The 113,451-nt window shown below is 70.5% G+C and carries 106 protein-coding genes; 70 read left to right on the top strand and 36 right to left on the bottom strand.

Going from position 1 to position 113,451, the window contains the following annotated elements:
• The first annotated feature begins 237 nt into the window (after window positions 1–237).
• Entirely contained in the window at window positions 238–1,788 is a 1,551-nt protein-coding gene (exaC, locus tag C9992_RS10845) for an acetaldehyde dehydrogenase ExaC (protein WP_106815602.1), read from the top strand.
• A 193-nt stretch (window positions 1,789–1,981) separates the two neighbouring features.
• Complete coding sequence (locus tag C9992_RS10840) at window positions 1,982–2,389, top strand: DUF779 domain-containing protein (protein WP_106815601.1); 408 nt, start codon at window positions 1,982–1,984, stop codon at window positions 2,387–2,389.
• A 15-nt stretch (window positions 2,390–2,404) separates the two neighbouring features.
• Here the strand turns inward: C9992_RS10840 and C9992_RS10835 are convergent, their stop codons facing one another.
• Together C9992_RS10835 and C9992_RS10830 are read right to left on the bottom strand one after the other, a co-directional pair.
• Window positions 2,405–2,893 (bottom strand): FBP domain-containing protein, encoded by a 489-nt coding sequence (locus C9992_RS10835; protein ID WP_106815600.1) that lies wholly within the window; start codon window positions 2,891–2,893, stop codon window positions 2,405–2,407.
• Window positions 2,894–3,119: 226 nt separating this feature from the next.
• Complete coding sequence (locus C9992_RS10830; protein ID WP_106815599.1) at window positions 3,120–4,334, bottom strand: hypothetical protein; 1,215 nt, start codon at window positions 4,332–4,334, stop codon at window positions 3,120–3,122.
• 130 nt (window positions 4,335–4,464) lie between these two features.
• Between C9992_RS10830 and C9992_RS10825 the strand changes: the two genes are divergently transcribed.
• The 8 genes from C9992_RS10825 to C9992_RS10790 all read left to right on the top strand — a co-directional run bounded on the left by C9992_RS10825 (window position 4,465) and on the right by C9992_RS10790 (window position 13,064).
• On the top strand, window positions 4,465–5,730 hold the full coding sequence (locus tag C9992_RS10825) for an ABC transporter substrate-binding protein (protein ID WP_106815598.1): 1,266 nt from the start codon (window positions 4,465–4,467) through the stop codon (window positions 5,728–5,730).
• Between the two features lie 86 nt (window positions 5,731–5,816).
• The gene (locus C9992_RS10820; RefSeq protein ID WP_106815597.1) at window positions 5,817–6,767 is read left to right on the top strand and encodes a carbohydrate ABC transporter permease; all 951 of its coding nucleotides are present in this window, start codon (window positions 5,817–5,819) and stop codon (window positions 6,765–6,767) included.
• Window positions 6,764–7,714, top strand: a complete 951-nt coding sequence (locus C9992_RS10815) for a carbohydrate ABC transporter permease (protein ID WP_106815596.1) — start codon at window positions 6,764–6,766, stop codon at window positions 7,712–7,714. The genes C9992_RS10820 and C9992_RS10815 overlap by 4 nt, the downstream gene beginning before the upstream one ends.
• A 1-nt stretch (window position 7,715) precedes the next feature.
• The gene (locus tag C9992_RS10810; RefSeq protein ID WP_106815595.1) at window positions 7,716–9,671 is read left to right on the top strand and encodes a hypothetical protein; all 1,956 of its coding nucleotides are present in this window, start codon (window positions 7,716–7,718) and stop codon (window positions 9,669–9,671) included.
• On the top strand, window positions 9,664–10,455 hold the full coding sequence (locus tag C9992_RS10805) for an RraA family protein (protein WP_106815594.1): 792 nt from the start codon (window positions 9,664–9,666) through the stop codon (window positions 10,453–10,455). The genes C9992_RS10810 and C9992_RS10805 overlap by 8 nt, the downstream gene beginning before the upstream one ends.
• Window positions 10,425–11,366 (top strand): aldo/keto reductase, encoded by a 942-nt coding sequence (locus C9992_RS10800; protein WP_106815593.1) that lies wholly within the window; start codon window positions 10,425–10,427, stop codon window positions 11,364–11,366. The genes C9992_RS10805 and C9992_RS10800 overlap by 31 nt, the downstream gene beginning before the upstream one ends.
• Window positions 11,363–12,241: an amidohydrolase family protein gene (locus C9992_RS10795; RefSeq protein ID WP_160150869.1), complete on the top strand. Its 879-nt coding sequence runs from the start codon at window positions 11,363–11,365 to the stop codon at window positions 12,239–12,241. Before C9992_RS10800 ends, C9992_RS10795 begins: the two co-directional genes overlap by 4 nt.
• Before the next feature lie 112 nt (window positions 12,242–12,353).
• A complete protein-coding gene (locus C9992_RS10790; RefSeq protein WP_235008189.1) occupies window positions 12,354–13,064 on the top strand; it encodes a lysophospholipid acyltransferase family protein in 711 nt (236 codons plus the stop codon).
• Between the two features lie 13 nt (window positions 13,065–13,077).
• Here the strand turns inward: C9992_RS10790 and C9992_RS10785 are convergent, their stop codons facing one another.
• Genes C9992_RS10785 through C9992_RS10775 form a run of 3 tightly spaced genes read right to left on the bottom strand, consistent with a single transcriptional unit; the run spans window position 13,078 to window position 14,573 of the window.
• The gene (locus tag C9992_RS10785; RefSeq protein ID WP_407662244.1) at window positions 13,078–13,227 is read right to left on the bottom strand and encodes an SDR family oxidoreductase; all 150 of its coding nucleotides are present in this window, start codon (window positions 13,225–13,227) and stop codon (window positions 13,078–13,080) included.
• 51 nt (window positions 13,228–13,278) lie between these two features.
• Window positions 13,279–13,941: a GntR family transcriptional regulator gene (locus tag C9992_RS10780; protein ID WP_106815591.1), complete on the bottom strand. Its 663-nt coding sequence runs from the start codon at window positions 13,939–13,941 to the stop codon at window positions 13,279–13,281.
• Window positions 13,938–14,573: an SGNH/GDSL hydrolase family protein gene (locus C9992_RS10775; RefSeq protein WP_106815590.1), complete on the bottom strand. Its 636-nt coding sequence runs from the start codon at window positions 14,571–14,573 to the stop codon at window positions 13,938–13,940. The genes C9992_RS10780 and C9992_RS10775 overlap by 4 nt, the downstream gene beginning before the upstream one ends.
• Window positions 14,574–14,887: 314 nt before the next feature.
• On the opposite strand from C9992_RS10775, the gene rpsF reads away from it, so the two are divergent.
• The 4 genes from rpsF (at window position 14,888) to rplI (ending at window position 16,581) form a co-directional block, all read left to right on the top strand.
• Window positions 14,888–15,265, top strand: a complete 378-nt coding sequence (rpsF, locus tag C9992_RS10770; RefSeq protein WP_106815589.1) for a 30S ribosomal protein S6 — start codon at window positions 14,888–14,890, stop codon at window positions 15,263–15,265.
• 5 nt (window positions 15,266–15,270) lie between these two features.
• The gene (locus C9992_RS10765; RefSeq protein WP_106815588.1) at window positions 15,271–15,789 is read left to right on the top strand and encodes a single-stranded DNA-binding protein; all 519 of its coding nucleotides are present in this window, start codon (window positions 15,271–15,273) and stop codon (window positions 15,787–15,789) included.
• A gap of 73 nt (window positions 15,790–15,862) precedes the next feature.
• Window positions 15,863–16,117, top strand: a complete 255-nt coding sequence (gene rpsR, locus C9992_RS10760) for a 30S ribosomal protein S18 (protein WP_005054609.1) — start codon at window positions 15,863–15,865, stop codon at window positions 16,115–16,117.
• Window positions 16,118–16,128: 11 nt separating this feature from the next.
• Window positions 16,129–16,581, top strand: coding sequence for a 50S ribosomal protein L9 (rplI, locus tag C9992_RS10755; protein WP_106815587.1), 453 nt, complete (start codon window positions 16,129–16,131; stop codon window positions 16,579–16,581).
• 76 nt (window positions 16,582–16,657) lie between these two features.
• On the opposite strand, the gene C9992_RS10750 is transcribed toward rplI, so the two are convergent.
• The 7 genes from C9992_RS10750 to C9992_RS10720 form a co-directional block, all read right to left on the bottom strand.
• Window positions 16,658–17,263 (bottom strand): response regulator transcription factor, encoded by a 606-nt coding sequence (locus tag C9992_RS10750; RefSeq protein WP_106815586.1) that lies wholly within the window; start codon window positions 17,261–17,263, stop codon window positions 16,658–16,660.
• Window positions 17,260–18,438, bottom strand: a complete 1,179-nt coding sequence (locus C9992_RS10745) for a sensor histidine kinase (RefSeq protein WP_106815585.1) — start codon at window positions 18,436–18,438, stop codon at window positions 17,260–17,262. Before C9992_RS10745 ends, C9992_RS10750 begins: the two co-directional genes overlap by 4 nt.
• 20 nt (window positions 18,439–18,458) lie before the next feature.
• Window positions 18,459–19,274 (bottom strand): ABC transporter permease, encoded by an 816-nt coding sequence (locus tag C9992_RS10740; protein ID WP_106815584.1) that lies wholly within the window; start codon window positions 19,272–19,274, stop codon window positions 18,459–18,461.
• Window positions 19,271–20,209 (bottom strand): ABC transporter ATP-binding protein, encoded by a 939-nt coding sequence (locus tag C9992_RS10735; RefSeq protein WP_106815583.1) that lies wholly within the window; start codon window positions 20,207–20,209, stop codon window positions 19,271–19,273. The genes C9992_RS10740 and C9992_RS10735 overlap by 4 nt, the downstream gene beginning before the upstream one ends.
• A gap of 79 nt (window positions 20,210–20,288) precedes the next feature.
• A complete protein-coding gene (locus C9992_RS10730) occupies window positions 20,289–21,563 on the bottom strand; it encodes a GNAT family N-acetyltransferase (protein WP_106815582.1) in 1,275 nt (424 codons plus the stop codon).
• A gap of 330 nt (window positions 21,564–21,893) precedes the next feature.
• Window positions 21,894–23,495 (bottom strand): LPXTG cell wall anchor domain-containing protein, encoded by a 1,602-nt coding sequence (locus tag C9992_RS10725; protein ID WP_106815581.1) that lies wholly within the window; start codon window positions 23,493–23,495, stop codon window positions 21,894–21,896.
• Window positions 23,496–23,659: 164 nt separating this feature from the next.
• Entirely contained in the window at window positions 23,660–24,640 is a 981-nt protein-coding gene (locus C9992_RS10720) for a hypothetical protein (RefSeq protein WP_235008188.1), read from the bottom strand.
• Window positions 24,641–25,236: 596 nt separating this feature from the next.
• Here C9992_RS10720 and dnaB point away from each other — a divergent pair.
• The 4 genes from dnaB to C9992_RS10700 all read left to right on the top strand — a co-directional run bounded on the left by dnaB (window position 25,237) and on the right by C9992_RS10700 (window position 29,865).
• Window positions 25,237–26,622, top strand: a complete 1,386-nt coding sequence (dnaB, locus tag C9992_RS10715; protein WP_106815580.1) for a replicative DNA helicase — start codon at window positions 25,237–25,239, stop codon at window positions 26,620–26,622.
• Between the two features lie 143 nt (window positions 26,623–26,765).
• On the top strand, window positions 26,766–27,332 hold the full coding sequence (locus tag C9992_RS10710; RefSeq protein WP_106815579.1) for a dihydrofolate reductase family protein: 567 nt from the start codon (window positions 26,766–26,768) through the stop codon (window positions 27,330–27,332).
• A gap of 36 nt (window positions 27,333–27,368) precedes the next feature.
• Window positions 27,369–28,607: an amidohydrolase gene (locus C9992_RS10705; RefSeq protein ID WP_106815578.1), complete on the top strand. Its 1,239-nt coding sequence runs from the start codon at window positions 27,369–27,371 to the stop codon at window positions 28,605–28,607.
• A 16-nt stretch (window positions 28,608–28,623) separates the two neighbouring features.
• Complete coding sequence (locus C9992_RS10700; protein ID WP_235008187.1) at window positions 28,624–29,865, top strand: MFS transporter; 1,242 nt, start codon at window positions 28,624–28,626, stop codon at window positions 29,863–29,865.
• A 25-nt stretch (window positions 29,866–29,890) separates the two neighbouring features.
• On the opposite strand, the gene C9992_RS10695 is transcribed toward C9992_RS10700, so the two are convergent.
• Window positions 29,891–31,162: an MFS transporter gene (locus tag C9992_RS10695; RefSeq protein ID WP_106815577.1), complete on the bottom strand. Its 1,272-nt coding sequence runs from the start codon at window positions 31,160–31,162 to the stop codon at window positions 29,891–29,893.
• A 122-nt stretch (window positions 31,163–31,284) separates the two neighbouring features.
• Here C9992_RS10695 and C9992_RS10690 point away from each other — a divergent pair, with 122 nt between their 5' ends.
• Window positions 31,285–31,956 carry a FadR/GntR family transcriptional regulator gene (locus tag C9992_RS10690; protein WP_106815576.1) on the top strand — a complete coding sequence of 224 codons (672 nt, stop codon included), beginning with the start codon at window positions 31,285–31,287 and terminating at the stop codon, window positions 31,954–31,956.
• An 11-nt stretch (window positions 31,957–31,967) separates the two neighbouring features.
• Here C9992_RS10690 and C9992_RS10685 read toward each other — a convergent pair whose 3' ends face one another.
• Complete coding sequence (locus C9992_RS10685) at window positions 31,968–32,897, bottom strand: LysR family transcriptional regulator (RefSeq protein WP_106815575.1); 930 nt, start codon at window positions 32,895–32,897, stop codon at window positions 31,968–31,970.
• A gap of 72 nt (window positions 32,898–32,969) precedes the next feature.
• On the opposite strand from C9992_RS10685, the gene C9992_RS10680 reads away from it, so the two are divergent.
• Window positions 32,970–33,953 (top strand): EamA family transporter, encoded by a 984-nt coding sequence (locus C9992_RS10680; protein WP_106815905.1) that lies wholly within the window; start codon window positions 32,970–32,972, stop codon window positions 33,951–33,953.
• Here C9992_RS10680 and C9992_RS10675 read toward each other — a convergent pair.
• Window positions 33,950–35,365, bottom strand: a complete 1,416-nt coding sequence (locus C9992_RS10675; RefSeq protein ID WP_235008186.1) for an HNH endonuclease — start codon at window positions 35,363–35,365, stop codon at window positions 33,950–33,952. The two genes, C9992_RS10680 and C9992_RS10675, sit on opposite strands and share 4 nt — an antisense overlap.
• A gap of 321 nt (window positions 35,366–35,686) precedes the next feature.
• Between C9992_RS10675 and C9992_RS10670 the strand changes: the two genes are divergently transcribed.
• Complete coding sequence (locus C9992_RS10670) at window positions 35,687–37,201, top strand: MATE family efflux transporter (RefSeq protein WP_106815574.1); 1,515 nt, start codon at window positions 35,687–35,689, stop codon at window positions 37,199–37,201.
• A 190-nt stretch (window positions 37,202–37,391) separates the two neighbouring features.
• Window positions 37,392–38,639 carry an alpha/beta fold hydrolase gene (locus C9992_RS10665; protein WP_106815573.1) on the top strand — a complete coding sequence of 416 codons (1,248 nt, stop codon included), beginning with the start codon at window positions 37,392–37,394 and terminating at the stop codon, window positions 38,637–38,639.
• Between the two features lie 39 nt (window positions 38,640–38,678).
• Here the strand turns inward: C9992_RS10665 and C9992_RS10660 are convergent, their stop codons facing one another.
• On the bottom strand, window positions 38,679–39,155 hold the full coding sequence (locus tag C9992_RS10660) for a hypothetical protein (RefSeq protein WP_106815572.1): 477 nt from the start codon (window positions 39,153–39,155) through the stop codon (window positions 38,679–38,681).
• The gene (locus C9992_RS10655; protein ID WP_106815571.1) at window positions 39,152–40,039 is read right to left on the bottom strand and encodes a LysR family transcriptional regulator; all 888 of its coding nucleotides are present in this window, start codon (window positions 40,037–40,039) and stop codon (window positions 39,152–39,154) included. Before C9992_RS10655 ends, C9992_RS10660 begins: the two co-directional genes overlap by 4 nt.
• A gap of 165 nt (window positions 40,040–40,204) precedes the next feature.
• Between C9992_RS10655 and C9992_RS10650 the strand changes: the two genes are divergently transcribed.
• Window positions 40,205–41,140 (top strand): aldo/keto reductase, encoded by a 936-nt coding sequence (locus tag C9992_RS10650; RefSeq protein ID WP_106815570.1) that lies wholly within the window; start codon window positions 40,205–40,207, stop codon window positions 41,138–41,140.
• A 241-nt stretch (window positions 41,141–41,381) separates the two neighbouring features.
• On the top strand, window positions 41,382–45,755 hold the full coding sequence (locus C9992_RS10645; RefSeq protein ID WP_200826290.1) for an Ig-like domain-containing protein: 4,374 nt from the start codon (window positions 41,382–41,384) through the stop codon (window positions 45,753–45,755).
• Window positions 45,756–45,820: 65 nt separating this feature from the next.
• Here the strand turns inward: C9992_RS10645 and C9992_RS10640 are convergent, their stop codons facing one another.
• Complete coding sequence (locus C9992_RS10640) at window positions 45,821–46,000, bottom strand: CsbD family protein (protein ID WP_106815569.1); 180 nt, start codon at window positions 45,998–46,000, stop codon at window positions 45,821–45,823.
• Window positions 46,001–46,029: 29 nt separating this feature from the next.
• A complete protein-coding gene (locus C9992_RS10635) occupies window positions 46,030–46,689 on the bottom strand; it encodes a hypothetical protein (protein ID WP_200826289.1) in 660 nt (219 codons plus the stop codon).
• A 145-nt stretch (window positions 46,690–46,834) separates the two neighbouring features.
• Here C9992_RS10635 and C9992_RS10630 point away from each other — a divergent pair, with 145 nt between their 5' ends.
• Complete coding sequence (locus tag C9992_RS10630; RefSeq protein ID WP_106815568.1) at window positions 46,835–47,629, top strand: alpha/beta fold hydrolase; 795 nt, start codon at window positions 46,835–46,837, stop codon at window positions 47,627–47,629.
• A 12-nt stretch (window positions 47,630–47,641) separates the two neighbouring features.
• Here the strand turns inward: C9992_RS10630 and C9992_RS10625 are convergent, their stop codons facing one another.
• Complete coding sequence (locus C9992_RS10625; RefSeq protein WP_106815903.1) at window positions 47,642–48,085, bottom strand: hypothetical protein; 444 nt, start codon at window positions 48,083–48,085, stop codon at window positions 47,642–47,644.
• 155 nt (window positions 48,086–48,240) lie between these two features.
• Between C9992_RS10625 and C9992_RS10620 the strand changes: the two genes are divergently transcribed.
• From C9992_RS10620 to C9992_RS10610, 3 genes are all read left to right on the top strand, one after another.
• The gene (locus tag C9992_RS10620; protein WP_106815567.1) at window positions 48,241–49,623 is read left to right on the top strand and encodes a pyridoxal phosphate-dependent decarboxylase family protein; all 1,383 of its coding nucleotides are present in this window, start codon (window positions 48,241–48,243) and stop codon (window positions 49,621–49,623) included.
• 536 nt (window positions 49,624–50,159) lie between these two features.
• Window positions 50,160–50,879: an acyl-CoA synthetase gene (locus C9992_RS10615; protein ID WP_106815566.1), complete on the top strand. Its 720-nt coding sequence runs from the start codon at window positions 50,160–50,162 to the stop codon at window positions 50,877–50,879.
• Window positions 50,876–51,223, top strand: coding sequence for an amino acid transporter (locus tag C9992_RS10610; RefSeq protein ID WP_235008185.1), 348 nt, complete (start codon window positions 50,876–50,878; stop codon window positions 51,221–51,223). The genes C9992_RS10615 and C9992_RS10610 overlap by 4 nt, the downstream gene beginning before the upstream one ends.
• Window positions 51,224–51,366: 143 nt before the next feature.
• On the opposite strand, the gene purB is transcribed toward C9992_RS10610, so the two are convergent.
• Both purB and C9992_RS10600 read right to left on the bottom strand, forming a co-directional pair.
• Entirely contained in the window at window positions 51,367–52,770 is a 1,404-nt protein-coding gene (gene purB, locus C9992_RS10605) for an adenylosuccinate lyase (RefSeq protein WP_106815565.1), read from the bottom strand.
• A gap of 44 nt (window positions 52,771–52,814) precedes the next feature.
• Window positions 52,815–53,321: a low molecular weight protein-tyrosine-phosphatase gene (locus C9992_RS10600; protein ID WP_106815902.1), complete on the bottom strand. Its 507-nt coding sequence runs from the start codon at window positions 53,319–53,321 to the stop codon at window positions 52,815–52,817.
• 163 nt (window positions 53,322–53,484) lie between these two features.
• On the opposite strand from C9992_RS10600, the gene C9992_RS10595 reads away from it, so the two are divergent.
• From C9992_RS10595 to C9992_RS10585, 3 genes are all read left to right on the top strand, one after another.
• Window positions 53,485–56,136 carry an ExeM/NucH family extracellular endonuclease gene (locus C9992_RS10595; protein WP_106815564.1) on the top strand — a complete coding sequence of 884 codons (2,652 nt, stop codon included), beginning with the start codon at window positions 53,485–53,487 and terminating at the stop codon, window positions 56,134–56,136.
• A gap of 145 nt (window positions 56,137–56,281) precedes the next feature.
• Entirely contained in the window at window positions 56,282–56,587 is a 306-nt protein-coding gene (locus C9992_RS10590; RefSeq protein ID WP_106815563.1) for a hypothetical protein, read from the top strand.
• Window positions 56,584–58,080: a hypothetical protein gene (locus tag C9992_RS10585; RefSeq protein WP_106815562.1), complete on the top strand. Its 1,497-nt coding sequence runs from the start codon at window positions 56,584–56,586 to the stop codon at window positions 58,078–58,080. Before C9992_RS10590 ends, C9992_RS10585 begins: the two co-directional genes overlap by 4 nt.
• A gap of 8 nt (window positions 58,081–58,088) precedes the next feature.
• Here the strand turns inward: C9992_RS10585 and C9992_RS10580 are convergent, their stop codons facing one another.
• Window positions 58,089–58,478, bottom strand: coding sequence for a phage holin family protein (locus C9992_RS10580; RefSeq protein WP_106815561.1), 390 nt, complete (start codon window positions 58,476–58,478; stop codon window positions 58,089–58,091).
• A gap of 159 nt (window positions 58,479–58,637) precedes the next feature.
• Here C9992_RS10580 and C9992_RS10575 point away from each other — a divergent pair, with 159 nt between their 5' ends.
• The 5 genes from C9992_RS10575 to C9992_RS10555 all read left to right on the top strand — a co-directional run bounded on the left by C9992_RS10575 (window position 58,638) and on the right by C9992_RS10555 (window position 64,934).
• The gene (locus tag C9992_RS10575) at window positions 58,638–59,756 is read left to right on the top strand and encodes a histidinol-phosphate transaminase (protein ID WP_106815560.1); all 1,119 of its coding nucleotides are present in this window, start codon (window positions 58,638–58,640) and stop codon (window positions 59,754–59,756) included.
• Between the two features lie 32 nt (window positions 59,757–59,788).
• Window positions 59,789–60,928: a thiamine pyrophosphate-dependent dehydrogenase E1 component subunit alpha gene (locus C9992_RS10570; protein ID WP_106815901.1), complete on the top strand. Its 1,140-nt coding sequence runs from the start codon at window positions 59,789–59,791 to the stop codon at window positions 60,926–60,928.
• A 98-nt stretch (window positions 60,929–61,026) separates the two neighbouring features.
• Entirely contained in the window at window positions 61,027–61,992 is a 966-nt protein-coding gene (locus tag C9992_RS10565) for an alpha-ketoacid dehydrogenase subunit beta (protein WP_106815900.1), read from the top strand.
• A 38-nt stretch (window positions 61,993–62,030) separates the two neighbouring features.
• Window positions 62,031–63,422: a dihydrolipoamide acetyltransferase family protein gene (locus C9992_RS10560; RefSeq protein WP_106815559.1), complete on the top strand. Its 1,392-nt coding sequence runs from the start codon at window positions 62,031–62,033 to the stop codon at window positions 63,420–63,422.
• Between the two features lie 234 nt (window positions 63,423–63,656).
• On the top strand, window positions 63,657–64,934 hold the full coding sequence (locus C9992_RS10555; RefSeq protein ID WP_106815558.1) for a DUF5979 domain-containing protein: 1,278 nt from the start codon (window positions 63,657–63,659) through the stop codon (window positions 64,932–64,934).
• A gap of 7 nt (window positions 64,935–64,941) precedes the next feature.
• Here the strand turns inward: C9992_RS10555 and C9992_RS10550 are convergent, their stop codons facing one another.
• Complete coding sequence (locus C9992_RS10550; RefSeq protein WP_106815557.1) at window positions 64,942–65,562, bottom strand: hypothetical protein; 621 nt, start codon at window positions 65,560–65,562, stop codon at window positions 64,942–64,944.
• Between the two features lie 73 nt (window positions 65,563–65,635).
• On the opposite strand from C9992_RS10550, the gene C9992_RS10545 reads away from it, so the two are divergent.
• The 7 genes from C9992_RS10545 to C9992_RS10515 all read left to right on the top strand — a co-directional run bounded on the left by C9992_RS10545 (window position 65,636) and on the right by C9992_RS10515 (window position 72,139).
• On the top strand, window positions 65,636–66,619 hold the full coding sequence (locus C9992_RS10545; protein WP_106815556.1) for a metal ABC transporter solute-binding protein, Zn/Mn family: 984 nt from the start codon (window positions 65,636–65,638) through the stop codon (window positions 66,617–66,619).
• A complete protein-coding gene (locus C9992_RS10540; protein ID WP_106815555.1) occupies window positions 66,616–67,461 on the top strand; it encodes a metal ABC transporter ATP-binding protein in 846 nt (281 codons plus the stop codon). Before C9992_RS10545 ends, C9992_RS10540 begins: the two co-directional genes overlap by 4 nt.
• Window positions 67,458–68,333 (top strand): metal ABC transporter permease, encoded by an 876-nt coding sequence (locus C9992_RS10535; RefSeq protein WP_106815554.1) that lies wholly within the window; start codon window positions 67,458–67,460, stop codon window positions 68,331–68,333. The genes C9992_RS10540 and C9992_RS10535 overlap by 4 nt, the downstream gene beginning before the upstream one ends.
• 53 nt (window positions 68,334–68,386) lie before the next feature.
• Window positions 68,387–68,800, top strand: a complete 414-nt coding sequence (locus C9992_RS10530) for a Fur family transcriptional regulator (RefSeq protein ID WP_106815553.1) — start codon at window positions 68,387–68,389, stop codon at window positions 68,798–68,800.
• 118 nt (window positions 68,801–68,918) lie between these two features.
• Complete coding sequence (locus C9992_RS10525) at window positions 68,919–69,905, top strand: permease (RefSeq protein WP_106815552.1); 987 nt, start codon at window positions 68,919–68,921, stop codon at window positions 69,903–69,905.
• Window positions 69,906–69,951: 46 nt separating this feature from the next.
• The gene (locus C9992_RS10520) at window positions 69,952–70,713 is read left to right on the top strand and encodes a TIGR03943 family putative permease subunit (RefSeq protein WP_407662243.1); all 762 of its coding nucleotides are present in this window, start codon (window positions 69,952–69,954) and stop codon (window positions 70,711–70,713) included.
• Window positions 70,703–72,139, top strand: a complete 1,437-nt coding sequence (locus C9992_RS10515; protein WP_106815551.1) for a hypothetical protein — start codon at window positions 70,703–70,705, stop codon at window positions 72,137–72,139. Before C9992_RS10520 ends, C9992_RS10515 begins: the two co-directional genes overlap by 11 nt.
• Before the next feature lie 50 nt (window positions 72,140–72,189).
• On the opposite strand, the gene C9992_RS10510 is transcribed toward C9992_RS10515, so the two are convergent.
• Entirely contained in the window at window positions 72,190–73,827 is a 1,638-nt protein-coding gene (locus C9992_RS10510; protein ID WP_106815550.1) for an MFS transporter, read from the bottom strand.
• A 73-nt stretch (window positions 73,828–73,900) separates the two neighbouring features.
• Here C9992_RS10510 and C9992_RS10505 point away from each other — a divergent pair, with 73 nt between their 5' ends.
• The 5 genes from C9992_RS10505 (at window position 73,901) to C9992_RS10485 (ending at window position 76,772) form a co-directional block, all read left to right on the top strand.
• Entirely contained in the window at window positions 73,901–74,578 is a 678-nt protein-coding gene (locus tag C9992_RS10505; RefSeq protein WP_106815549.1) for a DNA-3-methyladenine glycosylase, read from the top strand.
• 209 nt (window positions 74,579–74,787) lie between these two features.
• Window positions 74,788–75,024 carry a 50S ribosomal protein L28 gene (rpmB, locus tag C9992_RS10500; RefSeq protein ID WP_106815548.1) on the top strand — a complete coding sequence of 79 codons (237 nt, stop codon included), beginning with the start codon at window positions 74,788–74,790 and terminating at the stop codon, window positions 75,022–75,024.
• Window positions 75,024–75,194 (top strand): 50S ribosomal protein L33, encoded by a 171-nt coding sequence (gene rpmG / locus C9992_RS10495; RefSeq protein ID WP_005051772.1) that lies wholly within the window; start codon window positions 75,024–75,026, stop codon window positions 75,192–75,194. Before rpmB ends, rpmG begins: the two co-directional genes overlap by 1 nt.
• A 3-nt stretch (window positions 75,195–75,197) precedes the next feature.
• Window positions 75,198–75,503, top strand: a complete 306-nt coding sequence (rpsN, locus tag C9992_RS10490; protein ID WP_106815547.1) for a 30S ribosomal protein S14 — start codon at window positions 75,198–75,200, stop codon at window positions 75,501–75,503.
• Window positions 75,504–75,656: 153 nt separating this feature from the next.
• Window positions 75,657–76,772, top strand: coding sequence for an alpha/beta hydrolase (locus tag C9992_RS10485; protein ID WP_106815546.1), 1,116 nt, complete (start codon window positions 75,657–75,659; stop codon window positions 76,770–76,772).
• Between the two features lie 144 nt (window positions 76,773–76,916).
• Here the strand turns inward: C9992_RS10485 and C9992_RS10480 are convergent, their stop codons facing one another.
• Complete coding sequence (locus C9992_RS10480; RefSeq protein ID WP_106815545.1) at window positions 76,917–77,780, bottom strand: alpha/beta hydrolase; 864 nt, start codon at window positions 77,778–77,780, stop codon at window positions 76,917–76,919.
• Window positions 77,781–77,976: 196 nt separating this feature from the next.
• Between C9992_RS10480 and C9992_RS10475 the strand changes: the two genes are divergently transcribed.
• The 3 genes from C9992_RS10475 (at window position 77,977) to C9992_RS10465 (ending at window position 81,325) form a co-directional block, all read left to right on the top strand.
• Window positions 77,977–78,570, top strand: a complete 594-nt coding sequence (locus C9992_RS10475) for a TetR/AcrR family transcriptional regulator (protein WP_106815544.1) — start codon at window positions 77,977–77,979, stop codon at window positions 78,568–78,570.
• A gap of 192 nt (window positions 78,571–78,762) precedes the next feature.
• Window positions 78,763–79,050: an HU family DNA-binding protein gene (locus tag C9992_RS10470; protein WP_106815543.1), complete on the top strand. Its 288-nt coding sequence runs from the start codon at window positions 78,763–78,765 to the stop codon at window positions 79,048–79,050.
• A gap of 265 nt (window positions 79,051–79,315) precedes the next feature.
• Window positions 79,316–81,325, top strand: coding sequence for a cytochrome c oxidase assembly protein (locus C9992_RS10465; protein WP_106815542.1), 2,010 nt, complete (start codon window positions 79,316–79,318; stop codon window positions 81,323–81,325).
• Window positions 81,326–81,485: 160 nt separating this feature from the next.
• Here C9992_RS10465 and C9992_RS10460 read toward each other — a convergent pair whose 3' ends face one another.
• Both C9992_RS10460 and C9992_RS10455 read right to left on the bottom strand, forming a co-directional pair.
• Entirely contained in the window at window positions 81,486–82,646 is a 1,161-nt protein-coding gene (locus tag C9992_RS10460) for a hypothetical protein (RefSeq protein ID WP_407662235.1), read from the bottom strand.
• Window positions 82,647–82,723: 77 nt separating this feature from the next.
• Window positions 82,724–83,557 carry an NAD(P)/FAD-dependent oxidoreductase gene (locus C9992_RS10455; protein ID WP_106815541.1) on the bottom strand — a complete coding sequence of 278 codons (834 nt, stop codon included), beginning with the start codon at window positions 83,555–83,557 and terminating at the stop codon, window positions 82,724–82,726.
• A 53-nt stretch (window positions 83,558–83,610) separates the two neighbouring features.
• On the opposite strand from C9992_RS10455, the gene C9992_RS10450 reads away from it, so the two are divergent.
• On the top strand, window positions 83,611–84,036 hold the full coding sequence (locus tag C9992_RS10450) for a MerR family transcriptional regulator (RefSeq protein WP_106815540.1): 426 nt from the start codon (window positions 83,611–83,613) through the stop codon (window positions 84,034–84,036).
• Window positions 84,037–84,217: 181 nt separating this feature from the next.
• Entirely contained in the window at window positions 84,218–85,582 is a 1,365-nt protein-coding gene (locus tag C9992_RS10445) for an ATP-dependent DNA helicase (RefSeq protein ID WP_106815539.1), read from the top strand.
• A gap of 97 nt (window positions 85,583–85,679) precedes the next feature.
• Here C9992_RS10445 and C9992_RS10440 read toward each other — a convergent pair whose 3' ends face one another.
• Both C9992_RS10440 and C9992_RS10435 read right to left on the bottom strand, forming a co-directional pair.
• Entirely contained in the window at window positions 85,680–86,336 is a 657-nt protein-coding gene (locus tag C9992_RS10440; RefSeq protein ID WP_106815538.1) for a biliverdin-producing heme oxygenase, read from the bottom strand.
• Between the two features lie 53 nt (window positions 86,337–86,389).
• A complete protein-coding gene (locus C9992_RS10435; RefSeq protein ID WP_106815537.1) occupies window positions 86,390–86,716 on the bottom strand; it encodes a DUF2470 domain-containing protein in 327 nt (108 codons plus the stop codon).
• Between the two features lie 79 nt (window positions 86,717–86,795).
• Between C9992_RS10435 and C9992_RS10430 the strand changes: the two genes are divergently transcribed.
• The 3 genes from C9992_RS10430 (at window position 86,796) to C9992_RS10420 (ending at window position 90,037) form a co-directional block, all read left to right on the top strand.
• Window positions 86,796–88,064: a serine hydrolase domain-containing protein gene (locus tag C9992_RS10430; RefSeq protein ID WP_106815536.1), complete on the top strand. Its 1,269-nt coding sequence runs from the start codon at window positions 86,796–86,798 to the stop codon at window positions 88,062–88,064.
• On the top strand, window positions 88,061–88,969 hold the full coding sequence (locus C9992_RS10425; RefSeq protein WP_407662234.1) for an EamA family transporter: 909 nt from the start codon (window positions 88,061–88,063) through the stop codon (window positions 88,967–88,969). Before C9992_RS10430 ends, C9992_RS10425 begins: the two co-directional genes overlap by 4 nt.
• Before the next feature lie 66 nt (window positions 88,970–89,035).
• A complete protein-coding gene (locus tag C9992_RS10420) occupies window positions 89,036–90,037 on the top strand; it encodes a Gfo/Idh/MocA family protein (RefSeq protein WP_106815535.1) in 1,002 nt (333 codons plus the stop codon).
• 13 nt (window positions 90,038–90,050) lie between these two features.
• Here C9992_RS10420 and C9992_RS10415 read toward each other — a convergent pair whose 3' ends face one another.
• Window positions 90,051–91,157, bottom strand: coding sequence for a substrate-binding domain-containing protein (locus tag C9992_RS10415; protein ID WP_106815534.1), 1,107 nt, complete (start codon window positions 91,155–91,157; stop codon window positions 90,051–90,053).
• Window positions 91,154–93,118, bottom strand: a complete 1,965-nt coding sequence (locus tag C9992_RS10410) for a heparinase II/III domain-containing protein (RefSeq protein WP_106815533.1) — start codon at window positions 93,116–93,118, stop codon at window positions 91,154–91,156. Before C9992_RS10410 ends, C9992_RS10415 begins: the two co-directional genes overlap by 4 nt.
• Window positions 93,119–93,313: 195 nt before the next feature.
• On the opposite strand from C9992_RS10410, the gene C9992_RS10405 reads away from it, so the two are divergent.
• The 12 genes from C9992_RS10405 to C9992_RS10350 all read left to right on the top strand — a co-directional run bounded on the left by C9992_RS10405 (window position 93,314) and on the right by C9992_RS10350 (window position 107,055).
• Entirely contained in the window at window positions 93,314–95,419 is a 2,106-nt protein-coding gene (locus C9992_RS10405; RefSeq protein WP_235008184.1) for a DUF2264 domain-containing protein, read from the top strand.
• A gap of 48 nt (window positions 95,420–95,467) precedes the next feature.
• Window positions 95,468–96,769, top strand: coding sequence for an ABC transporter substrate-binding protein (locus tag C9992_RS10400; protein ID WP_106815532.1), 1,302 nt, complete (start codon window positions 95,468–95,470; stop codon window positions 96,767–96,769).
• Window positions 96,770–96,883: 114 nt separating this feature from the next.
• Window positions 96,884–97,816: a carbohydrate ABC transporter permease gene (locus C9992_RS10395; protein ID WP_106815531.1), complete on the top strand. Its 933-nt coding sequence runs from the start codon at window positions 96,884–96,886 to the stop codon at window positions 97,814–97,816.
• On the top strand, window positions 97,816–98,775 hold the full coding sequence (locus C9992_RS10390; RefSeq protein ID WP_160150868.1) for a carbohydrate ABC transporter permease: 960 nt from the start codon (window positions 97,816–97,818) through the stop codon (window positions 98,773–98,775). Before C9992_RS10395 ends, C9992_RS10390 begins: the two co-directional genes overlap by 1 nt.
• Window positions 98,776–98,779: 4 nt before the next feature.
• Window positions 98,780–99,487: a ferredoxin-NADPH reductase gene (locus C9992_RS10385; protein ID WP_106815530.1), complete on the top strand. Its 708-nt coding sequence runs from the start codon at window positions 98,780–98,782 to the stop codon at window positions 99,485–99,487.
• A gap of 42 nt (window positions 99,488–99,529) precedes the next feature.
• Entirely contained in the window at window positions 99,530–100,714 is a 1,185-nt protein-coding gene (locus tag C9992_RS10380) for a glycoside hydrolase family 88 protein (protein ID WP_106815529.1), read from the top strand.
• Window positions 100,711–101,844, top strand: a complete 1,134-nt coding sequence (locus C9992_RS10375; RefSeq protein WP_235008183.1) for a fumarylacetoacetate hydrolase family protein — start codon at window positions 100,711–100,713, stop codon at window positions 101,842–101,844. The genes C9992_RS10380 and C9992_RS10375 overlap by 4 nt, the downstream gene beginning before the upstream one ends.
• Window positions 101,841–102,605 (top strand): 2-dehydro-3-deoxy-D-gluconate 5-dehydrogenase KduD, encoded by a 765-nt coding sequence (gene kduD / locus C9992_RS10370; protein WP_106815528.1) that lies wholly within the window; start codon window positions 101,841–101,843, stop codon window positions 102,603–102,605. The genes C9992_RS10375 and kduD overlap by 4 nt, the downstream gene beginning before the upstream one ends.
• A gap of 58 nt (window positions 102,606–102,663) precedes the next feature.
• The gene (kduI, locus tag C9992_RS10365; RefSeq protein ID WP_106815527.1) at window positions 102,664–103,515 is read left to right on the top strand and encodes a 5-dehydro-4-deoxy-D-glucuronate isomerase; all 852 of its coding nucleotides are present in this window, start codon (window positions 102,664–102,666) and stop codon (window positions 103,513–103,515) included.
• A 48-nt stretch (window positions 103,516–103,563) separates the two neighbouring features.
• On the top strand, window positions 103,564–104,469 hold the full coding sequence (locus C9992_RS10360; protein ID WP_106815526.1) for a sugar kinase: 906 nt from the start codon (window positions 103,564–103,566) through the stop codon (window positions 104,467–104,469).
• 163 nt (window positions 104,470–104,632) lie between these two features.
• A complete protein-coding gene (locus C9992_RS10355) occupies window positions 104,633–105,292 on the top strand; it encodes a bifunctional 4-hydroxy-2-oxoglutarate aldolase/2-dehydro-3-deoxy-phosphogluconate aldolase (protein ID WP_106815525.1) in 660 nt (219 codons plus the stop codon).
• Entirely contained in the window at window positions 105,289–107,055 is a 1,767-nt protein-coding gene (locus C9992_RS10350) for a glycoside hydrolase family 35 protein (RefSeq protein ID WP_106815524.1), read from the top strand. The genes C9992_RS10355 and C9992_RS10350 overlap by 4 nt, the downstream gene beginning before the upstream one ends.
• 46 nt (window positions 107,056–107,101) lie before the next feature.
• Here the strand turns inward: C9992_RS10350 and C9992_RS10345 are convergent, their stop codons facing one another.
• Window positions 107,102–107,758 carry a hypothetical protein gene (locus C9992_RS10345; RefSeq protein ID WP_106815523.1) on the bottom strand — a complete coding sequence of 219 codons (657 nt, stop codon included), beginning with the start codon at window positions 107,756–107,758 and terminating at the stop codon, window positions 107,102–107,104.
• Window positions 107,759–107,825: 67 nt separating this feature from the next.
• Window positions 107,826–108,368: a GrpB family protein gene (locus tag C9992_RS10340; RefSeq protein ID WP_106815522.1), complete on the bottom strand. Its 543-nt coding sequence runs from the start codon at window positions 108,366–108,368 to the stop codon at window positions 107,826–107,828.
• A 74-nt stretch (window positions 108,369–108,442) separates the two neighbouring features.
• On the opposite strand from C9992_RS10340, the gene C9992_RS10335 reads away from it, so the two are divergent.
• Window positions 108,443–109,351 carry a class I SAM-dependent methyltransferase gene (locus C9992_RS10335; protein WP_106815894.1) on the top strand — a complete coding sequence of 303 codons (909 nt, stop codon included), beginning with the start codon at window positions 108,443–108,445 and terminating at the stop codon, window positions 109,349–109,351.
• Here the strand turns inward: C9992_RS10335 and C9992_RS10330 are convergent.
• Window positions 109,255–110,736 (bottom strand): HNH endonuclease signature motif containing protein, encoded by a 1,482-nt coding sequence (locus C9992_RS10330; protein WP_106815521.1) that lies wholly within the window; start codon window positions 110,734–110,736, stop codon window positions 109,255–109,257. The genes C9992_RS10335 and C9992_RS10330 overlap by 97 nt on opposite strands.
• 179 nt (window positions 110,737–110,915) lie before the next feature.
• On the opposite strand from C9992_RS10330, the gene C9992_RS10325 reads away from it, so the two are divergent.
• Window positions 110,916–111,260, top strand: a complete 345-nt coding sequence (locus C9992_RS10325; protein WP_106815520.1) for a hypothetical protein — start codon at window positions 110,916–110,918, stop codon at window positions 111,258–111,260.
• A gap of 51 nt (window positions 111,261–111,311) precedes the next feature.
• On the opposite strand, the gene C9992_RS18220 is transcribed toward C9992_RS10325, so the two are convergent.
• Window positions 111,312–113,366, bottom strand: coding sequence for an acyltransferase (locus C9992_RS18220; RefSeq protein ID WP_235008182.1), 2,055 nt, complete (start codon window positions 113,364–113,366; stop codon window positions 111,312–111,314).
• Window positions 113,367–113,451 lie beyond the last annotated feature (85 nt).

Raw genomic sequence — 113,451 nt, 5'->3', positions numbered from 1 at the left:
CGTGTGCGGGGCGTTTCGTCTCGCTTCGCTCGCTCAACGACCGGGGTCTCCCTTCGCTCGCTCAACGACCGGGGTCCCCCTTCGCTCGCTCAACGACCGGGGTCCCGCTTCGCTCGCTCAACGACCGGGGTCTCACCGACCCGGAAGAGGGCGTTGCAACGTTCTGCAACCTCGGCCGCCTTACCTTCGACGCATCGCGACGACGAACGTCGCGGATCAGCGTCGAAGGAGACCAGCATGACCATCGTCGAAGAGGGAGTCTCGAGCATCTACGCCGCCCCCGGGCAGCGCGGCTCGATCGCCGACTACCGGCCGCGCTACGGCCACTACATCGGCGGCGAGTTCGTCGAGCCCGTGAAGGGCCAGTACTTCGAGAACGTCTCGCCGGTCAACGGCAAGCCGTTCTGCGAGGTCGGCCGCGGCACGGTGGAGGACATCGACCGTGCGGTGGATGTCGCGTGGAAGGCGTTCGAGTCCTGGAAGCGCACGACCCCGGCCGAACGGGCCGTGATCCTCAACAAGATCGCAGACCGCATCGAGCAGAACCTGGAGCGGATCGCCGTCGCCGAGACGTGGGAGAACGGCAAGCCGGTGCGCGAGACGCTGGCTGCCGACATCCCGCTCGCCGTCGACCACTTCCGCTACTTCGCGGGCGTGCTGCGGGCGCAGGAAGGCTCCCTCAGCCAGCTCGACGAGGACACCGTCGCGTATCACTTCCACGAGCCGCTGGGCGTGGTCGGCCAGATCATCCCCTGGAACTTCCCCATCCTCATGGCGACGTGGAAGCTCGCGCCGGCGCTGGCCGCCGGCAACTGCGTGGTGCTGAAGCCGGCCGAGCAGACGCCCGCATCGATCCTCTTCCTGTTCGACATCATCGGCGACCTGCTGCCGGCCGGCGTCGTGAACATCGTCAACGGCTTCGGCATCGAGGCGGGCGCGCCGCTGGCGCAGCACAAGCGCATCCGCAAGGTGGCGTTCACCGGTGAGACCACCACCGGCCGGCTGATCATGCAGTACGCGTCGCAGAACCTCATTCCCGTGACGCTCGAGCTCGGCGGCAAGAGCGCGAACGTCTTCTTCGAAGACGTCGCCCGCGACACGACCGACTCGTACTACGACAAGGCGCTCGAGGGGTTCACATTCTTCGCACTCAATCAAGGCGAGGTGTGCACCTGCCCGTCCCGCGCGCTCGTCCAGCGGTCGATCTATGACGGGTTCCTCGCGGACGGGCTCGACCGTGTCGGCAAGATCGTGCAGGGAAACCCACTGGATCCGGCGACGATGATCGGCGCCCAGGCATCCAACGACCAGCTCGAGAAGATCTTGAGCTACATCGAGATCGGCAAGGCCGGCGGCGCGAAGCTGCTGACCGGAGGCGAGCGCGTCGACCTGGGCGGCGACCTGAGCGGCGGGTACTACGTCGCGCCGACTGTGTTCGAAGGCACGAACGACATGCGGATCTTCCAGGAGGAGATCTTCGGCCCGGTGGTGTCGGTGACGAGCTTCGACGACTTCGACGACGCGATCGGCATCGCCAACGACACGCTGTACGGCCTCGGTGCGGGCGTGTGGAGCCGATCGGGCGACACCGCCTACCGCGCCGGTCGTGCGATCGAGGCGGGACGCGTCTGGACGAACACCTACCACCAGTACCCCGCCCACGCGGCGTTCGGCGGCTACAAGCAGTCCGGCATCGGCCGCGAGAACCACCTGAAGATGCTCGACCACTACCAGCAGACGAAGAACCTGCTCGTGTCGTACGCCGACGGCGCGATGGGCTTCTTCTAGGCCACCCCCGGCGGTCGGCTCAGGGGGTCGTGACACCCGCACCCATCACCCGGGCGAGGCCGCACGCGCCTCGCCCGGGCCGCCCCCTGGACACCCCATGTCCCACTTTCCTGCCGTCATGTCCCAATTTCGCCCGCAACATAGCGCGGGAACGAGCGAGATCGGGACATGGTCGGCCAAGCAGGAGTCCGCGATGGCACAGACTCACGAATACGCGAGGGTGGCGGTGACGGATGCCGCGGCATCCCTGCTGCGAGAGCTCACGAAGCAGCACGGCGCGTTGATGTTCCATCAGTCGGGGGGATGCTGCGACGGAAGCGCGCCGATGTGCTTCCCGGTCGGGATGTTCCTCGTCGGACCGTCGGATGTGCTGCTGGGCACGCTGGAGGTGGGCCTGGACGAGCCGGTCGAGGTCTACATCTCGCACGCGCAGTTCGAGTACTGGAAATACACCCACCTGACCATTGACGTCGTGCCCGGACGCGGCGCCGGGTTCAGCGTGGAAGGCCCCACCGGCAACCGCTTCATCATCCGTTCCCGCATGCTGACCGACCCCGAGCTCGACCACTTCGGACTGGGGCCGCAGGCCGGCGTCGGCTGACCTGCGGCCCTGCGCTCAGCGGCTGTCGCGGATGTCGCGCGCGAAGCGGTCCACGTGTGACTGCAGCGCCTCGATGCGGCGCTCGCGCGCGGCCTTCACGTCGAACCCGAGGTACGCGGGCGGCATGGGCCGGCGCACGTTGGCCGAGCACTCGAAGTTCTCGCACAGCAGCGTGCCGACGGTGTCGCCGTTGCGACCGGCCTTGCCGGCGCGCTTGGCGCTGAAGAGCACGACTTCGTTCGGGAGTGTCACATCCTCGCACCACGAGCACTGGGCTCGCGTGCGGGTGCGCTGCTCGGTCTGGCGCAGCAGGATGCCGACCGGCTCGTCATCCACGGGGATGACGATGAAACCGGCGAGCGGCTGCTTCGGGTCGCGCCAGCCGAAGTAGTCGAGGTTCTCCCACTCGACGTGTGCGAGGGCCGGGACGACGAGGGCGTTGCGTTCGCGCAGGGAGGCGTTGACGAAGGACGCGCGAATGTCCTTCTCTGTGAATGCGTGCATGATTCCTTTGTTCACGAGAGGTCACCGCCGCAAGGGCGGAGAAGATGTCGGGACCTGCGGCCCCACGGAGGATCGGGTTGCGTCGCAGCCGGTCTCAGACCAGGCGACGCGCGCGGTTACCTCCGCTCGGCGCGAGCAGCGCCGAGGACCCCCTCACGCCCGGTGGGCGTCGTGAACGTCGAATGCACGCCCGACATCATACGCCCGACATCATACGCCCGTCGTCTCAGCGGAACAGCAGCCCGAGCAGGCCGGAGTTCGACAGGATCCAGAACAGCACGATCGCTCCAGCCACGACGACCGTGACCCAGGGGACGCCGCGCTGCAGCCGGCGGCCCTGCGGGGCGACGCCGGGCGGTGGGCGGAGGGCGGGAAGCGGCGCGGTGAAAGACGCCGCGCCGGCGCTGACGCCTCTGCCCTCGTCTCCCGCGCGCGCCTGCGACGCGACGACGGCGGCGCCCGGCATCCCGGTGCCCGCCGAGAGGCGCTCGTCTCGCCAGCGCGCCCATTGTGCGAACTTGTCGAGGAACGCGCCGACCACCGAGAACAGCCACGCCCAGGTCGCCGGGTCGAGGGTGGTGAAGTCACGGCGGGCATAGAGGAACAGCCAGTCGTCGACGATCTCGACGTCGAGGGCCGCAGCGTTGTCGATGAAGCGGGCCATGATGTCGGGCGTGAAGAGATAGAGCGCATCGCGCTCGTACCCCGCGGGGCAGTAGAGCGCGAAGTGCTCGTCGAAGTCGCCCTCGAGGCTGAGGCGCTGATCCCTGTCGAAGGTCAGCGGCAGGTTGGAGCCGAACAGCGAGTTGTTGCCGGTGGCATCCAGCACGATGTGGGGCAGCGGCGTGTCGAGCTTGATGGCCACGTACCCCCAGCGATGGGTCTGGCGATTCTTGCCGGAGCCCGTCGTGTAGCGGTAGTTGGCGAACTCCACGAAACGAGGCTGCCCCCCGCGCACCAGGTCGGTGCTGTGGCGGTCGCTGCCGAGCGCGAAGATCATCCCGGGAAGAGCCGGGGCATCCAGCCGCGGGACGTACTGCATCGCATTCGCCTGGGCGAACCGGTCGAGCCGGTACATGCGCTCCGCTGCGGCGCGGCTGCCGCGCACAGTGAACGCGATGACGACCGCGACGGCCGCGCCCAGCACGACGAGCGGGAACAGCCCGAAGAGCACGCCGATGCCCCCGCCGCCGTCGCCACCGGCCGCGGCGGCGATCACGACCGACAGGAGGGTGACGACGACCGAGCCGAACACGACCAGGCCGATGGCCGCGGCCAGGACGATGCCCGCGACGGCTCCGAGGGACGACCCCGGCAGCCGTCCGACGCGCCGGAGCTGCTCCCGGTACGCCCGGACGGCGCCAGGCGGCACGGGTTCGACGAGGGGAGTCGCATCGAACGGATACGCGCGGGCGGAGCCGGCGGGTGCAGGAACGCTCACGCGCCCACGGTACCCGCGTGCCCGTCGCAGGACACGATGCCGGACTTGATGTCGCGAGGACGTTGATAACCGATTATCGATTAGTGTAAGGTCGAGGCGTCCCGATGACGTGTCCACGAGAGGATCGACGATGATCAGCAGACGTACCCTCACCACGATCGGCGCCGCTGCGGCCGCCGTGACCCTTCTGGCTGGCTGCTCTTCCACGGCCGCGGGAGGAGGTGAGAGTGACGAGGACGTCCAGCTGCGGATGCTGGTGAACGTGACCCCCAACCTCACCGAGGAGTGGTGGAACGAGCTCGTGGCACCGTTCGAGGAGGCCAATCCCGGCATCGACGTCGTGATCGACAACCCGGGCGCCGAGGGCGTGGCCGCCGCTGTTCCGCGCCTGCTGGCCGCCGGCCAGGCCCCCGATATCGTCCAGTCGCAGGCCCCCACGCCCGACCTCGCGGAAGAGCTCGTGGACCTCTCCGGATACGAGTGGGCTGCCGACGGCCCGCTCGCCGACCAGTACTCGATCGACGGCAAGAACTACATGGCGGGCGTGGGTGTTCAGCTGCAGAGCCTGTGGTTCTACAACAAGGATGCCTTCGAGCAGGCCGGTATCACCGAGCTGCCGACGACGGTCGACGAGCTCGATGAGGCGCTGGGCAAGCTCAAGGACGCCGGATGGACGCCCATCCAGACCGGCGGCGACTGGATGTCCAGCCACGCGCTGCAGACCCTCGCGCTGCCGTCCGTCGTGGGTGAGAACCCCGACTGGTATGCCGACATGGACTCGGGTGCCGTCACCTTCAGCGAGAGCTACGGCGACTACACCGACCTCTACGCCGACTGGATCGCCGACGGCTACATCAATGCCGACGCCCTGGGTGTGAAGTACCCCGATGCCGAGCAGAACTTCCTCGCGGGCAACGCCGCCCTCTACCCCATGGGCAGCTGGTTCGTCGGCACCGAGTCCAAGGCCGAGAACCCGGCGCCCATCGGCGTGTTCCGCGGTCCCGCGGTCGACGGTGTGGACGAGCCCGCGATGGGCGCGAACATCGCGAGCCCCTACATGATCATGAAGGCGTCGAAGCACCAGGATGCCGCGGCCAAGCTGGTCGAGTTCCTCGTGACCGACAAGGACGCCGTGATGGACCAGCTCCAGGTCGACGGCAACTACCGCGACGGCTACGAGTACGACATGACCGAGCTCGGCAAGGAGCTCTTGGCGATCGTGGCCGACACCCCGGCGTCGGCGTATACGCCGACGGGCGGCGGCTACGGCGAGCGCAAGCTCCCCGACGGCTACGCCGGCGAGATCAACACGCAGACGCAGGCGCTGCTGGGCGGCACTCCCGCCGCCGACGTCAACGCTGCGATGGACGAGTGGTTCGCCGCCAACATCGACTGACACGAGCCTCGGTGCCGGCGCGCCATGACCCGCGCCGGCGCCGAGGCCGCGCATCCGTATCGACGACGACACGAAACGAGACCGAGATGGCCGACACCGTCGCCCGCATCGCGGGCACCGCCTCCGCGCGAGCGGGCGCACGCACCCGTCGGCGCCGCACGTCCTGGCTGGACCGGCTGGCCGGTGTGATCATGGCCGGGCCGGCGCTCCTGGTGTTCATCGCGATGTTCATCATCCCGATGCTGCTGGCGTTCGTCCTGAGCTTCACCGACTGGAACGGCTACAGCCTCCGCTTCGACTTCATCGGCTTCGAGAACTACGCCGATGCCTTCAAGAACCCGCGCACCGTCGACGCCGCGATCTTCACCGCCGTCATCGCCGTCATCGGCACGGTGCTGTGCAACGGCGTCGGGCTGGCCGTTGCCGCACTCATCGCCGGGAACGGCCGCGGCAACACCGTGCTGCGCACCGTGTTCTTCTACCCCTACATCATCAGCGCCCTGATCATCGGCTTCCTGTGGTCGGCCATGCTCGCCCCGCAGGGGGCGGTCAACTCGCTGCTGGGACAGTTCGGGGTGGACCCGCTGCCCTTCCTCACCGATGTGACGTTCGCCAAGGCGAGCGTGATCCTCACCATCGTCTGGTCGCACTTCGGGTTCAACATGATCCTCTACATCGCCGGCATCAAATCCGTGCCGACGGAGTACTACGAGGCCGCGACGGTCGACGGCGCCTCGCGGTGGCAGCAGTTCCGCAGCGTGACCGTGCCGCTGATCGCCCCGGTGCTCACCGTCAACCTCGTGCTGACGCTCGTGGGGCTCCTGAAGGCCTACGACATCGTGCTGGCCCTCACCGATGGCGGCCCCGCCGCGTCGACGCAGACGGTGGTGTACCAGATCCTCAAGGACTCCTTCGCCCAGGCGAAGCTCGGGTTCGGCGCGGCCCAGTCGGTCGTGCTGCTCATCGTGACCGCGGCGATCGGGCTCGCGGTGACCTTCGTGCGCCGCGGCGCCGACCGGAAGGCGAGCGAGTCATGACGCTCTCGACGCAGACCAGTCCGAACATCGGCGCGGAGGTGCTCCTCGTCGACGATGGAGGACTGCCCCGCCGACGCCGTCGGAGCCGCCGGGGCGCCGTGGCGGGCAGCGGCACGGCCCTGGCCGCCGTGGTCGTGAAGTGGATCCTGCTGGGGGCCTTGGCCCTGGTGATGCTCGTGCCGCTGTACATCCTCGTGATCAGCGCGTTCAAGCCGCAGGCCGAGATCATCCTGCATCCCCTCGCGATCTCGCCCGACATGTTCACGTTCGAGTACCTCTGGAACGCGATCACGAGCCCCAAGTTCAATGTGATCGGCGCGTACGGCATCACGCTGCTCTTCGTGGTCCTGGTCAACGTCTTCTGCATCGCGCTGTCGGCTCCGGTCGCCTACGTCATCGCCCGGGGGCGCTCGAAGTGGCACCTGCTGCTGCTCCTGGTGTTCGTGTCGGGCCTGTTCATCCCCGGCCAGGTGACCCTCATCCCGGTCGTCTTCGTGCTGCGGGTGCTGGGGCTCATCAACACGATCCCCGGCTTCCTGCTCTTCGAGACCGCGGCCACCCTGCCGGTGACGATCTTCCTGTTCGCCGCATACCTGCGCACCGTCCCGCGCGACATCGACGAGGCCGCCGCACTTGACGGAGCCGGACGTATCCGCGCCTTCTGGTCGTGCATCTTCCCGATCATGCGACCGGTCGTCGCGACGATCGTCGTGCTCAACTCCATCGGCGTGTGGAACGACTTCGTCAGCCCGCAGATCATCCTGGGCCCGGGCTCGGGCATCTACACGGTCACCACGGGCGTCTACGCGGCGGTCGGCGAGTTCTCGACGGACTACACAGTGCTGTTCCCGACGCTGCTGCTGGCGATCGCGCCGGCAGTGATCTTCTTCATCATCATGCAGCGGCACATCATCGGCGGCCTGGTCGCCGGAGCGACGAAGGGCTGACATGACCGACACCATCCACGGATACCCCCTGGCCGAGCTGCCCGCCTGGGCCGTCCTCGAGCGCCGGCTGTTCGACGAGATCGAGGACGCCTGGCGGCTCTTCTCGGCGACGTTCACCGAGGCGGATGGCCGGCTGCGCCCGCCCGCGGCGTTCGTCGACCGTGATGGGGTCGACGACCTGTACGAGCCGTTCTTCAACTGGCCGGCGTTCTACCTGTTCGGCGGCAGCGACGAGGTCCTGGCGGCGGCGAAGCGCCACTGGGAGGGGGTGACGGCGCAGCTCAGCGAGGCGGGCATGCTCACCGGCGAGTACGAGAACGGATACGACTGGTTCCACCAGGGCGAGTCGCTCCTCTTCTTCTACGGCCTGTGCGCGGCCGACCCCGCCGACACCCGCTTCGCCGAGCGTGCGCGACGCTTCGCCGAGCTGTACACGGATGCCGCGCACGGCAACTTCGACCCGCGGCTCGGGATCATCCGCGCACCGCACAACGGTGCGCTGGGGCCGCGACCGGGTCTCAGTGACGAGCCCGAGCCCTACTCTTCCGACCGCCCGGAGATGCGGCCCTACGGACTGCCGCTCGAGTACGTGCCGGGCATCGACCGCTGGGACGATCTGGCCGACCCCGTCCTGGCCGCGGCCATGGGTGAGGCCATGCATCGGGCGGCCGCCGGGGATGTGGCCGTCAACCTCGCGGCGACCAGTCTCGTCGTGAACCGCTGGCTCTACGACGGCGACGAGCCGTCCGCCGCCTGGCTCCGCGACTACGTCGACGGGTGGCGTGAACGCGCCGCGCGCAACGGCGGGCTGCTGCCCGACAACGTCGCTCCCGATGGCACCGTGGGCGGTCTCCACGACGGCCGATGGTACGGCGGACACTACGGGTGGACGTGGCCGCACGGGCTGCCCTCCGTGGGAATGGCGGCGGTGATCGCGGGTATCAACCAAGCGTTCCTGACGGGAGACGACGGGGCACTGGACCCGGCCCGGTTCCTCCTGGACACCGTGCTCGACAACGCGATCGTCGCGCCTATCGCCCAGACGCCGTTCAGTCTGCGCGGGGGGTGGCTCGCCCGCTGGGGAGCGGATGCCGAGAAGCCGGCCCTTCTCGTGCCGCACCGGTACGGACGCCACGGCTGGTTCGACTACGGCCCGATGCCGCTCGAGCTGCCGCTGTGGGTCTGGTGGTGGTCGCGTCGCGACGACGACCTGGCGCGGGTACGACGCGTCATCGCGGGCATTCCTCACATGGACGACCCGGTCAAGCCGTTCCGCGACAAGGCCGAGGCGGGGCACGAGGCACCGTGGATCGCGTACCTCGACGGCGACCTCCCCGACTACCCGGAGCGGGCGCTGTCAATGGCGCTCGGCCAGGTTGCCCGTCGCGTCGCCCTCATGGCGGCAGCCGACGGCGATCCGGACGCCGCCCACCTGCACTTCTGGCAGCGCGTCAACCCCGTCGTCACCGAGGTGCTGAGCCAGCTGGTGTCGGGCACCCCGCAGGTCCTGTACAACGGCGGGTTGCCGTTCGCGGCGGTGGTATACGAGGACGCGGATGCCGGGCGCCCCGGTCTGCCGCAGGACGTGGCGGCGCTGGTCTCGCGCCTGGCGGGCGACCGCATCGAGCTGGCGCTGGTCAACACCTCCACGACGCGCTCCCGCCGAGTGCGCGTGCGGGCATCGCGCTTCGGTGAACGGCGGATCGCATCGGTCACGGCGCACGCCGAAAGGGACGGCGTCTATCCGGGGCCCAGCACCGCGTACGCCTCGACGCCCGGACACCCTGTCTCGGTGACGCGCGAGCTCGCCGACGACCAGGATGCCGTCGTCATCGGCCTGCCGCCCGCGCACCGGGCCGACCTGACCCTGCACACGGTGAGCTCCGGTGTCACGCCGCGGCACCGGGGTGCGCCATCCACGCTTCCCCTGTCTCTCGAAGGAGTGCCCCATGTCTGATCCTGCTGCCGCGTTCCCGCGCCCCGACTTCGAGCTGCCGGTACGCGGCGGTGCATACCGCCGTGCTGACCCGCAGACGCTGCAGGACCTCGAGCGCGTGTCGTCGGCCACCGCGTGCGCGAAGCTGCACGGCATGGGCATCTCTCGCTCGTTCGTCGAGGGTCCGCGGCCGCTGGCCGAAGGGCAGCGCATCGTCGGCTCGGCCATCACGCTGCAGTTCATGCCGCAGCGCGAAGACCTCGCGTCCGGCCACGGCCAGGAGTACGTCGAGCGGCACACCGCGCTGTGGCACGTGCTCGAAGAGGTGAAGCCTGGCGACGTGCTGGTGATCCAGGCGTTCGGCAGCAAGTACTCGGGCTGCATCGGCGACATCCTGGCGCGCTACTTCGTCAAGAAGGGCGGTGTGGGCATCGTGGTCGACGGGCGCATCCGCGACTCCGACCGCATCAAGGAGCTGGGCCTGCCCGTGTGGTCGACGGGCACGACGCCGCACTACGCGTCGCAGACCGAGCTGTTCCCGTGGGCGTACGACGTACCGGTCGCCGTCGGCGGCGCGCTGTGCATGCCCGGCGACGTCGTGATCGCCGACGGCGACGGCCCCGTCATCGTGCCCCAGGCCATGGCCGGCGCGGTGCTCGAGTCAGCCGCCGACCACGAGGATTGGGAGGCCTTCAGCCGCCGCCGCCTCGACGAGGGCGCGCGTCTGAGCGACTACTACCCCCTGACGCCCGACTCGCGTGAGGAGTACGAGCTGTGGCGTTCCGCGCAGGCCTTCGCCCGCTGACGCCCAGCCCTTGTGCATCCGACACCTTCGGGTTGGGGTGTGCGCCGATCGGCAACCTCTTCACCGCCGTCGCCGATGCGGACGCGGACGCGACCGTCGCGGCGGCGCTGGATGCCGGCATCCGCTTCTTCGACACCGCCCCGCACTACGGTGCCGGGGCGAGCGAGGCGCGGCTGGGGCGGGCGCTGGCCGGGATCCCGCGGGACTCCGTGGCCATCGCGACCAAGGTGGGACGGACGATCGTGGATGCCGGTGGCGCGGCGGTTCCGTCGGGTCAGGTCGGCGCCGACACCGTCGCGGACCTGTCGCGCGACGGGGTGCTGCGGAGCCTGGAGGGCAGCCTCGCGCGGCTCGGGACGGATCGCATCGACCTGCTGTACCTGCACGACCCGATGGACGTCGATGAGGCGTTGCGGTCGGCGATGCCTGAGCTGATCGCGTTGCGGTCGCAGGGTGTCGTGCGGGCGATCGGCGTGGGGATGGTGTGGCCCGATCCGCTGACGCGGTTCGTGCGGGAGGCCGATGTGGACGTGGTGATGATCGCGGGCCGCACGACCCTTCTGGACCATCGGGGCGAGTCGTCGCTCCTGCCGGCGGCGGCGTCACGGGGTGTGGGAGTGGTTGCCGCCGGGGTGTTCAACTCGGGCATCCTCGCGGACCCCGAGAGCACTCCGTACTTCGACTACCGCGAGGCTCCGTCCGAGATGCAGGCGCGAGCGCTGGAGCTGTCGGCGCTGTGCGAGCGCTTCGGGGTGGAGCTGCGGCACGTGGCGGCGCGTTACCCGCTGCGTCTGCCGGCGGTCGATGCCGTGGTCGTCGGGGCCCGGACGCCCGCGGAGGTGGAGGACTTCGCTCGCGCCGAGCAGGCGGAGATCCCCGAAGAGCTGTGGGTCGAGATCGAGCGCCTGTGACCATCGTCGACGCCCACATCCATCTGTGGGACCTCTCGCGCTTTTCGCTCTCGTGGTTCCGCGACGACCTCGGCCTGCCACGAGAGGCGTCCCCTTCCTCGTTCGTTGAGCGAGCGCAGCGAGACGAAACGCCGCAACCCGCACTCACCCCTTCCTCGTTCGTTGAGCGAGCGCAGCGAGATGAAACGCCGCAACCCGCCCTTGCTACCGGCCCCGTCACTTCCGCCCTCGCCGTCCAGGCCGGCGACACGCTGCCCGAGATGCGCTGGCTGCTCGAGGTCGCTGACCGGGACCCCGTGGTGCGCTCGGCGGTGCTGCAGTACGTCCCGGGTCCCGACGGCTGGGCGGGCCTGGCCACGATCGTGCTGAACGACCGCGTGCGCGGCATCCGCGTCGCGACTCCGGGCGGTGCCGCCGACCTCTCAGACGTCCCCGCTCTGGATGCACTCTGCGAGGGCGCCGCGTCGACGGACCGCGTGATCGAGTGGCTCGTGCGGCCCGCACAGCTCGGCGCCGTCGCACACGTCGCGGCGCGGCATCCGAGCACGACGTTCGTGCTCTGCCACCTCGGCCTCGGCGCCGGCGAGCCGACGCCGGAGTGGGAGGAGTCACTGCGCCGGGTGGCGGCCGAACCCAACACCATGGCGAAGTTCTCCGGCCTGGCCACCGGGGTCGACGACCACGCACGTCTGACCGCGCTCGCGGCGACGGCATCCACCTTCTTCGGAGCCGATCGGCTCATGTTCGGCAGCGACTGGCCGATGTCGGCCCGCACCGTGCCCTACACGCGTCTGATCGCTCGGGTCGATCGGGTCTGGGGCTCCCGGTCGTCCGCCTTCTGGCAGGCCACGGCCGCGCACACCTACGGGATCTGATCCGAGGTGTGACGCCGTCGTTCGCGGCACCATCGCCAAGGTGCGAGCCGCGGCCTCGACGGGGCGAGGTGACGCGTGAAGATCGACGGCCGGTGACGGGTAGGGTGGCGTCGTGACAGCGCCCGCCCCGTCGACACCTGCTCCCGCCCCGCGCCCGGGCGCCGTCTACTTCGTCGGGCGAGTGGTGCTGCGGCCGCTGTTCTGGCTGATGTACCGCCCCCGCATCACGGGTCGCCGCAACGTCCCCGCCCGAGGCCCGGTGCTGCTGGCGAGCAACCATCTCGCGTCGCTCGACACGGTCATCATTCCGACCTCCGCGGCGCGCCCGGTGCAGTTCCTCATCAAGTCGTCGTACTTCACCGGCTCGGGCATCCTGGGCCGCTTCAAGCGCTGGTTCTTCACCTCGATCGGCGGCGTGCCGGTGTACCGCGCGACCGGTCGGGATGCCCGGGCCGCCCTCGACGCCGGCAGCAGCATCCTGCGGGCCGGCAGCGTGTTCGCAGTGTTCCCCGAGGGGACCCGGTCACGCGACGGAAAGCTTCACGAAGGACACGGCGGCGCCGCCTGGATGGCCCGAGAGACCGGCGCCGCGGTCGTTCCCGTCGGTCTGATCGGCACCCGCACCGTCAAGCCCTTCAGCCATCTGCTGCCCGGCCGCCCGCGCGTCGAGGTGCATTTCGGCGAGCCGCTCGACCTCGCGGACCTCGAGGGCGTGCCCGACGGCAAGGCTCGTCGTGAGATCACCGAGCGCATGATGGCTGCCATCGCCCGCCTCAGCGGCCAGGAACGCTCCGGCAGCGTGAACGCGACCTCCCGCGACTGACCCGTCCCACCGGTCAGAGCAGGGCAGTGAGTACTCCGCCGTCGGCGCGGACGGCTGACCCGTTCGTCGCTGACGCCAGCGGACTGGCGAGATAGGTCACGAGGCTGGCGATCTCGGACGGATCGATGAATCGCTCGAGCAGAGTAGTGCGATTCTGCCCGATGATGGCTGCCTTGACCGCGTCGACGCGGTCCTGACAGGGCCGCGCGGCAGGCTACTCGTCGTCGGGAAGCAGCGTGCCGGCGGCGTGCGCGTGGAACAGCTGCGCGGCCCCGTCGGGATCGCCGGCGTCCAGCGCCTCGAGGAGGCTGCGGTGCCATTCGGCGACGACGTGCCAGTCGCCTGCGAACGCCGGGTCGCCCAGCACGTGGAGCGAGCGCAGGCTCGGTTCGATGATGTCCCACATGCGCGGCAGGTAGACGTTCCCGCTCGCCTCGATGACCGAGCGGTGGAACGCGAAGTCGAGCTCGCGGAACGACCCGAGATCCTTCGCCTCGGCCGCCGCGTGCATCTGGGCGATCAGCTCTTCGAGGTGGCGGTGGGCACCGGCGTCCAACGCACCGCAGGCCAGACGCCCCGCGATGGACTCCAGTTCCGCGCGCGCGACCTTGGCCTGCGCGACCTCCTCGTCGGTGTAGCTCGTGACGAAGTTGCCCTGGTGCCGCACGTGCGTCACGAGACCCTCGTGGGCGAGCTGCTTCAACGCGTCGCGGACGGGCGCCTGGCTGACCTGCAGGCGGCGCGCGAGCTGGGACTCCACCAGCTGCTCACCCGGCGCCAGCGACCCGTCCTTGATCATCGTCTTGACCAGCTCGTAGATCTGGTCCGACAGCAGGCCCCGCTTGAGCTCGGTGACCGAGCTGAGCGCGTCGCTCATGATGCCGCCCTCACCGCCGCCGCGGCGTCGGCCGTCGCGTACGCCGCGAGCCACGCGTCGGCGATGATCGCCGCGCCCTGTGCGGTCGGGTGCACCCCGTCGGGCGCGATCGCCGCGGCACCGTGCTCGGCCACGGCCGCCGACACGCGCTCGTGCAGCGGCACCAACGTCGCCTCGAAACGCTCCGCCAGGCGCCGGACGGCCGCCCGCTTGGGGTCGAGGTCCTCGAGCCAGCCCGCCTGGTCCTCGCGCACGGGCACGAAGAACGGCTCGACGAGCATCAGCCGCTGCAGCCCGGCATCGCGGGCCGCGGTGAGCAGCTGGGCGACAGTCGACTCGAATTCGTCGGCCGATGTGGGATCGTCGCTGTCGAAGCGCCGCCACATGTCGTTGACACCGATGTAGACGGTGAGCAGGTCGGGATCGGATGCCAGCACGTCGTCCCAGCGCGCGCTGAGATCCACCGCGCGGTCGCCGGCGATGCCGTGGTTGACCACGATCGCGTCGTCCCCCGCGACGGCCTCCGCGATGAGCCGGACGTAGCCGTCCCCCAGCGAGGCGGGGTCGGTACGATCGCGGCCGGAGTCGGTGATCGAATCACCGGCGAAGACGAGGATGTTCGTGCGAGGCATCCGGGAGTCCCATCGTTGGAGCGTGTTCCGTCAGCATAATCGATAATCGCTTGATCGGGTCGTGGGCCCGCACTCCGGCGAGTGATCACGTGGCCTGCCGTGAACCTACCGTGTCGCACCGGGATCGGGCGAGATCGGCGGCAACGCTTCGCGATTCGGCGTGCACCGAGGCATCCGCTACCATAGGAGGGTTGTCCGCACGCGCGGAGGTCTCACCGTTGGGATCGCGGCGCGGTCAGCCGGATGACGTGCAACACACCCTCCTGCTGTCGGGAAATGCCCGGCAGCCGTTCTAGTCCGAAGGAGGTGGGTTAGTGACGCACCAGTACGAGCTCATGGTCATCCTGAACCCTGAGATCGACGAGCGCCAGGTCGGCGCCAACCTCGACAAGTTCCTCAAGGTCATCACGACCGACGGTGGAACCATCGAGAACATCGACATCTGGGGCAAGCGCCGCCTTGCTTACGAGATCCAGAAGAAGAACGAGGGCATCTACGCCGTCGTCAACTTCACCGCGACCGCCGCGACCACGCAGGAGCTCGACCGCCAGCTGAACCTCAGCGAGCAGGTCATGCGCACCAAGGTGCTGCGTGCCGAAGAGGCCATCGCGATGATCGCATCGGAGAAGCAGCGCGCCGACGAGCGTGCCGCTCGCAAGGCCGCCGCCCCGGCGAAGGCTGCGAAGGCCTGATCCACATGGCCGGCGAGACGATCATCACCGTCGTGGGCAACCTCACGGCTGACCCCGAGCTGCGTTACACGCAGAACGGCCTGCCCGTCGCGAACTTCACGATCGCGTCGACGCCGCGCAACTTCGACCGTCAGGCCAACGAGTGGAAGGACGGCGAAGCGCTGTTCCTCCGCGCCAGCGTGTGGCGGGAGTTCGCCGAGCATGTCGCCGGCTCGCTGACGAAGGGCATGCGGGTCATCGCGACCGGCCGCCTCAAGCAGCGCAGCTACCAGGACCGCGAGGGCAACAACCGCACCGCCATCGAGCTCGAGGTCGACGAGATCGGCCCGTCGCTGCGCTACGCGACCGCCCAGGTCACCCGCGCCGCGGGCGGCTCCGGCGGTGGTGGCGGCTTCGGCGGCGGCGGACAGTCGCGTCCGGCGCAGGTCGCCGACGAGCCGTGGTCGACGCCCGGCTCGACCGGCGGCGCCGGCGGTGACGCCTGGGCCGCTCCCGGCGCCTACGGCGACGACACCCCCTTCTAAAGGGCCGTTCTCACACACAGATTCCGGATGCCCCTGACGAGGCATCCGATCAGCAAAACGTAAAGGAAGCACCATGGCTGGAAAGGCAACCGGCGACCGCCGGAAGCCGCGGAAGGGCGCGAAGAACGCCGCTCCCGCGAAGGCGATCCGTGTCGGCGTCATCGACTACAAGGACGTCGCCACTCTCCGCAAGTTCATCTCGGAGCGCGGCAAGATCCGCGCCCGTCGTATCACCGGTGTCTCGGTGCAGGAGCAGCGTCTGATCGCCAAGGCGATCAAGAACGCGCGCGAGATGGCGCTCCTGCCCTACGCCGGCGCTGGCCGCTAAGGAGTACCGACATGGCAAAGCTCATTCTCACGAACGAGGTCGCCGGGCTCGGCAGCGCCGGTGACGTGGTCGAGGTCAAGAACGGGTACGCCCGCAACTACCTCATCCCCCAGGGCTTCGCGGTCGCATGGACCCGCGGTGGCGAGAAGCAGGTGGCGTCGATCCGCGCCGCCCGCGAGGCGCGCGCGATCCACGACCACGAAGAGGCCGTGGCGCTGAAGAACAACCTCGAGACCAACAAGGTCCGCCTGGCCGTCAAGGCCGGCGCCGAGGGTCGCCTGTTCGGTGCGGTCAAGACCGCCGACGTCGCCGACGCGGTCAAGGCCGCCGGTCTCGGTGACCTCGACAAGCGCAAGATCCACATCACCTCGCCCATCAAGTCGACCGGCGAGCACGAGGCGACGGTCCGTCTTCGCGACGACCTCACCGCCGTGATCACCCTGCAGGTGGTCGCCGCCAAGTAATCCTGGCGCACGAACGGATGCCGCGGACCTTCGGGTCCGCGGCATCCGTCGTCTCGGGGGTCCGCGCGACGCGCGCCTACAGCCAGCCGTTCTCGTGGGCCACACGCGCGGCGTCGGCACGGTTGCGGCCGCCGGTCTTGCCGATCGCGCTGGAGAGGTGGTTGCGCACGGTCCCCTCCGAGAGGTGCAGGGCGCGGGCGATGTCGGCGATCGACCCACCCTGCTGCGCGGCCGACAGCACGTCGGTCTCGCGCTCGGTCAGCGGCGAATCCCCCTGGGCGAGCGAGTCCGCGGCCAGAGCAGGGTCGACCACCCGGAGTCCCTGCGCGACGCGGCGCACCGCGTCGGCGAGCTGCGCGGCGGGAGTGTCCTTCACCACGAAACCCGATGCACCAGCCTGCATGGCGCGCTTGAGGTAGCCCGGCCGGCCGAAGGTCGTGACGATCAGCACACGGCACGCGGGCGCCGCCGCACGCAGGGCGGCGGCCGCGCGGATACCGTCCATGCCGGGCATCTCGATGTCGATCAGCGCGACGTCCGGTCGCGAAGCGAGCGTCGCGTCGACGATCTCGTCGCCGCGGCCGACCTCGGCGACGACCTCGATGTCGGACTCGAGGCCGAGCAGCGCCGTCAGGGCCCCGCGCACCAGCGCCTGGTCGTCGGCGACGAGCAACCGGATCACAGTGTCACCCGCAGGCTGAAGCCGCCGAGGTCACTGCGGCCGGTCGAGAGCTGCCCGCCGGCGGCGTGGACGCGCTCGCGCAGCCCCGCGAGCCCGGTCGCCCCGGCCGCCGGCTCCGTGGGCCCGACCCCGTCGTCGGCGATCTCGATCTCGTGGAGACCGAGCGTCACCCGGCACACCGTCGCACCCGAGTGGCGCACGACGTTGGTCACCCCTTCGCGCACGATCCAGCCGGCGAGCTCCCGGCGTCCGGGCGGCACGGCATCCGTCGACGAGGGCAGCTGCGCGGCGATGCCCGCGGCGGTCAGCGCGGCGCGTGCCTCGGCCAGCTCGCCGCTCACGTTGACCGAGCGGACCCCGGCGACGGTCGCCCGCACATCGGCGAGGGCGCCGCGGGCGAGTGCCTCCACCTCCGCGATCTCGGCCTTCGCCCGCTCGGGGTCGACGTCCACGAGTCGACCCGCGAGTTCTGCCTTCACTGTCACGACGGTGAGGGAGTGGCCCAGGATGTCGTGGATGTCGCGGGCGACGCGGCCTCTCTCGCGCTCCACCGCGAGCGCCTCGAGCTGTCTCTGCGTGTGGCGCAGCTGGTTCATCGCGGCGTTGTTGCGGGCGAAGGCGGACATCATGAGCGAGATCGAGACGATGATCGCCGGAAGGAACAGCACGTACTGGGGCCACCCCTCCACGACGCCGTTGGTGACGAGGGCGAGAGCACCGAGCCCGAAGATCATCGGCCACGTCCATCGCCAGGGGAAGACGCACATGCCGATGGTGACCCCGACGTAGGTCCACAGGGCGCCGATGCCCCACCCCAGCCAGGGGAACAGCGTGAACGAGAGCGCGAACAGCCCGGCGCACACCGCCAGGCGCCCCGGGTAGCGCAGCGTCCACGCGAGCGGCGCCGACGCCAGGAACGCGATCGCGAAGACGACGAGGAGGGCGATGCCGATCACCCGCGACGCGAGCGGACCGGGCTGCGCGAGCACGTCCCGGGCGAGGGAGACGAGCCACACCAGGGCGACGCCGGCACCGATGTACCAGCTCGCGGCCGATCGCGACCACAGCGCGCGCGGAAAAGAACCCGCCGTCACCGCCGCGTCGGGCCGCCGCACGGGCCATGTCGGCCCCGCGTTCTCGGCACGGAGCCCGCCCTCGCGCTGTGTCGCGTGCATGCCATCACCCTAAGACCCGCTCAGACGCGCTTCGTGTCGCGACGGAAGGCCCACGTGGTGCCGGCGAGGAACACGGCGAGCCACACCAGCGCGCCCACCAGCCAGAGCGGATCGAAGCCCGCGCCCGTCAGCGGCACGCGGGTGATCTCGCTGATGCCATAGACCGGCGTGAACCGGGCGATCGCCTGCATGAAGCCGGGCATGGAGCCGATCGGGTAGAAGAGCCCGCCGAGGAACGACAGCAGGACGATCGAGAGGCTGGTGATCTGGGCGGCGTTCTGGCCGGGCACGAGGTACCCGACCATGAGGCCGAGGGTCGTGAACACGGCGCTGGCGAGCAGCCAGGCGGTCAGCCCCGTCGCGATCCACTGCACGGCGCTCAGGTGGATCCCGCCGATCGCGCCGGCGATGTACGTCGCCACGATGGCGAGCAGGCCCAGCAGCATGCCGGCGAGCATCTTGACGATCACGTTCACCAGCGGGTTCAAGGGGGTCAGACGCAGCTGACGGCTCCACCCCTGCGCCCGCTCGAGCCCGACCGCCGACCCGGTCTGGGTCGCCGACATCATGGCCCCGTACATCGCCATCGACACCATGATGTAGGCGGCCACCGAAGGACCGCCCTGCGAGATCGGGGTGTCGGTCAGCGCCTGGTCGCGCATGGGCAGTCCCACGATGACGAACATCACGATGGGGAATCCGATGGTGAACAGGAGGGTCTGGCGGTTGCGGAGCTTCCGCTTCAGCTCGATGCCCAGGTAGACGAGGTTGAAGCCGCCCAGCGGCGGGACGCGGCGCTGCAGCGAGACCTGGTCGAGGGCGGTGGTGGTGGTCATGATGCGGATCCTTCCGAGGTGAGGGCGAGGAAGACGCTCTCGAGGTTCTGCGCCGCGACCTCCAGGTCGCGCGCTTCGGTCTGAGTGAGGAGGTGTCGGGTCACAGCATCCGAGTCCCTGGTGTGGATGATCAATCGATCGCCCATCGCCTGGACGCCGTCGACGCCGGGCAGGATCGCCAGCGCGGCGACGTCGGCGTTGGGCAGCGTGGCGGTGACCGTGCGTCCCGACACGAGGTTCTTGATGTCGGTGGTGGCGCCGTCGGCGACGATGCGTCCCCGGCTCATGAGCACGATCCGGTCGGCGTACTCGTCGGCCTCCTCGAGGTAGTGCGTCGCGAAGAGCACGGTGCGCCCTCGCGCGGCATCCGCTCGAATGGCGTTCCAGAACGAGCGCCTTCCCTCCACATCCATGCCGGTGGTCGGCTCGTCGAGGATCAGCAGCCCGGGGTCGGAGAGCAGTGCCATCGCGAAACGCAGCCGCTGCCGCTGGCCGCCCGAGCACAGGTTCACGCGGCGGTCGGCGATCTCGGTGATGCCGGCACGCTGCATCACCTCGGGGACGGGACGGGTGTCGGCGAAGAGGCTGGCGGTGAGCTGCAGGGTCTCGCGGACGGTCAGGTCCTTGAGCAGCCCGCCCGTCTGCAGCACCGCCGAGACCAGCCCGTGGGCGATGGCTGCACGCGGCGACTCGCCGAAGACCCGCACGCTGCCCGCGTCAGGCTGCGACAGCCCGAGCAGCATGTCGATGGTCGTGGTCTTGCCTGCACCGTTGGGTCCGAGGAAGGCGACGACCTCACCGGGGCGCACCTGGAGCGTTGCGTGCTCAACGGCGTGTACCGATCCGAACGACTTGCGCAGGGCGGTCGCGTCGACGGCGAGGAGCCGAGCGGATGCCGCGGCCTCGGCGTGGACGAGGGTGTCTGTCGATTCCATGCCGCAAGCCTCGCGCCGGCGTCGTCGTCGGCCCTCACACGGGCGTCATGACCTGCCCGTGACATCCGTCACGGTCGGCTCAGAAGATCCAGTTCGCCCCGGCGGCCACCGGCCACGTCCATGCCGCCGAAGCGGTCCGCAGTGCCTCGGGCGAGCGCACCTCCACCAGACCTGCCTGCGCCAGGGAGGCGAGTGACGTGGCGCCGAGATGCGCCGCTCCGAGCTCCCGGATGTCGAGCACGAGGCCGGGCTCGGCTTCGGTCGACGTCACCTCTGCCTCGGCCCACGCCTCGGCGCGCACCCGCCAGCGGCCCGCGTTGGCCGGCAGCATCGCGTCGGAGACCTCGAGCACCACATCGACGTCTGCCGCGTACCGACGCTGCCCGAGGGCAGCCGGGAGGTCGAGGATGCGGATCCACGAGTTGTCCTGGAAGTCCGGCAGCGCCTGCCGGATGTCGACGAGCAGCGAAACGATCGGGTCGTCGACCGGCAGGTTCGATACCTGCACGCGTGACGTGAGGTCGAGGTCGAGCAGAACCGACCACATGCGGTGTGCGGCTGCCGGCGTCAGCGCGACGGCCTCCCGCACGTGCACCGTACCCTCGGCGCCGGCTCGCTCCCACGAGATGGCGCGGCGGAACGTCGCGTAGCCGATGGCCGTGCCCGATCGGTCGCGCACGAGCAGCAGCCGCAGCGCTTCCTTGCCCCCGCGGAACGACGCCGGGTCGGCGTCGCGGGCGGCGCGCAGCTGCGGGGTCTCACGGGTGGCCCAACCCGGGCGGCCGAGACCGGCCGGCACGCGCGCGTAGTCCCGGTGGATCCGCGCGACGACGTCACCGTGGGCGGCGGCATCCCACTCCTCCAGTTCGACGTCCAGCTCCGCTGCACCGGGCACCGCTCGCAACGCCGCGCCACGGGGGATCGTGAGGGTCAGCTGGGGCGCCGCCATGCCGTACCCGAATCGGCCGTAGATCGGCGTCTCGGCGGCCATGAGGCCCGAGATCGCCTCGCCGTGGGTCAGGCAGTCGGCGAAGTGGTGCTCCATCATCGCACGGAGGATGCCGCGGCGCCGGTGGCCGGGATGCACGCCGACCCAGGTGAGCCAGCCGCATGCCACCTCGGCACCCGGAACGGGGTACGCCCGCAGCGGATAGGTGGCGTGGAAACCCGCGAGGTGGCTCGCATCGCCCTCCCGTGAGACGCCGTACGTACGTCCCCAGCTGAGCGGACTCGGCAGCGCCCGCAGCGCTTCGACGGAGCGCTCGGTGGGAAAGGCCCACGTGTCCAGGCGCAGCACGTCGTCGAGGCGGCCCGCGGGGACGGGAGAGAGGCGGTACGGCTCTGGAAGGGGCATCCCTCCACTCTGTCGACCGCTCCCCGTCGCCGCAAACCCCGGCGGCACGAGCCGTCGGCGGGCAGGAGCCATCGGCGGGCAGGACGAGACGGATGCCGCGAGCCCCCCGGGTCGCGGCATCCGCCCGTTCCAACCCGGCGCTTTCCCGACGCTGGGGTCGTCGGGAGGGGAGGGCCGGGTTGCGGCACCTACGATCGCGATCCGGCTCAGGCAGAGCCTGCTTCGCGGTCGGAGGTGGTCCAAGGGCGGGAGGGCTCTCACGAACCCCCCCGCCTGCTCACACGAGCGGTGGCGGGGGCGTGTTGGGGAACAGAGCCCCCGCCGAGCCCGCTACGCGGAGCGTCGCCGCGACGCGCGCGCGACGGCTCCCGCCGCCAAGAGCGCGACTCCCAGCAACAGGAAGGGCATCGCGCCCGTCCCTCCCGTCGCGGCGAGCTGTGTGGCCGTGCCGGCGGTGCGGGCCGAGGCCGTCGAGCCGGTCATGCCGTCCGATCCACCGGTACCCGGCGTCCCGTCAGCTCCCGGGTCGGTGGGGTCCGTCGGGTTCCCCGGGTCGGTGGGGTCGGTGGGGTCGGTCGGGTCCGTCGGATCCGTCGGGTCCGTCGGGTCGGTCGGGTCGGTCGGACCAGACACGTCCGTGTCACCGAGAAGGTCGGTGAGCAGGTCATCCACGAGGCCGGTGTTGTCGACGGCGTTCGAGGTGTTGTCGCCGGCGTTCTGGACAGCGTCCGACACGGCGCCGATGACATCTCCGCCCGTGAGGAGCTCCTCGAGGATGGTGCCCGCGTCGCCCACCGCATCGGTCGCGAGGCCGTCGACCACCTGGTCGGCGGTGTTCTCGGTGACGTTCGTCACGGTCGTGCCCAGATCGGCGCCGAGGTCCGACACCGTGGTGCCCAGATCCGCGACCGTTCCGTCGAGGTCGCCGTCGAGCAGGTCATCCACCGCGTTGTCCGCGTTGTCGACAAGGTTGCCGACCAGCCCGCCTTCGACGAGGATGCCGTCGCCCACGACGTCGTTGAGCCCGGAATCGGCGCCCAGCAGACCGTCCAGGATGACGCTGCCGGCCGTCGAACCCGTCGCGCCGTCGAGCAGTCCGGACACCGCGTCGGTCGCCGGCTCGAGAGCACCGTCGTCGCCGAGGATTGGATCCAGCACGCCGTCCCCGAGGAGCCCGTCGATGAGGCCGTCGTCTTCGGTCAGGCCGGTGAGCAGGCCGTCCGCGTCGTCCACGGGCGTCGCCGGCGTCGCGGTGGGCCCGCCTTCGAGCGTCGTCTCGAGGGCGTCCTCGAGGAGACCGGTCGTGTCGGTCGCGTCGGCCGTGTTCTCGCCCAGGTTCTGAACCAGGCCTGCTGTGCCGGTGAGCGGGTCGTCCCCCGCCAGCACGCCGGCGACGTCCGTCAGCAGACCGCCCACGACGCCGTTGATCACCTGGTCGTCGGCGTTGGCGGCGGCATCGGTCACCGTGTCTCCGACGTCGGAGCCGAGGTCCTCGATCGTGGTGCCCAGGTCGCCGACAGCCCCTTCGACGTCACCGGCGGCGACGTCGTCGAGCACGGCGTCGACGTTGGATGCGACGTTGCCCACCGTGCCGCCTTCGACGAGAGCGCCGTCGCCGACGACGTCGTTCAGAGCGCTGTCGTCACCGACGAGAGCGTCGACGACGGTTGATCCGGCGGTCGTGCCGGTCAGTTCGTCGACAACTGCGGCGGCGGTACCCGTCACCGGGGCGAGAGCCCCTTCATCGCCCAGGAGGGGATCGACGAGTCCGTCACCGAGAACGGAGTCGATCAGCCCGTTGTCGGCGACGGCCGACGAGAGCAGGTCAGGATCGGATGGCTGTTCGGCCGCGTTGGCGACCGTCGCGCCGAGCAGCGTGATGCCGCCGGCTAGGAGCGTGCCCAGAAGGGCGCGCTTGTAGAAAGTACGCATGATGTTCCCCTTTGACTTTTGATCGGTTTGCAGCGCGCGGATGTGCGCTGCGCAGCGCGCGAGGGTGCACTGCAGTCGTGCCGCGGAAGGCTCGATCCGGTCACGGGTCGACGGAGCAGGGCTCGGTCGAATCGCGCTCGGTCAAGCGAGCGGCAGGGAACCGATCAGTCGGGGGAGACGTCGGTGGAACCGGCAGGCGCTGCCGGCACACGCTCGTCCTCGGGTCCTGCTCGATGCACCCAGGCACGGTGTGCGGTGAGAGGAGCGAGGGCGACGAATGCCCACGCGCCGGGACCCGCACCACCGGGTCCCGCGGAAGAAGTCGGCAGGCAGAGTCCGCCCGCCATGCCGGAAGGCCCGCCGATGCCACCTGCCATGGTGGACGGTGCGACTGTCGCGCTGTCGCTTGCGGGGCCTACGGCCAGGGAGTCCACGGCCCGATGGCCGCGGAAGTTCTGAAGTGCGATGGCATCAGCCGAAGGTGTCGCGGTGGCGGCCGGTGAGGATGCCACCGCCCCATCGCCCTCGTATGCCGGGAACGCCGGGGTCGTTCCGGGGTGGCCGGGCAGAGCCGGCTCCTCACCGTCGCTCACAGGCGGCTGCCCGATGCCCGCGCCGGTGTCGTCGACAGCCCCGACGAGTCCGCCGAGGGTGTCGTCGACGGTGCCGCCCAGGTCGTTCACGGCGTCGTCCAGGCCGACGCCCGTGACGACGTCGCCGACCACCGGAACCGAGGTTACGAGGTCGACCACCGGCTGCGTGACGCCACTCACGACGCCGCCGGAGACGACGTCGGAGACGGGCTGTGTCACGCCCGACACCACCGCGCCGACCGTCTTCACGAGACCGCCTACCGGTTGCTGCACCGGTGCGGGCACGGCGGCGACCACGGAGTTCACGGCCCCGGTCACGCCGGAGGTGACGGTGGAGACGGCGCCCGTGACGCTCGAGGCGGTCGAGTCGACCGCCGAGGTCACCGCGCCCAGGGCACCCCCGAGCAGCCCGTCGTTCTTGGAGTCGTCGGCGTGCGCCTGCCCCAGCCCGAGGCCGAGGACCAGTGAGACGACGATCCAGGCGAACGCGGTGCCCACCCCGATCAGGGCGAGCCGTACGATCCTCGGCAGCTGCGAGGTTGCAATCTCCACGTTCACCTCCCACGACGAAAGTGCCGCACGTTCCGAACGGATCGTGCGTGAGGGTGCCTGGACAAACGAGGCTACCGTCACGCCCGCACCGTTGTCCAGAGCGGGATTTCGACGCGCTCCCACCGTGCCGTCTGTCGCCGGGTCGACAGAATCCCCGGAATTGTGCACAGGTGTCCGCCAAGGGGCTGAAACCTTCAACTGCCACTTCAACCACATCCCTCTCCACAGGATGTGCAATTCGCAGGCCCTGATCAGCGGCAGTTTTCGACACGAATCCCCCAGAACGCCGGGCGGTTCTCCACAGAGGTTGTTCACAGCTGCGTCGGCGTTTCGCGCAACCTCTCCACAGAGTTATCCACAGGGTCTGTTGCGAGTGTCGGAGGCCGTCCATAGCGTGGTGTGCGGCCGGCTCGGGTGCCGTCTTCGTGCGTGACGCGGGGGCGCGGGGGCGGCCAGGGGGAACGCAGAACGCACGATCGGAACCGGATGCCGCGGCATCCGCCGACCGGAGTGCACGCGCGTGCCGCCTCGCGCCGCAATTCGCTCCCGAGCATGCCGGAAGAGCTCGGACCGAACGATGGGGAGGACAGCAGCCTATGTCGATCGCCGACATCTCTGAGGAGCGCCTGGGCGGCCCGCGCGACGGGCGCAGCGATTACGAGCGCACTCCCCCACACGACCTGCTCGCGGAGCAGAGCGCGCTGGGCGGCATGCTGCTGTCGAAGGACGCGGTGGCCGATGTGATCGAGACGCTGCGGGGCACCGACTTCTACATCCCCAAGCACGAGCTGATCTTCGAGGCGATCCTCACCCTCTACTCGCACGGTGAGCCGACCGATGTCGTCGCCGTCACCGACGAGCTCATCAAGACCGGCGACCTTCAGCGCGCGGGCGGCGCGGACTACCTCCACACGCTCACGTCGATCGTCCCGACCGCGGCGAACGCGGGCTACTACGCGTCCATCGTCTCCGAGCGCGCGCTGCTGCGCCGCCTCGTCGAGGCCGGCACCCGGATCGTGCAGATGGGCTACTCCGGTCAGGGAGAGGCGCTCGATCTCGTCAACAACGCGCAGGCCGAGATCTACTCGGTGACCGGTGCCGAGCAGGCTGAGGACTACGTCCCGCTCACGATCGCCGTGGATGCCGCGGTTGAAGAGATCGAGGCCGCCCGGGGTCGTGACGGTCAGATGACCGGCATCCCCACCGGCTTCTCGGGGCTCGACCAGTTGACGAACGGCCTGCATCCCGGGCAGATGATCATCATCGCCGCGCGCCCTGCCATGGGTAAGTCGACGCTCGCGCTCGACTTCGCCAGGGCCGCTGCCATCAAGCACGACATGCCGACGATCTTCTTCTCGCTCGAGATGGGCCGCAGCGAGATCGCGATGCGCCTGCTCAGCGCCGAGGGCGCCATTCCGCTGCAGTCGATGCGCAAGGGGACGCTCGACTCACGCGACTGGACGACGGTCGCTGCCACACGCGGCCGCATCAACGACGCTCCTCTCTACATCGACGACAGCCCGAACATGACGCTCGTCGAGATCCGTGCGAAGTGCCGGCGCCTCAAGCAGCGGGCGGGCTTGAAGATGGTCGTGATCGACTACCTCCAGCTCATGACCTCGGGCAAGCGCGTCGAGTCCCGCCAGCAGGAGGTCTCGGAGTTCTCTCGTGCCCTCAAGCTCCTCGCCAAGGAGCTGCAGGTCCCCGTCATCGCCCTGTCGCAGCTGAACCGTGGCCCCGAGCAGCGCGCCGACAAGAAGCCGGCGCTGTCCGACCTGCGTGAATCGGGTTCGATCGAGCAGGATGCCGACATGGTGGTGCTGCTGCACCGCGAGGCTGCCTACGAGAAGGACTCGCCGCGCGCCGGCGAGGCCGACCTCATCGTCGCCAAGCACCGCAACGGCCCGACCGACACCGTCACGGTCGCCTTCCAGGGCCACTTCTCCCGCTTCACCGACATGGCGCCGGGCGACTTCGGGTAGCCACTCCGCACACGGCCGCGGGCGGATCGGCTCTGTCGCGGGTGGGTTTCGCCCGCCGGAGCCTCGGCCTAGGCTCGGGCGCGCGGCATCCCGCTCACACGCGTCCGGGGTGCGACGTGCGCCGACGCACGCGAAGGAGAGTCATGCAGACCCTGACGATCGACTTCATCATCTCGCTCGACGGCTACGGCGCCGCCGAAGGATGGCCCGGGTTCTGGGGCGTCGAGGCGCCTGAGTACCTCCGATGGCTCGACGAGTCGCCCGAGAAGGACTCCCCGGTGCTCATGGGTGCGACCACCTACCGGCTGATGTCGCAGCTCACCGCGGGTGGTGAGCCCGGAACCGACGTGCTCAACGGCGTGCAGAAGTACGTGTTCTCGTCCAGCCTCGAAGACCCGCTGACATGGGCGAACTCGACGCTCGTCCGCGACGACGCGGCGACGTACGTGCGCAGGCTCAAAGAGGAATCGGACCGCCCGCTGCGCACTCTGGGGAGCGTCGCGCTCTGCCGTTCGCTGCTAGTGGCCGGCCTCGTCGACCGCTACCGCGTGGGTATCTTCCCGTTCATCACGGGCGCCACCGGGCAGGACCGCATCTTCGACGGGTACCCCGACGTGGCGCTCGAGCTCGTCGAGGCGCGGACGTTCGACCAGCGCATCCAGCTCCTCGAATACGTCCCGACGGTCCTCGAGGGCCCGCCCGGCGCCTGACCGCACGCCGTCCGGACGCGGGCGTAGGTTGGGAGGATGGCTCGCACTCTCGCCGTCACCGGCGGCTTCGTCGTCCCTGTCAGCTCCGACCCGATCGACGGGGGCACGGTGGTGGTCACCGACGGCGTGATCACCGCTGTCGGCGGACCCGACACCGCCGTACCGGAGGATGCCGAAGTGATCGACGTGACCGGCAGCTGGGTGCTCCCCGGCTTCGTCGAGTCGCACGGCCACCTCGGCGTCCACGAGGACGGTGAGGGCTGGTCGGGCAACGACACGAACGAGATGACCGACCCCAACGGGTCGCGCTTCCGAGCGCTCGACGGCATCGACATCGAGGAGGTCGGTTTCCGCGACGCGCTGCGCGGCGGCGTGACGACGGCGGTCATCAAGCCCGGCTCCGGCAATCCGATCGGCGGTCGCACGGTGGCCGTCAAGACGTGGGGCGGTCGGACCGTCGACGAGCAGATCCTCGCGATGGACGTGTCGGTCAAGTCGGCGCTGGGTGAGAACCCCAAGCGCGTCTATGGCGACAAGAAGCAGACCCCGTCGACGCGCCTGGGCGTGGCATCCGTCCTGCGCGAGGCGTTCGTCGCCGCGCAGAACTATGCCGACAAGCGCGCGGCGGCCGCCGAGAAGGACGAGCCCTTCGAGCGCGACCTCGGCAAAGAGACGCTGGCCGCGGTGCTCGCCGGCGACCTCGTGTGGGACCAGCACTGCCACCGTCACGACGACATCGCGACGGCGATCCGCATCGCGGAGGAGTTCGGCTACACACTGGTCGTGAACCACGGCACCGAGGCGCACAAGATCGCCGACGTGCTGGCGGAGAAGCAGATCCCGGTGATCTTCGGCCCGATGCTCACCTCGCGTTCCAAGGTCGAGCTGCGCGACCGCGCCATCTCCAACCTGGCGCTCATCGCGGAGGCCGGCGTCAAGGTCGCCATCACGACAGACCACCCCGTGGTCCCGATCGACCAGATCCGCCTGCAGGCGATCCTCGCGGTCCGCGATGGTCTCCCGGCCGAGACGGCGCTCGCCGCGCTCACGCGCAACCCCGCGGAGATCCTCCGCCTCGACGCGCGCGTCGGTGCACTGGAGCCGGGGCGCGATGGCGACCTCGTGGTGTGGTCGGGCGATCCGCTCGCGGTCGATTCCCGCGTGGAGCGGGTGTTCATCGAGGGCCGCGCCGTCTACGAGCCGGAACCCGGCTCGGCCACCCCGCGTGTGGTGGAGCGTTGGGAGCGGTTCGGCCGCACGTCCTGGATGTCGTGACCGCACCCGCATCCTCGTGAGTGCGCCCACGCCCGATCGCGCCGGGGAGCCGGTGCCCCGGGGCTCGTTCGCGCGCTACTGGACGGCCGCCACGATCAGTTCGTTCGGGACCGCGGTCACCGCCGTGGCGATGCCGGTGCTGGTGGTGCAGCTGCTCGAGGCGAGCGCCCTCGAGGTCGGGATTGTCAACGCGGCGCAGTTCCTGCCGTACGCCGTGCTCGGCCTGATCGCCGGCGCTTACACCGACCGGTGGCGACGGAAGCCGATCCTCGTCTGGGCGAGCATCGGCCGTGCGGTCTCGCTCGGCGCCGTGCCCGTGCTGTGGGTGACGGGCGCCCTCGAGGTGTGGATGCTGGTCCTGCTCCTGCTGGCGTTCGGAGCGTTCTCCGTCTTCGGCTTCGCAGCGACGCAGTCCTTCCTTCCTCGGCTCGTTCCGCGCTCACGGCTCGTCGTCGCCAACGCACGGCTGGACCAGACGGATGCCGCGGCGCAGACTCTCGGGCCGGCACTGGGCGGCGGCCTCGTGGGGCTGCTCGGAGCGCCGCTCGCGCTGGCCGTCGACGCGATCAGCTACCTCGTCGACGCCTTGTTGAACGCGAGCATCCGAGTCACCGAGCCTCGAATCACCGGCCGAGACCGCAGCCTGGGCGCCGAGATACGTGAAGGCCTCCGATGGGCCTACCGGCATCGCACGCTGGGACCACTCGCGCTGTCGACGCACGTCTGGTTCGTCGCGAACGGCGTGGCGTTGACCGCGCTGTCTCTGCTCGCGCTCCGATCGCTCGGCCTGACGGCGTTCAGCTTCGGAGTCCTGCTGGCGGTCTCCGGAACGGCGGGCCTGGTCGGGACGACGTTCGCGGCGCGCGTCAGCGCGTGGCTCGGAACCGGCAGGGCCATCGTGCTGGCGCGCGCCACGTACCCGCTCGCGTGGCTCCTCATCGCGGCATCCGCGTGGTCTGCGGCCGGTCCCCTTCTGCTGTACATCGGCATGGCGATCCACGGCCTTGCCGGCGGGGTCGAGAACGCCAACGAGATGGGCTACCGGCAGTCCGTCACACCGGACGGGCTCCTCGGGCGCGTCAACGCCAACATCCGCTCGGCCAACCGCACGGGCGCCGCGCTCGGAGCACTCCTCGGCGGCGCCGCCGTCGGCCTGATCGGCGACACGCCCACGCTCGTCGGGGCGGTCGTCCTGTTCGCGGCCGCAGCGCTGATCGCCGGCCTCTCGCCGCTGCGGAGATCCGAGCCGTCCGACTGAGGCCGTCCCGGCTCGCGTCCACCCGTCATCGGCGCTCGGCCGAGGTGGCGGCATCCGCGATCGCCTCATCGTCGGTCATATCGGGAGAGATGCCGCCGCGCTCGGCAGGCAGATCCGTCCGTTCCCGCAGGAAGAGGGATGCCACCAACGCCGCCGCGATGAGACATGCCAGCAGCACGAAGACGGCTTGTGGGCCCGTGTGGTCTGCGAGCACGCCGAGGAGTGGTGTGAGCAGGCCGCCCAGGGCCGTCGACATGCCCAGGGTGACGCCGCTCGCGGTGCCGAGATGGCGCGGCAGGTACGCATGCGAGAGCGTGACATGGAGGGCGAACGGCAGGAACAGCGCGCCGCCGAGGATCCCCGCGACGACGATGGCCGCGACGTCACCGGGAGCCAGGACATACGCCACCGCTGAGAGGGTCGCCAGCGCGTAACCGGCCACGAGCACTCGCTTGCGCCCGAAACGGTCGGCCACCACACCCCCGACCAGCGTGCCGAGCGCGGCCGCGAACGAGAAGACGGTGAGGGCCAGCGTGCCGACGTCGGCCGACGTGCCGAAGCGCTGCATCACATCCAGCGCGAGGAACGATCGGGCGCCCACGTAGACCAGCGACCACAGGCTCACGATCACGAGCAGCCACGTGAACCGTACCCACAGGTCTCGCGGCCGCTGTCCGACGGCAGCCACCGGGTGCGACGGTGCGACATGCGCAACAGCCCCGTCGCTCGCCGGGCGGCGATTCACGACGAGGTACACCACCGCGACGAGGACCGTGGGGATCAGCAGCATCGGGGTGGCTCCGAGCCCGAGGACGCCGACGGTCAGACCCACGGCGACCGGAGCGATGGCGGCGCCGGCGTTCCCACCGACGGAGAAGATGCTCATGGAGCGATTGGTGCCGCCTCCGGTCTGCTTCGCAGCGACCGTCGCCGCGGGGTGGTAGGCGGCCACGCCGAGGCCGGAGACCGAGAACACGATCCAGGTGAGCCAGTACTCGCCCGCCGTGATGCCGGCGACCGCGATGCCGAGCGCGGCGACGAGCATCCCGACGGTGATCAGCGGGCGCAGCGAGAACCGGTCGGTCAGCCATCCGAACACCGGCTGGAAGACGCTGGACAGCGAGGTCACCGCCAGCGTGAGCCCGGCCACGGCGGCGTAGTCGTACCGCTGCTCGACCACGAAGTACGGCAGCAGCGCCGCGGCTGCCCCCGTCTGGAAGTCGTTCATGACATGCGTGCTGACCAGGGACCAGAAGCGCGCCGACCGCCGAGGGCTCGTCGCAGGGATACTCGTCATGCGGTCACCCTACTCCTCAGACAAGTCGACAAGCCACCAGGGATGGAACCGTGAGTGACCGGGCAACCCGGGATAAGCTGGGATCGGAGCGATCGCGCTCCCCAGACAACCGGAGGACATGCGTGGCCCAGATCGTCCACCGCGCCCCGCTGGCGGCCCAGGCTGCCGAGATCCTGCTCGGGCGCATCCGTGACGGCGAGTTCGCGCTCGGTCAGCGGCTGCCGGGCGAGACGACCCTGGCCGCGCAGCTGGGAGTCGGTCGGTCGACGGTCCGGGAGGCGATCCGAGAGCTGGCCGGCAAGGGGGTGCTCGACTCCCGGCAGGGAGCGGGCGTCTTCGTGACGGCCCTGGACGTGTCGGACGATTGGGACACCGTGCTCCGCCGCGCATCCATCACGACGGTGATCGAGGCCCGCATCGCGATCGAGACCGAAGCCGCGGCCCTTGCTGCCGAACGCCGCACGCCGGCGCAGCTGCGCGCCATCCGCGCCGCGCTGGCCGCACGTGCCGGCGCGGACCCCGCGCCGGAAGCCCACGTCGACGTCGACATGGCGCTGCATCGGCTCATCGTCGTCGCGTCGGCGAACGAGGTGCTGGTGGAGCTGTTCGACGGCTTCGTGCCTCGCGTGCGCACGGCGATGGTCGACATGCTGAAGATCCGGCCCACGGCCTCACCGGAGGCCGATCAGGCCGCACATGCCGCTGTCGTGGAGGCGATCGCGGACCGTGACCCCCGCCGCGCCGCGGAACTCAGCCGCGCGCACCTGAACACCCTGAAGTTCGCGTTCGCCTGACCGCCGGTCCGTCAGAGGACAGGCGAGGGCGGCGCGGACCGCGCCTGCTCGACGAAGGCGTCGAGCGTGGTGCGCAGAGCGGGCGAGTCCTCCTGCCAGCGGCGGTGTACCGCGAGCACGTCGCGGGTCGAGGCCGGGTCGACCGTGGGGATGGCCACGAGGTCCGGACCCAGGTCGCCGCGGCCCAGGCGCGGGACGAGGGCGACCGCGCGGCCGGCGCGGGCGAACTCCAGGTGGTTGTGGAACTCCATCGACTCGTGGACGATGCGCGGGGCGTTCGGAACGCCGTCGAAGAGCCGCCGGAGCCACTGCCGGCAGATCGTCGCCTCGAACGTGGCGACCCAGTGCTCGCCGGCGATCTCCTCGGGATGCAGCACCGAGCGGTCGGCGAGCGGGTGGTCGCGGTGCAGGATCACGTCTGCGACGTCCGTGAACAGCGGCGTCGAGACGAGGTGGTCGGGCATCGCGAGGGCCACCCCGCCCCAGCGGTGCACGATGCCGAGGTCCCGCTGACCCGACGCGACCAAGGCGATCGTCTCCCACGGCTCGCTCTCGCGCAGCGGCAGAGAGAGATCGGGATGCCTCTCGGCGAGGTCGCTCAGCACCGGGATGACGAGTCCCCGCACGACGGTCGAGAACGCAGCCAGCCGGATCTCGCCGACGACGCGGTCGTCGACGCCGGCGGTCAGCTGCAGATCGGCGCGGAGTCGTTCGAGGTCGGCAAGGATCGGTGTGGATGCCACCACCAGACGCGTGCCGGCCTCGGTGAGGATGACGCCCCGGCCCGCCCGCTCCAGCAGGGCGATGCCGGTCTCGCGTTCGAGTCTCTTGATCTGCTGCGAGACCGCCGAGGGCGTGTAGCCGAGGCTCGTCGCGGCGGCGACCACGCTGCCCTGCGTGGCGACCGCTCTCAGCGACAGCACGGCGTCCAGATCGATCATGAAGCAACGCTACACGGATTCGTGAGAAAAGCATCGCTTGTGCTTCATTCGCACATCCGGTGGGCTGAGAGCGTGAAAAGACGCGACATGGTGCTGGCGGCGGCCGTGGCATCGTTCTGGGGATTCAACTTCGTCGTCATCGACTGGGGCATGGCGGGCGTACCCCCGCTGCTCTTCGTCGCGATCCGCTTCGCGGCGGTGGCGCTGGCGGTCTTCGTGGTGCCGCGGCCACGGGCATCCTGGCGCACGGTCGTCGGTGTCGGACTGTTCATGAGCCTCGGGCAGTTCGGCCTGCTGTACACCTCGATGGCGCTGGGCCTGCAGCCGGGCCTTGCCGCACTGGTGCTGCAGGCACAGGCGGTGTTCACGATCCTCGTCGCAGCGGCCGTGCTGCGCGAACGGCCGACGATCGCACAGACCGTCGGCGTCGGCGTCGGTGTGGTGGGCCTGGCCATCGTGGCGGCGGGGCGCGGCGGCGACGCACCGGCGCTGGCCGTGGCGCTGGCGCTCGCCGCCGCGCTGTCATGGGGCATCGGCAACGTCATCTCGCGCCGTGCCGGCGTCGTCACCGGACCCGGACGGCTCGGCTCGCTCTCGCTCACGGTGTGGTCAGCTCTCGTGGTGCCGGTCCCCGCGCTGCTGCTGTCGTTCGTCGTCGACGGCCCGCAGGCGATCGCCGCCGGGATCGCGGCGTTCGGATGGGAGTCCCTGCTCTCGACCCTCTACACCGCCGGGCTGTGCACGATCATCGGATATTCCATCTGGAACAGCCTGCTGGCACGCAACCCGTCCGCGGCGGTCGTGCCCTGGGTGCTGCTCGCACCGGTCGTCGCGATGGCGTCGGCGGCACTGCTTCTCCGCCAGATCCCGACGCCCGCCGAGATTCTCGGTGGAGTGCTCCTCGTGGGCGGCGTGCTGATCACGGGACTGCCGGTGTCGCGTCGCAGGGTGCGCGTCGACCTGGCCGCTGCGGTGACAGCAGCTCCGGGTGCGGCCAGGACGGAGCCGTCGGCGAGCCGGGCGCAGAGCCGCTGGCCTCGGAACGCCGCTCGCTAGAACGGGGGCGGTGGATTGCGCGGTGGATCCTCCGCCGAGACAAGCCACGGTTCTCGCATCATGCGGCGGACACGGTCGGCGGCCTCATCTGGAACGAAGCGCACCACGGGTTCCGGCCTGTCGGTATGTCTCCGACCGCTCGGGCTGGTCCAGACGAGCACGCCGGGAGAAGTCTGCTGAACCGACCACGACGTGACGCCCTTGAGCACGTGATGTCGTCGACACAGGTGTGCGAGGTTGCCGTGATGTGTCGGGCCGCCGAGCGCCGCGTCGATGGTGTGGTCGATGTCCGACCGCCACACCGGGCGGCGGCAGCCGGGGAACCGGCAGTGCTCGTCGCGCGCCGCAAGGAATCGGCGGAGCGCCGGGCCCGGACGATAGCGATCCACGGCGAGGACGCTTCCCGTGACCGGAGAGGTCATGACCCGCTCCCACCCGACAGCGCCCGCCGCGAGCGTACGGGCCGTGCCGGGGTCGATCGGTCCGTGGCCCGCAAGAAGGCACGGCTCACCGGTTGCTCCGGTCATGGTGAGCACCGGGATCGTCACCTGGACCGTGGCGTGGATCGCCCGCAGTCCGTCGCCGGCGACGCAGTCCCGTGGCCCGGCGCCCAACAGCACGTCGGTGAGGATGTCGGCCCGCAGCTGGTCCATCGTCCGAGTGTCGCCCGCGAGCTCGCCGTCGCCGGCTGCCTCGGCCGAGGGGTCGGCCTCGCGGGCCGCGATGACCGACCGCGCCTGCTGTGTGAGGCGATCGTGGATGCCGTGCGCCAACGTCGCCGGAAGAATCGCCGTCAGTGACGCCATGTCGTCGGCGAGGTCGACCACCTCGACGCCGCGTCCCGCTGCGGCCTGGTGGTGGCGTTCCTCCAGCGGACGCTCCATGAAGCGTTCGACGATCGCGCGGAGCACCGGCGCGAGCCGGCCCGGTGTGAGCCGGGCTGCCCGGTCGAGCGCGACAGCGACGAACCCCGCCCGGGCGGCGTCGTCGTCCAGGCGATCACCGATGTCGTGGATCACCGCGAGATGCCGGCGCGTGATGTCGCCGCGCTCCAGCGCGTCCACCCCCGCGCTGAATCGGGCGCACAGGTCGGTCGCCTCGGTCATGAGGCGCATCACCGTCCACTCCGACACACGGCTCGAGGTCGCGAGGTCGGCGACGAGCGCCCGCCGGTTCAGCTCGGCCCGACGGATCTCCTCGGCTGACACGTGCGGTGGCCGGGCGACAGACGCGGCCGCGCCGGCCAGCAGGCGGATCTCGGCCGCATCGTCCATCGACCGACGCCGGCGCCCCGCCTCGAAGGCGTCCACGATGCGTTCCGCGCGGGCGACGGAGGCGGCCGGCGCTTCGCCGGCGGCGTCAGAGCTGGCAGGGCCGGGATCGGCGGGTTCGAGAGGATGCGTTGCAGACATGAGGCTCGTTGAGAAGAGGGACCGGGCCGAGATCCGGCGCGTTCACGCCATCCGCTTCATCGCGCATCCGCGGCGCCCGCCGCACGTCCCTCAGCCTCGCCGACACGAAGCCGTCATACTCTCGAATCTCGCTACGACGATTCTAGCGCATCCAGACGCGAAACCGCCAGATAAATCTGCGAATGCACGACGTGTTCGCCGATCGTCCGGCGCGAAGACCCGAATCGATTCGATACACTGGGTCTTCTGCCCCGCGGTGCGCGCACGACGCCGCTCACGGCATCCGTCTTCCGTCTTCTCCGCCTTTCGCGAGCCGCCCCCATGACAACCGCCCTGACGACGGGCCGCCCCTGGCGCGTCATCATCCTGTTCGCCGTTCCGCTCCTGATCGGAAACGTCGTCCAGCAGCTGTACCAGTTCGTCGACGCGGTCGTCGTCGGCCGTCATCTCGGTGTCGACGCGCTCGCCGCCGTGGGCGCGACCGGCAGCATGCTGTTCCTTCTGCTCGGCTTCGCGTGGGGTCTCACCTCGGGTTTCGCGATCCCGACGGCTCAGGCGTTCGGTGCACGGGACTATGCCGCGGTGCGGCGCTCCGTCGCGGCCGGCACGATTCTGACCGCGGCCTGCACCGTGCTGCTCACCGTCGGCGCGCCGCTGCTCGCCGCGCCCCTCCTCACCCTGCTGCAGACGCCCGCCGAGCTCATGCACGACGCGGTCGTGTTCGCCCAGATCAGCTTCCTCGGCGCCGGCGCGCTGATGTTCTTCAACTACCTGTCGGCGATCATCCGGGCGATCGGCGACTCCCGTACGCCGCTGGTGTTCCTCACGCTGGCATGCGGGCTGAACGTCGTGCTGGTGATCCTGATGGTCGGCTCCTTCGGCTGGGGCGTCGGCGGCGCGGCCCTGGCCACGGTCGTCTCGCAGGCCATCTCGGTGCTGCTGTGCCTGGAGTTCGTGCGGCGGCGGATGCCGGTGCTCCACGTGCACCGCGCCGACTGGCGCGTCAGTCGCGCCGAGCTGGCCGACCATCTGCGACTGGGTCTTCCCATGGGCTTCCAAGCGTCCATCATCGCGATCGGCACGCTCTCGGTGCAGGTCGCCCTGAACGAGCTGGGTGCGCAGGCCGTCGCCGCCTACACCGCGGCGGCCCGCGTCGACGGCCTCGCCGTCGCGCTCCTGCAGTCACTCGGGCTGGCCGTGTCGATGTTCGTCGCGCAGAACCACGGCGGCGGGCGCCCCGATCGCATCCGCCGCGGCGTGTCCCAGGCGACCTGGATGTCGGTGGCGGCGGCCGTCGTGCTGGGGGCTCTGCTCATCGCCTTCGGCGCGGCGGTCGTGCAGCTGTTCGTCGGCGAGGGCTCCGGCGAGGTGGTCGGCCTGGCGGCGCAGATGCTCGCGATCAACGGCGCGACCTACTGGATCCTCGGCATCCTGTTCGTCCTTCGCGGCGCCCTGCAGGGGCTGGGTCACACGCTCATCCCGACCGTGACCGGCGTCATCGAGCTCGTCATGCGGGTCGGCGCGGCGGTCGTGCTCGGCGGCATCTTCGGCTTCATCGGCGTGGCAGCGAGCAACCCGCTGGCATGGCTGGGTGCGGTCGTCGTGCTGGTGCCCGCGTACGCCGTCGCCCATCGCAAGCTCGCCGCCGCGCCGATCACACCGATGGTCGCGACACCCACCACCCCGATCGCCGTCATCGGTCCCACCGACGGCTCGATGGTCGTCGACGCGGTGGTCACCCAGCCGATCGTTCTCCCGGCCGTCGCCCAAGCCGTATCCCGGCGTCCTCGCCGGTTCCGCGTCCCGGCGCGCGACAGGCGCCGCGCCCGGGGCTGATCCGCACAGCACGCCGACCCCGGGTGCCGGTGCTCGGTGCCGCTGCTGTGGCTCGAGCATCCGCGACGGCGCGTTCGGGTGTCACGACACGCCGTTTCGCGCCCGGCGTTGCCGCGTGTCGTGACACCTGAGCGCGGCGCCGGCGCGCGGGCCGGATCTTCGCGTCGGAGGCGCCGCATAGGCTCGTCGCATGCCTGTCGAGACGCGCCGCATGCAGGACCTCACGATCGACGATCACATCCTGACCGTCCCCCTCGTCTGGGGCGATCCGGCCGACGGTCGCACCATCGACATCCATGCCGCCGTGGTGACGCGAGACGGCGGCGAGAGCCTGCCGTATCTGGTGTTCCTGCAGGGCGGCCCGGGCCATGAGGCGCCGCGGCCGTTCCATGCGCCCACGGCGCCGTCGTGGCTCGACGCCGCGCTCGAGCACCACCGCGTCGTGCTTCTGGATCAGCGCGGCACCGGGCTGTCCAGCCCGGTCGGCGACACCGACCTCGAGCGCGGCACCGAGGCCGTCGTCGAGCACATCACGCACCTGCGCGCCGACGCCATCGTGCGCGATTGCGAGGCCGTGCGCGAGGAGCTCGGCGCCCGCACGTGGAGCGTGCTGGGCCAGTCCTTCGGCGGGTTCACCACGCTGGCGTACCTGTCGACGGATGCCGCGTCGCTGGACCGGGTCTTCATCACCGGGGGCCTCAGCGCCGTCGGCCGGCACCCCGACGAGGTGTATGCGCTCACCTATGACAAGATGCGCGAGGCATCCGAGCGGTACTACCGCCGCTTCCCCGCGCACCGCGATGCGATGCGGCGCATCGTGGATCTCGCCGAAGCCGGCCGGATCGTGCTGCCGGGTGGCGAGGTGGCGTCGGTTTCGAGAGTGCGCTCCGTCGGCTCGGCGCTCGGCACCAACGACGGGTGGCAGACGCTGTGGAGCCTGCTCGAACGGGATCCACGCAGCAACGCCTTCCGCCACGACCTCGCTGCGGCGATGCCGTTCGACGCGCGCAACCCGCTCTACTACGTCTTCCACGAGTCGAGCTACGCCGACGGCTACACCACGCGCTGGTCGGCCGAACGCACCGAGCCCGACGACTTCCGTGACGACCGGACGCTCTTCACGGGCGAGCACGTGCGCCGCGAGTGGCTCGACACGGTGCCCGGTCTGCAGCCGTGGCGCGACGTCACCCTCGCGCTGGCCGACGTCGAATGGCCCCGGCTCTACGATGCCGCCGCCATCGCGGCATCGGGCGTCCGCGGAGCCGCGGCCGTGTACGTCAACGACGTGTACGTGCCGCTCGAGTTCTCGCTCGAGACGGCGCGGCTCCTGCCCCACGTCACCCCGTGGATCACGAGCGAGCACGAGCACAACGGCCTGCGAGCCGGCGATGTGCTCGCCCGTCTCATCGACATCGCCGACGGTCGCCGCGTGCGCTGACGCAGAGGGAACGGATGCCGCGGCCGGCGGCATCCGTCGTCATAGCGCCCTGAGCAGCCCGGCCAGGGGTGGCGGGACCCGGTCCAGGGGCACGGCGTCGGCCAGCAGCCGGGCGTAGCGGGCCTTGTTGCCGCTGCGGCCGCCGAAGAACCGTGCGAGCTGCGCGTCGGCGGGGCGGTCCCGCTGGAACGGCTGACGCTGCAGGTTGCGGAAGGACTCGAGCTCGCCCTGACGTGCGATCACGGCCTCCACGCCGGACACCCCGAGGGCGCGGACGAACTCGGCCTCGAGGTCGGGATCGCACACGAACAGCGCGTCCACCACCCCTTCGAAGTCGCCGCGTTCACGCGCGTCGACGAGCCCGATCAGCCGCTCGCCCTGGAGGTCGCCGGCGGCGCGCCGCGCTCCCTTGGACCCGCCGACGACGCGGATCTGCGGCATCCGGATCCCCAGCCGCGCCCCCAGCGTCTCGAGTGCGATGCGATCGCTCTCGCCCTCGACCAGCACGACCGTCATGCGGCGTCGGCTTCGGCGCGCTCTTCGGCGTGGATCTCGAGCAGCCGGGGCGCGAGCGAGGCGGTGGGGCTCACCAGTGTCGACACGATCCACTCGGGCGAGCCGGGCGGCACCGGCAGCATCACGAGCCCCCGCGCCTGGGGCTTGAGGGCCACGTGCTGCGGCACGATCGCGACGCCCAGACCCCGCGCGACCAGATCGAGCAGCGTGTGCACGTCATCGACGCTGCAGCGCACGCGCCGTAGGATGCCGTGGCGCGCGAACGCGTCGTCATTGATGGTGCGCAGCGCCCATGCTGGGCGGAAGTCCACGAAGTCGGCATCGCGCAGATCCTTCCAGCGCACCGGCGGACGCTCGGCCAGCGGATGACCGGCGGGCGCCAGCAGCACCAACGGCAGCCGGGCGAGCTCCTCCACCGCGAAGGCCGGCGCCGGATCGGCGCTGGCGACGAAGGCGACGTCGAGGTCGCCCGCGTCGACGAGGTCGACCAGTTGGTGCGAGCCCGCCTGGACGAACTGGATGTCGACGACCGGATGCCGCCGATGGAACCTCTCCAGCAGCAGGTTGACGTCCACCGCGCCCAGGCACTGCTCGGCGCCCACGCGCAGGGCACCCGCCAGCTGATGCGACGCGCGCACCACGGCGTCGCGGGCGGCTGCCGTCTGCGCCAGGATCTCGCGGGCGTGCGGCAGCAGCGCCGTCGCCGCCGGCGTCGGCTCCACCGACCGCGTGGTGCGGTCGAACAGCCGCGCCCCGAGCTCCTGCTCGAGCCGGCGGATCGCCGCGGACAGGCCGGACTGCGACACGCGGCAGCGCTCGGCGGCACGGGTGAAGTGCTTCTCCTCGACGAGCGTGACGAGATACTCCAGCTGACGCTGCTCCATGCGGACCTCCCAAGGGGCGCCGCGCGGGCTGGCGGCATCCATCCATGACCGTTCTCAATCGCAGAATATACAGTTGTTGGACTTCTTTCTCATCGCTGCCTAGCGTGGATCGCGCACACCGGCGGATGCGCGCGTCCGCCCTACGAACCACCCGAGAGCGAACTGATGAAGACCATCGACCTCACCGGCATCGACCGCCCCGCGCCCAACGTGGTGCTCGGCCTCATGCGCATCCAAGACCTCGACGACGACGCGGTCCGCACCCTCATCGGCACCGCACGCGACGCGGGGATCGACTTCTTCGACCATGCCGACGTCTACGGGCGCGATATTCACGGCTGCGAGCGCCGCTTCGCCGAGGCGATGCAGCTGTCACCGTCGGAGCGTGAGCAGATCACGATTCAGACCAAGGCCGGCATCGTCCGCGAAGGGCCGTACTTCGACTTCTCGTACGAGCACATCGTCGAGGCCGTCGAGGGGTCGCTGCGTGCCTTGGAAACCGACTACATCGACATCCTGCTGCTGCACCGCCCCGATGCGCTCGTGGAGCCCGACGAGGTCGCGCGCGCGTTCGACGAGCTCGAGGCGGCGGGCAAGGTGCGCGCATTCGGCGTCTCGAACCACACACCGCGTCAGATCGACCTGCTGAAGAAGTCGGTGCGGCAGCCGATCGTCGCCAACCAGATCCAGCTGTCGATCACCCACGCGCCCTCCGTCGCCCAGGGCGTCGCTGCGAACATGCAGGAGGAGCAGCAGTCGCTCACGCTGGATGGCGGCGGGATCGTGGACTACTGCCGCCTGCACGACATCGCCATCCAGGCGTGGTCCCCCTTCCAGGCGGGTTTCTTCAACGGCGTGTTCCTGGGCTCGCCGGACTACCCCGAGCTCAACGCCGTCATCGACCGGCTCGCTGCGTCGTACGACGTGCCGCCGATCGCGATCGCCGTCGCGTGGATCACCCGGCATCCGGCGCTGATGCAGGTGGTGCTGGGCACGACCACCCCCGAGCGGGTCAGGGGTGCCGCGCAGGGGTCGGATCTGCCCCTGACGCGCGCCGAGTGGTACGAGCTGTTCCGCGCCGCAGGTTACCGCGTGCCCTGACGCGCTGAAGACGCACGAATGCCCCGGGTCCGACGGACCCGGGGCATTTCGTCATTCCGGATGCCTGCTGTCCGCGTGCAGAAGCGCCACCGCACTAATCGACTCTTGATAGACGATTATCGATTAGTGTAACGTCGCGCTCGTTCCGACTTCCGATCCGCCGCCGGCGTGCTCGGGCGGACCACCCCCATGCACGCGACCGCGACGCTGCGGTCTCCGACGAAAGGGCTGGAACCTCGCGATGAAGCGAACCTTGTCAGTGCTGGCGCTTGTGAGCACGCTGGTCGCCGGAACGGCGACTGCCGCCTCCGCCGCACCCGAACCCCGTGCCGCATCCGCCGAACTGTTCGTCGCCCCCGACGGCGACGACACGGCGAGCGGCACCATCGACGACCCGCTGCGCACCCTGGAGGGTGCCCGGGACGCGATCCGGGAGTTGAAGACCGCAGGCGGCCTTCCGGACGGCGGCATGACGGTGTCGCTTCGGGAAGGGACCTACCCGCGCACGAAGGCCTTCGAGTTGGGCGCCGATGACTCGGGCACCGCCGACGCGCCGATCACGTACCGCTCCTACCCCGGCGAGACGGCCACGCTGACCGGTGGAGCCCAGCTCGACTCCGACGCCTTCGAACCCGTCGCCGACGAGGCCGTGCTGAGCCGCATCGTCGACGAGTCGGCGCGCAGCAAGGTGGTCGCGATCGACTTGGAGGCGGCCGGAATCACCGACTACGGGCAGCTCAGCCGGCACGGCTACTGGAAGGCCAACGACGTCAGCACGGTGCCGCCGATGGAGCTGTACATCGGCGGACAGGGCATGACGCTCGCCCGCTGGCCCAACGACGGCGCCACGGTGCAGATGGACGAGATCATCGACGTGGGCCCGACCCGCAAGGACGCCGACCTGCAGGAGCGAGGCGGCACCTTCAGCTACACCTACGACCGGCCGCAGTACTGGACGCAGGCCGACGACGTGTGGCTCGACGGCATCTTCGGCTACAGCTGGGAGTGGTCGTACAACAAGATCGCGGCCATCGACACCGAGGCCAAGACCATCACGCTGCGCTACGGCGAGATGTCGGGGCTCATGAAGACATGGTTCGAGGACTTCCACTTCGCCGAGAACCTGCTGGAAGAGCTCGACGCGCCCGGTGAGTACTACATCGACCGCGGCACCGGCATGCTCTACCTCATGCCCAACCAGGCATTCCGCGGGGGCGCGCCGGCCACGGTCACGATGCTGAAGGAGCCGATGCTGCGCACCGACGGCACATCGCACGTGTCGTTCGAAGAGCTCGTGCTCGAGTACGGCCGGGCCAATGCCGCGGTCATCCTCGGTGGGAGCAACGTCAGCATCGAACGCAGCGACATCCGGAACTTCACCGACGGCGGCGTGCTGATCAACTCACCCGGTCGCTACACCTATGACGGCATCCCGGTGAACCGCGGCGGACGCGACCACGCGGTCGTCGACTCGCACCTTCGGCACATCGGCGGCGTTCCTGTGGTGCTGCAAGGCGGCGACAAGACCACGCTCGAGCCGGGTCGTAATCGCGTGGAGAACTCGCACATCCACGACTTCGCGTACTACCACAAGGCGTACAACCCGGGAGTGATGTTCGACGGCGTCGGCAACATCGCCCGCAACAACGAGATCCACGATGCCCCGCATCCCGGAATCATCGTGCACGGCAACGACCATCTCATCGAGCGCAACGACATCTACGACGTCTGCAAGACGTTCCAGGACCTCGGCGCCATCTACATGAACGCCGGCTCGACTCCGCAGCAGCGCGGGACGGTGATCCGGCAGAACTACTTCCACGACACCGGGATCGGCCGCCTGGGCGTGGAGGGGATCTATCCCGACAACCTGACAATGGGGCTCACCATCGAGCAGAACGTGTTCTACCGGATGGGCAACGACGCCATCAAGAGCGGATCGGGCGACTACATCACGGCCCGCAACAACGTGTTCGTCGACACGCACGTGCCCTACGACAACTACGAGATGTGGATGGGGGACCAGCCGGGCAACACCGTCGACACGTCCTACATGCCGGGCTGGATCGAACTCTTCGAGGCCAACAACGGGTTCGTGGGAACGCCATACGCGCAGAAGTACCCGGAGCTGCTCACGTTCTTCGACGAGAACCACTACTTCCCCGCGCACAACGTCTTCGAGCGCAACGTCACGTGGAATCCCACGATGACGCGCTCGGGGCAGGTGAATGAGCACGGCGCCCGAGACGTGAAGAACCTCATGAACTATGCGGACAACTGGGTGACGGGTGACGATCCGGGCTTCGTCGACTGGCAGGGTGGGGACTTCCGCCTGCGTGCCGATGCGCCCGTGTTCCAGCGCATCCCGGGATTCGCGGCGATTCCGTTCGAGCTCATCGGCCCGCAGGGCAAGGTCGGGACTCCGCAGGCTCCCGACGTCGTCGCGCTGGAGAGCGTCCACCTTCCCGCAGACCAGCTCACGGTCGACCTGGGCAAGACGGCGCGCCTGCGCGCCGAGGTCGTCCCGTGGAACGCATCGAACCCCGCCGTGGAGTACGTCTCGAGCGACCCGTCCATCGCGTCGATCGACGGGGCGGGCCTGCTCACCGCGCTGCTTCCCGGCGAGACGGTCATCACCGTCACCTCGAAGGCCGATCCGGGCATCAGCGACGAGATCGTGGTCGTCGTCGCCGACGGCGACGGGGTGATGCACGCCACCGACTTCGAGTCCGGGGCGAACGGCTGGCCAGTGGACCCCAACCGCGCCATCGTCGAAGACGAGGACGGCGAGCACTGGTACCGGATCAAGGGCGGTGCGAACTCGCAGCTGCCCCGCAGCTTCACCGACTACGTGCTGGACTTCCGGGTACGCACACCATCGGTCGTGCCCGAGGGCGGGATCATGCTGATGTACGACCGCACCGGTTCGAACCCCGGCGGCTACGTGCGCTACCGGCACGCGGAGGCGGGGCCGACGTGGACGATCTACGGCCCGCAGTGGCAGATCCTCAAGGAGGTCAAGATGCCCGCCGGGTCCGGATTCGCCCCGGATTCCGTGTACGACGTGCGGATGGTGGTGAAGGGCTCCGGCATCCAGGTGCAGGTCGACGGTGAGCCGGTCATCGACGGGCCGAACCCTTCGGCGACCGCGTCGGGGAAGGTCGGCTTCTACGTCGAGAAGTTCACCGCACTCGACTTCGACGACGTGACGTTCTCGATCGTCCCCACGGCGGTGACGGCGATCGACGTCTCGCCCGACAGTGCCACGCTCGAACCGGGCGAGCGGCTGACGCTCGACCTGTCGGTCACCCCGAGCGACGCGACGAACCCGCGGGTGGAATGGACGTCCGACGCGCCGGAGATCGCGACGGTCGACGAGACCGGCACGGTCACCGCGCTCGCCGCGGGGCGGGCGACGATCACCGCAACGTCGCTCGCGGATGCCGGGATCACGGCGACCTCCGCCATCGAGGTGCAGGCGGCCGAGCATCCCGTCATCGACCTGGTGAACCCGCTCCTCGATCCGGCCGGCTGGCCGGCCACGGAGGCGGTCGACTTCGACGAGGGCGGCCTCCGCGTCGACGCCGAGGGGGTGTACGGATACAGCGCCGAGACCTTCGGCAGCGGCCTGCTCCGCTTGCGCGCCGCCGTGGACGGATTCGACGGGGGGTGGTACGGCTTCGCCGTCCGCTCCGACCGCGCCGGCGACCCGGCGTGGGTGGGTGGCAACAAGGGCTACCTGGTGGTGATCAAGGAGGACACGATCGAGTTCCAGAGCTGGAAGCCCCAGCAGACCATGCTCGGCGTCATCCCGAACACCGTCATCCGTGCCGGTGAGCAGCACGAGGTGGAGTTCGGAGCGGTCACCGTCGACGGCGGCACGCGTGTCGTGCTGCGGGTCGATGGCGAGCCCGTGTGGAGCCATCTGGATGCGGGCGCGTCCAACCCGATCGCGACCGAGGGCTACCTGAACGTCTACCACTATGTCGAGCAGAACGCGCTGCGGCTGAGCCCCGTCGTCCTGGACGACGGAGCCACCGCCGCTCCCGGAAAGGGGTCGCTCTCGAACACCAGCGGCTGGGAGTACGGTCTGCACGACGGCGACTACGACGTCGTGATGAACCTCTGGTGGGGCACCCCAGGGACGCTGTTCCGGCTCTACGAGAACGGCGCGCTCATCTCCACCAAGGTCCTGAGCGGTGCCGGCGGGATGTCGCAGACGACCGGTGTCTCCTTCACCGGCAAGCCGAACGGCACCTACGTCTACACCGGCGAGCTGGTGAACTCGAAGGGGACGACGGCGACATCGTCGACGACCGTGAAGGTGGTCCACGCCGCCCCCGGCGCGCCGACGGTCTCGCATGACAACCGCGATCGTGATGGAGCGTTCACCGCCACCGCGAACCTGTGGTGGGGCACCAACGCGACTTCCTACCGGTTCGAGCTGGACGGCGTCGTGGTGGGCTCGGGAGAGCTCGTGGCCGCTACGCCCGGTGCCCAGACCGCCTCGGTGCAGCTGGCGGGTGTCGGTGCCGGCGACCACACGCTGGTGGCCGTGTTCGCCAACCCGAACGGTGAGACCTCGTCCAAGCCCGTCACGGTCACGGTGAGGTGACGGCACCGTAGAGCACGCGCGACGATGCCCCGGACCTTCGCGGGTCCGGGGCATCGTGCGGCAGATCAGCGGTCGTCGGTGAATGCGTCCTTGATGTCGTCTCCTGCCTTCTTCACCTTGGCGCTGGCCTGGTCGGCCATCCCCTCGGCCTGAAGGCGCTCGTTGTCGGTCGCGTCCCCGACGCCCTCCTTCACCTTGCCCTTCATCTCTTCCATGTTGTGCTTCATGTCATCGCCGGTGCCCATGGGCATCTCCCTTCATCGGTGGAACGAGGTCATACGCGCGCGTCGCCGAGTCCAACGCGGTCGACGCGACGGTGGTATCGCATGCCGGCCATCCCGCCGAGGATCGCCGCGATGAGGGCGATCACCGCCGCACCGATGGCCGTCAGGATGCCGGTGAGCGTGGCGGTCTCGGCCGTCACGGGGATGCGCGGGAAGATGTCGACGTTCGCGAGGATGTCCCACTGGCTTCCCGCGATGGCGGTGATGACCGCCACCACGATCGCGATCACGATCGCCCACAGCCACACCGCGAAGCCCTGCTTGGCTCCGCTGAAGCGCGCCATCCGGCCGGCGACGTAGCCGCCTGCGAAATACGCCACGAACAGCACGATCCCGATCGCGATGGCGCCGATGATGGTCGCGGCGCCCATGTTCTCGTTCGCCGCCTGGGCGGCGTCGTCGATCGTCTCCGGCGAGGCGAGGCCGGTGGCCGCCCCGATCGCGGCGACCACGGCCGTCAGGGCGACGAGCGCTCCCAGCGCGGTCAGCCATCCGAAGAAGGCGGCGCCGAACTTGAAGCCGCCGAAGCGCTCGTGCTCGCGCTCGACGACCACGTCGCGCAGCGTGGCATTGCGGTCATGCCCCACGTCGGCGTCGGTGCTGCCCGGCGCAGGCGCCCGGTAGGGGTCGCGGGTGTCTCCGGTGCTCATAGTCCGACGCTAGGCGGACGCCCCGGCGGGGTTCAGCCCGTTGCCATTCCGCCGCGAACGGCGTAGCCTCCGCCGCCTGTCCGCTGCGCGGCCGGCGTAGTGGCGCCGTGTCCGAGGCCCTCGGACCGGGGAGCAGAATGGCGGTATGGATGCCATCGCCCCGACCCTGCGCACCGAGATGCCCGCGCCGAGCTACATCATGTCGGCGGAGGGATATCAGATCGCGACCTACTCGTGGGGGGATCCGGATGCCGAGCCCGTGCTGTGCGTGCATGGCTTCGCGTCCAGCTGCCGTGACAACTGGGTCGAGACGGGATGGGTCCGCGCTCTCACTGCCGCGGGCTATCGCGTCATCGGCGTCGACCAGCGGGGGCACGGTGCGAGCGACAAGCCGTACGACCCGCTCGCCTACTCGATGGGCGCCTTCGTGAGTGACCTGATCGCGGTGCTCGACACGTACCTGGTCGATGATGTGCGCTACCTCGGCTACTCGCTGGGCGCACGGGTCGGGTGGCAGCTCGCCGTGGATGCCCCCGAGCACGTCGGACGGGCCGTGCTCGGCGGCATCCCGGACGGACGCCCGCTCGGGCGTCTGCGGATCGAACAGGCACGCGCGTACGTCGACAGCGGCACGCCGGTGGCGGACCCCGTCACACAGAACTACGTGCGCCTGGCCGAGCGCGTGCGCGACAACGACCTGCGGGCGCTCATCGGGCTCGCCGAGGGCATGCGGTTCGGCGATGCCGACCCTGACCCCGAGCATCCGCCGATGCAGCCCGTGCTCTTCGCGACCGGCTCCGAGGACGCCATCCTGGAGCGCTCCCGCCGGCTGGCCGCGACCGTCCCGAACGGTCGGTTCGTCGAGATCCCCGGCCGCCACCACTTCAATGCACCGGGATCGCGCGCCTTCCGGGAGCAGGCGCTGGACTTCCTCCGCTGAACTCGACCGTGGTCAGGAGATCGCCGTCGCGACGAGCGCTCGGAACTTCTTCTCCACGTCGGCCGTCCACGCGAGCACCGCGAAGCTCACCGGCCAGACGTCACCGTCGTCCAGGTGCGCGGGCTCGTCGAAGTTGATGGTCGCATAGCGGGTCTTGAACTTGCTCGCCGGCTGGAAGAACGTCACGACCTTCCCCTGCGCGTTCGCGTAAGCCGGAAAGCCGTAGAACGTCTTCGGCACGAGGTCGGGAGCGACTTCGAGCACCAGCTTGTGGTAGGTCTCGGCGAGCTCCTTGTCGAGGCCGTCGAGCTTGTCGATCGCCTCCTGCACCTGCTTCAGTCCCGCCTCGCGGTTCTTGCCCGCCTTCGCCTGCTCGCGCAGCTCCTTGGTGCGCTGCTTGACGGCGTCACGCTCTTCCTTGGACAGTCCGGCGGCGGTGGTCGTCTTGTCGGCCATGGTGTTCTCCTTCACGCTCGGGGACGCCGTTGCGTCCATGTCCCTCACGCTACGAGGCGCGCGCGGCGGGCGCTTCTCCATTCCTGCGCGATTGCACCGGTGGTCTAGCGTGTTCTCCAGCCCGACCGCCCGAGCGGCCTCGATGAGGAGCAGCCATGTCCGCGACATCCCCCGAGCAGATGCATGCCATCTCGGCCGACACGCGTCACACCGTCGAGGATGTGCTCGAGTATGCGCGGCGCCGTGCACTGTACGAGAACGTCCCCCTGGACAAGCCGATGAGCCCGCGCGACCTGGAACGCCTGGCGTCGGCCTCGATCACCGCTGAGGGCATCGGGGCGCGCCGCGCGATCGCCCTGTTCGAGAACGTGCTGGCCCCCGCGTGCGTGTCGACGGACCACCCGGGCTATCTGTCCTTCATCCCCTCGGCCCCGAGCAAGGCGTCGCTCGCGTTCGACGTCGTCGTGTCGGCATCCGCCATCTACGGCGGTTCGTGGATGGAGGGTGCGGGTGCCGTCTACGCCGAGAACGAGGTGCTGCATTGGCTGGCGCGCGAGTTCGGGCTGGCGCCGGGCGCCGGCGGCGTGTTCGTGCAGGGCGGCACGGTCGGCAATCTCTCGGCGTTGGTCACGGCGAGGGATGCCGCCCGCCGGCGTGCAATCCACGACGGGCGCCCTGCGCCCGCCCGCTGGGTCGTGGTGTGCAGCGCGGAGGCCCACTCGTCGATCGCGTCGGCCGCGGCCGTCATGGACGTCGATGTGGTCACCGCGCCGGTCGACCACGCGGGGCGCCTGCGCGGTGACGCGGTCGCCCGTGTGCTCGATGAGCACGGCGACGCGGTGTTCGCGGTGGTGGCGACCGCGGGCACCACCAACTTCGGGATCGTGGACGACATCGCCGGCGTCGGGGCGGTCGCCCGCGAGCGCGGCGTGTGGTTCCACGTCGACGGGGCGTACGGGCTCGCGGCGATGCTGGTCGAGCGCATGCGCCCGCTCTTCGTGGGCGTGGAGCTGGCGGACTCGGTGATCGTCGATCCGCACAAGTGGCTGTTCGCCCCGTTCGATGCGTGCGCGCTCATCTATCGCGAGCCCGAGCTCGCCCTCCCGGCGCACACCCAGAAGGCCGAGTACCTCGACACGCTCACCGGCAAGCCGGACTGGAACCCCTCCGACCTTGCGGTGCAGCTCACCCGCCGTGCGCGAGGTCTGCCGCTGTGGTTCTCGCTGGCGACGCACGGGACCCAGCAGTACCGCGACACCATCGAGTACGGCATCGATCTCGCCCGTCGCATCGCCGACGAGATCGCCGGGCGGGACGGCCTCTCGCTGGTGCGCGACCCGCAGCTGTCGGTCGTCGTGTTCCGTCGTGACGGCTGGCGTCTGGCCGACTACGAGGCCTGGTCGGCGAAGCTCCTGGACGAGCAGCAGGCGTTCGTCGTGCCCAGCTCCCACGCCGGCGAGCCGGTGCTGCGCTTGGCCATCATCTCCCCGCTGACGACCTTCGAGCTCCTGACCGGCATCCTCGACACCCTGGCGTGACTCCCGTCCCCGCTGCGGTGTGGGGAGGGGTGGGCTGCGGGTCCGGGTGGGTGCGGGTGTTGCGCGGTGCTCGGGCCGCGGCATCCGTGAGACTTCACTGGAGCGCCGAGACTGCGGTTGCGGGGTGCGGCATCCGTGAGACTTCACTGGAGCGCCGAGACTGCGGTTGCGGGTTGGAGTTTCGGCGCCCGGATGGAGTTTCGCGGTCCGGGGCGTGTCGGGCGGAACCACCGGGATGCCGGCTGCCGCGGGTGGTGCGCGGGCGGGTGCGGGTGTAGCGGGGTGCTCGGGCCGCGGCATCCGTGAGACTTCACTGGAGCGCCGAGACTGCGGTTGGGGGTTGGAGTTTCGGCGCCCGGATGGAGTTTCGCGGTCCGGGGCCGAGCGGGAGGGCACGTGGCCGGGGCACGGGCGGAGGGGCACGCGGCCGGGGCAGAGGCGCGGGCGACGAGGGCCACGGACGCCGCGACCGGGGACCACGTAGACTGGACGTATCCGTTCTCGCCGTGAGAACCCGCCCGCCACGCAGGATCACCGTGACCTCAGCCGATTCCCGCACGTTCGACGTGCGTCACCTGCAGCTCGCGCGCGCCGTGTTCGCTGCGATCGCGGCCCTCATGATCACGTTCTCGCCGGACCACTCGGCGGCCGTGGGGGGCGCCGTGTTCAGCGGCTTCGCGATCGCGACCGGGCTGGTGCTGCTGCTCGCGGTGTGGCTGGTGTACCCACGTGGGCGCCGGTGGCCCGCCGCCGCGGTCGGTGGCGTCACCGTCGTCGCGGGCATGGCGGCCGGGCTCTATCCGCTGCGGACCGTCGCGGGCTTCTTCGTCATCGTGATCGCGTGGGCCGTCGTGTCGGGGGTGCTGGAGCTGATCGCCGGCTGGCGCGGCCGCACGGCCGGCACTGCTCGCCGCGACATCGTCCCCGGCGTGCCCGACGCCCGCCCGCAGGCGCCCGCCTGGCCGGGCAGCGAGGCCCGCGACGCGATCGTCGTCGGTGCGCTCGGCATCCTGCTCGGCATCGCGCTGCTCTTCGTGCAGCCCGCGTACGCCCTGGATTACACGATCGAAGAGGCGCACCAGACGTTCACCCTCACCGGCATCACGATCGGAGTTGGACTGTTCGGCGGCTATGCCGCGATCGCGGCGGTGTACCTGGGCATCGCCGCCTTCTCTCCCCGCGCGACAGAGCCCGCCGGCGCCGGGCCGGACGCATCCGTGCCGGCCGAACCGAACCCGCAGAAGGACTCCGCGTGAGCCACGAAAGCCCCACCCGCCGCGACCTCCTCAAGCCCCTGCAGCTGCTCGGGCTGGCGTTCGCGGCCGCCGTGTTCGCCGGCGTCGTCACGCTGGTCTCGATGGGCTTCTTCCAGCAGCGGTTCGAGGGTCAGGCGCAGACGGCGCTCGTCACCGGCCTGGTGACCGCCGGCGTCACCTTCATCGCAGTGCTGCTCATCCTGTCGCTGCTGCTGCTGGCCGTCGACCCGGCACAGGTGACGAAGCAGATCGACAAGCCGGTGCTGTACGACGAATCCGCCACAAGCGGCACCGACGACGGGACGGATGCCGCGGCATCCGGCGACCCGACGCCCAAGGGCTGACGCGCCCCCACCCCCAAAGCCCGAAGCGCCCCGAACCCGGCAGCGTCCTGGGACCCGACGCAAGGGCTGACGCGCCCTGGCCCCAGCGCCCCCACCCCAAGCCCGAAGCGCCCGGCGCGGTCGACGCCCCGCTTCTACCCGGCTCAGGCCTCGGGAACCTGCACCGTCAGGTACTGGTCGACGAGTGCCGACGCGAGCCCGGCGTACGCCGCCGGGGTCAGGGCCAGCAGGCGCTCCTTGGCCTCGTCGCCGATGTCGAGGCCGCGGACGAACTCCGCCAGCTCGGCGGCACCCACCCGGCGCCCGCGGGTGAGGTCCTTCAGCAGGGCGTAGGGGTCGCTGATCTGCGAGCGCCCCGCCGCGATCTCGGCGCGCACCACGGTCTGGATCGCCTCGGCCAGCACCTCCCAGTTCGCGTCGAGGTCGGCCGCCAGCACGTCCTCGGCCAGCGAGATCTCGCCGAGGCCGCGCTCGAGGTTGTCCAAGGCCAGCAGCGAGTGGCCGAACGCGACCCCGATGTTGCGCTGCGTCGTCGAGTCGGTGAGGTCGCGCTGCAGGCGGCTGGTCACGAGCGTCGAGGCGAGCGTCGCGAAGAGCCCCCCGGCGATCTCGAGGTTGGCTTCGGCGTTCTCGAAGCGGATCGGGTTGATCTTGTGCGGCATCGTCGACGAGCCGGTGGCGCCGGCGACGGGGATCTGCGTGAAGTAGCCGATCGAGATGTACGTCCAGATGTCGGTGGCGAGGTTGTGGAGGATGCCGCCCACATGTCGCGCGCGGTCGTACAGCTCGACCTGCCAGTCGTGCGACTCGATCTGTGTGGTGACCGGGTTGAAGTCGAGGCCGAGCGACTCGATGAACTCGAGTGAGATCTGCGGCCAATCCGCGTCGGGATCGGCGGCCAGGTGCGCCGACCACGTGCCTGTGGCGCCGGAGAACTTCGCGGCGAACTCGCCGCCCGCGACCTGGGCGGCCACCCGCTCCAGCCGCCACACGAAGACGCCCAGCTCCTTGCCCATCGTCGACGGCGTGGCCGGCTGACCGTGCGTGCGCGAGAGCATCGCGACGTCGCGATGCTCGAGGGCCAGGGCCCTCAGCGCTGCGATGACGCGCTCGAGCTTCGGCAGCCAGACGTTCGTCACGGCGCGCTTGACCGTCAGGGCGTACGCGGTGGAGTTGATGTCCTCGCTCGTGCAGGCGAAGTGCGTGAGCTCTGCGATGGCGTCGAGCCCGAGGGTGGAGAGGCGGTCGCGCACCAGGTACTCGACGGCCTTCACGTCGTGGCGGGTCACCGCCTCCTTCTGGGCGAGCCAGTCGATCTCGGCCTGCCCGAAGCCGAGGTAGAGCGCGCGCAGGCGCTGCTTGTCGGCATCCGACAGCGGCGACGTGCCGAAGAGGGAGCGATCGGTGAGGGCGATCAGCCACTCCACCTCGACCTCGACACGGGCGCGGTTCAGACCGGCCTCGGACAGGTACTCGCCGAGCTCGCCGACCGCGGGACGATACCGTCCGTCGAGAGGGCTCAGGGGCTGAGGGGGCAGAGAGGTCACGGTGGCTCCCGTCGGTCACGTCGAAGACGACCGTCGATCCGGCGTCAGTGCACCGGGCGTATGGCGGGTTCGAGTTGCCGGAAGAGCGCCCGGCTCGCGCTCTCGATCATACCGAGCACCTCGTCGAACATTCCGGGGCCGGCATAGTACGGGTCGGGCACATCGAGGGTCTGGGCCGCGGGGTCGAACGACAGCAGCAGCGCGATCTTGTCGGCATCCGCCTCGCTGCGCGCCCACCCGTGAAGGATCCGCTCGTGGCTGCGGTCCAGGGCGACGACCAGGTCGCTGCGGGCGAAGTCTGCATGCGTGAACTGGCGCGCCCGGTGCCGGGTGCCGTCGTACCCGGCGCGCTGGAGCGCCTCGATGGTGCGCTGGTCGGCGCGCTCGCCCACGTGCCAATCGCCTGTGCCGGCGCTCGTCGAGCCGACCCGGGCGCCCAGGCCCGAGGCATCCGCGAGCTCGCGGAACACGACCTCGGCCATCGGGGACCGGCAGATGTTGCCCGTGCATACGAACACGACGCGAAAGGGCGCCACGTCGCTCGCGGTCATGATCTCCATTCTGGCCGAGCCGACACCAACGTTAAGGAACTCTCCTCCGGAGGTCTTCCGGCGGCGGATGCCGCTCCCCTAGCTTGGCTCTGACGGGAGGCGACCGGCCACCCGTCTTCCCCTGCGCGGTCCACCGACTCGCGCGCTGTCCCGTGGAGGTCTCGTGTTCCATCCGCCCCGCAGACTCACCGCCGCGCTCGCGGCCCTCACCCTGGCCGCGGCCGGCGCCGTGGCGTTCGCCGCTCCGGCCGCCGCGGCATCCGGCGACCTGCTCATCAGCGAGTACGTCGAGGGCTCGTCGAACAACAAGGCGATCGAGATCTACAACCCCTCGACCGCCCCCGTGGACCTGGCCACCGCGGGGTATGCGCTGCAGCAGTACTCCAACGGCAGCGCGTCGGCGGGTCTGACCATCCCTCTCACCGGCTCCGTCGCGCCGGACGACGTCTACGTGCTCGCGCACGGCGCGGCCGACGCGGCCGTGCTCGCCGTCGCCGACCAGGTCACCGCGACGAACACGGGCCTGTTCAACGGCGACGACGCCGTGACCCTGGTGCGAAACGGCGTCATCGTCGACGTCGTCGGCCAGATCGGCCTCGACCCGGGCACCGAGTGGGGCACGGGGCTCACCTCGACGGCAGACAACACGCTGCGCCGCGCCGCCGACACGTGCGTCGGCGACGCGAACGGCGCTGACGCCTTCGACCCGGCCGCCGGCTGGATCGGATTCGCCACCAACACGTTCGACGGGCTCGGCTCGCACGACGCGGACTGCGCGCTCGAGCCTCCGACCGACCCGGGCAACGGACCGGTCGCCGACTGCACGGCCGACGCCGTGACGATCGGGTCGGTGCAGGGCGCGGGCAGCGCATCGCCCGTCGCCGGCGCGAATGTCATGGTGCGAGGCGTGGTCGTCGGCGACTTCCAGGTCGGCGGCTACGACGGCTACTACGTGCAGGATGCCGGCGACGGCGACTCCGCCACCTCCGACGGCGTGTTCGTCTACGCGCCCGGCGGGGCGGCCGTGAGCTCCGGCGACGTCGTGAGCGTCGCCGGTGCGGTCAAGGAGCAGTTCGGCCTCACCGAAATCGTGGCGGCCGACGTCGAGGTGTGCGCCACCGGCCAGGCCCTGCCCGCGCCCACCGCGCTGACCCTGCCCGCCACGACGGCCCAGCGCGAAGCGCTCGAGGGGATGTACGTGACCCTGCCGCAGAACCTCGCGATCGGCGAGACGTTCGAGTACGGCAGGTTCGGCACGATCACCCTGACCAACGGCCGCTTGGACACGCCGACCGCGGTGGTCGAGCCCGGCGCCGAGGCGACCGCGCTGGCGGCAGCGAACCTCGACAACAGCATCACGCTGGACGACGGCCGCGGCACGCAGAACCCCGACCCGGCGATCCACCCCGATGGCGAGGTCTTCACGCTCGAGCATTCGTTCCGCAGCGGTGACCTGGTGCAGAATGCCACCGGAGTCCTCGACTACCGGTTCGACGTGTGGGGCATCCAGCCGACCGAGGACGCCGACTTCACCGTCGCCAATCCGCGCCCCGAGGTTCCGGACGTCGGCGGAGACGTGAAGATCGCGAGCTTCAACGTGCTGAACTACTTCACCTCGATCGATCCGACCCCGACGAACTCGGGCGACGACGACTACTACCGCGGCGCCGACACCGCCGAGGAGTTCCAGCGTCAGCAGGCCAAGATCGTCGCGGCGCTCGCCGAGATCGACGCCGACGTGTTCGGCCTCCTCGAGATCGAGAACAACGGCACGGCGGTGCAGGCGCTCGCCGACGCGCTCAACGCGCGCGTGGGAGCGGGCACCTACGTTCCGGTGGTGACCGGTGTCATCGGCACCGACGCGATCACCACCGCGATGATCTACAAGCCCGCGACGGTCAGCCCGGTCGGCGGGCACCTGCTCATGACGAGCGCGGTCGACCCCGCCTGGTCGGACGAGCGCAACCGCCCCGGGCTCACGCAGCGGTTCGCCTCGACCGAGACGGGCGAGGAGTTCGTCGTCTCGGTGAATCACCTGAAGTCGAAGGGCTCGGCGTGTCCCGAGAGTCCCGACCTCGGCGACGGCCAGGGCAACTGCAGCGCCGTCCGCACCGCTGCGGCGACCGCGCTGGCCACCTGGCTGAACACGACGGTGGCGCCCGACGGCCGGGCGATCGTGATCGGCGACCTGAACTCGTACGACCACGAGGACTCGATCGACGCCTTCGTCGCGGGCGGCTTCACCGACCTCGAGAAGCAGTTCGGCGGCGAGCACGCGTACTCGTACGTGTTCGACGGACAGGTCGGCTACCTCGACTACGCCCTCGCACAGCCGGCGCTCACCGCCGACGTGTCGGGCGCGTCGGCGTGGCACATCAACGCCGACGAGCCGAGCCTCATCGACTACGACATGTCGTTCAAGCAGCCGGCGCAGGACGCGCTCTTCGCATCGGACCCCTATCGCTCCAGCGACCACGACCCTGTGATCGTGGGACTGAACCTGACGCCCCCCGACACCACCGCGCCGACGATCGAGGTGACGGCAGACCCCGAGACGGTGTGGCCGCCGAACAACAAGATGCGCACCATCGAGTTCGGCATCGACGCCGCCGACGACCGCGGCGACGTCACGGTCGCGTTCGCCGGCGTCACCGTCGTCGGGTCCTCGAAGGCCGACTGGGAGCAGGTGGACGACGACACGTTCCGGGTGCGCGCCGTGAAGGGCGCGGTCTACCGCTTCACGTGGACGGCGACGGATGCCGCAGGCAACACCGCCACCGCTTCGGCCGAGGTGGTCGTCGACAAGGAGCGCTGACCGCCGCAGCCGGCAGCCGCAGGGCACGGAGGGGTGCCGTCCGACGGGACGGCGCCCCTCCTCCACATCGGGGGCACGCCATCAGCTGCCCACAGAACGGGGCGACTGCCCGCTCCCCGAAGCGCTCCGGCGGGACGATCGTTGCGTGACACCCGCACCCCTCGCCGCCGGATCCCCCGCCGATCAGCTCGCCATCGTGGTGGGCGAGCTCGGTCGCCTCATCGGCCACCTGGAGGATGCCGCGGTCGTAGCCCGCGGCCTGTCCGACGCGACCGGCTGGCAGGCCACAGCGGCGACGGCCTTCCACGAGCGCGCGACGCGGTGGGCGGGCGACGTCTCGGGACTCGGATGCCTGGCGCAGACGGCGCGAGCCGACGCCGACCTCGCCTGGGGTCGCGCCCTCATGACCGAGCCGCTGACCGGGCTGCCCTTCCTCGGGGCCGGGCGATGAGCGGTGAGGGGGCAGGGGACCCGCTCGACCCGCAGCAGCCCTCCGCCTCCCGGCGCGTGGATCCCGACACGGGATGGGTGGGCCTGTTCGGGGAGATGTGGCCCCGAGTGGACCACGGGCTGCAGATCCGCGGCGGCGGGGCCGTCGCGGTGGACACCGTGACGCTTCGCGAGACCGCCGACCGCTTCGTCACGGCGGAGGCGGATCTCGAGGCCATCGCCCTGCGGCTGGGAGCTCTGCAGAACATGCTGCTGGTGATGTTCCACGACGCGCGGGACGCGGTGGCGTCGGCAAGCATCCTCGGCACGCGACTGCGCGAGGTGCGGGCCGAGGCCCTGGCGATCGCTGGTGCGCTGCGCGGAGCCGCCGACGCGTACGAGCTCGTGGACCTGCGGGCAGAGCAGCACGCGGCCGCGCTGGCGGGAGACACGGGCCGGGCCGCGCGCCTGGAGGCGCGCACCGAGCGGCTGGCGGCGGCCCACCCTGACGCCTGGCAGCAGGCACTGATCGCGGAGTTCGATCGCACCGTGCTGTGGCCGTCAGAGCTGGTGCGGCAATCGACGCAATGGGGTGTCAGCGTCGGTGAGACCATCAGCGGCCCCGGCGCGGTGGTCACGGGCGCCGCGACGGGCTTGGTCACCCTCGGCGCCGCCGCCGGGGTGGGCCTGGCGGGCACGGGCCGGCTCTCCCGCGACGCGCGGCTGACGGGCACGGCGGGGCCGGTCTCGCTGCGGCCGGTCGCACCGGTCGCCCCGACCGCGCCGGCTGCCTCGAGCCCGTCGGCACCCGCGGTTCCGGCGGGAGGCGCCGCCTCGGTGGCGCCGCAGGGTCTCGCCGCCGTCACCCAGCGGATGCCGGGGGCCGGCGACTCCCGCGTGCGGGTCGAGCGGTACGCCATGCCTGACGGATCCCACCAGTACGCGGTCTACGTGGCGGGAATGCAGTCGTTCGCGCTCGGAGGCGACGACCCGTGGGACAACGAGTCGAACCTCCAGCTGTACTCCGGGCAGACCTCGGACTCATACGCGGCCACCGAGGCCGCGCTGGCGGCGGCCGGCGCCCAGCCCGGCGATGTCGTGCACGCCTTCGGGCATTCTCAGGGCGCGATGATCGCCGCCCACCTGGCTTTGGAGGGCGAGTACGACGTCCAGACGCTGGTGTCGCTCGGTTCGCCCGTCGAGGCCGACGTCGGCGCCGACACGTTCAGCGTCACGCTGCGGCACACCGACGACCCGGTGGCGGCACTCGCCGGCGGTGGCCACGGCCAGGGCGTGGGCGCCCCGGGTAGCTTCGTCGCCGAGCGCGTCGCCGACCCCGATCCCGGGCTGGACGACGTCCAGGTGCCGGCTCACCGGATGACGGCCTACGCCGAGACCGCGGTGCTCGTGGATGCCTCCGCCGACCCCCGTGTCGATCAGCTGCGCGCGGTCTTCGACGGTCTCGCCGCCGCTGACGACGTGGTGGTCACCGAGTACGCGGCGACCCGGGGGTAGAGAGGAGGTCAGTCCTTGCGGGGGCGGAGAATGATGCCGAACACCCAGTTGATGAGCGTGATGATGATGGCCGCCAGCACGCCCCACCAGAAGTCCTCGACCCGCAGGCCCCAGCTCCACCAGCTCGTCAGCCACGCCGTGAGCCACAGCAGGAACGCGTTGATGAGCAGCCCGATGAGGCCGAGCGTGAGGATGTAGAGCGGGAACGCGAGCACCTTGATGACGGTGCCGATGATGGTGTTCACCAGGGCGAAGATCGCCGCGACGATGAGCAGCGTGAGCACGAGCTGAAGGGTCTCGCCCGGCGGGAACGGGATGACCGTGACCTGCAGCGCCGGGATCAGGGTGACCACCCAGATCGCGAACGCGTTGACGACGATGCGGATGAGGAAGCCCATAGTCCGCCCAGTCTTCCACGGCAGCCGTCGGCGGCCAATGGTCGCCGCCCGGCACGCCGAATGCGCCGCGGGCGCGTTCGGCCGGCGGCAGCCCCGCGACGCATCCGGCCGACGCCGGCTGCGGGAGCACATCGGACCTGCCGCTCGTAGACTCGGGACGTGACCGACGCTCCCGAGATCCCCGTGCGCGTGCGCCCCGAGGTCGCCGCCCTGCCGCCGTACAAGCAGGGCCGGCAGGCCGGCGCCGACGCCTTCAAGCTGTCGAGCAACGAGAACCCGTTCGACCCGCTGCCGGGTGTGCTCGAGCGGGTACGGGCCGCGACCGCGTTGAACCGGTATCCGGATGCCACCGCGCATCGCCTGCGACAGCGCCTGGCCGAACGGTTCGGGGTGGACGTCGACGGGGTGCACATCGGTGCGGGCAGCGTCTCGATCCTCGCCCAGCTGGTGCTGGCGACATCGGGTCCTGGAGATGAGGTCATCTACGCCTGGCGATCTTTCGAGGCCTACCCGTGGCTGGCTGTCGTGGCAGGAGCCACCGCGGTCGAGGTGCCGCTGGCTGCCGGCGCCCGTCACGACCTCGACGCGATGGCGGCGGCGATCACCGAACGCACTCGTGCCGTCATCGTCTGCAGTCCGAACAATCCGACCGGTCCCGTCGTGACTCAGGCGGAATTCGATGACTTCGTGGCCAAGGTGCCGGGTGACGTGCTCGTCGTCCTCGATGAGGCCTACGCCGAGTTCGTGACCGATCCCGACGCCGTCGGCGGGGAGCGGGTGCTGCGCAGCGGCTGGCCCAACGTCGTGGTGCTGCGGACGTTCTCGAAGGCCTACGGGCTCGCGGCGCTGCGCGTCGGCTACGCGATCGGCCACCCCCGGGTCCTCGATGCCGCGCGCACCACCGCCATCCCGCTGTCGGTCACCGCCCACGGCGAAGAGGCGGCGCTGGCGAGCCTGGATGCCGAGGAAGAGCTGCTCGAACGGGTGCAGGTCATCGCCGGCCGTCGCGATCGCCTGGCCCAGGGGTTGCGCGATGCCGGCTGGAACGTCCCGGAGGCGCAGGGCAACTTCGTGTGGCTGCCCGCCGGCGACGAGACCGCGGCCTTCGCCGTCGCCTTCGAGGAGGCGGGGCTGATCGTCCGCCCGTTCGCCGGGGACGGCATCCGCATCTCGGTGGGCGAAGAGGAATCTGTGGAGAAGGTCCTAGGGATCGCGGCATCCGTTGTGAAGAACCTCCCGGAAGGCCACGCGGGAGTGCGGGCTAGCGTAGAACGGTGACCCCGCCTGAAGATCCGGTGACGATCGACGCCGTGGCGCCGGCAGCCGAAGGTGAAGACCCCACGCTCGTCCGCTTCCTCGCGGCGGACGGCACATTCGCGCCCACGCCTGCAGCCGAGCGCTACCGCCAGGCCGTCGACGGCCTGAGCGATGGCGACCTCGCGACGTTCTATCGCGACATGACCGTCATCCGCGCCTTCGACGTGCAGGCGACGAACCTGCAGCGGCAGGGTCAGCTCGCGCTGTGGCCGCCCAGCTACGGCCAGGAGGCCGCCCAGGTGGGCTCCGCCCGTGCCGCCCGCCCGCAGGACCACATCTTCCCCTCGTACCGCGAGCACGTCGTCACCAAGATCCGCGGCGTCGATCCGATCGACATCATCCGGGTCATGCGAGGCCTCTCGCACGGCGGCTGGGACCCCACCGACCCGAAGAACGGCAACACCCACATCTACACGCTCGTGCTCGGCTCGCAGACGCTGCACGCCACCGGGTTCGGCATGGGGCTCGTCTTCGACGGGCGATGCGGCACCGGCGACCCCGCGCGCGATGAGGCCGTCATCGTCTACTACGGCGACGGTGCGTCCAGTCAGGGCGACGTGCACGAGGCCATGGTCTTCGCCGCCAGCTACCGCACCCCCGAGGTGTTCTTCCTGCAGAACAACCAGTGGGCGATCTCGGTGCCCGTCTCCACCCAGTCTCGGTCGCCGCTGTACAAGCGCGGCGAGGGATACGGGATGCCGAGCACGCTCGTCGACGGAAACGACGTGCTGGCGAGCTGGGCGGTGACGCGGGCCGCGCTGGACGAGGCGCGCGCCGGCGAAGGTCCCCGCGCCATCGAGGCGATGACCTACCGCCTCGGTGCGCACACCACGAGCGACGACCCGACCAAGTACCGCACCTCCGACGAGGAGGAGTCCTGGCGACGTCGCGACCCGATCGCCCGCATGCGGGCGTTCCTGCTCGCGCGGGGCGCGTCGGAGGCGTTCTTCGCCGACGTGGACGCCGAGGCACAGGCGCTCGCCGACGACACCCGCGCCCGCACAAATGCGCTCGGCGGTCTCGAGGCCGACACGATGTTCGCGCACGTGTACTCCGAGGCCCACCCGCTCATCGCCGAGCAGCGGCGCTGGCTCGCCGAGTACGAGGCATCCTTCGAGGGAGGTGCATCGTGACCATCGATACCCGGTCGTCGAGCGAGGAACGGTCGATGAGCGAGTCTGCGAGTCCACACGCCGACGCGGCACGCGCCGAGACGCCGACCGTGACGACCATGCCGTTCAGCCGGGCGATCAACGCCGGACTGCGGGCCGCCATGGCCGCGAGCGACCGCGTGGTGCTGATGGGCGAAGACATCGGCAAGCTCGGCGGCGTCTTCCGCGTGACCGAGGGCCTGCAGGCCGAGTTCGGCGAGCGCCGGGTGCTCGACACCCCGCTGGCAGAGTCCGGACTCGTCGGCACCGCGATCGGGCTGGCCATGGCGGGCTTCCGTCCGGTCGTCGAGATCCAGTTCGACGGCTTCGTCTTCCCGGGGTTCGACCAGATCACCACGCAGTTGGCCAAGCTCACCAACCGGCATGAGGGTGCAGTGCAGATGCCGGTCGTGATCCGCATCCCCTACGGCGGGCACATCGGCGCCGTCGAGCACCACCAGGAGAGCCCCGAGGCCTACTTCACCCACACTCCGGGCCTGCGGGTGGTCAGCCCGTCGACTCCCAACGACGGTTACTGGATGATCCAGGACGCGATCACCTCGCCCGACCCGGTGATCTTCCTCGAGCCCAAGAGCAAGTACTGGCAGAAGGGGGAGGTCGACACCTCGGCCCCGGCGCTGCCGCTGCACGCCTCGCGCGTGGTGCGCCGCGGCAGCGACGTCACCCTGGTCGGCCATGGCGCGATGGTCACGACCATGCTCCAGGCGGCGGCCCTCGCCGAGGCCGAGGGCACGAGCATCGAGGTCGTCGACCTGCGCTCGCTGTCACCGCTGGACTACGGCCCGATCCTCGACTCCGTGCGCCGCACCGGGCGCATGGTCTACGCGCAGGAGGCCCCCGGCTTCACCTCGCTGGGATCCGAGGTCGCCGCGACCGTGATGGAGCAAGCGTTCTATGCCTTGGAGGCGCCGGTGCTGCGCGTGTCCGGCTTCGACACACCCTTCCCCCCGGCCAAGCTCGAGGGTGCGTACCTGCCCGACGCCGACCGCATCCTCGAGGCCGTCGACCGGTCCCTGGCCTACTGACCGCTCTCGCCGGGTCATCCCGGGCGAAAGGAGCACACATGAGCACGCAGACGTTCGTCCTCCCCGATGTGGGCGAAGGACTCACCGAGGCCGAGATCGTCCAGTGGCGCGTGGCGCCCGGCGACACGGTGGCGGTCAACGACGTCCTGGTCGAGATCGAGACGGCCAAGTCGCTGGTCGAGCTGCCGTCGCCGTTCGCAGGCACCGTCGGCGAGCTGCTCGTGGCCGAGGGTGCGACCGTCGACGTCGGCGCCCCGATCATCACGATCGCGTCCGGGACGGATGTCGCGGCCCCGGCGGTCGTCGGACAGTCCGAGCACGGCGGTCCCAGCGATCCGTCATCCGACAAGGGCGAGGGTGCGGTGCTCGTCGGCTACGGCACCGGGGGGCACGTGCAGTCGCGGCGTCGCCCGGTGCAGCGCACCGAGAAGGCGCAGCGCGTCGCGGCATCCGTCGGCGTGGTGGCCAAGCCTCCGATCCGCAAGCTCGCACGTGACCTCGGCGTGGACCTCGCGACCGTGACGCCGAGCGGTCCGGCGGGCGAGGTGACCCGTGAGGACGTCGTCAACCATGCGTCGCAGGCGAGCGTCTTCCGCAACATCCAGACCCCCGAGTGGGGCGACGTGCGCGAGGAGACGATCCCCGTCCCCGCTGCCGCGCCGGCCGGATCCGCCCGTCCCGGCGGTGCGGCGACGGTGAGCCCGTCGACCCCGGCGCCCGACGCCGCGGGCCGGGAGGAGACCATCGCGGTCAAGGGCGTGCGCAAAGCGACGTCGTCGGCGATGGTGCAGTCGGCGTACTCCGCTCCGCACGTCTCGGTGTGGACCGACGTCGACGCCACCCGCACGATGGAGCTCGTCAAGCGCCTCAAGGCGTCACCGGACTTCGCCGACATCAAGGTGTCGCCGCTGCTCATCATGGCGCGTGCCGTCATCTGGGCGGCCCGGCGCACGCCGATGGTCAACGCCGCGTGGGTGGATGCCGACGGCGGCGCCGAGATCCGCGTGCGCCGCTACGTCAACCTCGGCATCGCGGCGGCCACTCCTCGTGGTCTTCTCGTACCGAACATCAAGGACGCTCAGGACCTGTCGATGCGCGAGCTGGCGCGGGCGCTGGAGAAGCTCACGGTGACCGCGCGCGAGGGCAAGACGACGCCCGCCGACCAGCAGGGCGGCACCATCACCATCACCAACATCGGCGTCTTCGGCATGGATGCCGGCACGCCCATCATCAACCCCGGCGAGTCGGGCATCGTGGCGCTCGGTACGATCCGCCAGAAGCCATGGGTCGTCGACGGCGAGGTGCGTCCGCGATTCGTGACCACCGTCGCCGGCTCGTTCGACCACCGCGTGATCGACGGCGACGGGATGTCGCGGTTCATCGCCGACGTCGCCTCGATCCTGGAGGAGCCCGCCCTTCTGCTGGACTGACCGATCGCCCCGAGCGCCGTCGTCTTCGACAACCGGCGCCCCCGTGACACCGGCGCCGGTTGACGCAGGACCTCTTGCCCGCGTCGGTCCGCTGCGCTAGACAAGTGCCGACAGCGCAGGATGAGAGCGCTGGCAGCGACCGACGGAGGGGACCCCCGCCTGATGTCCGCGCTCGGGATGCGGAGATTCGCGAAGCAGCCGCCACCACGGCCCGCGGCAGACAGGGCCTGGCGGTTGCCGGCCGTCGCCCTGGTGACCGTCGCGATCGCCCTGGGATCCGCCTCGGCGGCGGTGGCGGTGCCCGCCCCGGTCGCCATGCCGTCGGATCCCCGCGCCGAATTCGTCAGCGGGGACGCGGTGACCTGCTCCGACGTCGGCTTCGACGAGTCGATCCGCATCGGGGGCGCGGGCTCCGAGCCCGGTGCCGATGCCTATGTCGCCGGCACGACCCGCCAGGACCGGTACCTCGACGTCGCCATCACACCCGACGGCGTGGCGGCCGGGGTGGTCATCGACGCCGTCGTGGTCAAAGGCGGCAACGGCTTCAACCTCTACACCGATCCGGCGGTGCTGCCACCGTCGCTGGCGCCGCCTCAGGGCTACTTCTCGCCGCTCGTCGGTGCGGGCAACATCCCCCAGATCAGCCACTGGTTCGTCTGCTATCACCTCGACCCGCTGCCGACCGGGTCGCTCCTGATCGAGAAGGAGGTCATCCCTCCGGCGGGGCTGCCGGCCCAGTCGCTGCCTCTCTCGTTCAGCGTGCTCGTGACGTGCGACGCGCCGGGCTTCGAGCCGGTCGTGATCACATTCGGCAGATCCGGTGGCGTCGCGCTGAACGCGGGGTCCGTCCTCATCGACGCTCTGCCCACCGGCACCACGTGCACCGTCGAAGAGGAGGGGACCGCGAGCCTTCCCCCCGGCACCGTGGTGTCGTTCTCGCCCGACTCCACCGTGCAGATCGGCGACGCGGCGGGCGCCGAGGTGACCGTCACGAACGACTTCACCGGCATCTCGGTGCTGCAGGGATCGCTCACGATCACCAAGGCGGTCCAGCCGGCCGTCTCGCCCGCGGATCTGCCGGCGGAGTGGATCGTCGAGTACGCCTGCCTCGACGGGACGGTCGGAACCGTGGCGCTGCCCGCCGCAGGCGGCACCTCGGCACCCATTATGGTCACCGCGGGGACGTACTGCGCCATCGCCGAAGCCACGACGTCGGTGCCACCCGGATGGACGGTCACCTACCAGTCAGGCGACCAGATCTCCGCGACCGGCCTGACCGTGCCGGTCTTCGAGGCCCCCGTCGACGTGACAGTCACCAACACCCCTCCCACTCCTGTTCCCTCGCCCTCGCCCTCGCCGGGGCCTGGCACGCCGTCTGAACCGGATGCCCCGGAACTGGCGGCGTCCGGTGCCCCCGCGCCCGTCGGGCTGGCGGTCGCGGGTGCTGCCGCCTTGCTCTCGGGAGCTGTCGCGGCTGCCTGCCCACGCCGCCGCGGACGCGCCGGCAGGTGACCCGGCGTCAGCCGATCTGCCGGACGCGACGGCTGCGCACGAGCGAGCGCGGCGTGAGGGATCGCGGCCGGCCGATCATCGCCAGCAGGCCGATCCCCGCCATGCCGCCGAGGGTGCCCGCGACGATGTCGGTCATGGTGTCTTCCAGACCGCCGCGCTGCGACGCGGTGCCGATGATCACGTCGCTGGCGTATTCCGAGATCTCCCACGCGGCGGCGAAGGCCATCGGGGTGGCCTGGATGACGACGATCGCGAACCACAGCGGCAGCGCGGTGCCGATGCGGTCCTCCGCGTTGCGGACGAACAGCATGCCGAGCCAGGCCAGCATGATGCCGGAGTCGAAGTGCACCAGGGTGTCCCAGTCCGGGATCGCGGTGTAGACGCCGAGCGCGCTGCCGAAGAACGGCCCCGCGAACATGAAGGCGAGGTAATGCACCTGCAGGGCCCACGGCATGCGCGTCCGCAGCACCAGCTCGGAAAGGGCGGGCGCCCACATCGCGGCCGCCAGCAGCACCGTGAGTCCGACCTTGATGTGGGGCAGGAACATCGACAGGAGCACGGCGAGCGCGATCGCGGCGAGCTGGAAGGGAAGCGCGAGCAGCAGTGAGCGTCGGAGAGCGGGGATCATCGGCGTCCACCCTACTCAGACCTCATCTCCGCTCGTTTTGAGAACGATTCTCATTAGCGCTAGAGTCGGGAGCATGACCTCGTCCCGACGCCTCGTAGTCCTCCTCGGTCTTGCTGCGACCTCCGTCACCGTCCTCGCGGGCTGCGCGGCCAGCCCCGCCGCCGGGGGCGCCGCCGACGACGCCACGATCTCCGTCGTGGCATCGACGAACGTGTACGGGCAGATCGTGTCGGAGATCGGCGGCGACCTCGTCGAGGTGACCTCGATCGTCTCGAACGCCTCGCAGGACCCGCACTCCTTCGAGCCGAGCGCCCGTGATCAGCTGACGGTGTCGAAGGCCGACCTCATCGTTGAGAACGGCGGCGGCTACGACGCGTTCATCGACGCCCTCATCGACTCCAGCGGCAGTGAAGCACCCGTCGTCACCGCCGTCGAGTACTCGCACGACTGGCCGGAGAACGAGGGCCACGAGGCCGAGAGCGGCGAGGGGGAGACAGACCACGCCCACGACCACGGCGAGCACGAGCACGTCGAAGGCTTCAACGAGCACGTCTGGTACGACCCGCACACCATCGCGCACGTGGCCGAGGCCATCGCTCAGGAGCTGGGTGAGCTGAGCCCCGTCGACGCAGAGACCTTCACCGCCAACGCCGACGCCTTCGTCGGCGAGGTCGAGGCCCTCGAGTCGTCCCTCGGAGATGTCTCCGCCGCGCACGGCGGCGAGAGGGCCTTCGTCACCGAGCCCGTGCCGGTGTACCTGCTCCAGGCCGCCGGGCTCGAGGACGCGACGCCTGCGGCGTTCAGCGAGGCCGTCGAGGAGGGGCAGGACGTCCCGCCCGCGACCTTGCTCGAGGCGCTCGGCCTCATCGACGGCGCCGTGCGCGTCGTGATCACCAACTCGCAGACGGGCGGCGCGGAGACGCAGCAGATCGTCGACGAGGCCGACACCCGCGGCATCCCGGTCATCGCGTTTTCGGAAACGCTTCCGGAGGGGGAGACTTACATCTCGTGGATGCAGGCCAACATCGAGGCGCTGAGCACGGCACTCGGGTCGTGAGCGGGGGTTCTGCGTCATCCACCGCCCCGGTCGTCAGCATCAGGGATGCCGCCCTGCGCCGCGGCGACCGTGAGCTGTGGTCCGGCCTGAACCTGGATGTCCACCCCGGCGAGCTGGTCGCCGTGCTCGGGCCGAGCGGCTCCGGCAAGACGACGCTGCTGCGTGCGATCCTGGGGCTCGAGCCGCTCTCGCGCGGCACGATCGAGCTCGGGTTCGAGCGGGAGCGGTCCGGCACGCGCGGCCACGGCAGCCGCCGGATCGGCTACATCCCGCAGGCACGGCCTCTCCCGCGCGACACGTCGCTGCGCGGACGTGACCTCGTGTCGCTCGGCGTCGACGGACACCGCTTCGGCTTGCCCATCCCGCGCCGCGGCGACCGCGCGCGCGTGGACGCGCTGATCGACGCGGTCGGCGCCCGCGACTTCGCCGACCGCCCGGTCGGAATGCTCTCGGGCGGAGAGCAGCAGCGCCTGCGCGCCGGCCAGGCGCTGGCCGACGATCCGCCCCTGCTGCTGTGCGACGAGCCGCTGACCAGCCTCGACCTCGCCAACCAGCAGGCCGTCATCGGGCTCATCGACCGGCATCGCCGCGAGAAGGATGCCGCGGTGCTGCTGGTCACGCACGACATCAACCCGCTGCTGGGCAAGGTCGACCGCATCCTGTACATCGCGAACGGCCGGTTCACGCTCGGCACGCCGCAGGAGGTCCTCCGCTCGGACGTGCTCACGGCGCTGTACGGGGCGCATGTCTTCGTGCTGCGGGCGGGGGATCGGCTCGTCGTGGTCGGCGCCCCCGACGCCGAGGCATCTCATCACCATCACGAGGGCGAGGAGCCCGCGTGAGCTGGAACGACATCGCGGACGCCATGTTCGGCGGTCTGCCGTTCTACGGCGAGATCCTCGGGCTCGTCTCGAACTCGGTGTGGGCAGGTGCCGCGCTGGGACTCGTCGGCGGACTCATCGGCGTCTTCGTGATGCAGCGAGACATGGCCTTCGCCGTGCACGGCATCAGCGAGCTGTCGTTCGCCGGCGCCGCCGCGGCCCTCCTCGTCGGCTGGGACGTGGTCACCGGGTCGATCGTGGGCTCGCTCATCGCGGCGGCGCTCATCGGCGTGCTCGGTGCAAAGGCGCGCGACCGCAACTCCATCATCGGGGTGCTCATGCCGTTCGGGCTGGGCCTGGGCATCCTCTTCCTTTCGCTCTACGACGGCCGCAGCGCCAACCGGTTCAGCCTGCTCACCGGTCAGATCGTCTCGGTGCAGACCGGCCAGCTGGGCTGGCTGATCGGCATCGGCGTGCTGGTGCTCCTCGCACTGCTCCTGATCTGGCGTCCGCTGCGGTTCGACTCCCTCGACCCGCAGTCCGCCGCCGCCCGAGGGGTGCCCACGACCGCCGTGTCGCTCGCGTTCATGCTCCTGCTCGGGCTGATCGTCGCCGTTGCGGTCCACATCATCGGCGCGCTGCTCGTCATGGCGCTGCTGGTCACGCCGGCTGCCGCGGCCATGCGCGTCGCGGCCGGACCCCTGTCGGTGCCGCTGCTGTCGGCGCTGTTCGGGTTCGTCTCGGCTGTCGGCGGCATCCTGCTCGCCATCATGGGCACGCTGCCGGTGAGTCCCTACATCACGACGATCTCGTTCGTGATCTATCTGGTGTGCCGCGGCATCGGCGCCCGACGAGACCGCGTGACGCGCGAAGCGGTCACGGCGAGGGCGTGAGCGCACACCGGGCGCCCGGCCCACGCACAGGACCCGTCGGTAGACTCCCGGGCATGGTCCAGCGCAACACCTGGCAGCGCGAGCGCGTGCGCGAGGCGCTCTCGGATGCCCGTGGCTTCGTGAGCGCCCAGTCGCTGCACGCCGCGTTGCGCGACGAGAACACCGGCATCGGGCTGGCCACCGTGTACCGGGCCCTCGCCGGGCTCGCCGCCCAGGGCGAGGCCGATTCTCTGCAGAGCCCCGAGGGCGAGGCGCTCTATCGTGCCTGCGCCAGCTCGGGCCACCACCACCACCTGATCTGCCGCTCCTGCGGACTGACCGTCGAGATCGAGGCGACGGACGTCGAGCAATGGGCCAAGAGCACCGCCGAGCGCCACGGCTTCCGCGACGCCGAGCACGTCGTCGACATCTTCGGGCTGTGCGGATCGTGCGCGGCTGCCCGGGATGCTGAGCGTGACGCGGACTGACCCCGACCTTCGCCGTGCTCAGGGACCGCACCGGTCCCGAGCAGCGGCCGCGGGGCCCGGGCAGACGCACCACGCCCCACGCACCGCCCGCCTCGGTCCGTCCGCGGCGGCGCGAGCGATGCTCTGGCTGGGCGTCGGGGTCGCCGTCGTCGCCGGGCTCTTCCTCATCGACTGGGTCGCCCCGACCCTCTACCCCGCGACCCTCCCCACGCGCGCGCAGGACGGACTGACGCTCGCGGTCAGCGTGCTCATCGAATCGCTGCCGTTCGTCGTGCTGGGCGTGCTGCTGTCGATCGTCGTGCAGGTGTGGGTGCCGCCCGGCGCGATCGAGCGGTGGATGCCGCGGCGCGCGTGGGCCCGCCGCGCCGTGCTGTCGCTGCTCGGAATGATCGTGCCGGTGTGCGAGTGCGGCAACGTGCCGTTCGCGCGCGGACTGCTGATGCGCGGATTCTCGGTTCCCGAGACGCTGACGTTCCTCATCGCGGCGCCGATCGTGAACCCCATCGTGATCATCACGACGCACGCGGCGTTCGGCTTCAGTGACGGCATCCTCATCGCCCGCCTCATCGGTGGCTATGCGATCGCGAACCTCATCGGATGGCTGTACTCCCGGCATCCGTCCCCCGACGCCCTCCTGACCGACCGCTTCCGCGACACCTGCGAGCTCGCTGTGCGACAGGCCGAGGAGCCGGGCTTCGCGCGCGACAAGGGACGCCGCTCGATCGCTCAGTTCGTGATCGAGCTGCGCGCGGTCATGCCCGCCCTCGTCATCGGCTCGGCGCTGGCGGGAGCGGTGCAGGTGCTGGTGCCGCGGGAGGCGCTGCTGGCCATCGGCTCCAATCCGGCGCTGTCGATCGTCGCAATGATGGCGCTCGCGATGGTCGTGTCGATCTGCTCCAACGTCGACTCCTTCTTCGCGCTGTCGTTCGCGTCGACCTTCACACCCGGGTCGATCGTCGCGTTCCTGCTGGTCGGTCCGCTCGTCGACGTCAAGATGCTCGCGCTGCTGCGCACCACGTTCACGTGGCGCACGCTCGGCGGCATCGTCGTCGTGGTGGTGCTCGCGGCCTTCGCGATCGGGACGGTGGTGAACCTCCTTGCGTAGGGCGCAGGCGATCGGCACCCGGTGGCTGGGCGTAGGCCTGGCCGCGATGCTCGCGGTCGTCACCATCTCGCTCGCGGTGACGGGGCGGCTGGGCCTGTACATCAACCCCGACTCGACCTGGTTCGCCGTCACCATGGCGGTGCTGGTGCTGCTCGGGGCGGTGGCATCCTTCGCGCTGCCCCTGGGGGCCGAGGCCGACCACGGCCACGACCATGGCCACGGTGACCACGACCCGATCGTTGAGCGAGCGACCGACTCGCGAGACGAAGCGCCGGAGCGCGGCCACGATCACGACCACCGCGCCCGGCACCCGCTCGCCGTCGGGGCCACGGTGGTGGGCGGGGTGGCGGCATCCGGAGTGGTCGTGCTGACGCTGGTGCTGCCGCCGGCGTCGCTGAGCGCGGAGCTGGCGATGTCACGCGATGTCGGCGCGGCGCCGCTGTTCGGCGGCGCCGACACGATCCAGCTCGCGTCCACGGGCGACACGGCCTCGTTCGGGGTGGGCGAGTGGGCGACCGTGTTCGCGACGTCGACCAACCCGGATGCGTTCGACGGCGACACGGTGGAGCTCACCGGCTTCGTCACGCCGGGCGACGGGGATGCCTTCGACCTCACCCGTCTCGTGATCACGCACTGCGTCATCGACGCGCAGCCGGCGAGCCTGCCGGTCGTCGGCGCCGACATCCCCGACACGGGGCAATGGGTGACGATCACCGGAACCGTGCGCTCGTCTTCGGACGGGAAGCTGGTCGTGGACGCGTCCGCCGTGGACGAGATCCCCGAGCCCGAGGACCCGTATGAGTACTGACCCGGGCTCCCGGCGCGCACGGTCGCGGCGGCGACGGGGTCGTGCCTTCGTCGGTGCCTTCGCCGTCGTCATCGCCGTGCTGGGCGTGATCGGCATGGCCGGTGCCGCCGCGAGCGTGGCGCAGGGGCCACGTGTGACGCAGGTGTCGGTGGATCCGGCCGCCGCGGCCGCGGCATCCGGCTCCCGCCTCATCGTCACCACGACCCAGTCGCTCGCGGACGTCGACCCCTCACAGGTCACGGTGAGCCCGGCGACGCCGTTCGCGGTCGACACGTCCGGCCGCAGCGTGGGGGTGCGTTTCACGCTGCCGCTGTGGGACGACACGGAGTACACCGTGACCATCGCCGACGTCGCGTCGATCGGCGGGGGCCCGGCGGCCACCATCACCGAGACGTTCCACACTCCTCCGGCCGAGACGTTCCTGCTGCAGCGCGACACGCCCAGCGGCGACGACCTCATCTACCGCACCGACCTGACGGGGCAGCAGGCTGTCGCGGTGTTCCGGCACCCCCACATCGAGGACTTCCGCGCCACCGGCCAGCACCTGGTGATCTCGGTGCGCACCGAGGACGATCGCCCGGCGCTCATCGTCACCGACCGCGACGGCGAGCACGCCCGGGAGCTGCCGCTGCCGCTGGCCGACGGCGGGGACGGGTACGTCTCGAACCTGCAGAGCGCCGACCGCGGCGAGCGGATCGGCTACACGTTCTCGGACGCGCACATCGACGCCGACTCCGGCCGCGAGAGCCGGCTCTTCACCGCCTCGCTCGCCGACCCCGACGCCGCGCCCGTCGAGATCGCGGTCAAAGGCGCCGACCCGCGCGTCGCCGAGTGGCGGTTCGTCCCCGACACCGACAGCATCCTGCTGCTCTCGTTCGACGGCTCGCTGCTGCTGACGGGGTCGGGCCCCGACGCCGGCGACGCGACGGCGCTGGGCTCGGCGATGGCGATCGAGGGTATCGCCCGCGGCTCGAGCCAGGCCGTCGTGGACCGGCCAGACCAGGCCGCCGTCATCGACCTCACCGACGCGTCTGAGGCGGCACTGGTCGCCCCCGACACGGACCTCGGCGGCACGAGCTCGGTCACCCCGCTCCCCGACGGCTCCACCATCCGCACCGCCGCCGTGCTCGATACCGACGGCATGCCGACCGGCCGCACCTCGGTCACCCACGTCGGGCCGGACGGCGGGACCCGCACGCTCACCGAGATCGCCGACACGGATGCCGTGATCCAGCTGTGCGTCTCGCCCAGCGCCCGCTACGTCGCGGTGACGGTGGCGCCCGACGCCGTGACGAACACGTACGACACCTACCAGCTGCCGCTTCCCGAACGACCCGAGACCCGGGTGCTGCAGGTGACCGACGGCGAGCCCGTCGTGGCGCTGCACGGCGCGGCCATCTCGTGGTGCCAGGTGCCGCCGCGCTGACATCGCAGCCCGGCACGCGCACGGCGGAAGAGAGGCGTCAGGAGCACCGGCTACGCGCGAGACGGAGGACCGGATGCTGCAGCTCCCGGTGGTGCGGCCGGCTCCGGAATCCGCGACGGCAGGCCCGTCGAGAGCAGGAGCCCGAGCACGGTCAGGGCGAACACGAGGAACAGCGACTGCCGCAGCGACTGCACCTGGGTGTCGGCGTAGAGCTGGGCGATCTCGGTGGCGGCGTCGGGGTCGGCCCCGGCATCCGTCAACAGGTCCTCGGCCTGCTGCTGCGAGATGATCGGCGCGCCCTTCGACGCGACGGCGACGACCTCGTCGCGGATGTCGTCGGGCAGCGTCTGGCTCTGCTGCACGGCGCCGGTGAACCCGGAGGTGAGCAGCAGGATGAACACCGAGCCGACGATGGCCGTGCCGAACGACGAGCCGAGGTTCTGGAACGTGCCCTGGAGGCCTCCGACCTCGGAGGTATCGGACTGCGACACCGCCGACATGTTGACGTTCCCCAGCTGCGAGGCGAGCAGGCCGAAGCCGGCGCCGACCACGAACATGCCCGCGGCGAACGCCCAGTCGGCGAGCTCGGGCTGCACCGCGAGGAACACGATCAGCAGGCCGAGGCCGAGTGTCAGCTGGCCGATGCGGCCGATGTTCCGCGCCGAGCGCACGGTCGCCAGGCGCGAGCCGAGCATCGAGAAGAGGATGAGGCCCACCGACAGCGGCAGGATCTTCAGGCCCGTCTGCAGCGCGTCGAAGCCGAGGATCGTCTGCAGGTAGACCGGGACGACGAAGAAGAGCGCCGCGATCGCGAAGTACTGCGCCATGAACATCGTCAGGCCGCTGCGCAGCGCCGCGATGCGCAGCAGGCTCACTTTCAGCAGCGGCACCCCACCGGTGCGCTCGAGGTGCTGCTGGCGCTTCACGAACAGCCACAGCACGACGATCGACAGCAGGATCAGATACGCCACGGGCGAGACGCCGAGCGGCGCGAACGGCTGGCCGCCCACGACAGGCGGGTCAAGCGGAACGAACCACCCCCACGTCTTGGACTGCAGGATGCCGTAGACGAGCATCGCCAGGCCGAGGGCGGACAGGACGACGCTGAGCAGGTCGATGCGCAGCGTGCGGTTCGCGGGCACGTCCTTGATGCGCCCCGACACGATGAGCACGAGGGTCATCACGACGGCCTCGGCGACGAACACGTACCGCCACGACGAGTACGTCGTGACGAGTCCGCCGATGAGCGGCCCGGCCGCCGCGGCACCGCCGGTGACCGCGCCGAGCACCGCGAAGGCGACCACGCGCTCCTGGCCCGTGTAGTTGATGGCCGCGAGGGCGGCGATCGCGGGGATCACGAGCACCGCGCCGAGTCCCTCGACCAGCGACCACCCGAGCATGAGCACCGTGAGGTTCGGCGCCAGGGCGGTCGTGAGCGAGCCGATGCCGTAGACGACCGAGCCGATGCGGAACGCGAGGCTGCGCCCCCAGCGATCGCCGAGCTTCCCGCCGGTGAGCATGAACGCCGCCATGGTCAGTGCGTAGAACGTGATGGCCGCCTGCATGCCCGAGATGTCGGTGCCGAGGTCGTGCGCGACGGTCGAGATCGAGACGTTCATGACCGTGCTGTCGAGCACCATGATGAACTGCGCGACGCTCAGCAGGATGAGCACGACCCACTTCCCCATGGCCGAACAGTAGTGCGCGGCGCCGCCGGCGTCACCACCCGCGTCGGGTGGACGCGCACGTAGACTCGTCCGCATGATGCGGGGCGTCTGGCGAGCGGCGACCCGCGACGACCTTCGAGGGCTTCCCGCCGATGTCGCGCCCCGCCTCCTCGGAGGGCGGCTCACGACGGTGGTCGACGGCGAGACGGTCGCCGTCCGGCTCACCGAGGTCGAGGCGTACCACGGCCGCGGCACCGGGCCCGTGCCCGATCCCGGCTCGCACGCGCGCATGGGACCGACCGCCCGCAACGCCACCATGTGGGGCGAACCGGGGCACCTCTACGTGTACCTGAGCCACGGCATCCATTCCTGCGTCAACGTCGTCTGCGGCCCGGAAGGGGTCGCCGGCGGTGTGCTGCTGCGGGCCGGACAGGTGCTGGAGGGAACGGATGCCGCCGCCCGGCGCCGGCCCGCGGCCAAGACGCCGCGGGACCTGGCGCGCGGACCCGGCCGGCTCGGCGACGCCATCGGGCTGCGGCATCCCGTGCACGACGGCATCGACGCGATCACGGGGCGCCCCCGGCACGGCGCGGTGGCGAGGCTCGAGCTGCTCGCGGAGCCGCTGGCCGACGTGGCGTCGGGGCCGAGGGTGGGTGTGGCGGGGATGGCGGGGACCGACGCGTTCCCGTGGCGCTACTGGATCCCCGGCGACCCCACCGTTTCGGCGTTCCGGTGGGGCCGGGGAGCGCGTGAGGCGGCAGAGGCGGGCTGATGGTCGCGGGGCGCTCGTCAAGCGCGACACGCCGTCCGTGCTAGACTGACTCTTTGTCTGCGCGCACTCCAGCACGCAGTTCGCGTTTCGACTCGCTTCGCTCGCTCAACGACCGGAAGATTCCGGGCGGTGGCGGCGCACGTCTCGAGATGCAGACAAGGGATCTTGGGTGGGGCCGTCCGGCTCCACGGTACTAAGGAGACATCACCATGGCAGCAGTGTGCCAGGTGACCGGTGCTGTTCCCGGCTTCGGTCACAACATCTCGCACTCGCACCGCCGGACGAAGCGCCGCTTCGACCCGAACGTGCAGAAGAAGACCTACTTCGTTCCGTCGCTGGGTCGCAACATCAAGCTCAACGTGTCGGCCAAGGGCATGAAGGTCATCGACGCCCGTGGCATCGAGGCTGTCGTGCGTGACCTGCAGGCGAAGGGTGTGAAGCTCTGATGGCCAAGAAGGCACAGGACGTCCGTCCGATCATCAAGCTGCGTTCGACCGCGGGCACGGGTTACACCTACGTCACGCGCAAGAACCGCCGCAACAACCCCGACCGCATCGTGCTGAAGAAGTACGACCCGGTCATCCGCAAGCACGTCGAATTCCGCGAGGAGCGTTGATCCATGGCTAAGAAGAGCAAGATCGCGCGCAACAAGCAGCGCCAGGAGGTCGTCGACCGCTACGCCGCCAAGCGCGCCGAGCTGAAGAAGGCGCTCGTGTCGCCGAACTCGACCGACGAGGAGCGTGAGGCCGCGCGCGTGGGCCTGCAGAAGCTGCCCCGCAACGCGTCGCCGGTGCGTGTGCGTTCGCGTGACGTCATCGACGGCCGCCCCCGCGGTGTCCTCACGAAGTTCGGCATCTCGCGTGTCCGCTTCCGTGACATGGCGCACCGTGGCGAGCTGCCCGGCGTGACCAAGTCCAGCTGGTAAGCCCGCACCACACAGCGTCGAAGGCCCGGTGTTCCTCGGAACGCCGGGCCTTCTGCCGTCCGCGGCCGCCCGTCGGGCGGCGAGGCGAACCACAATCGTCGCGTGATCTCAACCTCTGGGCCGAACGTCAGGCCGGGGCGGCAGGATAAGGGCATGCCGCTGGACCCGTTCTTCGAAGAGCGCCTGCGCGTGCACCGGAAGTACCTGTTCGACCAGGCCCTGGGCTCGGTGCGCGCGCGGCTGACGGCGCTGTGGCCGTTCGGCCGGGCGACCGTCGTCCCGGCGGCTGACAAGAACGGGGGAGGCCGCAGCGCCGCCGCGGTGCCGCCGGCCGCGAAGCGCGAGAACTCCCCGGCGCCGAAGGGCCCGCACGCACGGGCGCGAGCCCGCCACCGTCGCGCGGCGCTCGCGTGGGACCGCAAGGAGCTCAGCACGGTCGGAACCGCCGGTCCGGAGGTGCGGATCACAGAGCATCGGGTGACCGCGGGCGGTGTGCCGTCGTTCCGCATCCGGGTCTATCACCCGCCGGTCGCCGGCACCGCGCCCGTGCCCGCCGTGCTCGCCTTCTTCGGCGGCGCGTTCCGCATCGGCGGCATCGACTATCCCACGACGGATGCCGCGTTCCGCCGCCGCGCCGTCGACGCGCACGTCGCCATTGCCGCCGTGGACTACGCCCTCGCACCCGAGCACCGCTACCCGGTCCAGGTCGAGCAGGGCTACGCGGCGCTGGAGTGGCTGTTCGGCCATGCCGGCGAGCTGGGCGTCGACCCGAGCCGGATCGGCGTGCTCGGCACCTCCGCCGGCGGCAACCTCGCCGCCGCCGTCACCCTCGTGAACCGCGACCGTGCCGGCCACGACGTGCGGCTGCAGGTGCTCGAGGTCCCCGTCGTGGACCTCACCGGAGCCCACCTCGACCTGCGCGCGACCAAGGCCCTCGGCATCCCCCGGTTCCTGGCGGTCCGCGAACTGCGTTCGGTCGCCCGCACCTACCTCGCCCGCCCGCAGGACGCGCGCGAACCATACGCGTCGCCGTTGCGGGCCGACTCGCACCGAGGTCTGCCGCCCGCGGTCATCCTCACCGCCGAGTTCGACCCGTTACGCGGCGACGGCGATGCCTACGGTGCCGCGCTGCGCGCAGCCGGCGTCGACGCGAGCGTGGTGCGCTACCAGGGCGTCACGCACGACACCCCGATCTTCACCGGCGTGCTCCCGGCCGCTCGCCGCTGGCACGAGGACGTCATCGCCGGCCTCCGCCGCCTCCACTCCTGAACCGCGCCCCCTGTGCGACCGCCCCGCCGTCCGGCTCGCGGCACGAACTCCTCAAATCTGCGGGAATCCCGGGGCAGTTGCGGGGATGTTCCGGTCGCGGGGCCCGAGCTTGCGGAGTTTGTGCACACGGCTCGTCGGCATCCGTCAGTCTCCCGCCGCTCCGGCGGCTTCGGGCGACGCCAGAGCGGTGTTGCGCTCGGCATGGCTCGTCGCCCACTCCAGGGCGTCGTCGGCGATCTCCTCCCAGCCGTCCTGGCTGACCAGCCGGTGCGTGCGCCCGGCGTACTCCTTGTACTCGACGATCGCGGGGCTTCCCGACGCGCGGTACTTCCTCACGATCGCCTTGCCGATGGCCGGCGGCACCACGTGATCGATCTCTCCGGTGATGACGAGGAACGGCGCGCGATCGGCGCGCCCGAAGTCCACGCGTGAGACGCCCTTCTTGGGACGGGGAACCGAGGAGACGCCCTCGAAGAAGACGCGGTTGTAGGAGTTGACGGCGTATTCCTCCCACAGCTCGTCGGACGCGGCGCGGGGCAGGTCATTGCCGAACGTGAAGTGGAAGTGGCGCTTGCTCAGGGGCTTGGCGCCGTTGATGCCGAACGGGTTGGAGAGGATCGGGGTGCCCGTCCACAGGGTGGACAGGGGCAGCGTGGTGACGCCGGCGGGCTGACCGGGCGCAACTCCCACATACGCGACGCCGAGCCCGCGGTCCGCGAGCATCTGCGTGAGCACACCACCGAACGAGTGGCCCATGATGATCGGCTTCTGCGGCAGTTGCCGGATGATGCGCTCGTAGTGGTCGGCGATCTGCTTCAGCCCGATGCCCTTGAGCGCGGACGGGTCGCGGCGGATGTCGTCGACGGCGCGGTCGTCGATGCCGGGCCAGCCGGGCACGATGACCTCGTGTCCGGCCGCGCGGAAGCGCTCGGCCCAGGTATCCCAGCTCTTCGGGGTCATCCAGAGGCCGTGGATGAGGACGATGGGCGTCTTGGTCGAGGTGTTCATGTCGTGCTCCTTGGATGTGGGTGATACGTGGTCTGTCGATTCGGGAGCCGGATTTCCGGCTTGATGTATCCTGATGGTAGACCGAACGTTCTATCTACACAAGACATTCCTGAAGAACCGATTCCGGATGCCTCGCCCCCTCGCTCCCGCGGGCCGTGCGTGGATGAGTGGCACGATGGAGGCTGGAGGGGCAACCATGAGCAACACCACCGCCGCACCTGTGGCGTCCCGCCCGACCACTGCACGGCAGCGCCTGCTCGACGCGGCGACCGACCTCTTCTACAACGAGGGCATCCACTCGGTCGGCGTCGACCGCATCATCGAGGAGGCGGGCGTCACCCGCGCCACGATGTACAAGCAGTTCGCCGGGAAGGAGGGCCTCGTCCTCGCCTACCTCGAAGGCGAGGACCGTGCCCTGCGAGGACTCTTCGCGCAGGCGGGGGAGGCCTCCGACGACCCCGCGGTGCTGCTGGACCTGGTGGTCGCCGGCATCGAGCAGGACATCCGGGACCGGCACACGCGTGGCTGCCCCTTCATCAACGCCGCCGCCGAGTATCCCGGCGAAGGGCCGGTGCGCGATCTCATCGCCGAACACCGGGAATGGTTCCGCGAGACGTTGCGGCAGCTGGCGGAGGGCGCCGGGCTGCGCGATCCCGACGCCGTGGCGGCATCCTTGGTGCTGTTGCGCGACGCCGCGCTCGTGGGCGGCTACCTCGACGGACAGGAGCGCGTGGGTCCCGCGTTCGCCCGCACGGCGCGGGATCTCCTCGCCGCGCACCGCCCTGAGTGAGTTTACTTTCGTCACATCTGCCACAGATTTCCCATGACACGCCGCCCAGAAGGCCCGAAATCCGCAGAAATACGCGGATCTGCGGCCCGTGTCGGGTACATTCGGTCCCGGTCGATCCGACCAGCCGGGGGCGCAGCCATCCGGTCCGAGCAATGACAAGACGGCGTCCGCCGTCTTTGGAGGACATACCAAATGGCCGACAAGACCATCACCAAGACCGAGCTCGTCGCGAGCATCGCGAGCGCGACCGGCCAGAGCCAGTCCGCGGTCTCGGGCGTGCTCGACTCCCTCTTCTCCACCGTCTCCGACGCCGTCGCCGCCGGCAGCAAGGTCTCGATCCCGGGCTGGATCGCGTTCGAGCAGGTCGAGACGTCGGCTCGCACCGGCCGCAACCCGCAGACGGGCGAGGAGATCAAGATCCCCGCGGGCAAGCGCGTCAAGGTCACCGCGGGCTCGAAGCTCAAGGCTGCCGTCAAGTAATCGACGCAGACCGGAAGAGGGGGGATGCCGCGGCTCGCGGCATCCCCCCTCTTGCTCTGTGGACACCGGCCTTGCGCCGCGCGCTGGCTCGCCCGACCCGCCGACCCGCCCTGACCCGCGAAACTCCAACCTAGCGCCGAGTGCGGCGCACTCGAAGTCTCGGCGCTCGGATGAAGTCCGCGGCCGGGAGGGCAGGGAGGCCGGCCTCGCGGGGCAGAGACCGGCCCCGGCGAAGGAGGAGGGGCGCGCGACGTAGGCTGAGAGGGTGAACCCGCGCGCCTTGCGGGCCGTCGGGCCCGCGATCCTCATCGTGGCGGCGATCGCGGTCATGGCGTGGGCCCTGGCATTCGGCGGCGGCGTCGCACCGCTTGCGCTCGCCGACCCCGGGCCGGTCGTGCGGTGGGGGCTGCCGACGGCGAAGCTGATCGTCAATCTCTCGGCCGCGGGGATGGTCGGCGTCCTGGTGACGGCGCTGTTCACGCTCCGCTCGGGTGATCGCGCCTTCGACGTCGCCCTCGACACCGCGTCGATCTCGGCGGCCGTGTTCACCCTCGCCGCTGCCGCGACCGGATTCCTGACGTTCATCGATGCCTTCAACCCCGTCATCGGCCTGGGACCCGAGTTCGGCGCCCAGCTCGGCCGCTACATCGTCGAGACGGAGCCCGGGCGCACGTGGCTGATCACCACCGTCGCCGGCGCAGCCCTCACCGTCCTGACCTTCGCCGTGCGGTCGTGGACGGCGACCTTCTTCGTCGCGCTGCTGGCCGCGGCATCCCTCGTGCCGATGGGCACACAGGGGCACTCCGGCGAGGAAGCCTTCCACCACGAGGCGATGACCGCACTGATCCTGCACATCCTGGCCGCAGCGGTGTGGCTCGGCGGTCTGCTGCTTATCGTCATCGTGCGGCCGCTGCAGACGCGGGAAGACAGTGCTGCGACTGTGGCGCGCTACTCCAGCATCGCGCTCGCCGCCTTCGCGGTCGTGGCGATCTCGGGGACGGTGCGCGCCGCCATCGGCCTGCGGGAGTGGGAGGCGCTGCTCTCGCCGTACGGCGTCATCCTCGGCGTGAAGGTGCTCGCCCTGGTCGCGCTCGGCTTCTTCGGCGCGTGGTACCGCACCCGACTGATCGGCCGAATGCAAGGGCCGCAGGATGCCGGACCCGAGCGCCCCGCCGCGGCGACCCGCGCGTTCTGGACGCTCATCGCCTTCGAGCTCGTCCTCATGGGCGTGGCCAGCGGCGCCGCGGCCGCCCTCGCCCGCACGCCGCCTCCGGTGCCGCCGCTGATCCCCGAGGTCCCGACGCCGGCGGAGCGGCTCACCGATGCGCCGCTGCCCCCCGAGCTGACGCTCGACCGATGGGTCACGGCGTGGAACATCGACCTGCTGTGGGCGATCGCGGCGGGTTTCGCGATCTTCTTCTACCTCGTCGGTGTGTGGCGCCTCCGCCGCCGCGGCGACGCCTGGCCCGTCTACCGCACCATCATGTGGGTGGCCGGCTGGCTGCTGCTCGTGTGGGTCACGGGCGGCGTGATCAACGTCTACCAGGACTACCTCTTCAGCATGCACATGGTGGGTCACATGCTGCTGACCATGGCGATCCCCCTCCTGCTGGTTCCGGGCGCGCCCGTGACGCTCGCCGCGCGCGCGATCCGCAGACGCGAGGACGGCACCCGCGGCGGACGCGAGTGGATCCTATGGGCGGTGCACTCGCCCGTCGCCCGCGTGCTCACCAATCCGTTCGTGGCCGCAGGGCTGTTCATCGGCTCGCTCTGGGTCTTCTACTACACCGACCTCTTCCGCTGGTCGCTGTACGACCACCTCGGCCACGAGTGGATGGTCGCCCACTTCCTCATCACCGGCTACCTCTTCGTGCTCTCGCTCATCGGCATCGATCCGGTGCCGTACCGCCTGCCGTACCCCGGCCGCCTGCTGCTGCTCATCGGCATCATGGCCATGCACGCGTTCTTCGGCATCGCGATCATGATGCAGGAAGGGCTCATGATCGCTGAGTGGTTCGGGTCGATGGGGCGCACGTGGGGCGCCTCGCCGATGGAGGACCAGTACACCGGCGGCGGCATCGCCTGGTCGATCGGCGAGATCCCGACCTTGATCCTCGCGATCACCGTGGCGATCCAGTGGAGTCGCAGCGACGACCGCGAGACCAGACGACGTGACCGGCACGCCGATCGCACCGGGGATGCCGAGCTCGAGGCCTACAACGCGCACCTGGCCGCGCTCGCCGAGCGCGACGCGAAGGCCGCCTCCCGCGGCTGACCGCCCGCGGCCGATCAGAGGAGATCTGCACTCGCGAGGGCCGATTCGTCGCGAACGCCCTCTGATCGGCAGATTCCCTCGGTTGCGCCGCGCATGAAGCCGCAGGATGCCGCACCGGCCGAGGGGCAGGATGCCGCACCGCGCCGGGGCGGCGCCGAGATCAGGTTGTGTCGGGGCCTGTCACCACGATCGACGCGGTGCCATCGGGGCGCACGCTGATCTTGCCCTTGACGATGAACGGGATGTCCTCGCTGACGGAGCGGACCCGCCCGTCGAAGAGGGAGCGGATCTTCACCTCGATGTGCGCGACGGCCTCGGCCGGAAGGATGGACCAGTCCGCCCCGTCGGGCTCGACCGCGACTTCCGGCTGCTGCACGATCGACCAGGTCGGCAGCGAATCGATGCGGTCCTGCACGAAGAAGCCGAAGGGGCACGCCGTCGGCTGCAGCACCTGCTGGGTGGCGCACGCGGAGAGGAACTCCTCGACCTTCTCCTGCACGACGGTCAGGAACTCCTCGGTCGGCTGCGCCTGCACGCTGACCGGGATCGCCCGGAACGGGCTGTCGGAGAGCACGGCCACGCCCGGGGTGCTCGAGATGGCCGTGTCGACCGACACCGAATACAGGCCCGGGGAGAAGACCAGCAGTGACACAGGAGCCAGCGGGTCGGCATCCACCCCCTCCGGTGACACTTGGCGCTTGTCGACCTCGAAGCCGTTCATGTCGAACCGCATCGAGCCCGTCACCGCGAGATTCATGACGGCCAGCGGGCTGGTGGCGAAGCGCCAGGTCGGGGCGAGGCCGATCGCGCCGTCGCGCTCCACGGCGAACGTCGTGCGACCGTCGTAGCCGCGCGCGCGGTAGTCGATCGTCACTCGCGTGATGTCGGCATCCTGCTCCTGTGACACGACCCGGATGTCGGAGATCGGAGCGAGGGCGGCGCTGCGCAGGAGCGCATCGGACGCGGTCGGCGGAAGCCCCGCCGCCTCGAGCTCGGCGGAGCTCACCGCGACCCCCGGGACGGCGAGGGCGTCGGCCGCGCGCCCGTCGGCAAGGAGCTCGACGTAACGCTCGACGAAAGCGGCGGGACTGTAGAACTGCCGCTCGATCACGCCCCACGCGGCGAAGACGGCAGCGACGAGGAGTGCCCCGACGACGGCGAGGAGTGTCAGATCGACCGCGAGTTGCCCGCGCCTGCGGGGCTTGCGCGGTGGCTGGACCGACGCGGTGGCGGACGCGGGCGGCGCGCTTCGGAGGCTCGACTCCTGCCCCGATGGCGCGTTCGCGCGACCGGATGCCGTGTCCACCGCCCCTTGGTCCACGCCACCAGTTTAGAAACCAGCGACCGGGAGGCCCCTGTGGAAACGAGAATCTGTGGACTCGGAGTCCCAAGACCGACTCACGGCATGATCGCGTCCCGCACGGCACTCGCCCCCGCCAGTTGCCCGGCTGCGATCGCCGCCGCGAGCGAGACCATCGGTCCCGGCACGGCGGGGGTGTGCGCCATGTCGCCGGCCGCGTAGACACCCGGCACCGTCGTACGGCCGAGCCCGTCGATCTCCACGCCGCCGCTGGGCAGCAGACGGCAGCCGAGCTGCACGGCGAACGGGGCACGCTGCGTCGACGTGGCAGCGGTGAAGATGCCGGCGACCTGCTCCACGCTTCCGTCGGCGAGCTGCAGCTGCAGCCCGTCCCCGGCGTCGGTGACGGCGACGACATCGGCGGGGCGCGCCAGGTACGCCGAGGCGACCACCGGCCGCAGCATCCGCTCGATCATCGCCGCGTGCTCCCCCTCGATCAGGATGCCGATGCGCCGGCCCGCGAACTCGTGTCCGTGGCAGAAGGGGCACTGGGCGACGCGTCGGCCCCACTGCTCGGCGAGCCCCGGTACCGCCGGCAGCTCGTCGCGCATCCCGGTCGCCAGCACGAGGCGCGCGGCTCGCTCGGTGGCCTCGCCTGTCGAGACCTCGAACGCGCCGAGGCTGCCGGAGACCGCGGTGACCGCGGCGGCGCGCACCTCGACGTCGGGATACGCGGCGAGCTCGTCGCGCGCGATACGGCGCAGCTCCGCCGGGTCGCGCCCGTCGTTAGTGAGGAGGTTGTGCGCGTGCTCGACGGTCGCGTTGCGGTACTCGCCGGAGTCCAGCAGCAGCACGCTGCGGTGCATGCGGCCGATGGTGAGGGCGGCCTGCAGGCCGGCGGGGCCTCCGCCGATGACGATGACGTCGTACATGGTGATCCTCTCGTCGGGTTGCGTCGGGATCGATCCTGTGACTTCATGTCAACATGAAGTCAAGTCTGTCGATCGGGGATGCCGCGGCCCGGTTCTCGCTGCCCACCCACGTGCTGCGCCATTGGGAGGACGTCGGGCTGCTGCACCCCGAGCGGGACGGTGGCGATCGCCGGCGTTATCGCGACGACGACCTGGTGCGGATCGGCGTCATCGTGCGCAGCAAGAGCGCGGGCATGAGCCTGGAGCAGATCGGCGTGCTGCTGGACGAGCAGGCGCCCGAGCGCCACCGCGTGCTGGAGGAGCACATCGCAGACCTCGAACGGCGCATGGCCGACATGGAGCGTTCGCGCCGGATGACCGAGCACGCCCTGCGCTGCCGCTCGCACGACATCACGACGTGCCCCCGCTTCCGGGCGATCATGGACGAGGTCGTCGCCGGCACCGGCCACTGGCGGGAGGCCGAGCCACCGGCGGAATGAGGAGCGGACCTGACCGCCTCAGGACATCAGCCGGGAGGCATCCGCAGGACTCCGACGGGCTCCGTCCAGTCGCCCGAGCGCAGCTCGGCGGTGCAGGAGCGGGCCTGTGGATGCCGCCGGGTTGCCCACCGACCCGGGCTCGGGGCGTCGCCGGCAGGCCACGGCTGGTTAGCATGAATCAGTGACCACGCCGCCGCTGTCCCCCGAGCAGGAGGCGCTGTTCCGGCTCATCGAAGACACGCGTGAGCACGTGTTCGTGACCGGGCGCGCGGGAACGGGCAAGTCGACCCTCCTGCAGCACCTCGCGTGGAACACCAGCAAGCAGATCGCGGTGTGCGCACCCACGGGCGTGGCGGCCCTGAACGTCGAGGGCCAGACGATCCACTCGCTGTTCAAGCTCCCGCTCGGCATCATCGGCGCACACGACGAGCAGCAGTCCGACGCGACCCGCAAGCTCCTCAACGCCATCGACACGCTCGTGATCGACGAGATCTCGATGGTCAACGCCGACCTGATGGACGCGATCGACCGCGCGCTGCGGCAGGCGCGGGGCCGGCGGGCGGAGCCCTTCGGCGGCACGCAGATCGTCATGTTCGGCGACCCGTACCAGCTCGCTCCGGTGCCCCCGCGGGGTGACGAACTGCGGTACGTGCGAGACCACTACCGGTCCTTCTGGTTCTTCGACGCCAAGGTGTGGGTGGGCGAGTCGGCCACCGACGGCATCCTCGACGTCGGCTCGTACGGCGCCGCGTTGAACATCCGCGAGCTCGTCGAGATCCACCGTCAGAACGATCCCGCATTCAAGGCGATGCTCAACGCGGTGCGGTACGGACGCGTCACGGCCGACATCGCACAGATCCTCAACGACACAGGCGCCCGCACGCCGCCGCATCCCGCCGACGGCGAGCATCCCATCATCACGCTGGCCACCCGCAACGACATCGTCAACAACATCAACCGCCGCCACCTCGATGAGCTGATCGGGCGGGAGCAGACGGCCGTCGCCGAGGTCAACGGGGATTTCGGGCGGGGGGATGCCGCGTACCCCGCCGATCTCGAGCTCAAGCTCAAGGTCGGGGCGCAGGTGATGTTCCTGCGCAACGACACCGGATCCTTTGGCGAGCCGCCGCGGTGGGTCAACGGCACGATCGGCACCGTCACCCGCATCGCGGGCGACACCGTGCGCGTGGAGGTGGAAGGCGAGGAGTTCGACGTCGAGCCGTCGGTGTGGGAGAAGTACCGCTACTCGTACGACCCCGGATCCAAGCAGCTCAGCCGCGACATCGTCGCGGAGTTCACGCAGTTCCCGCTGCGGCTGGCGTGGGCGGTGACGATCCACAAGTCGCAGGGCAAGACCTACGATCGCGCCGTCATCGACCTCGGGTCGGGCGCCTTCGCTCCCGGGCAGACGTACGTCGCCCTCTCGCGCCTCACGTCGCTGGACGGCCTGTACCTGTCGCGGCCGCTCCGGCCGCGCGACATCCAGGTCGACCCCGACGTGCAGCGGTTCATGGCCTCCGCCGTGCGCGGGGCCGCGGCATCCTGAGGTCGTCGCCGGGGGTGGGGCGTTTCGTCTCGCTGCGCTCGCTCAACGACCGGGGGGGGGCGTTTCGTCTCGCTGCGCTCGCTCAACGACCGGGGGGTCAGGCGACCTCGGCCTGCGCCTTCGCGGCCGCGAGATCGTCGAACAGCTCGATGTTGAAGCGGTACGCCAGCAGGACCTCTTCGATCACACGCTCCTGCTCGGCGGCATCCCACGGCGCGGCGTCGAGCTGCTCGCGGTAGACGTCCTTGAAGGCCTTGGGGTCGGCGATGTCCTCGAAGAGGTAGAACCCGATGCCGTTGGTCTCGAAGCCGAAGCGGCGGGCCATCAGGCGTCCGATGAACTGCCCGCCCGAGAGGTCGCCGAGGTAGCGCGTGTAGTGGTGCGCCACGAAGCCGCCGGCCCACGTGGCTCCCACCTCGTCGATGCGCTGGACGTACCGCCGTGTCGTCGGCAGCGGCTCGATGCGGTCGCGCCAGTCCGGACCGACGAGGAACTCGAGGTCGGCCTCGAGCGCCGGCAGCCGGGTGAGCTTGTCGCTGATGAACACCGACGCCACCGGGTCGTTGCGCATCTGGTTCGCGGTGCGCTCGAGAGCCTCGTAGATGAACCAGTGCTGAGCGACGAGCGCGATGTAGTCCTCCCGCGTGCCCTCGCCTCGCATGAGGTCGGCCATGAACCCGGCGTGCTCGCTGGAGGAGTGCGAGCTGCTCGAGCGCTCGCGCAGCGCGGCCGAGAAGGGGATCGGGTCGCTCATACCTTCATGCTAACTGAAGATAAGGCGAACCTAACAAGAAGTTTTCCGATCCCTCACGCGTGAGGTCGTGGCGCCACCCCGAGCCGGCGGCAGGCTTCGTCGTACAGTGCGACGATCTCGCGCCGCACCTCGGGCCGCTGCGAGATGGGACGGGATGGCCAGGGCACCGCGATCGACACCGTGGACTCGTCGTCGAGGGTCGCCTCCCAGACCCCCTGGTCGCCGTCGAAGCCGGTCATCCGCGCGCCGGTGATGACGTCACCGGTCACCCCGGCATCCGCCGCGAACGCGCGTGCGATCAGCAGGTTGTCGTCACCGTGCTCACCGTTCATGTGGCCGAGCACTCCGGTCAGCGCCGCATCGTCGAAGTGGTGCGTCATGCTCACACCCTACGGACCGCCGTGCGGCAGCGGCGAGCGGGGTGTGTTTGAATGCATTGCACCATCAAGGGGGGTGAGAATGCGGATCCGCTCCAGACGTCGCCGCGCCGTCGCGGTGATCTCGGGCGCCGTGATGTCCGCTCTGCTCCTCGCCGGCTGCTCGTTCGGCGGCACGGTCGAACCCGACCTGCCTGCGCAGGTGGACGGCTCCTTCCCCGACGAGACCATCCAGCAGCTGACGGATGCCGTGACCCATGCGATGGGGACCACGGGCTCGTCCGGCGCCATCGTCGGTGTCTGGGCGCCGTGGAGCGGCAGCTGGGTCACCGGGCTCGGCACGCAGCGGCCCGATGGCGGGGGAGAGGTGACCGCCGACCTGCGGTTCCGAGGCGGCAAGATCACCCGCGCGATGACGTGCGACATCCTCTACGGCGTCGCCGCCGACGGCAAGGTGCAGCTCGGCGACAGCATCACCGAGTACGTGGCCGGTGTTCCGGACCTGAAGGACGTCAGCCTCCTCGAGCTGTGCGACGGCACGTCGGGGATCGGGTCGTACGCGGGCCAGCTGTACGCGTCGTGGATCACCAATCCCGGGCGGGACTGGGACCCGCGCTACCTCGCCAGCTTCGGCCTCGGTCAGCCCCGGTCCACCGAACCCGGTGCCGCCTACCGCGATTCCGACGCCGGATATGTGCTGCTCGGCCTCGCGATGCAGCGGGCCACCGGGGCGAGCGCCGCTGAACTGCTGCAGACGTACGTCGCCGACCCGCTCGGCCTCGACGCGACGGAGCTGGGCGACCTGCCGTCGGACGGGGCGCTGCAGGGAGGGCAGTCGGTCAACAACGCCGAGGGCGCTCTGGACTGCGCGCAGCCTGTCGATCTCACGGCCGCGTCGGGAAGCAGCGGGTTCACCGACGCCGGCGTGGTCACCGACATCGAAGACCTCGGCCGGTACGTGCAGGCGCTGGCCTCGGGCGCGCTCGTGACCGACGACGACCGGTTCGCCTCGCCGTTGCCGGTGAGCGCGGACGGCCCCACCTGGTACACCGCCGACGGCGGCGCGCTGATGGCCGGCTCGCTCGTCGGGCAGTACGGCAAGGTTCCCGGCTACATCACGGCCGCGTTCGCCGACGCCAAGAGCGGGCTCACGGTGGCGGTCGTGCTCAACAACTCCGCCGCCGACGGTGCCGTCGGCGAGTACCTCGCGTGGGAGCTCGCCGCCATCGCGTCCAAGGCACCCGCCGCGGAGGGCGAGACGGTGCCCGAAGCGGGCCTTCCCTGGACGCCGGAGCAGTACCACGACGCCATCAGCGCCGCCGCGGTGTGCACGCCGCCGGCCGCGGAGTGAGCGCCGGAGCACCGCGGGACGTCGCCGGGCCGACCGGTCGGTCGGGGCCCGCCCCCTGGGTCCTGCTGGTCATCGCGGGCCTGGCGTGTCAGGAGGTCGGCGCCTCGATCGCGGTCCTGCTGTTCCCGCAGGTCGGGCCGCTCGGCATGGTGATGCTGCGGCTGGTCTTCTCGGCGATCGTGCTGCTCGCGATCGCGCGGCCGCGGGTGCGAGGTCACAGCCTCGCGGACTGGCGCGCCGTCGCGCTGTTCGGGCTCGTGCTCGCGCTCATGAACGCGCTGTTCTATCTGGCGCTGGAGCGGCTGCCCTTGGGGGTCACGGTGACGATCGAGGTGCTGGGTCCGCTCGTGCTGTCGATCGTGGCCGCCCGCCGTGCCTCGGCGTGGCTGTGGGCGGTGCTGGCGTTCGCCGGCGTGGTGGCGCTCGGCGGAGGCGGCTGGGACCGTCTGGACCCCCTCGGCGTCCTCTTCGCTCTGGGCGCGGCGGGCAGCTGGGCGTTCTACATCCTCGCCTCGGCGCGGGTCGGACGGGCGTTCCCCAAGCTCGACGGGCTGGCGCTGGCGATGGCCGTCGGCGCGATCGTCGCCCTGCCGTTCGGGATCGCGGATGCCGGCGCCGCGCTGCTGCGGATCGATCTCGTCGCGCTCGGGGCCGCGGTCGCGGTGCTGTCGTCGACGATCCCGTACGCCTTCGAGCTCATCGCCCTGCGGCGTCTGCCCGCCGCGGTCTTCGCAATCCTGATGAGTCTCGCGCCCGCCACGGCCGCGCTCGCGGGATTCGTCTTCCTGGGGCAGCAGATGACCTGGCTCGAGCTGATCGGCATCGCGCTCGTGATCGCGGCGAGCATCGGCGCCGTGCGCTCCTCGGCCCGCGCCGCGCACGAGGCGGCCGAGCCCCTCGCCTGAGCAGCCCGCCCCGCGCCCGACGGCGGGGCGGCTTCGGTGGCTCCGGGGCGGGATAGCATCGGCGGCATGAGCGACGCGACGAGCAGCACGACCAGGTGGGCCGTGCTCGGCCCCGGAGCGATCAGCCGCGACTTCGTGGTGGGGCTGCGCGCCTCCGCCTACGGTGTGCTGCAGGCCGTCGGCAGTTCCTCGCCGGATCGCGCCGCCGTCTTCGCCGCCGAGCACGGGGCCGAGGCATCCGGGACGTACGACGACGTGCTCGCGCGCGACGATGTGGATGCCGTGTACGTCGGCACGGTGCACACCACCCATGCCGACCTGGCCATCCGCGCGCTCGAGGCCGGCAAGGCGGTGCTGTGCGAGAAGCCCGCGAGTCCGACGCTGGCCGAAGTGGAGCAGATGCTCGAGGTCGCCCGCCGTGTGCGCCGTCCGTTCCTGGAGGCGTTCAAGACCCGGTTCGGGCCGTTCGCCGACACCCTGCGGGACATCGTCCGCGGCGGCGAGCTGGGGCAGCCGCGGCGGGTGGAGGCGGCGTTCGGCTTCGCAGCGCGCACGCGCGAAGGGCGGCTGTTCGATCCCGCGCTGGGCGGCGGCGCGATCCTCGACGTCGGCTGCTACCCGGTGGCGCTCGCCGTGGATCTCGCCGCGGCGGCGGGGGAGGACATCGACGACCCGCAGTACCGCGGGTTCGTGGCGGACCTGGTGGCGGGCGTCGACGGCAGCGCGTCCGCCGACATCGGCTTCGGACAGCTGACGGCGGCGATCGGGACGTCGATCGTGCACGACCTGCCGTCCTCCGCTGTCGTGCGCTTCACCGACGGCGAGCTCGTCCTGCCGGATGTCTGGGGCAGCCGCACTCAGAGCCCGCCGACCATCATCCTCCGCCGTGACGGGCAGGAGCAGGTGATCGAGCTCCCGGTGGTGCAGCCGATGGCGGCCGAGGCCGACGCGCTCTCGCTCGCGATCGCGGAAGGGCGGCTGGAGGTTCCCGAGATGCCGTGGGCGCACACCCGCGCGGCGGCGCGCGTGCTCACCGACTGGCGCGCGGCCGCACTGGCCGGCGGCTGAGACGCCGTCAGCGTCAGCCGCGGCGCGGGGGAGCGGTCGAACCGCGAACGTTCAGCGTGGGGTTCAGCACGACGCGATGCACCGCGCGGGCGGGGTCTTCGATCCGTCGCGCGACGAGGTCGACGGCGGCACGCCCGACGGCGGCGCGCGGCGGGCTCACCGCGGTCAGCGCCGGAGTGAACAGCTCGGCCACCTCGTCGTCGTACGCGACGACCGAGAGATCACCGGGCACCGAGATGCCGCGGTTGAGCGCGAGATCGACGAACGCCATCGCCTCGGGATCCGAGTGCACCAGGATCGCCGTCACCGAGTTCGACAGCGCGGCATCCAGCGCCGCATCGACGACGGCCGAGAAGTCGGGGCTGGTGCGCGGCGGCAGGCTCGTCTCGAAGTGGTCGGCGGGGGTGAGCCCGAGCTCCGCGCACGCGGCCTGCCATCCCGCCGCGATCTTCCGCGACGTGGGGGAGTCGCGCGCGATGATGAGCCCGACGCGGCGGTGGCCGAGGGAGGCGAGGTGGCGCGCGGCCAGCACGGCGCCGAGCGCATGGTCGGTGGTCACGTTCTCGACGGGGCTGCCGTCGGGCAGCCGCACCGCATCGCGCTCGACCAGCACGTTGGGCACGCCGCACTCCGCCAGCCACTGCACGACGTCCTGGGCGTGCGGGGTGTCGGTGTTGGGCGCCACGACGAGACCCCGCACACCGTCGGCGTGCACGAGACGCTCGAGCACCGGGCGCTCGTCCTGCAGCTCGTACGACGCGCCCCGCAGCACGACGCGCATGCCCAGGCGTGCCGCCTCCGCTTCCGCACCGCGCACGACGCTCGGCCAGTAGAAGCTCAGCGACGGGACGAGCATGGCGATCGAGCCGGCCCGCGATGACATCGGGAGATGCCCCGTCTCGGCATCCTCGAACGCGCCTGCAGCAGGGACGGCGCCGCCGTGCACGCGGACGAGCAGGCCCTCGCGCTCCATCTGCGCCAGGTCGCGCCGCAGCGTCACCGGGGCCACGCCGAGCTCCTCCATGAGCTGCGCGACCCGCACGGCGCCGTCGCGCTCGAGCGTGGCGAGCACGTGCGCCCGTCGCTCGGCGGCCAGCAGCGCCGGTGTCTGGTCGGTCATCGGGCGTCCTCCGCGTTCGTCTGGTCCAGTTCTACCGTGACCGTGACCCGGTCGCGGGACGTCACGTCGAGATCCACCCGCGTCAGTCGGGTTCCCCACACGCTCGTGAGCACGGGATCGTCGAGCTCACGCACCACGAGCGTCGCCGTGATGCCCTCGGGCCACGAGAGGCGGACCGGCCGCGCACCGTCGAGCGGCGTCACGACGACGCCCTCGCCGGCCTGCCGCACCTCGCCGGCCAGCAGCATCCGCACCTGCGTGGGCTGATCGCCCTCCGACGGCGTCCACAGGTCCTCGATGGACACCCGGCGGGCTCGGCGATCCAGCCGCACGCGGCGGTGCCACGCGTCGGCGCCCGGGTAGGCGCCCGACAGCTCGAGCGCCAGCGACGCCTCGTCGTCTGCGACCGACACCTTCACGTCGGATGCGGCGAATTCGGCGCCGGGGCTCTGCTCGAGTCCGCCGATCACCGGCACGTTGTGCCAGCCGCTCTGCATCGTCCAGATGTCGTACCGGTCCGGCCCGAAGGTCTGGAGCGTGTACGTCGGTCGCCCCGCGTCGACGATGACGGGCACGCCGTCAGACGCGACGACGAACGAGCCGATGTCGTTGTGATTGTGGTGCTCGCCGTTGTGCCCGCCCTTGACGGCCATCGTCAGACCGGCAGCCGTGCCGCTCTCCTCGCGCGCGAGGAGCACCTGCGTCGAGGGCAGCCACACCTCGCGGGGGAACGGTGAGGCCGTCTGCGCCGCGCTCCTCCAGACCGGGTCGGTGATCCCACGCAGCAGGCGGCCGAACCCCTCGTGCTCGGTGGCCGCTGGAGAGCCGGCGATGCGGTGCGACGCGGCGTGGGCGGCGGCATCCCGGTCTCCCATGGCGCGCGCGGCGCGATGCAGGGCGTGCCACGGCTGAATGGCCGAGACGCGTGCCTGCCCGTCGGCGAGGTTCAGGTACCAGTCGCCGGAGAGGTGCATCCGGTGCGGAAAGGCCACCGTCTCGCGCAGCGCCGTGATGCCGGACGCGTCGAGGACGCCGCCGGTCGCATGGCGGAGGACGTCGAGCGCCTCGAGGGTGCGGCACGCCCCGTTCCACCAGTACGCGTACCCCTCGTCGATGGCGCCGTCGGCGGGCAGCGCCGAGACGTACCGGTCGATGCCCTCGACCGCGAGGGCGACGATGCGTGCGCGCTCGTCCGCATCGGCCGGGTCGTCCAGCAGCCGCAGCGCGGCGACCAGGACGTTGCCGTGGATCCACGGGTTCCAGTTGTGCACATCGCCGTCCAGGCCCAGCCATTTCCAGTCCCGGCGCTCGGTGAACGGCTCGAAGATCCGCACGCGCGCCTCGTGGCGGATCCGGGCGCGGATGCCGGGATACCGGGCGTCGAGCCGGTCGCCGAGAAGGTGGTCGATCCAGGTGAGCAGGCTGACGACCTCGCCGGCGCCGAGATCGAGGTACGGTGCCGTCACCGTGGGAAGGACGGAGCCGCGCCGGGCGAAGGCATCGTCATGAGCCGGCCAGCACCACGAGCTCTGCTCGCAGATGAGCCAGACGCCGTCGAGCACCTCGCCGAGCCACCGGCCACCGGCATCCTCGTCGTCGGCGTAGTGAGCCGCCGCCACCGCCGCGCGCGACAGCCGCCGCTGGCGGGCGAACACGACGCTCTCCCAGCCCTCGCGATCGCCGTCGTCATGCAGGCGCGCCGCGGCGGTGGCCAATGGGACGGGCCAGGGCCGACCGCGGTCCGCTTCGGCGCGCTGGAGGATGTCGGCGACGGCGACCGGGTCGGCGGTGCCCTGCGGACCCCAGACGTCGCGGTCGGCTGCGGACGGCACCGGCAGCGCGTCTGGGGGCGCAACCAGGAGCGCCGCGAGAGCGGAACCGAACCCTCCGGCGTCGGCGCCCGCCTGACGGTGGTAGACGGCGGCCAGCTCGCCGCGGAACGTGTCGGTCGCGGTGGTCAAAAGGTTCCTCCTCGTTGATTCACCATGGTGGGGAGCCACCGTGCGGATCTCCGACGCGAAGACGGAATCGATCAGAAACGATCATAACGAATCCGAATCAGCCTTGCAATGACCGAATCCGGTTGATACGCTCCCAAACGTTCGCTCGCGGTGAAGGGTCATCGCGTCGAGAGAACGCATCGAAGGAGATTCGACGTGACGGTCCCGCAGCAGAGCTCGCCGCCGCGCCCGAGCGCGCCGTCCGTCGCAGCGGGCGTGGACTGGACTCGCGACGAATGGCTGGCGTACGCCGACCGTCTGCTCGAGACCGCACGCGCTCACGCGTCGGCCGGACACGCCCGCATTCACTTCCCGGGTGCCGAGGGCGGCTACGGCCACGCCGTCGATGGACTCGAGGGCTTCGCACGCACGTTCCTGCTCGCCGGGTTCCGCATCGCCGGCGCCCGCGGCGAGGGCACCGCGGAGCTCGCCGACTTCTACCGGCAGGGCATCGTGACAGGCGTCGACCCGGACGCCGCCGACCGGTGGGTGCGACTGGACGAGCACGCGCAGGCGAAGGTCGAAGCGGCCTCGCTCGCCCTCGTGCTGGACATGACGCGGCCCTGGATCTGGGACCGCCTCGACGGGCTCACCCAGCAGCGCGTCATCGAGTACCTCTCGCCCGTCGTCGGCGACACGACGTACCCCAAGACGAACTGGCTGTGGTTCCGCATCGTCGTGCAGACGTTCCTGCGCTCGGTCGGGGGTCCGTGGTCGGCTCAGGACATCGCCGACGACCTCGCCCTCCACGACGCGCTCGTGCGCGACGAGGGCTGGATCTCCGACGGCTTCGAGCGCTCCTACGACCACTACGTCGGGTGGGCGCTGCACACCTATCCCGTGCTGTGGTCCCGCATGCAGGGCGCCGACGAGCTCGCCGCCGGCCGCACCGCGGGCGATGTCGCGCGCCTGGATCGCTTCCTGCAGGATGCCGTGGCGCTGATCGGCGCCGACGGCTCCCCGCTCGTGCAGGGCCGCAGCCTCATCTACCGTTTCGCCGCCGCCGCGCCGTTCTGGGTGGGCGCGCTCGCGGAGGTTCCGTCGACATCCCTCGGACGGCTGCGTCGCGCCGCCAACGCGATCGTCGCGCACTTCGACGGGCGGGATGTGCCCGGCCGGTCCGGCGTCCTCACGATGGGCTGGCACCACGAGTGGCGCGACCTCGCGCAGTCGTACTCCGGGCCGGGTTCGCCGTACTGGGCGGTCAAGGGGCTCCTCGGGGTGGCTCTTCCCGCCGACCACCCGGTCTGGGCCGCCGAGAGCGAACCGCTGCCGATCGAGACCGGCGACGAGCTGCGCACCGTGCGCTCGGCGGGGTGGGTGATCTCGGGCACTCGCGCCGACGGCATCGTCCGGATCGTGAACCACGGCACCGATCACGCCGCCGAGGGCAGCCTGGTCGGCGACTCTCCGCTCTACGCGCGGATCGGCTACGCCACTGCCGCGTCGCCGCTGGCGAACGCGCGCGCGTGGGAGGAGCCCCTCGAGCAGTCCGTCGTCCTCGTCGACGACGCCGGCCGCGCCACCCATCGCGCCGCCATGCAGCTCATCGACGTACGCGTGCAGGACGACGAAGACGGCCGCGTCGGCATCGCCGCCTCTGTCTCGCGCGCCCACTGGCTCACCCCGCGCCCCGCGCTGCACCGCCACGGGTCGGGGCTGGACGGAGACGTCGAGATCGCCGGGGTCGTCGAGGTGCATTCGCTCGCCCGCGGCCCGTGGGAACTGCGCCTCGCGCGCGTCCGCTCCCTTGAGGCCGGCCTCGACGCCGCACCTCTGCGCCTGCGCGTCGGCGGCTGGGCCCTGGCTTCCGAGCCGACTCCGCGCTCCTGGATTGAGGAGCTGGGCCGGAATGAGGAAGGAAACACCGACGCTGCCTCCTCATCTCGGCTCGCCTCCTCAGGCGGGCACGCGTCGGCGACCGCGGGTGCCACCGCCCGGGTCGTCGCGGACGGCCTGAGCAGCAGCATCCGCCCCCTGATCGGCGCCGGCGCGACGAGCGTCGAGACGCGCGAGGACGCCAGTCCGCTCGGGCCGGTCGCCGCCGTGCCGCTCGTGACGTACCCGGTGGAGCCGGGTGCGTGGACAGCGACCCTCGTGGAGCTGACCACCGAAGACCTCGCCGCAGCGCGAGAGGGCGTCGCCCACGTCGCTCTCACCGCCGACGGCCCGCAGACCACCGTCTCGGTCACCTGGCCGGACGGGACGGCGACCACGAGTCGCCTCGCACACCCCGGAGACGCGTCCCACGCCGACCGGTAACCCGATGGGCCCGAGGACGGGTCCGCAATCACAAAGGAGTACCCCAGAATGAAGCGCTCATACGCTGCCGCGGCCGGCATCGCCGTGGTCGCAACGCTCGCTCTCGCCGGTTGCAGCAGCAGCGGCGAGGCCGCGCCCGAGGAGTCGTCGGGTCCGGTCACGCTCACCCTCTCGGGCTGGAGCCTGGACACGACGCCGGAGTTCCAGGCGCTCGCCGACGCGTTCCACGAGGAGAACCCAGACGTCACCGTCGAGGTCAAGGGCTACGACGCCACCGAGTACAACACCCTGCTGACGGCCGACCTCGCCGCCGGCTCCGGCCCGGACATCATCACGCAGAAGGAGGTCAAGTTCGTCCCGACGTTCGTCGAGGGCGGCCAGCTCCTGGACGTGTCGGATGTCGAGCTGCCCGACGGCATCAGCGGCGCCAGCTCGTACGAGGTCGACGGCACCGCCTACGCCGTGCCCTACCGCAACGACTCGTGGGTGCTGTACTACAACAAGGCCCTCTTCGACCAGGCGGGCGTCGAGTACCCCGACGGCACGTGGACGTGGGACGACTACGCCGAGGCCGCAGATGCCCTCAACGCGGGCCTGACCGCCGCGGGCAGCAGCGCCAAGGCCGCGTACCTGCACAACTGGCAGTCCACCGTGCAGGGCTTCGCCAACGCGCAGGCCGACGGTGACATCCTCAAGGGCGAGTACGACTACATGGAACCCTTCTACGACAACGTGCTGGCGCTTCAGGACTCGGGCGACCAGGTCGACTACAACACGGCCAAGGCGAACCAGCTCACCTACCAGGGCGAGTTCGGCAAGCAGAACGCGGCCATGATGCCGATGGGCACGTGGTACGTCGCGACCCTCATCGCCCAGCAGGCCTCGGGCGACGCCGACGACTTCGAGTGGGGCATCGCGCCGATCCCTCAGGTCGACGGCTCGACGGCGGGTCTGGACAACACCCCGGTGACCTTCGGCGACCCGACCGGCTTCGGCATCAACGCCGGCATCGACGAGGGCAAGGTCGCGGCCGCGAAGAAGTTCCTGGCGTTCGCCGCCGGTGAGAAGGGCGCCGAGATCCTCGCCGGCATCGGCATCACGCCGGCGCTGCTGACCGACGCGGTCGTCGACACGTACTTCTCGGTCGACGGCGCCCCCACCGACGACCTGTCGAAGTTCGCCTACTCGACCCACGAGGTGCACCCCGAGAACCCGACGTCGAACAAGGCGGCCGCCATCCAGGGCATCCTCGGCGACATGCACACCGCGATCATGTCGGGCTCGGCATCCGTCGCCGACGCCATCAAGGAGGCGCAGGACCGCGTCGCCAACGAGGTCGGCACCGACTGAGTCGTCCCTCCTCCGACGGGCTCGGGGACCGATCCCCGAGCCCGTCGGAGGCCCATCCGGCCGGGCGCACCCGACGCCCGCCACCCCCGCACATCCACCCACTGGAGGTCCGCCATGGCGACCATCACCGCCACAGAGGTCGGCGCCGCGCCGCCGCCCGTGCGCCGCCGGCGCTCGAAGCTGCGGCTGCGCAACACCCTCATCGGGTGGAGCTTCATCCTTCCGAACTTCCTCGGATTCGGGCTGCTCACGCTCGTCCCGATCATCGTGCTGTTCTACATGTCGTTCACGAACTGGAACGTCTTCGGCACAGCCAACTGGATCGGTTTCACGAACTACCAGCGCCTCATCGGCGACGGCAGCTTCCGCGTGTCGGTCCTCAACACGCTTTACTACTCGGTGCTGCACATCCCGCTGACGATCGTCGTCTCGCTGGGTCTCGCGCTGCTGCTCAACAACAAGCTGCGCGGCGTCGCGTTCTTCCGCACCGCCGCCTTCTTTCCGTACATCACCTCGATCGTCGCGATCGCGGTCGTGTGGAACCTGCTGTTCAGCCCTCAGTACGGCCCGATCAACGAGTTCCTCCGGTTCATCGGCATCCAGAACCCTCCCGGCTGGCTGACCTCGCCGGAGTGGGCGATGCCCGCGGTGGTGATCGTCGGCACGTGGCGCGACATGGGCTACTACATGATCCTGTTCCTGGCCGGCCTGCAGACGGTGCCGCGCGAGCTGCACGAGGCCGCGCGCGTGGACGGTGCGAACGTGTGGCAGCGGTTCGTCAACGTCACCCTGCCGTGCCTGCGCCCGACCATGTTCTTCGTCACCGTGATGCTGACCATCAACTCGTTCAAGATCTTCGACCTGATCCTCGTGATGACCGACGGCGGTCCCGGACAGTCGACGCTCGTGATGTCGCAGTTCATCTACCGCAAGGGCTTCGAAGAGAGCCAGTTCGGCTACGCGTCGGCCGCCTCGGTCGCGCTGTTCTTCATGTGCCTCCTCGTCACCATCCTCCAGTTCCTGTGGAACAAGAAGCGGAGCAGCTGATGACCGAGCAGATCGAACGGGATGCCGAGCTCCTGGTCGCCGACTACACCCCGCCGTCGGCCGCGCGCCGCGGGCTGCGCAAACTCGCCGAGGAGCCGCCCGCGCCCGAGGCGATCCCGACCGAGCGGATGACGCCGGGCCGCCGGCTCGGGCGGATCGCGATGTACGTCGCCCTGGGTATCTTCGCCATCGGGCTGCTGGCACCCTTCGTGTGGATGGTGCTCAGCTCGTTCAAGTCCGCCAACGAGGTGTTCTCGGTGCCGGTCAAGTGGCTCCCCGAGACGTGGGTGTGGCAGAACTACGTCAACATCTGGACCGAGTCGAACATGCTCGTCTGGATCCGCAACACGCTGTTCCTCGCGGTCGTGGTCACCTTCCTGCAGGTGCTCACCGGCTCGTTCGCCGCGTACGGCTTCGCGCGCATGCGGTTCCGCGGCCGCGACGTCCTCTTCCTGCTGTACGTGGGCACCATCGCCGTGCCGTGGCAGTCCTACATGATCCCGCAGTTCATCCTGCTGTCGAACTTCAAGGTGTCCAACACCCTGTGGGCCATCATCCTGCTGCAGGCGTTCGGCGCGTTCGGCGTGTTCCTCATGAAGCAGTTCTACGAGACGATCCCCGAGGAGCTCTCCGAGGCGGCGCGGCTGGACGGCCTGAGCGAGTACGCCATCTGGCGCAAGATCATGCTGCCCCTGTCGATCCCTGCCCTGGCGAGCCTCACGCTGCTGACCTTCGTCAACACGTGGAACGACTACCTGGGCCCGCTCATCTACCTGCGCAACCCCGATCTGTGGACGATCCAGCTGGGTCTGAAGGGCTTCGTCTCCAACCTGTTCGACACGAACTACGCCCTCCTGTTCGCCGGCCTCACGATCTCGGTCATCCCGATCGCGATCATCTTCCTCCTCGGCCAGAAGTACTTCGTCGAGGGCATCGCCACGAGCGGACTGAAGGGGTAGCGCGATGAAGAAGCAGAGCACCTTCGCCAAGCTCAGCGGCCTCGTCTCGCACGAGACGTGGGCGTCGCTCATCGGAATGATCTACCTCGGTCTGATCGTGAACCTCTTGCTGGTGGTCGCGTGCCTGCCGCTGGTGGTGCTGCTGGTCACGACCGACCCGATGTACTCGTGGCCGCTGCTGGCTGTGGCCCTGCCGCTCGCGGCCCCGGGCCTGGTCGGCGCGTTCCGCGCCTTCCGCGAGCACTCCGACGGCGGACGCGGACCCATCCGCGCGTTCGTGGCGGGGCTTCGAGACACGTGGTGGCGCGCCCTCCTGCTGGGCGCGGCGGTGACGGCGATCATCGTGGTGCTGCTGGTCGACGTACGGATGCTGTCGAACACCGCAGCCGCCGTCGTCACCGTGCCGCTGCTCGCCGTGCTCGCGCTGCTCGTGGTGGCGGTAGGGCTCGTCGCGTTCGTCGCGGTCGCCGAGGTGCCCACCGCGCGCCTGCGCGACGTCGTGCGCGCGAGCCTCTACCTCAGCCTGCGCCGCTGGTACCTGACCGCGGCCTCCCTCGTGGTGCTCGGTCTGCAGGCCGCCGTCTTCGCCGCGGCGCCGGCGCTGGGACTCGGTCTGACCGCATCCGCGGCGCTCTACCTCGCGTGGACCAATTCCCGCTTCACCCTCCGTCCCGTGCTCGACCTCGACGAGAAGGCTGCCGCGCGCGCCTGAGGCCGCGGCATCCTCTTCCTCCCACTCCGAAGGATCCCCTCCATGACGTCCACCTCGCCCGCTTCGGGCACCAGAGCCCTCTCGACCGACACCGCCATCGCGGCGGCGCTGTCGACGATCCGGCGCAACATCGCGACGTTCGGGGGTGCCTATCCCGACGACACGACGGTGGACGACCACTACCGCCTGCGCCCCGCCGAGGGCGGCATCCCGCTCGGTGGGAACCGCGGCTGGACCACGAGCTTCCGCACGGGCATGCTGTGGCTGGCCTGGGAGCTCACCGGCGACGACGAGTTCCGTGAGGCGGCCCTGGTCGACGTCGCCGACTTCGACCGCCGCGTGCGCGCCGAGGAGGACCTCGACACGCACGACCTCGGCTTCCTGTACACGCTCTCGACCGTCGCCGCGTGGCGGCTGGTGGGCGACCCGCGCGCCCGGGACGCGTCGCTGCTGGCAGCCGACCACCTGATGCGGCGGTTCCTTGAGCCCGCGGGCATCATCCAGGCCTGGGGCGACCTGTCCGATCCGGCTCAGCGCGGCCGCACGATCATCGACAGCCTGATGAACATGCCGCTGCTCACCTGGGCGCACGAGCAGACCGGTGAGGCCCGCTTCGCCGATGCGGTCGTGCGCCACACCGCGCAGCTGCGCGAGCACATCCTCCGCGACGACGACTCCACCTTCCACACGTTCTACTGGGATGCCGAGACCGGCGAGCCGCTGCGCGGTGCGACCGAGCAGGGCGCCTTCGACGAGTCGTGCTGGGCGCGCGGCCAGGCCTGGGGCATCTACGGGTTCGCCATGAACTACGCCGTCACCCGCGACGAACGGCTGCTGGAGGCATCCCGCCGCTGCGCCGACTATTTCCTGCAGCACCTGCCGGCCGACGAGGTGCCGTTCTGGGACCTGGTGTACACCGACGGCAGCGACGCCCCCCGCGACAGCTCCGCCGCCGCGATCGCGGTCTGCGGCCTGCTGGAGCTCGCGGCGGTCGAGACGGATGCCGAGCGCGCCGCGGAGTGGACGGCCCGAGCCCACTCGATCCTCGCCTCGCTCGTCACCGGCTACACGCCCGCCGCGCCCGAAGATTCCGACGCGCTCATCCTGCACTCCGTGTACGACCTGCCCAAGGGCAACGGCGTCGACGAGGGAACCCTGTGGGGCGACTACTTCTACCTGGAGGCGCTCATGCGGGTCGCCCGTCCGCAGTGGAGGAAGTACTGGTGAGGCTCGTCACCTACGCGTCGGGATCGGGGGCGAGGCCCGCGGCCCTCGTCTCCGGCGTGGCCGGCGATCGCGTGCTGGATCTCGGCGACCTTGCCGGGTCGGTCGTGGGACTGCTGACAGATGCCGCGGCGCTGGCGGCGGCGCGGGCCGCCGTGGCGGCTGCTGACGCTGACTCGCTGCCGCCGCTGGACGCGTCGGCGCTTGCCGCGCCGGTCGTGCCGGGCAAGATGCTGTGCCTCGGCTACAACTACCGCGGGCACGTGCCCGACGGCGTAGACCCGACCGCCGACGACCCGGAGTACCCGGATGTATTCGTGAAGACCCCGAACACGCTCGCGGGCCCGAACGACCCGGTCGTGATCCCGCCGGGGGCCACAGATGTCGATTACGAGGGCGAGGTCGCGGTCGTCATCGGCCGCCGCGCGCAGCGGGTGTCGCTCGAGGACGCCCTGGATCACGTCGGCGGGTACACGATCCTCAACGACGTGTCGGACCGCGCCTGGCAGCGCCGGCAGAGTCAGTGGGCGCTCGGCAAGTGCTCCGACGGGTTCGCGCCGCTCGGGCCCTGGGTCGTGACGCCCGACGAGGTCGGAGACCCGCAGGACCTGCTCGTGGAGGTCGTGCGCGACGGCGTCGTCACCGTGTCGCAGTCCACCTCGACCACCATCTTCAGCGTCGCCTACGTGATCCATCATCTGAGCCAGGTGATGACCCTGGAGCCCGGTGACGTCGTGTCGACCGGTACGCCGCAGAAGCTCCCCGCCGCGCAGGCCGCGCACCGCCCGCTCGCCGACGGCGACGAGGTCACGGTGCGCATCTCGCGGATCGGTGAGCTCACCACCCGTTTCGTCGCCCCTTCGCGCCCCCCGGTCGTTGAGCGAGCGGAGCGAGACGAAACGTCGCCCGCTCACTCCCCGGTCGTTGAGCGAGCGGAGCGAGACGAAACGTCGTCCGCTCGCCCCTCGGTCGTTGAGCGAGCGGAGCCAGTCGAAACGTCGCCCGCTCGCCCCTCGGTCGTTGAGCGAGCGGAGCGAGTCGAAGCGTCGTCGCCGGGCTCCGCCGAATCCTCTGCGGGCTCTGGCGCGCTCTCCGCTCAACGACCGATGACCACCCAGGAGGCCTACGCATGATCCTCGACTCGTTCCGCCTCGACGGCAAGGTCGCGCTCGTCACGGGCTCGAGCCGCGGCCTCGGGCAGGGGGCCGCCGTCGCGCTGGCCGAAGCCGGCGCGGACGTCGCTCTGCTCGACCGGGGCGATGCCTCCGCGACCGCCGAGCTCATCGCTGCCACCGGTCGCCGGGTGCACCGGGTGCAGCGCGATCTCGTCTCGGCCACGCCGGACGAACTGGCCGCGGCCGTCGACGAGGTGATCGCGCAGCTCGGCGGCCTCGACATCCTCGTGAACAACGCCGGCACGATCCGCCGGTCACCCGCTGCCGAGTACCCGCTCGAAGACTGGGACGACGTGCTCGCCATCAACCTCGACGCGGTGTTCCACCTCTCGCAGTCGGCCGGTCGCCACATGCTCGCGCAGGGCAGCGGGCGGATCATCAACGTGGCGTCGATGCTGTCGTTCCAAGGTGGCATTCTCGTTCCGGCATATACCGCGTCCAAGCACGCCGTGGCGGGGCTGACGAAGGCGCTCGCCAACGAGTGGGCCGCCGCCGGGGTCACCGTCAACGCGGTCGCACCCGGCTACATGGCCACCGACAACACCGCGCCGCTGCGCGCCGACGAGGATCGCGCCGCGTCGATCCTCTCGCGCATCCCCGCGGGACGCTGGGGCGAGGCATCCGATCTGCAGGGCGTCTTCGTGTTCCTCGCCTCGGATGCCGCCTCCTACGTCACCGGCGCCGTCATCCCCGTCGACGGCGGCTGGCTCGTCCGCTGATCGCCGCGCCCTCGCGCAAGCACACCCCAGACAGACACGCAGAACCAGGAGAGAATCCGTGACCGACACGCACATCCCGCAGCGCTACGCGACCAACCCCGCCCAGATCCCGGGCATGACGACCCAGCAGCTGCGCGACACGTATCTCATCCCCGACGTCTTCGTGCCCGGCGAGATCCGCCTCACCTACACCCACCACGACCGCATCGTGCTCGGCGGCGCGGTTCCCGCCGGTGGCGTGCTGGAGCTCGGCGGCTACCCCGAGATCCGCAGCGACTACTTCCTCGAGCACCGCGAGATCGGCATCGTCAACGTCGGCGCACACGGCACCGTGACCGCGGACGGCGAGGAGTACACGCTCGTCACCGGTGCGTGCCTGTACCTCGGTCGCGGCATCCGCGAGGTGTCGTTCGCCGACGCTGCCGGTTCGGGAGAATCAGGGGCGCAGTTCTACCTCTTCTCCGCTCCGGCGCACACCGCGTACCCGGCGGCGCTGGTTTCGCCCGGCGAGGGCACGGTGCGTGAGCTCGGTGACCAGGTGACCTCGAACCGCCGGACGCTGAACCAGTACATCCACGAGAACGGCATCAAGAGCTGCCAGATCGTGATGGGCGTCACGCAGCTGCATCCGGGGTCGATGTGGAACACCATGCCGGCGCACACCCACGACCGTCGCACCGAGTGCTACCTGTACTTCGACCTCCCCGAGGACGCACGCGTCATCCACCTCATGGGCGAGCGCGAAGAGACCCGTCACCTCGTCGTCGCCGACCGGCAGGCCGTCATCTCGCCGTCGTGGTCGCTGCACTCCGGCGTCGGCACCGCCGCCTACTCGTTCGTGTGGGCGATGGCCGGTGAGAACCAGGCCTTCGACGACATGGACGCGGCGCCGGTCACCGAGCTGCGGTGACGGCGGCCGGAAGGGTGAGGGATGCCGCATCCTGACTACGCTGGCGACATGCCGCGTACCCTGCTCGCCATCGGCGAGACGATGGCGATGGTCACCCCGGTCGTCGCAACACCCGTGGTGGACGCCGACGCCTTTCTGCTGGATGCCGGGGGAGCGGAGTCCAACGTGGCCGCGCACGTGGCGGCGCTCGGTCACCGCGCGGTGTGGTTCAGCCGGCTCGGCGCCGACGCGCTCGGGCACCGCATCGCCCGGCAGCTCTCGGGTCGCGGCGTCGACGTGTCGCGGGTCATCTTCGACGACGCGCACCCCACCGGCATGTACGTGAAGGATCCCGGCAACGGTGTGCTCTACTACCGCCGCGGGTCCGCGGCCGCGCACCTGTCAGAGGCCGACGCCGATGCCGTGTCGTTCGACGGTGTGGACCTGCTGCACGTGTCGGGCATCACGGCCGCGATCTCGTCGTCTGCCGCATCCTTCCTCACCCGGGTGATCGAGCGCGCGAGGGCCCGTGGCGTGACGGTGTCGTTCGACGTCAACCACCGGGCGCCGCTGTGGGACGCCCCCACGGCCGCGCCCGCGCTGCTCGAACTCGCGCGACGCGCCGACATCGTGCTCGTCGGCCGCGACGAGGCCGAGACGCTGTGGGGCACGCCGGCGGCGGCCGACGTGCGGGCTCTGCTTCCCGAGGTGTCCGAGCTCATCGTCAAGGACGGCGACGTCGGCGCCACGGCGTTCGTCCGAGGCGAGGAGGTGTTCGAGCCGGCGCTCGTGGTCGAGGTCGTCGAGGCGGTCGGCGCGGGCGACGCGTTCGCCGGGGGATACCTCGCGGGTCGGCTCTCGGGCGACCCCGTCCGGGCGCGGCTGCGCGCGGGGCACGAACGCGCCGCCCGCACCCTACAGACGACGACCGACTCCATCGACGACCCCGCGCCGGCCGCCGGCATCCCCTCGTGATGGGCTCCGGCTCCCTCATGACGGGCTCGGGTCGCCGGCCTCCCCTCACCACGGGTTTGGGGCGCATCCCGAACGTTCGGGGCGCGCGGCCTGCGCCCCGAACGCTCGCGACACGCCCCAAACCTCGGACAACGACCGACCACCACTCACGAAGGATGCCCGCATGACCTCTCAGCCCACCCCCGTGACGAACCGAGTGGATGCCGCGGCTCACGCCGACTGGTTCGAGACGGCGTTCGCGTCGGCACCGCTCATGGCGATCCTGCGCGGCATGGGCGTCGAGCGCTCGGTGCGGCTCTCCGAGACGGCGTGGGAACTCGGCATCGACTCGGTCGAGGTGCCGCTGCAGACCGAGGAGGACGAGCGTGCGCTGTGCGAGGTCGTTCGGATCGCAGCCGAGCGCGGCAAGATCGTCGGTGCCGGCACGATCATCACCCCGGCGCAGGTGGCGCTGGCCGCCGAGGCGGGGGCGGCGTACCTGGTCTCGCCCGGGCTCGACCCGGTCGTGGTGCGCGCGGCGCAGGATGCCGGCATCCCGATCCTTCCCGGCGTCGCGACGCCCAGCGAGGTGCAGCTGGCCGTCTCGCTCGGCCTCACTTGGCTGAAGGCGTTCCCTGCGACGTGGCTCGGCAGCGGCTGGTTCCGACACATCCGCGGACCGTTCCCGCAGGTGCGGTTCGTGGCCACCGGTGGGCTGGACGCATCCAACGTCGAGGAGTTCCTCGACGCCGGCGTGCGTGTGGCGGCGGTGGGATCGGCGCTCGAAGACGCGTCGCAGCTGGAGCGTCTCGCCGCCGTGCTGCAGACGAGAGCGGCCCGATGACGGCGGCGGCATCCACCGCTCGATCGTTCGCGATCGGAGAGTCGGACTTCCTGCTGGACGGCGAGCCGTTCCGCGTGCTGTCGGGTGCGATCCACTACTTCCGCGTGCACCCGGGCCAGTGGGCGGACCGCATCCGCAAGGCGCGGCTGATGGGCCTCAACACGATCGAGACCTACGTCGCGTGGAACGCCCATGAGCCGGTCCGCGGCGAGTGGGACGTGACCGGATGGAACGACCTCGGCGCGTTCCTGGACCTGGTCGCCGCCGAGGGCATGCACGCGATCGTGCGGCCGGGGCCGTACATCTGCGCCGAGTGGCACAACGGCGGCCTGCCGGTGTGGCTCACCGGGATGCCGGGGATCGGGCTGCGTCGCTCGGAGCCGTCGTACCTCGCCGAGGTGACGACGTACCTGCAGCGTGTCTACGACATCGTCGCTCCGCGCCAGATCGACCGCGGCGGGCCCGTCATCCTCGTGCAGATCGAGAACGAGTACGGCGCCTACGGGAACGACACGGCGTATCTGGAGCACCTCGTGCGGGTGACGAAGGATGCCGGGATCACGGTGCCGCTCACGACCATCGACCAGCCGACCGACCAGATGCTCCGCGACGGCAGCGTGGCGGGCGTGCACCTCACCGGGTCGTTCGGCTCGCGCGCGACGGAACGGCTCGCGACGCTGCGCCGTCACCAGCCCACGGGGCCGCTCATGTGCGCCGAGTTCTGGGACGGCTGGTTCGACTGGTGGGGCGCCTACCACCACACCACCTCGGCGGCGGACTCGGCGGCCGAGCTGGAGGCGCTGCTGGCTGCTGGGGCATCCGTGAACTTCTACATGTTCCACGGCGGCACGAACTTCGGCCTCACCAACGGCGCCAACGACAAGGGCCGCTATCTGCCGATCGTCACGTCGTACGACTACGACGCGCCGCTGGACGAGCGCGGCGACCCGACCGAGAAGTTCTTCGCGTTCCGCGACGTGATCGCGAAGTATGCTCCGGTGCCCGATGAGGCGCCCGCGCGGAGCGCCGCCGCTCCGGCGTTCGAGGTGCACATGGACGCCGTCGCGTCGGATGCGAGGTCGGTGTTCGAGGTGCCGCCCACGTTCGACGCGCCGCCCACGTTCGAGCAGCTCGGGCACCTCAGTGCCCTGGTGTCGTACGAGGTGGAGCTCGGCGGGCGTGGCGGGGTGCTCGCGATCGGGGAGGTGCGCGATCAGGCGTGGGTGTCGGTCGACGGGGTCGCGGTCGGCACGCTGTCACGGACGCGTCACGAGAACGCGCTGGTGCCGCCGCCGGGTCGCCGGCTGCGCGTGCTCGTCGAGGAGCAGGGGCGGGTCAACTATGCCTCGCGCCTCGGTGAACCGAAGGGTCTCATCGGTCCGGTGACGCTGGACGGCGTCCTGCTCACGGGGTGGACGGCGGAGCCGATCGACGTCGCGGCGCTCGGCGCGTCGATCACGGATGCCTCCGCCGTCGTCGAAGCGCCATCCGGGGTGGCGCCGTTCCTGTTGCGCGGGTCGTTCGTTCTCGATGCGCCCGTGGACCTCTTCCTGGACACGTCCGGGTGGGGGAAGGGCTTCGCTCTCGTCAACGGGTTCCTGCTCGGTCGGTACTGGAGCAACGGTCCGCAGCGGACGCTGTACGTGCCGGCCGCGGCGCTGCAGGCCGGTGAGAACACGCTGGTCGTCATCGAGCTCGATCGGGTGGCGGGAACGGTCGCGCGTTTCGTGTCCCAGTCCGATCTCGGCGCTGCGGAGGAGTAGGCGCGGGTTTCGGATGCCGCGGCGGCGCCGTGATCCTCGCGGCCGGTCAGATGTCGGAGAAGTCGTTGGACGGGCTCTGCAGCTCCGAGACGATGTCGCCGTCAAGCCCCGCGAGGATGAACATCCGGCCGACCTCACCCGGGCGCGTGAGGGACTGCGTGTCGGGCGCGTCCCGCGAGTCGATCCCGAGGTAGTCGGAGACGCCGTCGCCGTCGGCGTCCCAGTGCTCCCACCCGCCGGCCGCGAGCACCTCATCGCGACTGTCGCCGACGCCGATTCCCTCGGTCGTGCGGACCGGAATCCCGCCGAGAGTCGCCGCCAGGATCGCGACGTTCGCGGGGCCGTCGATCGGGACGGTGATGGTTATCTCGTCCCATCGGTAGGTGGTGCCCCACATGTCGCCGTTGCCCCACGGGTCTTCGACGACTTCGCCGTTACGAGGAACGCCGGTCAGCTCTTCGACGAGCACGAGCAGCGGGTCCGGGGTGTCGAAGCGGACCACCCGGGTCGCTCCGGCCTGTGTGATCTCGAGGCTGTCCAAGCCGAGCACGATCGCGCTCGCGGTGGTCGGCGTGGGAGCGGCCGTCGGCGTCTCGGCTGTGCGGCTCGGCGGTGCGCTCGTGTGCGCGGGGGTCGGATCGGTCGCCGCACAGCCGGACAACAGGAGCGCGGCAGCGACGAGCGCGAGGACACGACGGTGCATTCGTTGACTGTAACCGACGAGTATGCCGGCTCGGGCATGCGAAGGATGTCGCGCCTGGTGGGAAGCCTCAGCCGCCCTTGTTGAGGGCGAGGATGGCGCGCTTCTCGTCGTCGGTGAGGTCGGAGAGGGCGAGGACCTCCTGCAGGATGGGCGACTTGCGTGCAAGGTACGTGTCGATGTCCATGGCGGGGTCCTCCGCGAGCTCGCTCTTCACGGCGCCGTAGCGGTCCCGCAGGTCGGGTCGTGTGCGAAGGATCGAGCGGACGGCGAGGTGGTTGCGCAGGTGGAGTGTGCCGTCGACGCAGACGTACACGTTCCTTGGCGGATCGTCGTCCGGCGCGGCGAGTGACTCGCGGTCGGTGATGCCCAGGTCGCCGCGGTGCCTGTAGCCCGCGTGCCCGAGCGCTTCGATCGCGGCGGGCACATCGCGGCGGGCGACGACGACATCGATGTCGAGGATCGGCTTCGCGGCCAGCCCCGGAACGGATGTCGAGCCGACGTGCTCGATGGCGACGACCGGCACGTCGGCGAGGGCTCGCCGCAGGTCCGTGGAGACGATCGCGAACTTTGCCGGCCAATCGGGCGAGTACGGAACGACGGTGATGGCCACCCCCCTACTCTTCCAGTCCGCAGTCGGTCGGTCCCACGGGTTCGGCGGCCGCCACGGGTCGTACGCTCGTGGACGTGGGCGGTCCCATGTATTTCGAGGAGCGGGCTGCGGACTATGGGGCGGCGCGTCCGCCTTATCCGCCGGAGCTGTGGGCGCGGCTGCGGACGCTGGGTCGTCTGCGGCCGGGTGGTGCGGCCCTCGATCTGGGAGCAGGGAGCGGGCAGGCGACGGGTCCGCTGCTGGATGCGGGGCTTCACGTCACCGCTGTCGAACCTGGACCGACGCTTGCACGCCTCTTGCAGCATGCCTACCCGCAAGCCGACGTGCGTGTCACTCGCGCTGAGGACATGGCGCTCGCGTCCGCCGCCTTCGACCTCGTGGTGGCGGCGACGTCGATCCATTGGATGGATCTCGAGGTGGTCCTCCCGAAGGTTCACGACGCACTGGCTCCCGGTGGGCGGTTCGTCGTGTGGCGCCATGTGTTCGGCGACCCGGAGGCGGCCGAGACGCCCTTTCGTTCCCGCGTGGCCCAGATCGTCCGGGCGCGTGAGACGGCTCCGCGTCCCGACGCGTGGGCTGAGGACCGGGATGCGACGATCCGCATGCTGACCGCGTCCGGGCTTTTCGCGGTGGAGGATGTGTCGACGTTCCGTTGGAGCCTCGAGCTGGACGGTCCAGGCATCGGGCTTCTCTTCCGCACGTTCAGCGACTGGTCGGATTCCGAGGTGCAACAGGCCGTGGATGCCGTCGCCGAGTTGGGCGGGAGCGTGACGGAGCACTACTCCTCATGGATGGTGGTGCTGGCGCCGCTCCGACGCGGACCCTGCCTGCCCACTAGCCTGGGGCAGCCTGCGAACCGGCCGGTGACCACAGTTTCGCGGCGGGCTCACGCGGCCTGGAAGCGCGTGGGTGACTTGGTTCGCAGGCGGACCGGCTCCTGGACTTCTCCGGTCGCGGCATCGGGTGGCGAATGCAGCCAGTAGGTATCGGCATCCGTGCCGGCATCCCGATGTCGTGAGATGCGCCAACGTTGATTGTGAAGGCGGAGGTGGCAGTTCCGGCACAGCGCGATGCCGTCGTCGACATCGGTGCGGCCCTGGTCGCTCCACCAGTGTTCGACGTGGTGGTATTCGCACTGCGAGATCGGGGCGCTGCATGAGGGCCACATGCAACCGCCGTCTCGAGCGGCGATCGCGATGCGTTGCTTGCGATTGAACAGTCGCAGTTCGCGGCCCACGTCGAGTGGCCGTCCGTCGGCGCCCCAGACGACCGGGACGGCACCGGCGTCGCAGAGTCGAGCCTCGATCACGCCGCCGGGAAGCGCGGCGCCACCATCCTCGAGGTGACCCACGCCCCTGACCACCATCTCACCCGGCTCTTCCGCGCTGCTGATCGCTGCGGCCTCGAGGAGGATGCGCACCCCGGGCTGACGATCACCGAATGCCTGCTGCGGGTCGGCGTGCGCTCCGGTCCGCAGTACGGCAACGAGCGTGTCGTATTGCAGTTGCTCGTTGCTGCGTTCGTCGTCGGCTTCGGCATCGGTCTTCGTGCCGGCGTCGGCGTCGACGAACCTCGGCCCACGGCGGGGACGCAGGGCCGCCTGCAGCAGCGCATCGACGAATGCCGCTGCCTCATCGTCGAAGACGATCCGGCCGTGCCGTTGTCCCGATTCGTCGGTCCAGGTGCGGAACGACCGCGCGGCGAATCGCTCCTCGAACCGGAGACTGACGCCCACCGGATCCAGTCGATCCCGCGCGACGCGAGCCTGATTGCGCAGTTCTTCGACGGGAAGGTCTCCGGCTTCGTCAAGAAGCATGTCGACCGCGCGAGCCCAGGCGTGAGGCAGGAAATCGGCATCGACCTCCGGGTAGCGCTCGACCGGTGGTTCACCGAGCCCGATCCGTATGGCGGTGAACTGTGCCTGCGAGACCCGTCCTGACGTCAGCGCGGCGCGCAACAACCGGAGCCATTCGGGTGGCTGTGCGGAGGTCGTGTCGTCTGATCCCCCGCCGCCTGATGTGGGTGCCGTCGGCGCCAGTTCGGCGCCGGTCTCAACGGCGCGGATGACGTCGGCACGGCCGAGGCCGGTGATCTGCTGCACGAGAGCGGTCCCGGTGCGAAGCCCCTTCCGCTGGGCCAGGCCGCCGTAGCCGAGGTCTCGCGCGGAGCGCTTCGCCACTTCGGCCGATGCCGCCGCCACGATGAGCTCCAGCGCCTTGCGAGCTTCAGCCGTCTCACTCAGCAGCCCCAGCAGCCCCTCATCATCCAACCGCACCACCCTGTCGCCATCGTCGCCGACACGTTCGGCGACGCGCGCCGCGGCATCCATCAGCCGCACCGCGGGCGACGAGGGAGCCGGGAAGTTCATAGAACAAAGATACGAGGGGCCTCCGACATCCGCTGATCCGGCGGGCGTTCTGAGGCTCACGCTCCTCAGGCCCCGAGGCACCCGGTCCGAGCGCGATCCGGACGCCGGGTGCACCGCGACGGCGGATCGTACGTGGGTACCAGGCCAGACTCGGCCACATCGGCCGTTACGCTCGCACCATGACCAAGTCCGCGGTGAAGCCCGGTGAGTGGGTGACGCTGTGGACGGTGGCCGGCATGGTCCTGCTGGGGTTGCTGGCGGTTGCTTCGCTGCCGGCGGTCTGCGCGATCTCCGGACCGTGTTCGCAGGGCGCGCGCGTACTGCCTGCCGCGCTGGGCTCTCTGTTGGTCGTCGCCGTGGCTGTCGCGGCGAGCGTGGTCGCTCACCGCAGCGCGGGACGGGTGCGCGACGGCGTGCGCCGGAGCGAAGGCGTGGTCGCCGGCGGGATCACCGCCATCTTGCTGGTCGGCGTCGCCTTCGGCGCGGCGGCGCTGTTCAGCGCTGGATTCGCGCTCGTGATCTGATGAGTTCGACCGCGACGCGATTCTCGGCGCTGCCCATCGCCTGACGGGCGACTAGTGCACTGCTCCTGCAGGCTCTGGACGGTGCACGCCCCGCGGGCGGTACCCGAGTGCGTCCGAGATGCCCGCGAGGTCGGCGAGATACCAGAGGATGGCGAGCCACATCTCAGTGCCCTGAAGTCCTGGCTCAGTCTCGCCCAGCCCCGCTGTGGCAGGGCTCGGCTCCCGGAACGCGAAGCCGGCATCCGGCACCCACATGGAGACGGCGTCCGTCAGCAGACGCGCGGCCAGGTCCCGGACCTCTTCCCCGCGATAGCCGGTGCTGCGGGTGAGCCACAGTGGGTGCGCCACGTCCAGCACGTTGCACGCATTGCGCGCACCGGGCGCGAACCACCTGGGGTCGCGCGCGTGCTGCAGCACGGTGTCCACGACACGCTCGGGGTAGGGGAGCGGCACCCCGAACTGCGCGAAGGTACCGCGTGAGGCGCGGTAAAAGCCGTTGACGACCGGCAGCAGGCCTCGGTCGGGAGTAGCGCGGCCCCACATGCCGGTCTGCGGGTCGGCGTTCAGAATGAGCCACCCGAACAGCGCCTCCTCCACACCGGTTGGAATCGGGTGGCCCGAGCGCTTCGTCCACAGAAGTGCCGTCCCGAAGCCGTCGATGTGGTGTCCGGCGCCCCATGCGTCGGTGGCCCACGGCAGACTCTCGCAGAACTCGACGACCCCCTCGGGAGTCGCCGCCGTCGCCCAGGCGAGAGGAGCCGGAAACGCCGAACCCAGCAGATCCAGCGCGTACCCGACGCTCAGCACGTGGTACGCGACGTCGTCGTGGGAGAAGTCGAGCGCCGCCGTTGCGCCCACGGCCGAATTGTCCCGCCCTCGCTCGGGGGCGGGCAGTGGCGATTGGCGTCCCTCGGCATCAAGCGGTGCGACGGCGCCGGTCGAGGCATCCTGCCAGGCACGAAGGTGGCGGACCTGCTCATCCGCGCCGGCCTGCGGTGGCGCGCTGCCCAGGAGCAGATCGGCGATCTCGATCGCATCCCCCTGCGCGCGAATCGTCGGCGCGATGCCGGGTCGATCCGCGAACAGGCCGAGGTCTTCGCGCCATGCGCGCTGGAGAACGGTGGATGCATCGGACCGCGCGCGTGCCGCCAGCTCAGCGAGGCGCTCCGCAAGGCCGTCGGCGATGCCCCGCGTCGTGGCGACGTGAGTCGCAGGCATGTGCGTTGTGGCGACGTGCGTCGAGGGGACTTGTGTCGTGGCGACGTGCGTCGCGGGACCGTTCTCGTCCGTGCCGTCAATCGACGTGCCGACATCCGAACGGCGGTTTCCGTCCCTCCCGCGTTCGCCTTCGTGAGAAGTGCGGCCGGCCGTGCCCCCGAGCGCCCGGGTCGGGTCGTCGTGCTCGACGGTACGACGTTCGTTCGCGCCGAACGCATCCGACGTACGCGTCAGAGGTGCTGCAGGAGAGACTCTCGTGTCGGCGCCGGCGGTGCCGCGCGCCGCAGCGTCGGCCGCTGCGTCGGGCGCGATCCCGGTGTCGTCCGGTTCAACGCGCCAACGCATGAAGCGGGCGGGGTTGCCGCCGACGACTGCGCCTTCGGGAACGTCCTTGGTGACGACAGCGCTCGCCGCGAGCACCGAGTGCGATCCCACGCGCACGCCGTCGAGGATCACCACGTGCGAGCCGATCCACACGTCATCGCCGATCTCGATTCCCTTCGAGGTCAGCGGCTGGCGGAACACGGGTTGACCGGGCTCCATGGAGTGGTTGAACCCGAGGATCGAGGTGTGCGCGCCGATGCGAACCCCGTCGCCCATCGTCACCCGACCGCGGATCACGGTGTAGGGGTTGATGCTGCAGTCGGCGCCCGCGACGAGTTCGCCGGTGAGGTAAGCGCCGGCGGCCACGTAGGTCCGGTCGCCGAGTCGCAGCGTGTCGTTGTCGATCGACGCGAGGCCGGAGATGAAGCACTGCTCGCCCAGCTCGTATCCCGGACGGCCGTCGACCAAACGGTGCTGAAGTGCGAGTTGCGCGTCGCGATCATCGGCGGATGCCTCGCTCCAGAAGTCCCAAGGTGAGTACTCGTGGGCTGCGATCGCTGGCATGACTACCAGTATGTCGGGCCTTCACGGCGGCGCCTTCCGCGGGTGGACTCATTCCAGAGCGCATCCGTGCCCGCACGGATGCAGA

This window comes from Microbacterium timonense (assembly GCF_900292075.1).
Lineage (GTDB): Bacteria > Actinomycetota > Actinomycetes > Actinomycetales > Microbacteriaceae > Microbacterium > Microbacterium timonense.
This window is presented reverse-complemented; position numbering and strand designations above follow the sequence as displayed.

What these genes read in the sequence shown, in the direction of transcription:
- exaC (WP_106815602.1), top strand. Translation starts at nt 238, where the DNA reads ATGACCATCGTCGAAGAGGGAGTCTCGAGCATCTACGCCGCCCCCGGG.
- C9992_RS10840 (WP_106815601.1), top strand. Translation starts at nt 1,982, where the DNA reads ATGGCACAGACTCACGAATACGCGAGGGTGGCGGTGACGGATGCCGCG.
- C9992_RS10835 (WP_106815600.1), bottom strand. Translation starts at nt 2,893, where the DNA reads ATGCACGCATTCACAGAGAAGGACATTCGCGCGTCCTTCGTCAACGCC.
- C9992_RS10825 (WP_106815598.1), top strand. Translation starts at nt 4,465, where the DNA reads ATGATCAGCAGACGTACCCTCACCACGATCGGCGCCGCTGCGGCCGCC.
- C9992_RS10820 (WP_106815597.1), top strand. Translation starts at nt 5,817, where the DNA reads ATGGCCGACACCGTCGCCCGCATCGCGGGCACCGCCTCCGCGCGAGCG.
- C9992_RS10815 (WP_106815596.1), top strand. Translation starts at nt 6,764, where the DNA reads ATGACGCTCTCGACGCAGACCAGTCCGAACATCGGCGCGGAGGTGCTC.
- C9992_RS10810 (WP_106815595.1), top strand. Translation starts at nt 7,716, where the DNA reads ATGACCGACACCATCCACGGATACCCCCTGGCCGAGCTGCCCGCCTGG.
- C9992_RS10805 (WP_106815594.1), top strand. Translation starts at nt 9,664, where the DNA reads ATGTCTGATCCTGCTGCCGCGTTCCCGCGCCCCGACTTCGAGCTGCCG.
- C9992_RS10780 (WP_106815591.1), bottom strand. Translation starts at nt 13,941, where the DNA reads ATGAGCGACGCGCTCAGCTCGGTCACCGAGCTCAAGCGGGGCCTGCTG.
- C9992_RS10775 (WP_106815590.1), bottom strand. Translation starts at nt 14,573, where the DNA reads ATGCCTCGCACGAACATCCTCGTCTTCGCCGGTGATTCGATCACCGAC.
- C9992_RS10765 (WP_106815588.1), top strand. Translation starts at nt 15,271, where the DNA reads ATGGCCGGCGAGACGATCATCACCGTCGTGGGCAACCTCACGGCTGAC.
- rpsR (WP_005054609.1), top strand. Translation starts at nt 15,863, where the DNA reads ATGGCTGGAAAGGCAACCGGCGACCGCCGGAAGCCGCGGAAGGGCGCG.
- rplI (WP_106815587.1), top strand. Translation starts at nt 16,129, where the DNA reads ATGGCAAAGCTCATTCTCACGAACGAGGTCGCCGGGCTCGGCAGCGCC.
- C9992_RS10745 (WP_106815585.1), bottom strand. Translation starts at nt 18,438, where the DNA reads ATGCACGCGACACAGCGCGAGGGCGGGCTCCGTGCCGAGAACGCGGGG.
- C9992_RS10740 (WP_106815584.1), bottom strand. Translation starts at nt 19,274, where the DNA reads ATGACCACCACCACCGCCCTCGACCAGGTCTCGCTGCAGCGCCGCGTC.
- C9992_RS10735 (WP_106815583.1), bottom strand. Translation starts at nt 20,209, where the DNA reads ATGGAATCGACAGACACCCTCGTCCACGCCGAGGCCGCGGCATCCGCT.
- C9992_RS10730 (WP_106815582.1), bottom strand. Translation starts at nt 21,563, where the DNA reads ATGCCCCTTCCAGAGCCGTACCGCCTCTCTCCCGTCCCCGCGGGCCGC.
- C9992_RS10725 (WP_106815581.1), bottom strand. Translation starts at nt 23,495, where the DNA reads ATGCGTACTTTCTACAAGCGCGCCCTTCTGGGCACGCTCCTAGCCGGC.
- dnaB (WP_106815580.1), top strand. Translation starts at nt 25,237, where the DNA reads ATGTCGATCGCCGACATCTCTGAGGAGCGCCTGGGCGGCCCGCGCGAC.
- C9992_RS10710 (WP_106815579.1), top strand. Translation starts at nt 26,766, where the DNA reads ATGCAGACCCTGACGATCGACTTCATCATCTCGCTCGACGGCTACGGC.
- C9992_RS10705 (WP_106815578.1), top strand. Translation starts at nt 27,369, where the DNA reads ATGGCTCGCACTCTCGCCGTCACCGGCGGCTTCGTCGTCCCTGTCAGC.
- C9992_RS10695 (WP_106815577.1), bottom strand. Translation starts at nt 31,162, where the DNA reads ATGACGAGTATCCCTGCGACGAGCCCTCGGCGGTCGGCGCGCTTCTGG.
- C9992_RS10685 (WP_106815575.1), bottom strand. Translation starts at nt 32,897, where the DNA reads ATGATCGATCTGGACGCCGTGCTGTCGCTGAGAGCGGTCGCCACGCAG.
- C9992_RS10675 (WP_235008186.1), bottom strand. Translation starts at nt 35,365, where the DNA reads ATGTCTGCAACGCATCCTCTCGAACCCGCCGATCCCGGCCCTGCCAGC.
- C9992_RS10670 (WP_106815574.1), top strand. Translation starts at nt 35,687, where the DNA reads ATGACAACCGCCCTGACGACGGGCCGCCCCTGGCGCGTCATCATCCTG.
- C9992_RS10665 (WP_106815573.1), top strand. Translation starts at nt 37,392, where the DNA reads ATGCCTGTCGAGACGCGCCGCATGCAGGACCTCACGATCGACGATCAC.
- C9992_RS10660 (WP_106815572.1), bottom strand. Translation starts at nt 39,155, where the DNA reads ATGACGGTCGTGCTGGTCGAGGGCGAGAGCGATCGCATCGCACTCGAG.
- C9992_RS10655 (WP_106815571.1), bottom strand. Translation starts at nt 40,039, where the DNA reads ATGGAGCAGCGTCAGCTGGAGTATCTCGTCACGCTCGTCGAGGAGAAG.
- C9992_RS10650 (WP_106815570.1), top strand. Translation starts at nt 40,205, where the DNA reads ATGAAGACCATCGACCTCACCGGCATCGACCGCCCCGCGCCCAACGTG.
- C9992_RS10645 (WP_200826290.1), top strand. Translation starts at nt 41,382, where the DNA reads ATGAAGCGAACCTTGTCAGTGCTGGCGCTTGTGAGCACGCTGGTCGCC.
- C9992_RS10640 (WP_106815569.1), bottom strand. Translation starts at nt 46,000, where the DNA reads ATGGGCACCGGCGATGACATGAAGCACAACATGGAAGAGATGAAGGGC.
- C9992_RS10635 (WP_200826289.1), bottom strand. Translation starts at nt 46,689, where the DNA reads ATGAGCACCGGAGACACCCGCGACCCCTACCGGGCGCCTGCGCCGGGC.
- C9992_RS10630 (WP_106815568.1), top strand. Translation starts at nt 46,835, where the DNA reads ATGGATGCCATCGCCCCGACCCTGCGCACCGAGATGCCCGCGCCGAGC.
- C9992_RS10625 (WP_106815903.1), bottom strand. Translation starts at nt 48,085, where the DNA reads ATGGCCGACAAGACGACCACCGCCGCCGGACTGTCCAAGGAAGAGCGT.
- C9992_RS10620 (WP_106815567.1), top strand. Translation starts at nt 48,241, where the DNA reads ATGTCCGCGACATCCCCCGAGCAGATGCATGCCATCTCGGCCGACACG.
- C9992_RS10600 (WP_106815902.1), bottom strand. Translation starts at nt 53,321, where the DNA reads ATGACCGCGAGCGACGTGGCGCCCTTTCGCGTCGTGTTCGTATGCACG.
- C9992_RS10585 (WP_106815562.1), top strand. Translation starts at nt 56,584, where the DNA reads ATGAGCGGTGAGGGGGCAGGGGACCCGCTCGACCCGCAGCAGCCCTCC.
- C9992_RS10580 (WP_106815561.1), bottom strand. Translation starts at nt 58,478, where the DNA reads ATGGGCTTCCTCATCCGCATCGTCGTCAACGCGTTCGCGATCTGGGTG.
- C9992_RS10565 (WP_106815900.1), top strand. Translation starts at nt 61,027, where the DNA reads ATGCCGTTCAGCCGGGCGATCAACGCCGGACTGCGGGCCGCCATGGCC.
- C9992_RS10560 (WP_106815559.1), top strand. Translation starts at nt 62,031, where the DNA reads ATGAGCACGCAGACGTTCGTCCTCCCCGATGTGGGCGAAGGACTCACC.
- C9992_RS10550 (WP_106815557.1), bottom strand. Translation starts at nt 65,562, where the DNA reads ATGATCCCCGCTCTCCGACGCTCACTGCTGCTCGCGCTTCCCTTCCAG.
- C9992_RS10545 (WP_106815556.1), top strand. Translation starts at nt 65,636, where the DNA reads ATGACCTCGTCCCGACGCCTCGTAGTCCTCCTCGGTCTTGCTGCGACC.
- C9992_RS10530 (WP_106815553.1), top strand. Translation starts at nt 68,387, where the DNA reads ATGGTCCAGCGCAACACCTGGCAGCGCGAGCGCGTGCGCGAGGCGCTC.
- C9992_RS10525 (WP_106815552.1), top strand. Translation starts at nt 68,919, where the DNA reads ATGCTCTGGCTGGGCGTCGGGGTCGCCGTCGTCGCCGGGCTCTTCCTC.
- C9992_RS10520 (WP_407662243.1), top strand. Translation starts at nt 69,952, where the DNA reads ATGCTCGCGGTCGTCACCATCTCGCTCGCGGTGACGGGGCGGCTGGGC.
- C9992_RS10515 (WP_106815551.1), top strand. Translation starts at nt 70,703, where the DNA reads ATGAGTACTGACCCGGGCTCCCGGCGCGCACGGTCGCGGCGGCGACGG.
- C9992_RS10510 (WP_106815550.1), bottom strand. Translation starts at nt 73,827, where the DNA reads ATGGGGAAGTGGGTCGTGCTCATCCTGCTGAGCGTCGCGCAGTTCATC.
- C9992_RS10505 (WP_106815549.1), top strand. Translation starts at nt 73,901, where the DNA reads ATGATGCGGGGCGTCTGGCGAGCGGCGACCCGCGACGACCTTCGAGGG.
- rpmB (WP_106815548.1), top strand. Translation starts at nt 74,788, where the DNA reads ATGGCAGCAGTGTGCCAGGTGACCGGTGCTGTTCCCGGCTTCGGTCAC.
- rpmG (WP_005051772.1), top strand. Translation starts at nt 75,024, where the DNA reads ATGGCCAAGAAGGCACAGGACGTCCGTCCGATCATCAAGCTGCGTTCG.
- rpsN (WP_106815547.1), top strand. Translation starts at nt 75,198, where the DNA reads ATGGCTAAGAAGAGCAAGATCGCGCGCAACAAGCAGCGCCAGGAGGTC.
- C9992_RS10485 (WP_106815546.1), top strand. Translation starts at nt 75,657, where the DNA reads ATGCCGCTGGACCCGTTCTTCGAAGAGCGCCTGCGCGTGCACCGGAAG.
- C9992_RS10480 (WP_106815545.1), bottom strand. Translation starts at nt 77,780, where the DNA reads ATGAACACCTCGACCAAGACGCCCATCGTCCTCATCCACGGCCTCTGG.
- C9992_RS10475 (WP_106815544.1), top strand. Translation starts at nt 77,977, where the DNA reads ATGAGCAACACCACCGCCGCACCTGTGGCGTCCCGCCCGACCACTGCA.
- C9992_RS10470 (WP_106815543.1), top strand. Translation starts at nt 78,763, where the DNA reads ATGGCCGACAAGACCATCACCAAGACCGAGCTCGTCGCGAGCATCGCG.
- C9992_RS10455 (WP_106815541.1), bottom strand. Translation starts at nt 83,557, where the DNA reads ATGTACGACGTCATCGTCATCGGCGGAGGCCCCGCCGGCCTGCAGGCC.
- C9992_RS10450 (WP_106815540.1), top strand. Translation starts at nt 83,611, where the DNA reads ATGAAGTCAAGTCTGTCGATCGGGGATGCCGCGGCCCGGTTCTCGCTG.
- C9992_RS10440 (WP_106815538.1), bottom strand. Translation starts at nt 86,336, where the DNA reads ATGAGCGACCCGATCCCCTTCTCGGCCGCGCTGCGCGAGCGCTCGAGC.
- C9992_RS10435 (WP_106815537.1), bottom strand. Translation starts at nt 86,716, where the DNA reads ATGACGCACCACTTCGACGATGCGGCGCTGACCGGAGTGCTCGGCCAC.
- C9992_RS10430 (WP_106815536.1), top strand. Translation starts at nt 86,796, where the DNA reads ATGCGGATCCGCTCCAGACGTCGCCGCGCCGTCGCGGTGATCTCGGGC.
- C9992_RS10420 (WP_106815535.1), top strand. Translation starts at nt 89,036, where the DNA reads ATGAGCGACGCGACGAGCAGCACGACCAGGTGGGCCGTGCTCGGCCCC.
- C9992_RS10415 (WP_106815534.1), bottom strand. Translation starts at nt 91,157, where the DNA reads ATGACCGACCAGACACCGGCGCTGCTGGCCGCCGAGCGACGGGCGCAC.
- C9992_RS10400 (WP_106815532.1), top strand. Translation starts at nt 95,468, where the DNA reads ATGAAGCGCTCATACGCTGCCGCGGCCGGCATCGCCGTGGTCGCAACG.
- C9992_RS10395 (WP_106815531.1), top strand. Translation starts at nt 96,884, where the DNA reads ATGGCGACCATCACCGCCACAGAGGTCGGCGCCGCGCCGCCGCCCGTG.
- C9992_RS10390 (WP_160150868.1), top strand. Translation starts at nt 97,816, where the DNA reads ATGACCGAGCAGATCGAACGGGATGCCGAGCTCCTGGTCGCCGACTAC.
- C9992_RS10385 (WP_106815530.1), top strand. Translation starts at nt 98,780, where the DNA reads ATGAAGAAGCAGAGCACCTTCGCCAAGCTCAGCGGCCTCGTCTCGCAC.
- C9992_RS10380 (WP_106815529.1), top strand. Translation starts at nt 99,530, where the DNA reads ATGACGTCCACCTCGCCCGCTTCGGGCACCAGAGCCCTCTCGACCGAC.
- kduD (WP_106815528.1), top strand. Translation starts at nt 101,841, where the DNA reads ATGATCCTCGACTCGTTCCGCCTCGACGGCAAGGTCGCGCTCGTCACG.
- C9992_RS10360 (WP_106815526.1), top strand. Translation starts at nt 103,564, where the DNA reads ATGCCGCGTACCCTGCTCGCCATCGGCGAGACGATGGCGATGGTCACC.
- C9992_RS10355 (WP_106815525.1), top strand. Translation starts at nt 104,633, where the DNA reads ATGACCTCTCAGCCCACCCCCGTGACGAACCGAGTGGATGCCGCGGCT.
- C9992_RS10350 (WP_106815524.1), top strand. Translation starts at nt 105,289, where the DNA reads ATGACGGCGGCGGCATCCACCGCTCGATCGTTCGCGATCGGAGAGTCG.
- C9992_RS10345 (WP_106815523.1), bottom strand. Translation starts at nt 107,758, where the DNA reads ATGCACCGTCGTGTCCTCGCGCTCGTCGCTGCCGCGCTCCTGTTGTCC.
- C9992_RS10330 (WP_106815521.1), bottom strand. Translation starts at nt 110,736, where the DNA reads ATGAACTTCCCGGCTCCCTCGTCGCCCGCGGTGCGGCTGATGGATGCC.
- C9992_RS10325 (WP_106815520.1), top strand. Translation starts at nt 110,916, where the DNA reads ATGACCAAGTCCGCGGTGAAGCCCGGTGAGTGGGTGACGCTGTGGACG.
- C9992_RS18220 (WP_235008182.1), bottom strand. Translation starts at nt 113,366, where the DNA reads ATGCCAGCGATCGCAGCCCACGAGTACTCACCTTGGGACTTCTGGAGC.